The 114,880-nt window shown below is 61.9% G+C and carries 102 protein-coding genes (2 of these 102 only partly in view); 42 read left to right on the forward strand and 60 right to left on the reverse strand.

Going from position 1 to position 114,880, the window contains the following annotated elements; translation table 11 throughout:
- From FFM53_RS08200 to FFM53_RS08225, 6 genes are all read left to right on the forward strand, one after another.
- Positions 1-628: the 3' portion of an energy-coupling factor ABC transporter ATP-binding protein gene (locus FFM53_RS08200; RefSeq protein ID WP_138328828.1), read on the forward strand. The gene continues 47 nt to the left of window position 1, outside the view; 628 of the gene's 675 nt are visible here — the last part of the coding sequence; its start codon lies off the left edge, out of view; the stop codon is at positions 626-628.
- The gene (locus FFM53_RS08205; protein ID WP_138387976.1) at positions 628-1,236 is read left to right on the forward strand and encodes an energy-coupling factor transporter transmembrane component T family protein; all 609 of its coding nucleotides are present in this window, start codon (positions 628-630) and stop codon (positions 1,234-1,236) included. Before FFM53_RS08200 ends, FFM53_RS08205 begins: the two co-directional genes overlap by 1 nt.
- Before the next feature lie 24 nt (positions 1,237-1,260).
- Positions 1,261-1,824, forward strand: coding sequence for a biotin transporter BioY (locus tag FFM53_RS08210; protein ID WP_012756299.1), 564 nt, complete (start codon positions 1,261-1,263; stop codon positions 1,822-1,824).
- A 114-nt stretch (positions 1,825-1,938) separates the two neighbouring features.
- Positions 1,939-2,475 (forward strand): GXWXG domain-containing protein, encoded by a 537-nt coding sequence (locus FFM53_RS08215; protein WP_138387977.1) that lies wholly within the window; start codon positions 1,939-1,941, stop codon positions 2,473-2,475.
- A gap of 129 nt (positions 2,476-2,604) precedes the next feature.
- Positions 2,605-3,396 carry an alpha/beta fold hydrolase gene (locus FFM53_RS08220; RefSeq protein WP_138387978.1) on the forward strand — a complete coding sequence of 264 codons (792 nt, stop codon included), beginning with the start codon at positions 2,605-2,607 and terminating at the stop codon, positions 3,394-3,396.
- Positions 3,393-4,532, forward strand: coding sequence for a PAS domain-containing sensor histidine kinase (locus FFM53_RS08225; RefSeq protein WP_138387979.1), 1,140 nt, complete (start codon positions 3,393-3,395; stop codon positions 4,530-4,532). Before FFM53_RS08220 ends, FFM53_RS08225 begins: the two co-directional genes overlap by 4 nt.
- Positions 4,533-5,044: 512 nt before the next feature.
- On the opposite strand, the gene FFM53_RS08230 is transcribed toward FFM53_RS08225, so the two are convergent.
- From FFM53_RS08230 to FFM53_RS08245, 4 genes are all read right to left on the reverse strand, one after another.
- Positions 5,045-6,589: a methionine--tRNA ligase gene (locus FFM53_RS08230; protein WP_138387980.1), complete on the reverse strand. Its 1,545-nt coding sequence runs from the start codon at positions 6,587-6,589 to the stop codon at positions 5,045-5,047.
- 214 nt (positions 6,590-6,803) lie between these two features.
- Positions 6,804-8,150, reverse strand: a complete 1,347-nt coding sequence (locus FFM53_RS08235) for an SLC13 family permease (RefSeq protein ID WP_138387981.1) — start codon at positions 8,148-8,150, stop codon at positions 6,804-6,806.
- Positions 8,151-8,246: 96 nt separating this feature from the next.
- A complete protein-coding gene (locus FFM53_RS08240; protein ID WP_138387982.1) occupies positions 8,247-9,761 on the reverse strand; it encodes a malonate--CoA ligase in 1,515 nt (504 codons plus the stop codon).
- Positions 9,758-11,182 carry a malonyl-CoA decarboxylase gene (locus FFM53_RS08245; RefSeq protein WP_138387983.1) on the reverse strand — a complete coding sequence of 475 codons (1,425 nt, stop codon included), beginning with the start codon at positions 11,180-11,182 and terminating at the stop codon, positions 9,758-9,760. The genes FFM53_RS08240 and FFM53_RS08245 overlap by 4 nt, the downstream gene beginning before the upstream one ends.
- Positions 11,183-11,360: 178 nt before the next feature.
- On the opposite strand from FFM53_RS08245, the gene FFM53_RS08250 reads away from it, so the two are divergent.
- Complete coding sequence (locus tag FFM53_RS08250) at positions 11,361-12,011, forward strand: GntR family transcriptional regulator (RefSeq protein ID WP_128408039.1); 651 nt, start codon at positions 11,361-11,363, stop codon at positions 12,009-12,011.
- Positions 12,012-12,159: 148 nt separating this feature from the next.
- Here FFM53_RS08250 and FFM53_RS08255 read toward each other — a convergent pair whose 3' ends face one another.
- Both FFM53_RS08255 and FFM53_RS08260 read right to left on the reverse strand, forming a co-directional pair.
- Entirely contained in the window at positions 12,160-12,582 is a 423-nt protein-coding gene (locus FFM53_RS08255; RefSeq protein ID WP_138387984.1) for a hypothetical protein, read from the reverse strand.
- A 46-nt stretch (positions 12,583-12,628) separates the two neighbouring features.
- Positions 12,629-13,030, reverse strand: a complete 402-nt coding sequence (locus FFM53_RS08260) for an acyl-CoA thioesterase (RefSeq protein ID WP_138387985.1) — start codon at positions 13,028-13,030, stop codon at positions 12,629-12,631.
- A 286-nt stretch (positions 13,031-13,316) separates the two neighbouring features.
- Between FFM53_RS08260 and FFM53_RS08265 the strand changes: the two genes are divergently transcribed.
- From FFM53_RS08265 to dxs, 5 genes are all read left to right on the forward strand, one after another.
- The gene (locus FFM53_RS08265) at positions 13,317-14,252 is read left to right on the forward strand and encodes a histone deacetylase family protein (RefSeq protein WP_128408042.1); all 936 of its coding nucleotides are present in this window, start codon (positions 13,317-13,319) and stop codon (positions 14,250-14,252) included.
- Between the two features lie 2 nt (positions 14,253-14,254).
- Positions 14,255-14,506: an exodeoxyribonuclease VII small subunit gene (locus tag FFM53_RS08270; protein WP_003545921.1), complete on the forward strand. Its 252-nt coding sequence runs from the start codon at positions 14,255-14,257 to the stop codon at positions 14,504-14,506.
- A gap of 85 nt (positions 14,507-14,591) precedes the next feature.
- A complete protein-coding gene (locus FFM53_RS08275) occupies positions 14,592-15,359 on the forward strand; it encodes an SDR family NAD(P)-dependent oxidoreductase (protein WP_138387986.1) in 768 nt (255 codons plus the stop codon).
- Positions 15,360-15,546: 187 nt separating this feature from the next.
- Entirely contained in the window at positions 15,547-16,470 is a 924-nt protein-coding gene (locus FFM53_RS08280; protein ID WP_138387987.1) for a pirin family protein, read from the forward strand.
- A gap of 234 nt (positions 16,471-16,704) precedes the next feature.
- The gene (gene dxs / locus FFM53_RS08285; RefSeq protein ID WP_131713769.1) at positions 16,705-18,621 is read left to right on the forward strand and encodes a 1-deoxy-D-xylulose-5-phosphate synthase; all 1,917 of its coding nucleotides are present in this window, start codon (positions 16,705-16,707) and stop codon (positions 18,619-18,621) included.
- A gap of 268 nt (positions 18,622-18,889) precedes the next feature.
- Here dxs and FFM53_RS08290 read toward each other — a convergent pair whose 3' ends face one another.
- On the reverse strand, positions 18,890-20,824 hold the full coding sequence (locus tag FFM53_RS08290) for a methyl-accepting chemotaxis protein (RefSeq protein ID WP_138387988.1): 1,935 nt from the start codon (positions 20,822-20,824) through the stop codon (positions 18,890-18,892).
- Between the two features lie 217 nt (positions 20,825-21,041).
- Entirely contained in the window at positions 21,042-22,040 is a 999-nt protein-coding gene (locus tag FFM53_RS08295) for a DUF4424 domain-containing protein (RefSeq protein WP_138387989.1), read from the reverse strand.
- Between the two features lie 93 nt (positions 22,041-22,133).
- Between FFM53_RS08295 and FFM53_RS08300 the strand changes: the two genes are divergently transcribed.
- The 3 genes from FFM53_RS08300 to FFM53_RS08310 are packed head-to-tail and all read left to right on the forward strand — an operon-like array spanning position 22,134 to position 25,179.
- On the forward strand, positions 22,134-22,919 hold the full coding sequence (locus FFM53_RS08300; RefSeq protein WP_173883561.1) for a TlyA family RNA methyltransferase: 786 nt from the start codon (positions 22,134-22,136) through the stop codon (positions 22,917-22,919).
- A complete protein-coding gene (locus FFM53_RS08305) occupies positions 22,916-24,166 on the forward strand; it encodes a class I SAM-dependent RNA methyltransferase (RefSeq protein WP_138387991.1) in 1,251 nt (416 codons plus the stop codon). Before FFM53_RS08300 ends, FFM53_RS08305 begins: the two co-directional genes overlap by 4 nt.
- Before the next feature lie 2 nt (positions 24,167-24,168).
- The gene (locus FFM53_RS08310) at positions 24,169-25,179 is read left to right on the forward strand and encodes an MBL fold metallo-hydrolase (protein ID WP_138387992.1); all 1,011 of its coding nucleotides are present in this window, start codon (positions 24,169-24,171) and stop codon (positions 25,177-25,179) included.
- Positions 25,180-25,239: 60 nt separating this feature from the next.
- Here FFM53_RS08310 and FFM53_RS08315 read toward each other — a convergent pair whose 3' ends face one another.
- Together FFM53_RS08315 and FFM53_RS08320 are read right to left on the reverse strand one after the other, a co-directional pair.
- A complete protein-coding gene (locus tag FFM53_RS08315) occupies positions 25,240-25,995 on the reverse strand; it encodes a crotonase/enoyl-CoA hydratase family protein (RefSeq protein ID WP_138387993.1) in 756 nt (251 codons plus the stop codon).
- Between the two features lie 9 nt (positions 25,996-26,004).
- The gene (locus tag FFM53_RS08320) at positions 26,005-27,783 is read right to left on the reverse strand and encodes an acyl-CoA dehydrogenase family protein (RefSeq protein WP_138387994.1); all 1,779 of its coding nucleotides are present in this window, start codon (positions 27,781-27,783) and stop codon (positions 26,005-26,007) included.
- 208 nt (positions 27,784-27,991) lie between these two features.
- On the opposite strand from FFM53_RS08320, the gene FFM53_RS08325 reads away from it, so the two are divergent.
- A complete protein-coding gene (locus FFM53_RS08325) occupies positions 27,992-28,987 on the forward strand; it encodes a transporter (RefSeq protein WP_138328851.1) in 996 nt (331 codons plus the stop codon).
- Between the two features lie 290 nt (positions 28,988-29,277).
- Here the strand turns inward: FFM53_RS08325 and FFM53_RS08330 are convergent, their stop codons facing one another.
- Positions 29,278-29,757 carry a BA14K family protein gene (locus FFM53_RS08330; protein WP_138387995.1) on the reverse strand — a complete coding sequence of 160 codons (480 nt, stop codon included), beginning with the start codon at positions 29,755-29,757 and terminating at the stop codon, positions 29,278-29,280.
- A gap of 145 nt (positions 29,758-29,902) precedes the next feature.
- On the reverse strand, positions 29,903-31,147 hold the full coding sequence (locus FFM53_RS08335; protein ID WP_138328853.1) for an aromatic ring-hydroxylating oxygenase subunit alpha: 1,245 nt from the start codon (positions 31,145-31,147) through the stop codon (positions 29,903-29,905).
- 404 nt (positions 31,148-31,551) lie between these two features.
- Between FFM53_RS08335 and FFM53_RS08340 the strand changes: the two genes are divergently transcribed.
- The 3 genes from FFM53_RS08340 (at position 31,552) to FFM53_RS08350 (ending at position 34,844) form a co-directional block, all read left to right on the forward strand.
- Positions 31,552-32,160 (forward strand): DUF6656 family protein, encoded by a 609-nt coding sequence (locus tag FFM53_RS08340; RefSeq protein WP_138328854.1) that lies wholly within the window; start codon positions 31,552-31,554, stop codon positions 32,158-32,160.
- A 246-nt stretch (positions 32,161-32,406) separates the two neighbouring features.
- Entirely contained in the window at positions 32,407-33,381 is a 975-nt protein-coding gene (locus FFM53_RS08345) for an L-threonylcarbamoyladenylate synthase (RefSeq protein WP_138387996.1), read from the forward strand.
- A 32-nt stretch (positions 33,382-33,413) separates the two neighbouring features.
- Positions 33,414-34,844: an FAD-binding oxidoreductase gene (locus FFM53_RS08350; RefSeq protein WP_138387997.1), complete on the forward strand. Its 1,431-nt coding sequence runs from the start codon at positions 33,414-33,416 to the stop codon at positions 34,842-34,844.
- An 18-nt stretch (positions 34,845-34,862) separates the two neighbouring features.
- Here the strand turns inward: FFM53_RS08350 and FFM53_RS08355 are convergent, their stop codons facing one another.
- The gene (locus tag FFM53_RS08355) at positions 34,863-38,192 is read right to left on the reverse strand and encodes a DUF1217 domain-containing protein (protein WP_138387998.1); all 3,330 of its coding nucleotides are present in this window, start codon (positions 38,190-38,192) and stop codon (positions 34,863-34,865) included.
- A 300-nt stretch (positions 38,193-38,492) separates the two neighbouring features.
- Between FFM53_RS08355 and FFM53_RS08360 the strand changes: the two genes are divergently transcribed.
- Positions 38,493-39,059, forward strand: coding sequence for a DUF6101 family protein (locus FFM53_RS08360; protein WP_018486292.1), 567 nt, complete (start codon positions 38,493-38,495; stop codon positions 39,057-39,059).
- 160 nt (positions 39,060-39,219) lie between these two features.
- Here FFM53_RS08360 and FFM53_RS08365 read toward each other — a convergent pair whose 3' ends face one another.
- On the reverse strand, positions 39,220-39,651 hold the full coding sequence (locus FFM53_RS08365) for an Lrp/AsnC family transcriptional regulator (protein ID WP_343075045.1): 432 nt from the start codon (positions 39,649-39,651) through the stop codon (positions 39,220-39,222).
- 119 nt (positions 39,652-39,770) lie between these two features.
- Between FFM53_RS08365 and FFM53_RS08370 the strand changes: the two genes are divergently transcribed.
- Positions 39,771-40,748 (forward strand): threonine ammonia-lyase, encoded by a 978-nt coding sequence (locus FFM53_RS08370; RefSeq protein ID WP_138388000.1) that lies wholly within the window; start codon positions 39,771-39,773, stop codon positions 40,746-40,748.
- Between the two features lie 63 nt (positions 40,749-40,811).
- Here the strand turns inward: FFM53_RS08370 and ubiA are convergent, their stop codons facing one another.
- The 5 genes from ubiA to FFM53_RS08395 all read right to left on the reverse strand — a co-directional run bounded on the left by ubiA (position 40,812) and on the right by FFM53_RS08395 (position 47,220).
- Positions 40,812-41,771: a 4-hydroxybenzoate octaprenyltransferase gene (gene ubiA, locus FFM53_RS08375; protein ID WP_138388001.1), complete on the reverse strand. Its 960-nt coding sequence runs from the start codon at positions 41,769-41,771 to the stop codon at positions 40,812-40,814.
- 159 nt (positions 41,772-41,930) lie between these two features.
- The gene (locus tag FFM53_RS08380; protein ID WP_138388002.1) at positions 41,931-42,743 is read right to left on the reverse strand and encodes a MipA/OmpV family protein; all 813 of its coding nucleotides are present in this window, start codon (positions 42,741-42,743) and stop codon (positions 41,931-41,933) included.
- A gap of 125 nt (positions 42,744-42,868) precedes the next feature.
- Entirely contained in the window at positions 42,869-43,450 is a 582-nt protein-coding gene (locus FFM53_RS08385) for a histidine phosphatase family protein (RefSeq protein ID WP_138388003.1), read from the reverse strand.
- Between the two features lie 67 nt (positions 43,451-43,517).
- Positions 43,518-44,777 (reverse strand): cyclopropane fatty acid synthase, encoded by a 1,260-nt coding sequence (locus FFM53_RS08390; protein ID WP_138388004.1) that lies wholly within the window; start codon positions 44,775-44,777, stop codon positions 43,518-43,520.
- A gap of 133 nt (positions 44,778-44,910) precedes the next feature.
- Complete coding sequence (locus FFM53_RS08395) at positions 44,911-47,220, reverse strand: Tex family protein (protein WP_138388005.1); 2,310 nt, start codon at positions 47,218-47,220, stop codon at positions 44,911-44,913.
- A gap of 414 nt (positions 47,221-47,634) precedes the next feature.
- On the opposite strand from FFM53_RS08395, the gene glyS reads away from it, so the two are divergent.
- A complete protein-coding gene (gene glyS / locus FFM53_RS08400) occupies positions 47,635-49,749 on the forward strand; it encodes a glycine--tRNA ligase subunit beta (RefSeq protein ID WP_138388007.1) in 2,115 nt (704 codons plus the stop codon).
- A gap of 266 nt (positions 49,750-50,015) precedes the next feature.
- Positions 50,016-50,504: a 2-thiouracil desulfurase family protein gene (locus FFM53_RS08405; protein ID WP_138388008.1), complete on the forward strand. Its 489-nt coding sequence runs from the start codon at positions 50,016-50,018 to the stop codon at positions 50,502-50,504.
- Between the two features lie 78 nt (positions 50,505-50,582).
- Here the strand turns inward: FFM53_RS08405 and FFM53_RS08410 are convergent, their stop codons facing one another.
- The 12 genes from FFM53_RS08410 to FFM53_RS08460 form a co-directional block, all read right to left on the reverse strand.
- Positions 50,583-52,406 carry a methyl-accepting chemotaxis protein gene (locus FFM53_RS08410; RefSeq protein ID WP_138388009.1) on the reverse strand — a complete coding sequence of 608 codons (1,824 nt, stop codon included), beginning with the start codon at positions 52,404-52,406 and terminating at the stop codon, positions 50,583-50,585.
- A 260-nt stretch (positions 52,407-52,666) separates the two neighbouring features.
- Positions 52,667-54,487: a methyl-accepting chemotaxis protein gene (locus FFM53_RS08415; RefSeq protein WP_173883562.1), complete on the reverse strand. Its 1,821-nt coding sequence runs from the start codon at positions 54,485-54,487 to the stop codon at positions 52,667-52,669.
- A gap of 493 nt (positions 54,488-54,980) precedes the next feature.
- Positions 54,981-55,433: a plant virulence effector HPE1-like domain-containing protein gene (locus tag FFM53_RS08420; RefSeq protein ID WP_138390656.1), complete on the reverse strand. Its 453-nt coding sequence runs from the start codon at positions 55,431-55,433 to the stop codon at positions 54,981-54,983.
- A gap of 99 nt (positions 55,434-55,532) precedes the next feature.
- Complete coding sequence (purD, locus tag FFM53_RS08425; protein WP_138390657.1) at positions 55,533-56,810, reverse strand: phosphoribosylamine--glycine ligase; 1,278 nt, start codon at positions 56,808-56,810, stop codon at positions 55,533-55,535.
- A 65-nt stretch (positions 56,811-56,875) separates the two neighbouring features.
- Positions 56,876-58,810 carry a DUF2207 domain-containing protein gene (locus FFM53_RS08430; protein ID WP_138390733.1) on the reverse strand — a complete coding sequence of 645 codons (1,935 nt, stop codon included), beginning with the start codon at positions 58,808-58,810 and terminating at the stop codon, positions 56,876-56,878.
- A 38-nt stretch (positions 58,811-58,848) separates the two neighbouring features.
- Positions 58,849-60,111: a 3-phosphoshikimate 1-carboxyvinyltransferase gene (gene aroA, locus FFM53_RS08435; RefSeq protein ID WP_138390658.1), complete on the reverse strand. Its 1,263-nt coding sequence runs from the start codon at positions 60,109-60,111 to the stop codon at positions 58,849-58,851.
- A 91-nt stretch (positions 60,112-60,202) separates the two neighbouring features.
- A complete protein-coding gene (locus FFM53_RS08440) occupies positions 60,203-60,754 on the reverse strand; it encodes a LemA family protein (protein WP_138390659.1) in 552 nt (183 codons plus the stop codon).
- 113 nt (positions 60,755-60,867) lie between these two features.
- Complete coding sequence (locus FFM53_RS37005; protein ID WP_425504951.1) at positions 60,868-61,419, reverse strand: DUF2207 family protein; 552 nt, start codon at positions 61,417-61,419, stop codon at positions 60,868-60,870.
- Positions 61,416-62,690, reverse strand: coding sequence for a hypothetical protein (locus tag FFM53_RS08445; RefSeq protein WP_425504952.1), 1,275 nt, complete (start codon positions 62,688-62,690; stop codon positions 61,416-61,418). Before FFM53_RS08445 ends, FFM53_RS37005 begins: the two co-directional genes overlap by 4 nt.
- 91 nt (positions 62,691-62,781) lie before the next feature.
- Positions 62,782-63,738 carry a glycine--tRNA ligase subunit alpha gene (locus FFM53_RS08450; RefSeq protein WP_011650682.1) on the reverse strand — a complete coding sequence of 319 codons (957 nt, stop codon included), beginning with the start codon at positions 63,736-63,738 and terminating at the stop codon, positions 62,782-62,784.
- 367 nt (positions 63,739-64,105) lie between these two features.
- Positions 64,106-64,297 carry a hypothetical protein gene (locus FFM53_RS08455; RefSeq protein ID WP_003545875.1) on the reverse strand — a complete coding sequence of 64 codons (192 nt, stop codon included), beginning with the start codon at positions 64,295-64,297 and terminating at the stop codon, positions 64,106-64,108.
- An 18-nt stretch (positions 64,298-64,315) separates the two neighbouring features.
- Positions 64,316-65,176, reverse strand: a complete 861-nt coding sequence (locus tag FFM53_RS08460) for a S49 family peptidase (RefSeq protein WP_029872639.1) — start codon at positions 65,174-65,176, stop codon at positions 64,316-64,318.
- Positions 65,177-65,346: 170 nt separating this feature from the next.
- Here FFM53_RS08460 and FFM53_RS08465 point away from each other — a divergent pair, with 170 nt between their 5' ends.
- Positions 65,347-66,687 carry an Nramp family divalent metal transporter gene (locus FFM53_RS08465; protein WP_138328873.1) on the forward strand — a complete coding sequence of 447 codons (1,341 nt, stop codon included), beginning with the start codon at positions 65,347-65,349 and terminating at the stop codon, positions 66,685-66,687.
- Positions 66,688-66,716: 29 nt separating this feature from the next.
- Here FFM53_RS08465 and FFM53_RS08470 read toward each other — a convergent pair whose 3' ends face one another.
- Complete coding sequence (locus tag FFM53_RS08470; protein ID WP_138390660.1) at positions 66,717-67,487, reverse strand: tRNA1(Val) (adenine(37)-N6)-methyltransferase; 771 nt, start codon at positions 67,485-67,487, stop codon at positions 66,717-66,719.
- Between the two features lie 6 nt (positions 67,488-67,493).
- Positions 67,494-67,721 (reverse strand): putative signal transducing protein, encoded by a 228-nt coding sequence (locus FFM53_RS08475; RefSeq protein WP_003545870.1) that lies wholly within the window; start codon positions 67,719-67,721, stop codon positions 67,494-67,496.
- Positions 67,722-67,829: 108 nt separating this feature from the next.
- Between FFM53_RS08475 and FFM53_RS08480 the strand changes: the two genes are divergently transcribed.
- The 4 genes from FFM53_RS08480 (at position 67,830) to moaB (ending at position 72,321) form a co-directional block, all read left to right on the forward strand.
- Positions 67,830-68,846 carry a polyprenyl synthetase family protein gene (locus FFM53_RS08480; protein WP_029872636.1) on the forward strand — a complete coding sequence of 339 codons (1,017 nt, stop codon included), beginning with the start codon at positions 67,830-67,832 and terminating at the stop codon, positions 68,844-68,846.
- Positions 68,847-68,980: 134 nt separating this feature from the next.
- Positions 68,981-70,813 carry a tetratricopeptide repeat protein gene (locus FFM53_RS08485; protein ID WP_138390661.1) on the forward strand — a complete coding sequence of 611 codons (1,833 nt, stop codon included), beginning with the start codon at positions 68,981-68,983 and terminating at the stop codon, positions 70,811-70,813.
- Between the two features lie 51 nt (positions 70,814-70,864).
- Positions 70,865-71,770, forward strand: a complete 906-nt coding sequence (locus tag FFM53_RS08490) for a 4-(cytidine 5'-diphospho)-2-C-methyl-D-erythritol kinase (protein WP_138390662.1) — start codon at positions 70,865-70,867, stop codon at positions 71,768-71,770.
- Entirely contained in the window at positions 71,770-72,321 is a 552-nt protein-coding gene (moaB, locus tag FFM53_RS08495; RefSeq protein WP_138390663.1) for a molybdenum cofactor biosynthesis protein B, read from the forward strand. Before FFM53_RS08490 ends, moaB begins: the two co-directional genes overlap by 1 nt.
- Positions 72,322-72,344: 23 nt before the next feature.
- On the opposite strand, the gene FFM53_RS08500 is transcribed toward moaB, so the two are convergent.
- On the reverse strand, positions 72,345-72,659 hold the full coding sequence (locus FFM53_RS08500) for a hypothetical protein (RefSeq protein WP_138328878.1): 315 nt from the start codon (positions 72,657-72,659) through the stop codon (positions 72,345-72,347).
- A gap of 386 nt (positions 72,660-73,045) precedes the next feature.
- Positions 73,046-73,564, reverse strand: a complete 519-nt coding sequence (locus tag FFM53_RS08505) for a glycosyltransferase family 2 protein (RefSeq protein WP_018245012.1) — start codon at positions 73,562-73,564, stop codon at positions 73,046-73,048.
- Between the two features lie 138 nt (positions 73,565-73,702).
- Between FFM53_RS08505 and FFM53_RS08510 the strand changes: the two genes are divergently transcribed.
- The gene (locus FFM53_RS08510; RefSeq protein ID WP_138390664.1) at positions 73,703-74,860 is read left to right on the forward strand and encodes a PA0069 family radical SAM protein; all 1,158 of its coding nucleotides are present in this window, start codon (positions 73,703-73,705) and stop codon (positions 74,858-74,860) included.
- Between the two features lie 280 nt (positions 74,861-75,140).
- The gene (locus FFM53_RS08515; RefSeq protein WP_173883563.1) at positions 75,141-75,830 is read left to right on the forward strand and encodes a ribonuclease HII; all 690 of its coding nucleotides are present in this window, start codon (positions 75,141-75,143) and stop codon (positions 75,828-75,830) included.
- A 506-nt stretch (positions 75,831-76,336) separates the two neighbouring features.
- On the opposite strand, the gene FFM53_RS08520 is transcribed toward FFM53_RS08515, so the two are convergent.
- From FFM53_RS08520 to FFM53_RS08570, 11 genes are all read right to left on the reverse strand, one after another.
- Entirely contained in the window at positions 76,337-76,828 is a 492-nt protein-coding gene (locus tag FFM53_RS08520) for a F0F1 ATP synthase subunit B (protein ID WP_138328881.1), read from the reverse strand.
- A gap of 3 nt (positions 76,829-76,831) precedes the next feature.
- A complete protein-coding gene (locus tag FFM53_RS08525; RefSeq protein WP_065282341.1) occupies positions 76,832-77,455 on the reverse strand; it encodes a F0F1 ATP synthase subunit B in 624 nt (207 codons plus the stop codon).
- A gap of 77 nt (positions 77,456-77,532) precedes the next feature.
- Complete coding sequence (locus FFM53_RS08530; protein WP_003545854.1) at positions 77,533-77,760, reverse strand: F0F1 ATP synthase subunit C; 228 nt, start codon at positions 77,758-77,760, stop codon at positions 77,533-77,535.
- Positions 77,761-77,827: 67 nt separating this feature from the next.
- Complete coding sequence (locus FFM53_RS08535; RefSeq protein ID WP_064651444.1) at positions 77,828-78,580, reverse strand: F0F1 ATP synthase subunit A; 753 nt, start codon at positions 78,578-78,580, stop codon at positions 77,828-77,830.
- 62 nt (positions 78,581-78,642) lie between these two features.
- Positions 78,643-78,981 carry an AtpZ/AtpI family protein gene (locus FFM53_RS08540; protein ID WP_012756239.1) on the reverse strand — a complete coding sequence of 113 codons (339 nt, stop codon included), beginning with the start codon at positions 78,979-78,981 and terminating at the stop codon, positions 78,643-78,645.
- Positions 78,982-79,252: 271 nt separating this feature from the next.
- Positions 79,253-80,464 (reverse strand): cell wall hydrolase, encoded by a 1,212-nt coding sequence (locus tag FFM53_RS08545; protein WP_138390666.1) that lies wholly within the window; start codon positions 80,462-80,464, stop codon positions 79,253-79,255.
- A gap of 303 nt (positions 80,465-80,767) precedes the next feature.
- Positions 80,768-82,666 (reverse strand): potassium transporter Kup, encoded by a 1,899-nt coding sequence (locus FFM53_RS08550; RefSeq protein ID WP_138390667.1) that lies wholly within the window; start codon positions 82,664-82,666, stop codon positions 80,768-80,770.
- Positions 82,667-82,684: 18 nt separating this feature from the next.
- A complete protein-coding gene (locus FFM53_RS08555; RefSeq protein WP_138390668.1) occupies positions 82,685-83,662 on the reverse strand; it encodes a CorA family divalent cation transporter in 978 nt (325 codons plus the stop codon).
- A gap of 504 nt (positions 83,663-84,166) precedes the next feature.
- Positions 84,167-85,336, reverse strand: coding sequence for an Mrp/NBP35 family ATP-binding protein (locus FFM53_RS08560; protein WP_138390669.1), 1,170 nt, complete (start codon positions 85,334-85,336; stop codon positions 84,167-84,169).
- A 532-nt stretch (positions 85,337-85,868) separates the two neighbouring features.
- Positions 85,869-86,603 carry a helix-turn-helix transcriptional regulator gene (locus tag FFM53_RS08565; RefSeq protein ID WP_138390670.1) on the reverse strand — a complete coding sequence of 245 codons (735 nt, stop codon included), beginning with the start codon at positions 86,601-86,603 and terminating at the stop codon, positions 85,869-85,871.
- A gap of 253 nt (positions 86,604-86,856) precedes the next feature.
- On the reverse strand, positions 86,857-87,654 hold the full coding sequence (locus FFM53_RS08570; protein ID WP_138390671.1) for an IclR family transcriptional regulator: 798 nt from the start codon (positions 87,652-87,654) through the stop codon (positions 86,857-86,859).
- 105 nt (positions 87,655-87,759) lie between these two features.
- Here FFM53_RS08570 and FFM53_RS08575 point away from each other — a divergent pair, with 105 nt between their 5' ends.
- From FFM53_RS08575 to FFM53_RS08595, 5 genes are all read left to right on the forward strand, one after another.
- Complete coding sequence (locus FFM53_RS08575; RefSeq protein ID WP_425504956.1) at positions 87,760-88,524, forward strand: SDR family NAD(P)-dependent oxidoreductase; 765 nt, start codon at positions 87,760-87,762, stop codon at positions 88,522-88,524.
- Positions 88,524-89,441 (forward strand): 2-dehydro-3-deoxygalactonokinase, encoded by a 918-nt coding sequence (locus tag FFM53_RS08580; RefSeq protein ID WP_138390672.1) that lies wholly within the window; start codon positions 88,524-88,526, stop codon positions 89,439-89,441. The genes FFM53_RS08575 and FFM53_RS08580 overlap by 1 nt, the downstream gene beginning before the upstream one ends.
- A gap of 13 nt (positions 89,442-89,454) precedes the next feature.
- Positions 89,455-90,096 carry a 2-dehydro-3-deoxy-6-phosphogalactonate aldolase gene (locus FFM53_RS08585; protein WP_138390673.1) on the forward strand — a complete coding sequence of 214 codons (642 nt, stop codon included), beginning with the start codon at positions 89,455-89,457 and terminating at the stop codon, positions 90,094-90,096.
- The gene (locus FFM53_RS08590) at positions 90,093-90,980 is read left to right on the forward strand and encodes an SMP-30/gluconolactonase/LRE family protein (RefSeq protein ID WP_138328890.1); all 888 of its coding nucleotides are present in this window, start codon (positions 90,093-90,095) and stop codon (positions 90,978-90,980) included. The genes FFM53_RS08585 and FFM53_RS08590 overlap by 4 nt, the downstream gene beginning before the upstream one ends.
- A 228-nt stretch (positions 90,981-91,208) precedes the next feature.
- Positions 91,209-91,814, forward strand: a complete 606-nt coding sequence (locus FFM53_RS08595; RefSeq protein WP_138328891.1) for a PRC-barrel domain-containing protein — start codon at positions 91,209-91,211, stop codon at positions 91,812-91,814.
- 71 nt (positions 91,815-91,885) lie between these two features.
- Here the strand turns inward: FFM53_RS08595 and FFM53_RS08600 are convergent, their stop codons facing one another.
- Both FFM53_RS08600 and FFM53_RS08605 read right to left on the reverse strand, forming a co-directional pair.
- Complete coding sequence (locus FFM53_RS08600) at positions 91,886-93,250, reverse strand: putative bifunctional diguanylate cyclase/phosphodiesterase (RefSeq protein ID WP_138328892.1); 1,365 nt, start codon at positions 93,248-93,250, stop codon at positions 91,886-91,888.
- A gap of 154 nt (positions 93,251-93,404) precedes the next feature.
- Complete coding sequence (locus tag FFM53_RS08605; RefSeq protein ID WP_138390674.1) at positions 93,405-95,126, reverse strand: response regulator; 1,722 nt, start codon at positions 95,124-95,126, stop codon at positions 93,405-93,407.
- Positions 95,127-95,309: 183 nt separating this feature from the next.
- Between FFM53_RS08605 and mutL the strand changes: the two genes are divergently transcribed.
- Entirely contained in the window at positions 95,310-97,112 is a 1,803-nt protein-coding gene (mutL, locus tag FFM53_RS08610) for a DNA mismatch repair endonuclease MutL (RefSeq protein ID WP_138390675.1), read from the forward strand.
- A 159-nt stretch (positions 97,113-97,271) separates the two neighbouring features.
- Positions 97,272-97,502 (forward strand): DUF2093 domain-containing protein, encoded by a 231-nt coding sequence (locus tag FFM53_RS08615; RefSeq protein ID WP_003545832.1) that lies wholly within the window; start codon positions 97,272-97,274, stop codon positions 97,500-97,502.
- Between the two features lie 222 nt (positions 97,503-97,724).
- Here FFM53_RS08615 and FFM53_RS08620 read toward each other — a convergent pair whose 3' ends face one another.
- The 3 genes from FFM53_RS08620 to FFM53_RS08630 all read right to left on the reverse strand — a co-directional run bounded on the left by FFM53_RS08620 (position 97,725) and on the right by FFM53_RS08630 (position 100,539).
- Positions 97,725-98,642: a sugar ABC transporter substrate-binding protein gene (locus FFM53_RS08620; RefSeq protein ID WP_138328895.1), complete on the reverse strand. Its 918-nt coding sequence runs from the start codon at positions 98,640-98,642 to the stop codon at positions 97,725-97,727.
- A gap of 77 nt (positions 98,643-98,719) precedes the next feature.
- Positions 98,720-99,484, reverse strand: coding sequence for an ATP-binding cassette domain-containing protein (locus FFM53_RS08625; RefSeq protein WP_138390676.1), 765 nt, complete (start codon positions 99,482-99,484; stop codon positions 98,720-98,722).
- Positions 99,481-100,539: an ABC transporter permease gene (locus tag FFM53_RS08630; RefSeq protein ID WP_173883564.1), complete on the reverse strand. Its 1,059-nt coding sequence runs from the start codon at positions 100,537-100,539 to the stop codon at positions 99,481-99,483. The genes FFM53_RS08625 and FFM53_RS08630 overlap by 4 nt, the downstream gene beginning before the upstream one ends.
- A 99-nt stretch (positions 100,540-100,638) precedes the next feature.
- Here FFM53_RS08630 and FFM53_RS08635 point away from each other — a divergent pair, with 99 nt between their 5' ends.
- Complete coding sequence (locus FFM53_RS08635; RefSeq protein ID WP_138328898.1) at positions 100,639-101,523, forward strand: GntR family transcriptional regulator; 885 nt, start codon at positions 100,639-100,641, stop codon at positions 101,521-101,523.
- Positions 101,524-101,678: 155 nt separating this feature from the next.
- Here the strand turns inward: FFM53_RS08635 and lpxK are convergent, their stop codons facing one another.
- From lpxK to FFM53_RS08665, 6 genes are all read right to left on the reverse strand, one after another.
- The gene (gene lpxK / locus FFM53_RS08640) at positions 101,679-102,752 is read right to left on the reverse strand and encodes a tetraacyldisaccharide 4'-kinase (RefSeq protein WP_138390678.1); all 1,074 of its coding nucleotides are present in this window, start codon (positions 102,750-102,752) and stop codon (positions 101,679-101,681) included.
- 77 nt (positions 102,753-102,829) lie between these two features.
- A complete protein-coding gene (locus FFM53_RS08645; RefSeq protein ID WP_138328900.1) occupies positions 102,830-103,552 on the reverse strand; it encodes an HAD family hydrolase in 723 nt (240 codons plus the stop codon).
- Positions 103,553-103,561: 9 nt separating this feature from the next.
- Positions 103,562-104,881: a lipid IV(A) 3-deoxy-D-manno-octulosonic acid transferase gene (gene waaA / locus FFM53_RS08650; RefSeq protein ID WP_003556858.1), complete on the reverse strand. Its 1,320-nt coding sequence runs from the start codon at positions 104,879-104,881 to the stop codon at positions 103,562-103,564.
- Positions 104,882-105,054: 173 nt separating this feature from the next.
- On the reverse strand, positions 105,055-105,300 hold the full coding sequence (locus FFM53_RS08655; RefSeq protein WP_017993077.1) for a DUF4170 domain-containing protein: 246 nt from the start codon (positions 105,298-105,300) through the stop codon (positions 105,055-105,057).
- Between the two features lie 61 nt (positions 105,301-105,361).
- Positions 105,362-106,171, reverse strand: coding sequence for a 3'(2'),5'-bisphosphate nucleotidase CysQ (locus FFM53_RS08660; protein WP_138328901.1), 810 nt, complete (start codon positions 106,169-106,171; stop codon positions 105,362-105,364).
- Between the two features lie 180 nt (positions 106,172-106,351).
- Positions 106,352-107,698, reverse strand: a complete 1,347-nt coding sequence (locus FFM53_RS08665; protein WP_138328902.1) for a TldD/PmbA family protein — start codon at positions 107,696-107,698, stop codon at positions 106,352-106,354.
- A 119-nt stretch (positions 107,699-107,817) separates the two neighbouring features.
- Between FFM53_RS08665 and FFM53_RS08670 the strand changes: the two genes are divergently transcribed.
- The 4 genes from FFM53_RS08670 to FFM53_RS08685 all read left to right on the forward strand — a co-directional run bounded on the left by FFM53_RS08670 (position 107,818) and on the right by FFM53_RS08685 (position 112,060).
- Entirely contained in the window at positions 107,818-109,632 is a 1,815-nt protein-coding gene (locus tag FFM53_RS08670; RefSeq protein ID WP_138390679.1) for a monovalent cation:proton antiporter-2 (CPA2) family protein, read from the forward strand.
- A 91-nt stretch (positions 109,633-109,723) separates the two neighbouring features.
- Positions 109,724-110,131, forward strand: coding sequence for a hypothetical protein (locus FFM53_RS08675; protein ID WP_138390680.1), 408 nt, complete (start codon positions 109,724-109,726; stop codon positions 110,129-110,131).
- An 89-nt stretch (positions 110,132-110,220) separates the two neighbouring features.
- Positions 110,221-111,594, forward strand: a complete 1,374-nt coding sequence (locus FFM53_RS08680; protein ID WP_138390681.1) for a PepSY-associated TM helix domain-containing protein — start codon at positions 110,221-110,223, stop codon at positions 111,592-111,594.
- 13 nt (positions 111,595-111,607) lie between these two features.
- On the forward strand, positions 111,608-112,060 hold the full coding sequence (locus FFM53_RS08685) for a copper uptake system-associated protein (RefSeq protein WP_138390682.1): 453 nt from the start codon (positions 111,608-111,610) through the stop codon (positions 112,058-112,060).
- A 151-nt stretch (positions 112,061-112,211) separates the two neighbouring features.
- Here FFM53_RS08685 and FFM53_RS08690 read toward each other — a convergent pair whose 3' ends face one another.
- The 3 genes in view from FFM53_RS08690 to FFM53_RS08700 are tightly spaced (at most 12 nt apart) and all read right to left on the reverse strand, a layout consistent with a single transcriptional unit that may run on beyond the window.
- Positions 112,212-113,093 carry a patatin-like phospholipase family protein gene (locus FFM53_RS08690; protein WP_138390683.1) on the reverse strand — a complete coding sequence of 294 codons (882 nt, stop codon included), beginning with the start codon at positions 113,091-113,093 and terminating at the stop codon, positions 112,212-112,214.
- A gap of 12 nt (positions 113,094-113,105) precedes the next feature.
- Positions 113,106-113,666, reverse strand: a complete 561-nt coding sequence (gene rsmD / locus FFM53_RS08695) for a 16S rRNA (guanine(966)-N(2))-methyltransferase RsmD (protein WP_138390684.1) — start codon at positions 113,664-113,666, stop codon at positions 113,106-113,108.
- Positions 113,647-114,880, reverse strand: the 3' portion of a protein-coding gene (locus FFM53_RS08700; protein WP_138390685.1) for a pseudouridine synthase. 857 nt of this gene lie beyond the right edge of the window; only the last 1,234 of its 2,091 coding nucleotides appear in the window; its start codon lies beyond the right edge, outside the window; its stop codon occupies positions 113,647-113,649. The genes rsmD and FFM53_RS08700 overlap by 20 nt, the downstream gene beginning before the upstream one ends.

Raw genomic sequence — 114,880 nt, forward strand, 5'->3', positions numbered from 1 at the left:
GGCGCTGCAGCCGCTGACGCTTGGCATCAGCGGAAAACGCATCGGCGTCATCGGGCTGAACGGTTCGGGCAAGACGACTTTCGCGCGGTTGATCAATGGATTGGCCAAACCGTCGGTCGGCCGCGTTACCGTCAACGGCCGCGACACGAGCGACGAAAAGACGGCTGTGGCCGATGTCGGTTTCATCTTCCAGTCGCCGCAGAACCAGATCATCCTGCCGATCGTCAAGGACGACATCGCCTTCGGGCTGAAGCGGCGCGGCTTCACCAAGGCGGAGATCGAGGCGAAGGTCGAGGGCGTGCTGGCCCGCTTCGGCGCCGAGGCACTGGCCGATCGCCGCGCGCACGAGCTTTCCGGCGGCGAATTGCAGGTGGCCGCCCTCTGCTCGGTGCTGGCGACAGGCCCCGGCATTCTTATTCTCGACGAACCGACCAACCAGCTCGACCTCAAGAACCGGGCGCTGGTCGAAGGGATTATCGCCGGACTGCCGGAAAGCGCCATCATCATCACGCATGATCTGGAGCTGATCGCCGATTTCGAGCGGGTGCTGCTGTTTCATGAAGGGCGGCTTGCCGCCGATGCGCCGGCTGCCGAAGCGATCGCCCGCTACAAGGAGATCGCCGCCTGATGCAGTCGCTCTATGTCGAAGGCAACAGCGTGATGCACCGGCTTTCGCCGCGGCTAAAACTGTTGTCGCTGACGATCTTCGGCGTGGTGCTGTTCATCAGCGGGAACCTGATCCTGCTTTCGATCGCCGTGCTGCTGACGGCGGTTCTCTACCGGATGGTCGGCTTGCCGCTTGCCGATGGGCTCAGGCGGCTGCGGCCGATCTTCCTGACGATCGCGGTCGTCGCACTCTTCAACCTCATCTTCAATCCCTGGCAGGAGGCGCTCGTGCCCCTGCTGCGGCTGACGGCGCTGATGCTGCTTGCCGCCACCGTGACGGCGACGACGTCGATCACCGAGTTCATCGACGAGGTGACGGCGCTTGCCCGCCCGCTCGAACGCACCGGCTGGGTGCAGGCCGACGATATCGGCCTGGCGCTCGGGCTGGTGCTGCGTTTCGTGCCGGAGATCGTCGGGCGTTATCAGGCGATCCGCGAGGCGCATAAGGCACGCGGGCTGAAGGTGCGGCCGACGACGCTACTTGCGCCGCTGATCATCCTGACCCTTAAGGATGCGGATAATATCGCCGCGGCGATTGACGCGCGCGGCATTCGGCGGCATGTGAGTTAACGATTGATAAACACGGAATTCATGATGAGCACTCGCGACCTCGTTCTTACCGCCCTCTTTGCCGCGATCATCGTGGCGCTTGGCCTGCTGCCGCCGATCTCGCTCGGCTTCATTCCGGTGCCGATCACCGCCCAATCCCTCGGCGTCATGATGGCCGGCGTCGTGCTCGGCGCGCGGCGCGGCGCGATTGCCGTGCTGATCGTGCTGGTGCTGGTCGCGATCGGCCTGCCGGTGCTTTCCGGCGGCCGCGGCGGGCTTGCCATCTTCGCGTCGCCGACGGCCGGCTTCCTGATCGGCTGGATCTTTGCCGCCTTCGTCACCGGCTATCTCAGCGAGCGGCTGGTCAACCATCAGCAATCCGGCCTGGTGCAGACGGTGAGCTTCTTCCTCACCGCCATGGCCGGCGGCATCGTCGTGCTCTACGCCTTCGGCATCACCTATCTCGCCACCGTCGCCGGCCTCGGCTTCACGAAAGCCTTCGTCGGCTCGATGGCCTTCATTCCCGGCGATGTGATCAAGGCTTTCGTCGCAGCCCTGCTTGGCCGCGCCGTCATGGTCGGCTATCCCCTGCTGCCGTCGCGCGCCTGACGCATAGGCCTGTCTTGTCTGGCGAATACCCCAACGGCCCCTTCGGGGGCCGTTGCGCTTCCGACCGGTCCGCATGAACGGGAACTTTCCAAACCTTCTTTTCATTTTTCCGCAATGAACGTCCTTGAAGGAGAAACCATGCAAGGCGACCAGCAGGAGGAGATGGCTGCCTGGTTCCGCTCGCTGGAGCCCGTCCAGCCGAAGGACATGGTCGGCCTTTGGAGCGGCGTCGGTATTCCGTCGGGCCATCCACTGGACGGCGTGCTCGAGAATCTCAACTGGTTTGGCAAGCGCTTCCATTCCGACATGCGGGCGGACGCCCTGCTCTTCAACTGGAGACCGGGCCGGCTCGTGGCGATCGAGCCAAATTTCTTACCCATTGGGCTGGCGATCAAGATGGCGCCCCTTGGCCGGACGTTCGTCGCCCGCCACGGGTTCACGTACCTGCAGAAGGTGCTTCGAGCGAGAGGCACGACCGCTTCGTTGCGGCTTCAGGCGCTCGACGGCATCGAAACGGCTGCGATGATCTACGACAAACAGCCGATCGTGGACTACTTCCGGAGGATTGACGATGACGGGATTGCCGGGATGATGTGCGTGCGCGACGATCCTCGGCGATTCTTCTTCGAGCTCCGGAAAGTGATGGACTAGGCATGCCGCAAATGGCCGGGCGGCCGCCTCGGGAACATCGCGGCATAGAGCCATCGAACCGTTGCCGGGCTGATCTTTCCCCGATCCAAAACAGGCGGAACATGTTATGAAAGCAGGGAAGAGGGCGAGATGACCGTCATCGATCGAAATCATGTTCAAGTCCGAGGCGATGGCCAGCGTGCGATGATCTTTTCGCATGGATTTGGCTGCGACCAGAATATGTGGCGTTTCGTGGCGCCGGCTTTTGACGGCGACTTCAAGACGGTGCTGTTCGATCACGTCGGCGCGGGGCGATCCGATCTCACGGCCTATGATGCCCGGAAATATGCATCATTAGCGGGCTATGCGGATGACCTCGTGGAAATTTGCCGCGCGCTCGGCTTGACGCAAACGGTGTTCGTTGGGCACTCCGTCAGCGCAATGATCGGCGTCATCGCCTCGCTGCAGGCACCGGAACTGTTTGACAGCCTGATCCTTGTCGGGCCGTCGCCGCGCTATATCAATGACGATGACTATATCGGCGGGTTCAGCGCGGCAGACATAGACGAACTGCTGACGTCGTTGGACGACAACCACATGGGGTGGTCTGCCGCTATGGCGCCCGTCATCATGGGCAATCCCGATCGACCAGAACTTAGCGAAGAGCTGACCAATAGCTTCTGCCGCACCGATCCTGAGATCGCCAAGGCGTTTGCACGGGTGACATTCACCTCAGACAATCGCAGCGACCTTCCGAACGTCACCGCCAGAACGCTGATCCTTCAATGCCGCGATGATATCATCGCCTCTGAAGAGGTCGGCGAATTCGTCCATCAGCAGGTCCCGAATAGTCAATTGGTCGTGCTGAACGCGAGTGGCCACTGCCCTAACCTCAGCGCTCCCGACGAGGTCATATCTGCAATCCGGCGGTTCGTGCGATGACCGGTAGCGACACGCAGATCTTCATGCCGGCGGAAGACCTTGAGGACTTGTACGAAAACGCGCCATGCGGCTATCTTTCGCTGCGGCCGGACGGGCGCATCGTCAAGGTCAACAGAACGCTGTCGACCTGGATCGGCATCCCTGTCGAGCAGCTCCTCGGCAAACGACTTCACGACCTGCTCAACACGTCGGGCCGTATATTCTACGAAACCCATTTTGCGCCTCTGCTGCGCATGCAAGGGTTTTTCAATGAGGTTGCCCTCGATCTCGTGACGGCGGACGGCAGAAAACTGCCTGTGCTCGCCAATGCCATGGAAAGACGTGCAGACGACGGTGCCCTGCTTTTCACCCGCGTGACGATGTTTCAGGCTGCCGAGCGTCGCCGTTATGAACGGGAGCTGGTCGACGCGCGCACAGCCGCCGATGCTGCCGGCGCCACGATCAAATCCAAACTCGCCTTCGAACAGCAAACCGCCGAGTTGCGGGAAGAGTTCATTGCTGTTCTCGGCCACGACCTGCGCAACCCGCTTGCCTCGATTGCAGCCGCGGCGCGCATGCTCCGAAAAGAGAAGCAGACCGATCGCGCGATTAAAGTTCTCGATTTGATGCAGGGCAGCGTCGTTCGCATGTCTGCCCTGATCGACAACGTCCTCGACTTCGCGCGCGGACGATTGGGTGGCGGCATTACGCTCGAGAGGCGGGCGGAGCATCTCGAGCCGCTCTTGCGGCAGGTCATCGAAGAACTCCGCTTCAGTCATCTCGACCGCGCAATTGAGGTGACGATCGAATTCGATGGGCCGATAAACTGCGACAGCGGCCGGATCGGCCAGCTGGTGTCCAATCTTCTGGCGAATGCCCTGACCCATGGGACACCGGACGAACCGGTGCGGCTATCGGCGGCAACTGTCGACGGAAAACTGGAGCTTTGGATCGCCAACGGCGGCGCTCCGATTTCCAGCGACGCGATGACACGGCTTTTTCAGCCTTTCTTCACAGGCGAAGCCGGCACAAGTCAAAGAGGATTGGGGCTGGGTCTGCACATCGCCTCGGAAATCGCCCGCGCCCATGGCGGGACGATCACGGTCAGTTCCGATGACAAGGAGACGCGCTTCACCTTTGTGATGCCTTTGGATTGATCGGGAACGCAGCCGCGCCGGTATGGGCCGACTGTCCGGTTGATTGCCGCCTCGGCAGCCGGGCAGCCAGGAATCCGGGCAACAAAAAACCGCCTTGAGGCGGTCGGGCATTCTATCGATTTCAGTTTGATTTAGTCTCCTCCTCCACCATCTCCGCCACCGCCGTCACAGTCGCCTGAGGCGTCGAACCAGCCTCCACCTCCATCGCCGGAGCTTCCTGAACTGCCCGACCTGCGCTTGGTGTTTGCGGTGGTCCGGGCGGTGCGCCCTCCTGCTGCCCCGGTGATCAGGGCAAACAGGCCAAAGCCTGCGATGAGCATGGTAGTTATAAGAAATATACTCAATCAGTCTCCTTCGTTTGTTTCAGGAAATCTTGTTTCCTGATTAAAATAGTAGATTATTTTCCCGCTCCCGAAAATAGCCTGAATATGAAACTTTCATGACATTCCGGATCACGTCAAAACTCTGCGCTGCCTAAGGTGCAGCGCAGAGGATCTCGGGCTGGTTCCCCTTCAAGCTGCCGTGCGTTGCGGAAAGAGGACGGCTTGCGGGGCGGTTTTGACTCCGCCCACGATCAAGGGGTCCCGATAGAGGCGAGGAGACGGTATTCCCAGCCTGGAATGCAGCTTTGCGGCCGAACTTGGCAGGAACGGCAGGAGGCAGCGGGCAATGATCGCAAGGCCGTAGACCTGCTCGGCCAGGCAAGCGCCAAGGCGAGCAGTGGTCGCCTGCCGATCCTCCGGCGTGAGATCGGCAAGCAGGGCTTTCGCATCCGCCCACGGCGCGCATTTTGTAAACCGCCTGTTCGCCTCGCCGATAAACACAAAAATATCGGCGAGGCCGAGATGGAGCTCGTAGGCATCAAAGGCTTCAGCCACCTTCCCCGGAAGGCGGGCAGCCTGGTCCACGAACGCGCTGTCCGGCACGGGCGGAACGATGCCGCCGAATGACGTGGACAGAAGCGCAAGCACCCGGTTGGCGAGATTTCCGAGCTGCCCGGCGAGCTCGCCCGACCACGCGGCTTCGAGACGTTCGCCGGAGAAGTCGCCATCGTCTCCCGAGCGTATATGCCGGAGCAGGTAATATCGCAGTGCGTCCGGCGTTGCGTAGGATTGGATGATGCGTTCCGGATCGATGCCGTTGCCGGCCGACTTGCCGATCTTCCGGCCGTCTACCGTGACGTAGCCGTGCACGAGGATCGACGATGGCGGCGGCAGACCTGCGGACAAGAGGATGGCCGGCCAGTAGATGGCGTGGAACTTGGAGATGCCCTTGCCGACGACATGGATGCGTTGGCCGCCGTTCCAATAGTGCTGCAGCAGGGTCGGATCGGACCCGTGGCCGAGACCAGTGAGATAGTTCGCCAGGGCATCGAACCAGACATAGACGACCTCATCCCCATCGGGCACGGGAACGCCCCAGCCTCGCGCCCGCTCCGCACTGCGCGACACGCTGATGTCGGTCAGGCCACGCCGAAGCAGGGCAAGGATTTCATTTCGCCGATGAGCCGGGACGATCCGAAGCTCGCCGGTCTCGACGAGCTCAAGCAGCCGGTCGCCATATCGCGAGAGACGGAAGAACCAGTTCTCCTCGCGGATGGTCTCAAGGGCAAGCCCATGTTCCGGGCAGCGCCCATCATCGAGTTCCGACGGCTCGTAGAATTGCTCGCAACCGACGCAATAGAGACCCTCATATGCCTTGCGATAGAGGTCGCCATTGCTGGCGCATGCCCTCCACAAGGCATGGACGCAGGCGATATGCCTTGGATCGCGGGACGTCCGGACGAATTCCTCGTTGGAGATATCGAGCAGGCCGCCGAGGCGCTCGAACCTGTCGGCGTTCGCGTTGACGAAGTCCTTGACCTGCACTCCCGCGGCTTCCGCCGACCGGACATTCTTCAGGCTGTTGTCGTCGGTTCCGCACTGGAACCTGATGTCGTGGCCGAGAAGGCGAAAATGGCGGGCATAGGCATCGGCCTGGACCAGTTCGAGGGCAAAGCCCACATGCGGCGCGGCATTCACATAGGGGATCGAGGTGGTGATGTAGATCTTGTTCATCGGTGTTTCCTTTCGAAGGCTGTTATTGCCCGCCAGACGGATCGACCCATGAAAAGACCGCCTCGAGGGCGGTCTCTGGTGCATTATGGACGCACGAAACCCGCCACGCTATGAGCGCGGCATCATCATCACGACAGTGCTGATCACGGTGTTGTCCATACAAATTTCTTACCATCAAGGGCGGCTTCGAACAAGCGCGCTCGTTGCCAGCCCGTCACACCAGCCCGGGCACGACGAACACCAACCAGGCGACGATCGGGCCGATGATCGCGATCAGGGCGCTGTAGATCAGCAACTGTCGCAGCACCTGCTCACGGCTGTCATCCGGTGCATTGGCGACGACTAGCGCGCCATTGGTGGAGAATGGGCTGGTATCGACGATCGTCGTCGAGATCGCGATCGCCGCGACCACGCCGATGGCGCTGACATGTCCTTGCAGGAGGAATGGAACGGCGAGCGGGATGATCGCGCCGAGCAGCGCGGTCGAGGAGGCAAAGGCCGAGACGATGGCGCCGGTAAAGCAAAGCAGGAGTGCTACCAACAGCGGCATGCCGAGACTGGATATGCCGTTCGCCACGTAGTCGACAGTCCCGGCCTTCTCCATGACGCCGACATAGGTGATGATGCCTGATATCAGCAGCACGGTCGACCAGCTGACCTTGTCGATCGCCGCCTTCTGGGTCTTCGGTGACAGCAACGCCAGGGCGACAGCCACGGTCATGGCGACGAGGCCGACATTGAACTTGAAAACCAGGGCACCGATGCCGAGCGCCGTCAGGCCGATCAAGGTGGTAATTCTCTCATTGTTCAGGCGCAACGTCGTCGCGGTATCAGCCGCCGTACCGTAGGCATGCTCCCTGATCGGTTTTGCCGGCGTGCCGCCGTGACCTCTGATCGACTCCGATACGCCCTCGGGATGGAGTTCGGGCAAGGGGCCAAATGATGTGGGTGCCTGCTTCATCACCCTGGCGCCGCCGAAAACGAAGAAGACCAGCACCGCGATCGCCAGGTTGAAGAAGAAGCTGGAGAGAAACAGCGAGGTCGGCGCGAAAGGCAGGCCGGCCTTCGCAACGATCTGGTTGGTGATACCGCCATAGATGCTGATCGGCGAAAAGCCGCCCGCCTGCGCGCCATGGATCACCATCAGGCCCATCATGACCGGGTGGATGCGGTATTGCACGGCAAAGCTCAACGCGACGGGTGCGAGAATGGCCACGGCAGCAGGCCCAAGTGCACCGAAACCGGTAATGATGGCGGCGACCAGGAACATCACCCAGGGAATCAAGCCGATCCGCCCGCGCACCAGGCGGACGGCACATTCGACGAGCCAGTCGATCGTGCCGTTGATCTGCGCTATGGCGAAGAGGTAGGTGACGGCGACGAGCGTCAGGAACAGATCACTCGGAAAGCCGGCAAAAATATCGCTGGATTTCATGCCGATGATCATCGAGCCGAGCACGAAGGCGCCGGCAAAGGCGAGCGCACCCATGTTGATCGGCTGGATCGTCGCAATGATGAACATGGCGACCAGCAGGCCTATGGCCAATAGTTCAATACCCATGATTCCCCTCCCTCCGACGCCTCCAGCGCCGTAGTTGTTGTGTTCAAGATTGATGCGGGATGTCGGCGCACCCTCCTCCCAGAGGGCGCAGCCGCCTTACCTCCTGGTATAAAGATCGGCGTATTGCTGCCGCAGGATGTTTTTCTGAACCTTACCCATCGTGTTGCGCGGCAGGTCGTCGGCAAAGATGATGCGCTTGGGTTGTTTGTAGCGGGCGAGACGTTGCTGGAGGGCGCTGACGATGGTCTTTTCATCGAGGACGGCGCCGGGCTTGCACACGACGACGGCGGTAACGCCTTCTCCGAAATCGGGATGCGGCACGCCGATCACAGCGCTTTCGACCACACCCTCGATCTGGTCGATCTCGCCTTCGACCTCTTTCGGATAGATGTTGTATCCACCGGAAATCACCAGATCCTTGCCGCGGCCGACAATGTGGACATAACCGTCCCGGTCGATCTTGCCGAGATCGCCGCTGATGAAGAATCCATCTGAAGTGAACTCCGCCGCCGTCTTTTCCGGCATGCGCCAATAGCCCTTGAAGACGTTCGGCCCTTTGATCTCGATCATTCCCGTTTCTTCAGGCGGCAGCTCGAGCCCGCTGGCGGGATCGGTGACGCGCACCGTCACATCAGGCAGCGGGAAGCCGACCGTTCCGGCAATGCGTTTCCCCTCATAGGGGTTCGACGTGTTCATATTGGTTTCCGTCATGCCGTAGCGCTCAAGAATGGCGTGACCGGTGCGAGCCTGGAACTCGGTATGGGTTTCGGCAAGCAGGGGAGCCGAACCGGAAATGAACAGGCGGATGCTGGCAACCGCTTGCTCGTCGAGGCGCGGACTTTGCAGGAGGCGCACGTAGAAGGTCGGCACGCCCATCAGCATCGTTGCCTGCGGCATCAGCGAAACGACCTCGTCGGCGTCGAACTTCGACAGCAGGAACATCGAGGCGCCGGCGAGCAGTGTGACATTCGTGGCGACGAACAGCCCATGCGTGTGGAAAATCGGCAAGGCATGGATCAGCCGATCGCCTGATGTGACGCGCCAATAGTCTCGCAAGGTCAGGGCGTTCGAGAGCAGGTTCCCATGGGTAAGCATCGCCCCCTTGGAGCGTCCCGTCGTTCCCGACGTGTAGAGGATCGCAGCCAGATCATCGGCGGAACGCGAGGCATCGACAAAGTCGGCCGGCTCATCGCGGGCGAGATCCAGCAACGAGCCGCTGCCATCGGCGTCGAGCGTTTCGACGATGGCGCCGTGGCGCTTGGCGATTGTCTCCACGCCGCCTCGAGCGGCCGGCGCAACCACCACCAAACGCGGCTCCGCATCGCCGATAAAATAGTCGAGTTCAGCCAGCGTATAGGCAGTGTTGAGCGGCAGGTAGACGGCACCGCTTCGAAGACAGGCGAGATAGAGGATCAATGCCTCGGTACTTTTCTCGACCTGCACTGCCACCCGGTCGCCGGGGCGAATGCCGAGCGTGTCCATCGCGCCGGCAATGCGGCCGGAAAGAGCAAGCGCATCATCATAGGTCCATGCGCGATTACGATCGATCCGGATGAACGGTGCGTCACCGGGCGCAGCCGTCCGCATGGCGTCGAAAAGATGGTTGCTCACTTTCGCCCTCCTCCAAGCGTTGAGTTCATTATCTGTGCGAATGGCCGGGAGCCTTGCTGGCCATTGCCGCCGCGGCGGCTTTCGTCGTTCTGGTTGAGCAAGCTCTTGACGGCAGGCGAGGCAATCACTTCGCCGCGCTGCGCCAGGGCCTCGTGGTTGGCCACGATATCGTCGAGCTTGTAGAGGTAGTTGACCATCAGGCCGTGTGCCTGCTGCATCGCCTTGGTCGAGCGGTCGCCAAGAAAATTCAGTCTTTCCAGTCGAGCGCCGTTGCCGAGATGGAAGCGGGCGACAGGATCAATGGGGCGGCCCTCCGGCGTCCGTTCGGTCAGGAAATAGCGCGCGGCAAGAGGCAGCAGCACGCGCTCGACTTCGGCCGCCATCTTCTCGTTGTCAGGCCAACTCGGATCATCCAGCTGCATCAGCGTTTCGCGGGCCGCTTCCGGCAACAACTGGTCGGTGGCAGAGGCACGCGCCTTGGCAAGCCAACGGGCAAAGCCTGGAACGGGCGACAGCGTGACGAAATTCTTGAGGCCGGGCAGGTCTCTGCGCAGGTCTTCCACAACCTGCTTGATCAGGAAGTTGCCGAACGAGATTCCCCGCAAACCATCCTGGCAGTTGGAGATCGAATAGAAGACAGCCGTCGTCGCCTCGTCGGCATTGATCTGCTCCCTCCCCTCGACCAGCACATCGCCGATCGCGCTCGGCACCGATCGTGTCAGCGCCACCTCGACGAACACCAGCGGCTCGTCAACCAGCCGGGGGTGGAAGAAGGCAAAGCATCGGCGGTCGGCCGGTGCCAAACGACGGCGCAACTCCTCCCAGCCGGCGATCTCGTGCACGGCCTCGTATTTGATGATCTTTTCAAGGATGTAGGCCGGTGTCGACCAGTCGATGGGCCGCAGCGTCAGAAAGCCGCGATTGAACCAGGAGCCGAACAGATGCGTGAAGTCGGCGTCAAGCGCGTGATATCCTGCGGATTGGTCTTTGGAAGCCAGCAGCTGCTCACGCATCCGGACAAGCTTGGCGGTGCCGTTCGGCGCGTGGTTCAATCGGCGCAGAAGCTCCTGTCGCCGCGGCTCGGCTGCCTGGTGGAGAGCAATGACCGCGGCAGAGCTTTTATCGGTGCGGTAGTTTTCGATCGCCTGGTCGAGCCTGGCCGTGTCGGGTCCGAACTTTTCATGCAGCATATCGAGGAATGCCTGCGCGCCTTCGCTGTCGAGCGCCCCCCAGCGATCGAGGATCTCGGCCGCAAGCGCCATGCCCGAGGCTTCGCCCCGGCTCGACAGCAGCATTTCACAGAGTGTCTGGAGATCGGCCTTGGCTGCGACCTGCGTGGCGCGCGAGCCGGAAAACAGAAGCTGGCGTCCGCGATCGGTGATGCTCTGCAGCATGTCGGTGAAGAAGGAAGCCTCAGACATGCCATTCTCCTCTCTTTCGCTGGTCTCTTCTGTTGGGCCGGCTGGTTTCGCGGGCTGCTTTGACGGCTGCTTCCCATTGTCGGGTTTCACCGGTAGTATGTAGAATGCCATTCTTCGTACACTAGATCAATGATCGTGTATACAAGAATTGCGTTTATGTATGAAGGAAGTGAGACGAATGTCCGAGAATGTCGGCCGATGGCTTCGTGATGAGATTGAAAACTCAATTCTTTCCAACGAGTTCTCCCCCGGTGAGCGGCTCGACGAAATGGTGCTTGCGACGCGTTTCGGTGTCTCCCGCACGCCGGTGCGCGAGGCGCTGATGCAGCTTGATGCGATCGGCCTCATCGAAATTCGACCGCGTAGAGGCGCCATCGTCATCGATCCGGGGCCGCACCGCGTCTATGAAATGTTCGAGGTTATGGCCGAATTGGAGGGCCTGGCCGGATCGCTCGCCGCACGACGGCTGGACAAGGCCTCCCGGGAAGCGATCACGGCCACCCACAGCCGCTGCGAGCAATCAGCTGCGGCCGGCGACAGCGACGCCTATTATTACGACAATGAGGAATTCCATAAGGCCATCTATGCAGCCGGCCGAAGCGATTTCCTTGAGGAGCAATGTGTGCAATTGCACCGCCGCCTGCGGCCTTATCGCCGCCTCCAGCTGCGCGTGCGCAACCGCCTGTCGACGTCCTTCTCAGAACATTGCGCCATCGTCGATGCGATCTTTGCCGGAGATGGAGACGAGGCCCGCCGGCTGCTGCGGACGCATGTCGGCATTCAGGGCGAGAGGTTCAGCGATCTGGTCGCGAGCATGGCGGCCAGATGATTGGACCGCGTGACATAAGCAGGATCGCGTTGATTTGCTGTCCGTGACGGAGATTAAGACCGCTGCACGATCCCTTATTTAGCTTTGCGCGGATTCTGGCTCATCCAGTCGCTTCAGAGATCAGACCGGGAGCAACTCCAAAATCGGCTTACTTGCTGTCGACTTTCTCGAGGAAGGCTGGAAACGTCCGAGAGACCTCGTTTCCGTCCGGAAAGCGTTCGGTCACAACCGTAAATCTGATCCAGCCCTTCCATCCTATAAGACCGGTGCGCTTCGGCGCGATCACCACTACCACGATGTCTTCATTCGGAACGACATGAACGGCACGAACTCCTGGACCAGGCTCTGAGTGCAGCACTGCGAGTACCTTTCCGCCCCCCGGCTTGGCACCCGCATAGATGGGAGAACCGTCACCTAGCGGTGCGATTGCGCTTATAAAGCGCGTGCTGACGTAACCCTCGCCGTTGAAGAAAAGAGGACCTTGATAGGGACGGGGAGGCTCATCATCACTCCAAGCGGCGCTGACGGACACAAGCAACAGGCCAGTGGCGAGCATTGAAAGTCGCGTCACCGAACGGCTCCTCTCTAAGATTGGCCGGAACAAACCGCACGGCACCCTAATCCAAAAAGCGATAAAGCCAGTCGCGCGTTTCCTCCGGCAGCGAAGCCGGCGACTGGTCCTCGCGGGTGCGGGCCTGCCAGATGATCTCGACCTCGGCGGCACGCTCCTCCCCGGTGTCGATCGAAATGAGGAAGCCGATGGAATGCATGCCGATCTTGTCGATGGTGGCGGTGAAGGTTGCCGGCTCGTCATAGTGCAGTGGACGGTGGAGCATGCAGGAAACCTTGCTGGGGCTATAGACGGGTTCGTCATCGACATCGGGCCGCGACGACCAGAAGCCCGCCAGGACGGATTCGGCATAGGAAATATAGGAGGCCAGAAACATCTGGCCGTTCATATCGACATCGCGAAACGGCACGCGTATTTCCGCCACATCCGGGCGTTTCGACTGACTCATCAACAGATCTGCCCTACTGAGTTCCCCACGACAACATTACTGCATAATTGCTTATACCGAAACCGGCTTAAGGATAAAATTACGCAATAGTTCAAAGTGTTACAGTATCCTTTGTACGTCTTAAAAGATGCCGCGCCGCTGCATCGGACCGGCTCGACGGAAACGGCGCAAATGAAACAGTGTAGTAGGCCAACGGTCGGAGGGCGCGGCAGGAGCGCTTGTGAAATCGTCAGGCGATGCCCCATCTGCTGTGGCACATGACATAAGCGACCGATAGAGTGTCTTCATGAGCACCCGTCTTTATGAACACCCGATCTTCCTGGAACATGTGACCCCCGCCGGCCATCCGGAGCGATCGGACAGGATCCGCGCCATCAACGTCGCGCTGGAACATCCGAATTTCGAGCGGCTGGAGCGCCGCCAGGCGCCGCAGGCGAATGAGGATGCGGTGTTGCTTGCCCATCCCGAAGAACATCTGATCGCCGTCATGCGGGAGATCCCCGAGGAAGAGGGTGAGATCAACCAGATCGAAGCCGATACCTATGCCAGCAGCAAGAGCCTGCAGGCGGCGCTGACCGGCATTGGCGGGGCGATGGCGGCGGTGGACGACGTCTTTACCGGCCGGGCCGACAATGTCTTCGTCGCCGCCCGCCCGCCGGGGCACCATGCCGAGAAGATGACGGCGATGGGCTTCTGCTTCTTCAACAATGCGGCGATCGCCGCCCGGCATGCGCAGAAAACGCATGGCGCCGAGCGCATCGCCATCGTCGACTGGGACGTGCATCACGGCAACGGCACGCAGGATATCTTCTGGGACGATCCTTCGGTGCTGTTCTGCTCGACCCATCAGATGCCGCTCTATCCCGGCACCGGCGCCAAGGATGAGAAGGGCACGCACAACACCATCGTCAATGCGCCGCTGTCGCCGAATGTCGGCAGCGACCATTTTCGCGAGGCGTTCAAATCGCGCGTCCTGCCCGCCCTTGACGATTTCCGGCCGGATCTCATCATCATCTCCGCCGGCTTCGACGCGCATCACCGCGACCCCTTAGCGCAGATCAATCTGACCGGCGAGGATTTCGACTGGGCGACCGGGCGCGTGCTGGAACTCGCGGACCGGTACGCGAAGAACCGGGTCGTCAGCCTGCTCGAAGGCGGTTATGATCTCGAGGGACTCGCCGAATCGGCGGGCATGCATATTCTGAGAATGATGAAGGGTTGAGAATGACTGACAGCGCCAAGCCGGAGGTGTCCGGCCTTTCCTTCGAAAAGGCAGTTGCCGAACTCGAAAGCATCGTCGCCCGGCTGGAACGCGGCGATGTGGCGCTGGATGAATCGATCGAGATCTACGAGCGCGGTGAAGCGCTGAAGAAACATTGCGAGACCCTGCTTTCGGCCGCCGAGAACCGCATCGAGAAGATCCGGCTCGACCGCGCCGGCAAGCCGCAGGGCGTCGAGCCGCTCGACGGCGCCTGAGACAGCAAACTCCCTTTTGAAGATGCTTGGCTATCGGCTTCGGACCGATCTATGATCCCATCCAAAACGATGAGGGGACAAGGAAATGTCGGACAGATTGAAGGGCAAGGTCGCCATTATCTCGGGCGGCGCGACCGGCATGGGCGGTGCCGCCTCGAAGCTTTTTGCAGCGGAAGGCGCGCGTGTTGCGATCATCGACCGCAATGGCCAGGCGGCGGCCGAGACAGTCCAAGCGATCCGTGATGCCGGCGGCGAGGCCGACTGCTGGACGGCCGATGTCTCGGACGAATCCGCCGTCAATGCCGCCGTCGCAGGCGTCGAAGAACGCTACGGCGCAGTGACCGTGCTCTTCAATCACGCCGGCACGATCGTCATCAAACCTTTTCTGGAAACGACCGTCGAGGAATGGGACTGGCTGCATGCCGTCAACGTGCGCTCGATGTTCCTGATGACCAAGGCGGTGCTGCCGAAGATGATTGCGAGCGGCGGCGGGTCGATCGTCTGCACCTCGTCGATCTCGGCGGTCGCCGCCACGCCGATGGAAGTGCTATACGACACGACCAAGGGGGCGGTGCATATGTTTGCCCGCGCCATCGCGGTGGAATTCCGCGATCGCAACATCCGCTGCAACGCCGTCTGCCCCGGCTTCATCCGCACGCCGCATGGCCTGCGCGAGGTGGCCGACCTGCAGGCGCTCGGCGTCGACGTTTCGGATGCCGCCATTGCCGCCCAGCAGGGGCGGATCGGCGAACCGGAAGACGTGGCACGGGCCGCGCTTTACCTCGCTAGCGACGAATCGAGCTTCGTCAATGGCGCCCATCTCTTCGTCGACAATGGTTTTACCGCGATCTGAGCCCCGACGCGTGTCCGATTGGACGCGCGGCGCACTTTCAGGGCTGAGCGTCCTTTCCGCGTCCGATTGGACGCGCGGCGCGCTTTCAAGTGTTGGAGCGTCCTTAGCGCGTCCGATTGGACGCGCGGCGCTCCAGGCGCTATCTGTGGGCGATGACGCTCGGCACTGTAGCGATCGGAGATCCGACATGTCCTTCTTTCCCGGTAAAGACCCCCTGCCCGGCGACACCTTCGCCTGCGACGCGATCGAGAACCTGATCATCCCGCGCACCAGCGATATCGGCGGTTTCCAGGTGCGCCGCGCGCTGCCCAGCCGGCAGCGGCGGCTGGTCGGGCCGTTCATCTTCTTCGACCGCATGGGGCCGGCGATCCTGAAGCCGGACGAGGCGCTCGACGTCAAGCCGCATCCACATATCGGATTGTCGACGGTCACCTATCTGTTCGACGGCGAGATCCGCCATCGCGACAGCCTCGGCACCGAAAAGGTCATCCGTCCCGGCGATATCAACCTGATGACGGCCGGCCGCGGTATCGTGCATTCCGAACGCACGCCCGACAATCTGCGCGGCCATCCGCTGCTGATGTCGGGGCTGCAAACCTGGCTGGCGCTGCCTGACGACAAGGAGGAGATCGATCCTTCCTTCGCCCATACGGAAAAATCCGCCATGCCGCTGATCGAGACGGCCGGCGTACGCGGGCGCGTGGTCATCGGCTCGTTCGAAGGCATGACATCGCCGGTCGGTGTTTTCTCTGACACGCTCTATGTCGATCTCGACCTGCAGCCGGGCGCCAAATTTCCCTTTGGTGCGGGCCACGAAGAGCGCGCCGTCTATGTGCTGTCTGGCGAGGTCGTCATATCAGGCGACCGCTTCGCCGCCGACCAGTTGCTGGTCTTCCGGCCGGGCGATGCGATCACGTTGGAAGCCGGCCGCGATGGCTGCCACCTGATGCTCTTCGGAGGGGCGGCGCTGAATTCGAAACGTTATATCTGGTGGAATTTCGTTTCCTCCTCGAAGGAGCGGATCGAACAGGCCAAGGAGGAATGGCGCACCGGCCGCTTCGATATCGTTCCCGGTGACGAAGAGGAATTCGTGCCTTTGCCAGAAGGCTGAACCCCTGATCCGAATGCTCCGGATCGAAGAAATAGAGGGTGATATCCGCCGAAAACCGCTCACACTTTTTGGCATCATGCTTTAATAGTGGGAGCATGATGTTGCCCGAAAACCGCTCACACTTTTCGGCATCATGCTCTAAGGTGAAAACCTTTGGTTCCTGAAATGCACTTGTTTTGCCGCAATCTAATCGAATAAAGCGGAACAAGGAAAAGCAAGAAAGAGCGCCCGCCCGTGACACAACTGCCGAAGACCCCCCTGCTAGACCAGGTCATCTATCCCGCCGACCTGCGCAAGCTCGAGGATCGCGACCTGCCGCAGCTTGCCCGCGAAGTCCGGGACGAAATGATCGATGCGGTGTCGCGCACCGGCGGCCATCTCGGCGCCGGTCTCGGCGTCGTCGAGTTGACGATCGCCATCCACAGCGTCTTCGACACACCTGATGATCGGCTGATCTTCGACGTCGGCCATCAATGTTATCCGCACAAGATTCTCACCGGCCGGCGCGACCGCATCCGGACGCTGCGCCAGGAAGACGGGCTGTCCGGCTTCACCCGCCGGGCGGAGAGCGAATACGATCCCTTCGGTGCAGCGCATTCCTCGACCTCGATCTCGGCCGGCCTCGGCATGGCGATTGCTGCCGACCTCGACAAATCAGACCGCCGCGTCATCGCCGTCATCGGCGACGGGGCGATGTCGGCCGGCATGGCCTATGAGGCGCTGAACAATGCCGGCGCACTCGATGCGCGCCTCATCGTCATCCTCAACGACAACGATATGTCGATCGCGCCGCCGACGGGCGCCATGAGCGCCTATCTCGCGCGCCTTGCCTCGGGTCGCACCTATATGGGATTCCGTGACTTCGGCAAGAAGCTGACGGCCTATCTCGGCAAGAACATCGACCGGGCGATCACTCGCGCCGTCGAGCATGCGCGCGGCTATGTCACCGGCGGCACGATGTTCGAGGAGATGGGCTTCTATCATATCGGCCCGATCGACGGGCACTCCTTCGACCACCTGCTGCCCGTGTTGCGCAACGTGCGCGACAATGGGCGCGGGCCGGTGCTGATCCATGTCGTCACCCAGAAGGGCAAGGGCTATCCGCCGGCGGAAGCCGCAGCCGACAAATATCACGGCGTCAACAAGTTCGACGTCATCACCGGGGCCCAGGCAAGGGTCAAGCCGAATGCGCCGAGCTATACCAGCGTCTTTGCCGAAGCGCTGGTGCAGGAAGCCACACTCGACGACAAGATCGTCGGCATCACCGCCGCCATGCCGAATGGTACCGGCCTCGACAAGCTCGCCGAAGCCTTTCCGTCGCGCTGTTTCGACGTCGGTATTGCCGAACAGCATGCCGTGACCTTCGCCGCCGGCCTTGCCGCAGAAGGCTACAAGCCATTCGCCGCCCTCTATTCCACCTTCCTGCAGCGCGCCTACGACCAGGTCGTGCACGACGTGGCGATCCAGGGACTGCCGGTGCGTTTCCCGATCGACCGTGCCGGCTTCGTCGGCGCCGACGGGCCGACGCATGCCGGCTCCTTCGACACGGCCTTCCTCACCACCCTGCCCGGCTTCGTGGTGATGGCGGCGGCCGACGAGGCCGAACTCAAGCACATGGTGCGCACGGCTGTCGCCTATGATGGCGGGCCGATCTCGTTCCGCTATCCGCGCGGCGAAGGTGTCGGCGTCGACATGCCGGCACGCGGCGAAATCCTGCAGATCGGCAAGGGCCGCATCGTCAAGGAAGGCACCAAGGTTGCCCTGCTCTCGTTCGGCACCCGGCTTGCCGATTGTCTGCTGGCCGCCGAGGATCTCGACGCCGCCGGGCTTTCGACGACGGTCGCCGATGCGCGCTTCGCCAAGCCGCTTGACCACGACCTGATCCGCCAGCTTGCCCGCCACCATGAGATCGTGATCACCGTCGAGGAAGGCTCGATCGGCGGCTTCGGCAGCCATGTGATGCATTTCCTCGCCACCGAAGGCCTGCTCGACAACGGTCTGAAGCTGCGCTCGCTGGTGATGCCCGACATCTGGATGGAACAGGCCAAGCCCGAAGCCATGAACGCCCACGCCGGCCTCGACCGCGCCGGCATCGTTTCGACGGTGTTCAAGGCGCTGGGACGTGGTGTTGCGGTTGGGGTTGCGGGATAGGATTAGGGTGAGGGCATGCCGTGTGGCCCCCTCATCCGCCCTACGGGCACCCGGCCGCCGGGGTCGAGCTACGGGTCTCGACCCGTCCTTCGGACCCCCGAGGGGAGAAGAGGGAGTCGAAACGTCGCCGCGAATCTCTTCTCCCCCCGGGGAGAAGGTGCCGGCAGGCGGATGAGGGGGCCGCACGGCAGGTCCTCTCAATAAAAAAGGCGACGCATCACTGCACCGCCCTCTTGATTTAACGTCCCTTCCCTAAGAAGGCTGCCTCTCAGAATTCCGTCCAGTCTTCCTTCACGGCCGCAGCACTCGCCTGTCTTCCGCCGAAAGCCTTGGCGACGGTGCGGGTCAAAGCGTGGGCCGGGGAGGCGACCGGGCGGGCGTTGGTGCCGGCAACGCTTGCGCGCGGCGCCGGGGCCACCTGGCCGAGCTTGAACTGGCGCAGCAGTTCTTCGAGGGCGTTTGCCTCCTGGGCGAGCGCATGGCTGGCCGCGGTCTGCTCCTCGACCATGGCAGCGTTCTGCTGCGTGCCCTGGTCCATGTTGTTGACGGCGGTGTTGATCTCCTGCAGGCCGATCGACTGTTCGCGCGTGGCGGTGACGATGGCGCTGACGTGGTGGTTGATCTCCTGCACCTCGGAGACGATGACCTCCAGCGCCTTGCCGGTCTCGCCGACGAGGCCGACGCCGGCAACGACTTGTTCGCCCGAGGTGGTGATCAGCGCCTTGATCTCCTTGGCCGCCTTGGCCGAGCGTTGGGCGAGCTCGCGCACTTCCTGGGCGACGACCGCAAAGCCCTTGCCGGCATCGCCGGCGCGGGCGGCTTCGACGCCGGCGTTCAGAGCCAAGAGATTGGTCTGGAAGGCGATGTCGTCGATGACGCCGATGATGTTGGAGATTTCACCCGAGGACTTCTCGATCTGCTGCATGGCGGAGACGGCCTTGCGGACGACTTCGCCTGACTTTTCGGCGCCGAGGCGGGCGCGCTCGACGAGATTGCCGACATCCTCGGCGCGCTTGGCGCTGTCGCGGACGGTCGTCGTCACTTCCTCAAGCGCTGCAGCGGTCTGTTCGACGGCGGCAGCCTGCTGCTCGGTGCGGTGGGCAAGATCGTCGGCAGCCGAGCGGATTTCGCCGGCACCAGCATTGATCGCCGAGGCATTGCGGCCGACCGATTGCAATGCTGCCTGCAGCTTTTCGACGGCATGGTTGAAGTCATTGCGCAGGCTGTCATATTGCGAGGCGAACGGCGTCTGGAGACGACCGGCCATATCGCCATTGGCAAGCTCGGCAAGACCGCCCGCCAAAGCGTCGATGGCATGGCGGATCTCGCCTTCCTCGCGCGCCTTCTGCTCGTCGCCTGCCCGGCGCTGGCGCTCGGCATCGTCGCGCATGCGGTCGGTCTCGCCGGCAAGACGCAGCTTCTCGATCGCCGCCTGCTTGAAGACCAGGACGGACTGAGCCATGCGGCCGATTTCGTCGCCGCGCTCGACTGCCGGAACCTCGATGTCGTTCTGACCGCCGGCGAGGCGGTCCATGGCGCTCGTCATGCCGACGACCGGGCGGACGATGATGCGCGACATCAGCCAGGCAAGCATGGCGGCGGCAAGCGAGGCGACGATGCCGCCGGCAAGCAGCGTCATCTTCAGATCGCTGTTGGCATCGGCCCGGATCGCGGCCAGCGCATTCGACTTTTCACGCGCGGTGGCCTTGATCTTGGCCGAGGCCTGGCGGAAGCCGTCGAGCTGGCCCTTGGTAGCGTTGACGCCGATCTTGACGACCTCTTCGATCGGCATGTCGGTTTCCTTGCGCGCCTTGGTCTGCGGCTCGGCAAGTTCATGGAAATAGAGATCGGCGGCCTTCTGCATGCCGTCGATCATTTCGACCAGCTGCGGCTCGCCGGCCGCCGTCTGCTTGGCGGCGGCAATCGCCTTCAGCATGCGCTCGCGGTTGGCGAAGACATCGCCATAGGTGCTGTCGCTGCGGAAGAGGATGAAGCCGCGCAGGTTGACGGCCTGCTCGAGCATCGCCTGCAGCGCATCGTCGATCTGGTTGACGAGCAGCTCGGACTTTTCCTGCTCGGCAGACGCGGCCGCAGACGCCGTCGCCTTGGAATAGACGAAAGCGGAAACGGCGACGAAAATGAGAATGAGGGCTGCGAACGTGGCCGCAAGCTTACCGTTCAAGGATATGTTTTTGGCGGACATCGGTGATTTCTCCTGACGACAGTCGACGCGGCGAGGCAGGTCGCACGAGACGCAACCGCCGGGATGTTTGAAGCTGAGAACATGATCGGCGTGGAAACGCTTGCGCCGTCATGGCGCCGAGCGGCTTGGATGAACCGCTACAATCACGCCGAACCTATCCGGCCAGGCTTTAAATTTGTTTAAATTTGTGCGGCGCAACAGCGGCCAAGCCTGAGGATTATTGTGCCGTTTCTGGAGGATTGAGGATCAGGATGTCGAAATCCTTTGTGGGATCGAAATCCTCGGCCGTCATCCGGAAGGTCGTCGGACCGATCTTCTGAACATTGCTGCCGCAGAAGCTGATGAGGCTGCCGGGCTTGCCCTTGTCGATCGTCAGCTGGAAGCGCTTGATCGGTCCCGCCCAGTTGGCGCCGGTCGACAGCACATAGGAGATCCAGCTTTCGGTATAGTTGGCGCCTCCGGCCTCGGCTTCCCGCGCACGCTGCTGGGCAACCCTGACGAAATCTCCGTCGAGGCAGTATTTGCGGGAATATTCCTCGAAGCGCTCCCCCTTCGGCTCACCACCTTCGAGAAAGCTGATGGCGACGGTGCCGCCGACGGCCGGCTTGTAGCGATGCTCGACGCTGACCTTTTTCTTTGCCGGAAAGGTGGTGCGCCACCAATAGGTCGAGCGCAGCGTCCACAGCGGCACGAGGTCGACCCCGGCGGCATCGCCTGCGCCCATGGGATAGACGAGGCCGCGGGCGATCCAGTCCTTGCGGACGGTTTCGGGAAGCTTGGCAAGCGCCTCGGTCGTCTTCTGGCTGTAGGGCAGGACGGGAATGCCCTGCTTGGCGAACTCCTCGGTCACATCGATGCCGAGCGAGACGACGCGCTGCTGCAGCTTGGCGGTGATCGGACTGCCGTCCTGCTGGGTGGAAAAATGCAGGAAATTGTCGCTGTCATAATCGGAGATGGCGGAATTGGTGTCGACCTGACCTGATATGTCAGGCATCGGAAAGGCGACCAGGCTTTCGACATCCTTGTCGGAGCTGTTCTCGAAGACGTAGTCGACACGCACTTCCGAAGCGGAGATGAAGAGATCCTCTTCCGCCATGCTGACATCGTCGGATTGGGCAAAGATCAGCCCGCCGGTCTTGACCTCGGCCATAGTGTCGTTCGCGAGCGCGGGCGATGCGATTCCCGCCGCGACAAGAAGAGTGAAGAGCTTCAGCATGGAACACCCCCGTGTCTGCGGCACGCCCCGCGATCGCCGCGGCAGGATTATCGCCGAAAGCTTTTGAGGGTCAATGACGGTCTTGGGAACAAAATGCTTGCAACCGGCGGCTTTGCCGGTCATGCACAGCCGATGTCAGATCAAAACACCCAACGTCTCGACCAGCTTCTCGTCTCTCTTGGCCTCTTTGCCAGCCGTTCACGCGCCCGCGACGCCGTGCAGCGCGGCACCGTCAGGATCGGCGGCCAGGTGGTCACGAAGGCCGGCGCGCTGTTTAGCGCGGACGCGGCAATCGAGATCGACGATCCGGCGCAGGATTATGTCTCGCGCGCCGCGCTGAAGCTTGCCGCAGCGCTCGACCATTTCCGGCTCGATCCCGCCGGCCATCACTGTCTTGATGTCGGTGCTTCCACCGGCGGCTTCACCGAGGTGCTGCTGCAGCGCGGTGCCGCGCATGTCACCGCGATCGATGTCGGCCATGGGCAGATGCATCCGCGCATATCAGGCGATCCGCGGGTGACCAACAGAGAGGGCCTCAACGCCCGCAACCTGACGGCAGAGGATATCGGCCATCCCGCCACCTTCATCGTTTCCGACGTCTCCTTCATCACGCTGAGACTGGCGCTCGCGCCGGCCCTTGAGATCGCGGGACCCGGCGCTGTCGCCGTGCTGCTGGTCAAGCCGCAGTTCGAGGCCGGGCGCGAGGCGATCGGCAAGGGCGGGATGCTGAAGGACCCCTCGTCTGCTCCCGCCGTTGCTGCAGAACTGGCGCGCTGGTTCGTCGAGGACATGGGCTGGAAAAGCCTTGGCCTCATCCCCTCCCCGATTTCCGGCGGCGACGGCAATCAGGAATTCCTTCTGGCAGGATTGAAGCCGTGAGCACCGAAACCGTCACGATCGAGAAGCTCGGCGCCCAGGGCGACGGCATCGCCAGCAGCGCCGGCGGGCCTGTCTATGTGCCCTTTTCCCTGCCCGGCGAAACCGTGGCGATTGCCCGCGTCAAGAGCCAGGGCACGATCATGTCGATCACGACACCCTCGCCCGACCGGCAGGAGCCGCCCTGCCGGCATTTCGGCCCGGATGGCGTCAACGGCACCTGCGGCGGCTGCACGCTGCAGCATATGGCAGATGCGCCCTACCGCGCCTTCAAGCGCCAGCTGGTCATCGACGCGCTGAAATCCAAGGGGCTGACGCCGGAGGTCGGCGAGATCGTTCCGGCCCGGCCGGGCGAACGCCGGCGTGTCGTCTTTGCGGCACGCAAGACCGAGAGGGACATGCTGATCGGTTTCAACCAGGCCGAAAGCCACCATATCGTCGCCATCGAGGAATGTCCGATCTCGTCGGCAGGGATCATTGCCCGGCTGCCGGCGATCAGGGCGATTGCTGCTTCGCTGGCGACCAGCGCCGAACCCTTCCGCGTCGCCGTCCTCGAAACGCTTTCCGGCCTCGACATCTCCGTCGACGACGTGAAGAAACTCTCCGACCCGCAGCGGCGCAAGGCAATCGAGACCGCGCTCAGCCTGCGCGGCATCGCCCGTGTTTCGCTGAACGGCGAAATCCTCGTCGAGCCGTCTAAGCCGATGGTCGAATTCGGCGGCGTCCAGGTTTCACCACCGCCGGGCGGCTTTACCCAGGCGACCAAGCCGGCGGAACAGGCGATGGCGGAGCTGGTCACGGCTCATGCCGGCAAGTCGAAGCGGATCGCCGATCTCTTTGCCGGCTCCGGCACGTTTTCGCTGCGGCTGGCGCGGATCGGCCGCGTGCACGCCGTCGAAGCCGAAGCAAAGGCGCTCGCAGCTCTCGATCATGCCGCCCGCAACACACAGGGGCTGAAACCGGTCACCGTCGAAAAGCGCGATCTCTTCCGCCGCCCGCTGATGACGCAGGAGTTCAAGCCCTATGACGTCGTCGTCTTCGATCCGCCGCGCGCCGGTGCCGAGTTCCAGTGCCAGGAGCTTGCCCGCTCAGGTGTGAAGAAGATCGTGGCCGTTAGCTGCAATCCGCTGACGCTGGCGCGGGACCTGGCGATCCTCGTCGAGGGCGGCTACCGGATCACGCAAGTGACGCCGATCGACCAGTTCCTCTGGACCTCGCATGTCGAGGTGGTGGCGACGCTGGAGAAATAGGCGTGCCTGTCGGAAAGACGAAAAGACGCAACCCATACTATAACGGCCCAGTGTCCGATCACTTCGACGGCACACATTTCTTCAATCCCGAAGGTATTGAGCCCCTTGGCTTCCGCGATCTGCTGCGGTGGCAATTCGGCGGTGGCCGTGAGCGCTGGCCTCAGTCGGTCCCAAGTCCATACCCGGCGGCCAAGCCGGATCGATGTGTAGACGGCGCGGATCTAAGGGTGACCATGGTTGGTCATGCAACAATGCTCGTGCAGGTCGCTGGGCTCAATATCCTCACCGACCCGGTATGGTCAGAGCGCGCGAGTCCCCTCGCTTTTGCCGGACCCAGGCGCGTCGTCCCACCGGGTATCGCGTTCGATGATTTGCCCCCGATTGATCTCGTGCTGGTGTCGCACAATCATTATGATCATCTCGATATCGCAACGCTCAGGCGGTTGGGTGCGAAGCATCGGCCGCGTGTCGTGACGCCACTCGGCAATGACACGATCATTCGCCGTGCCGTGCCCGATATACAGACGACATCGATGGACTGGGGCCAGCACATTTCGCACGCCGGAATAAGCATTGATGCGGAGCCTGCACACCATTGGTCCGCCCGCGGAACCGCCGATCGCCGGATGGCACTCTGGGCGTCGTTCGTTTTGTCGACTCCAGCCGGAAAAATTTACCACGTCGGAGATACGGGCTTTCACAACGGCATCAATTACAAAGCGGCACAGCAGAAGCATGGCGGCTTTCGCTTGGCCATTTTACCCTTCGGTGCCTATGAGCCGCGCTGGTTCATGAAAGGGCAGCACCAGAATCCACAGGAAGCGGTGATCGGGATGAAGTTGGCAAATGCGGCCTATGTGGCCGGGCATCACTTCGCCACGTTCCAACTGACAAATGAAGCGGTCGACGCGCCGGCAAGAGCGTTGCAAGACGCAATGAGCGAGCATGATATTCCCCCGGAACGGTTCCGGCCGCTCAGGGCCGGCGAGGTATTTAATGTGCCAGCTGTCTAATCGCTATCCGTTTGCTCCCGGTGTTGGTGTCGATCGCCGCGAAGCGATGCCAGGCGGCGCTCAGCGACGCATGAAGGCTTCGAAGGCCGCCCGGGCCTCGGCACTTTTCAGCCGCGCGGAGAAATAGCGGGCCTCCTCGTCGATGCGGGCGATGATCTCGCCACGATCGCCACGAATGAGATCGCGGGCGATGCGCAGCGCCTCCGGCGGCTTGGTGGCGAGCTTTGCAGCCAGGCCAAGCGTCAGTGAATCGACCTCGCCTGGCTCGACGACCTTCCAGACCAGGCCGGCTTCCTTCGCTTCCTCGGCCGAGAATGCTTCGCCGGCCGCCAGCAGGGCGAAGGCGCGCTGATGCCCCATCAGGCGCGGCGCGACGAGGCTGGAACCGGCCTCCGGCACCAGCGCCAGATCGACGAAGGGTGTGCGGAACTGGCTGCGGCTGGAGGCGATGGTCAGGTCGCAATGCAGATGGATCGTCGTGCCGATGCCGACCGCAAGGCCGTCGACGCCCGAGACGACGGGTTTTTCGGCATTCACCAGCGCATAGAGGAAATCGAGGATCTCCTGCTCCAGGCCGCGGCCGCCCATTGCGGCAGCCAGAAAATCGTTCAGGTCGTTGCCGGCCGAGAAGCAGCCTTCGGTGCCGAGCAAAGCGGTGGCGCGGATGCCGGGATTTGTGTTGGCCGCATTCAGCGCATCGGCCATGGTGCGATACATGGCGCGGGTGATGGCGTTCTTCTTCTCCGGCCGATTGAAGCGGATAGACTGGACGCCGGGATGGGCGGAAGGCTGCTCGACGATGATGTGATCGGTCATAAGGTCTCCTCAGGCAAGCAGGATACGGGCGGCGGCAAGGCTTGCCGCACCATTGACGACCCGGTCGCGCAGGGCTGCGGTCTCGGCGAGCAGGTTCTCGGCGGCAAAGCGGCAGAGCGCGATGCGGTTTTCGGCCGCACCATCGGCACTCTCGGCGAGACCGCCCTTGGCAAGATAACTGCCGGTGAGCACCAGCCCGAACAGGCGCTGATAGGGGGTGGCACCGGAGAGCGCTTCGGCGGTCTTGTCATCGGCAAGCGTCTTTATCAGCCAGGCGGTCGCCTGCTCGAGATCGGCGATACCAGCGTCGAGCCTCACAGCGGTCTCGCCGAAACCATCAAGATTGGAGCGGCGGACGTCGTCGGCGATCTGCTTAAGCTCGGCGATGAAGCCCTTCACCTGATCGCCGCCGGAGAGCGGCAGTTTGCGGGTGACGAGGTCGATCGCCTGGATGCCGTTGGTGCCCTCGTAGATCGGGGCGATGCGGGCATCGCGAAGATAACGCGCCGCACCCGTCTCCTCGATGAAACCCATGCCGCCATGCACCTGAATGCCGAGCGAGGCGACGTCGACGCCGGCATCGGTCGAAAAGGATTTGGCAATCGGCGTCAGCAAAGCGGCGCGCTCCTGCCAGTGGCGACTGGTCTCCCCTGCCCGGTGCGACATGTCGATCGCATGGGCGCAGGCATAGGAGATGGCGCGCGCGCCTTGAGTCAGCGCCTTCATGGTGAGGAGCATGCGGGCGACATCGGGATGTTCGACGATCGGGCTCATACCGGCGCCGCTTGCGCCCGGCGCCCTGCCCTGCGTGCGTTCCCTGGCATAGGCGAGCGCCTTCTGGGTGGCGGCTTCCGCGATCGCCACGCCCTGCATGCCGACGGCAAGGCGGGCATTGTTCATCATCATGAACATGCAGGCCAGTCCCTTGTTCTCCTCGCCGACCAGCCATCCCACGGCGCCCTTTTCACCACCGAATTTTCCGTCGCCGTAGATCATCGTGCAGGTCGGCGAACCATGGATGCCGAGCTTGTGCTCCAGCGAATGGCAGAACAGATCGTTGCGGGGCCCAAGCGAGCCATCGTCGTTCACCAGGAATTTCGGCACCAGGAAGAGCGAGATGCCGCGGGTGCCGGCCGGCGCATCCGGCAGACGGGCCAGCACCAGATGGATGATGTTGTCGGCGGCGTCATGTTCGCCCCAGGTGATGAAGATCTTCTGGCCGAACAGGCGGTAGCTGCCGTCATCGCGGCGCTCGGCGCGGGCCTTGAGCACGCCGAGATCGGAGCCGGCATGCGGCTCCGTCAGGTTCATGGTGCCGGTCCATTCGCCGGAGACCATCTTCTCCAGATATGTGTCTTTCAGCGCAGCACTACCATGGGCGCTGACCGCCTCGATGGCGCCCATCGTCAGGGTCGGGGCGAGCGCGAAGGCCATGGAACCGGAATTCCACATTTCCAGTGCCGCGACATTCAGCATATGCGGCAGGGCCTGGCCGCCGAAGGCCTCGGGGGCCGTCAGGCCGTTCCAGCCGCCGGCAATCCAATGGCGATAGAGGTCGCGCCAGCCATCCGGCAGCCTGACCTCGCCATCGATCAGCCGGGCGCCCTGGCGATCGCCGATTTCGGCAAGCGGCGCCACTTCTTCTGTGGCAAAACGTCCCGCCTCAGCGAGGATCGCATCGACCAGATCTTCGCCGAGATCGCCGAGCAGCCCTTTTGAAATCGCCTCGCCCATGCCCGCTACATGCTTCAACGTGAACGCGATTTCTTCGACGGGCGCCTTGTACATGGTTTTTTCTCCGCAGACCGGCCTGCACTTGGGCAAGCCCCTCCGAGGCAAGGGCTAATTGATTTTTACGTAAACGTCAATTTCGATTTCCTTGGCCGGCATGCGATAAATCGCCGGACATGGCGCTTTGCTCTTGCACCTTTGGACAAATGGACGTCATGAACAATCTCTAAGGGAAGACATCGCCTTCGCAAAGGACCGGCGAACAATGGATACATTGCCCGTCAACATACCCGGTTTCGTCTGGGCCTATCGCTTCTCGCCGGGTGAAAAGACGGCGGTGCGACTGAACAATAGTGCGACGGTGGCGGAACTGACCGCCGACAACTGTTTCTACTGGCTGCACCTCAACCTTGTCGACGCCCGCGTGCCGGCCTTGCTCGATACGCTGGACGGGCTGACGGAGGACGCGAAATCGGCGCTGACGACGCGTGATACGCATGCGGCCATCACTGTCGACGAGCAGATGCTCTATGGCACGCTCGTCGATTGCCAGCGCGATTTTGCCCAGGATACCAACAATCTCGGCTGGCTGCATTTCGCCATGTCCGACCGCTTCCTCATCACCACGAGGCTACAGCCGCTGCGCAGCGTCGAACGGGCGCGGGCGCTGATCGAGAAAAACCCGGGCAAATTCTCCCGGCCGGTCGATCTCTTCGAACTGCTGGTGATCGAGTTCCAGCGCACGCTGATCGCGATCGTCATCGAACTCACCGAAGAGCTGAACCAGATCGAGGATATCGTCTACGACAGTGCGCAACGCGACGAGCGCCGGCGCCTGGCGCCGGTCCGGCGCACGGTGGTCAGGCTGCATCGGCACCTGCGCACCGTGTTGGCGCTGATGCGCCGGGCGGCGGCGGCCGACGACGACGAGATGCCCTTCGGCTTCGACGACGTGGCGCGGCGGCTGACGAGCCGGCTGGAAACGGTCGACCACGATATCTACGCGCTGCAGGACCGGGCACGCCTGCTGCATGAAGAAATCGATTCGAAACAATCCTCCGAAACCAACCGCCACCTCTATCTGCTGTCGATCATGACGGCCTTCCTGCTGCCGCCGACGCTGGTGACCGGCTTCTTCGGCATGAACACGGCAAACCTGCCCTTCGCCGTCGGCGACTACGGCACCGAATACGCCGTCGTCCTCATCGTCGGCTCCATTGCCTTTGCCTGGTGGCTATTGAGGCGGGTGGATATTCTTTGAGGGTGAAGGTTCGACATGACTGTGGGAGAGGCGCATTCCCCACCCGTCGCGGTACTTGCTCCAGAATCTCACCCCACCCTCCGTCATCCTCGGGCCCGACCCGAGGATCCATGTTGGCCTCCATCAGCCGAGGGCATGGATCCTCGGCTCAAGGCCGAGGATGACGGAAGGTGGGGTTACGTTCCGGCCGAACTCGCCGCCGACGCAACGAATGGAACGGCGCTGCGCCTATGGCATCACGCTGCGTTGACACTTAGCGATTGGAAGCGCAACGCGCTTCCTACGCCTTATCAATACGGCGAATAGCACTGCTGGCGCGGGCCGTTATAGGGTTGGAACGTGTTGTCGTAGGCGCGATAGGACCGGTAGCGGTTTGCGCACCAGGCGACGTGGCTCGAACCCATGCGGGGAGCGGGCGCGACGTAACGCGGCTGCGCGACGATAGCGCCGCCGATGACCGCGCCGGCGCCGAAGGCGGCGAGCGGATACCAATAGCCGTTATAGCGGCGATAGCCCGGACGCTGATAGGAATAGCCGCGATAGCCGCCGTAATAACCGGGCCGGTAATAGGCGCCGGGACGATAGCCAGGCCGGTAGCCCGGACGGTAACCGGGGCGATAATAGCGGCGGTACTGGACGCTCTCGACGGCGGAGGATTTTTCCACCTGCGGGGCGGTGGGCATCTGGATTGCCTGGGACGGCACGAAGCCCGTCAGCACCACGGCGGCAGCCAGAACTGCGGTCGCAATCTTGTTTCTCAAACCGATCATTGCTTCAACTCCCATTCAACAGCGATCACCGCCTGCCCAGCAACGTCTTCGCGCCCGAATGGTTCCGAAAGCGGCCGGGGCCGGCCTGCTCTCCCTTTTAGATCAGTTGAACTGAACCGGAGATTAACCGGCGCCGGCGATGCGATCAGGCAACGGCGGAGATTTTCGCCTGGTCGCCCTGCAGACGGTTGACCATGAAGTTCGAATACCATTCGAGGAACTGCATGACGCCGCCCTCGTGCAAGGCGGAATAGGGGCCGGGCTCATAGGCGGGCGAGCGAATGCCGAAGGCGTTTTCCTCGACGATGCGGCGATCCTGATCGTTGGTCTCGGTCCAGACGTGGGTCAGTTCCTCGAGATTGTAATCCACACCTTCGACGGCATCCTTGTGGACAAGCCACTTGGTCGTCACCGCCGTCTCATTGGCGCTGAGCGGCAGCACGCGGAAGGAGATGGCGTGGTCACCGAGCAGATGGTTCCACGTCGTCGGGTAGTGGAAGAGCAGCATGGTGCCGATATGGCTGATCGAGATATCGTCGGAAAGCGCGCGCTTGACCGCGCTCTTGCCCGACATGGTGTAGCTCTCTGCATCCTCGATCAGCGGCATGCGGGCGGTGCGGAACTGACCGTCCGGCGAAATCTGGAACTTGCTCGGCAGGCCGGCTGCCTCGCAGCGCGCCCAATGGCCGGCGATCTCGGGATCGTCGGCGCCGCCATCCGTGCCGGTGACACTCGGAGCCTCGGGATAGGTGCGGCAGAGTTCGGGGTGATTGGCGGCGCAGTGATAGCACTCGCGGTTGTTTTCCCAGACAAGCTTCCAGTTGCCCTTCTCGATGATCGTGCTCTGGAAGGCGACCTTGCTCTCGCTGATCCGGTGCGGCGCGACATAGGGTTCGATCTTGTCGCGCACCGGCTGGAAATCCGGGGCGTTATTGGCAAGGCAGATGAAGACATAGCCAGCGACGATTTCGCAATGGACGGGCTTCAGGTTGAAGCCAGTCTTATCGAAATCATCGCCCATGTGGCGGGCGAAGGCGAGCTTGCCTTCGAGATCATAGGTCCACTGATGATAGGGACAGACGAGGCGCACGGAGGAGCCGTGCTCCTTGGTGCAGACGCGCGAGCCGCGATGGCGGCAGCTGTTGTGGAAGGCGCGGATGACGTTGTCGCGGCCGCGGACGATGACGACAGGATAGCTGCCGATCTGGACGGTGAAATAAGCGCCCGGCTTCGGCAGCTCGCAATCATGGCCGATGAACAGCCAGTCGCGATAATAGATCATCTCCATGTCGAGCTGGAAATAATCCTCGTCGATATAGAACGGCTGTTCGAGGCTGAAGCCCTCACGGCGGCTCTTGAGCTGACGCAAAACGTTGCTGCGAATATCCATCTTCATGTCCTCGTGCACCCGGCTGCCGCCTTCCGGCAAGAAGGCCGGCGGAAGCGCGCCCGCTTCCTTCTCTCATGGCGTCATTTAATCACCGAGCCTGCCTGCCGCTTGGTTGTAATGCGACATCGGCTTCGAAATTGACGACAGGATGCGGCACGGCTTGAAGCTGCCGATCCCGGTCGATGACATCGCCCGACTCTCCGGGCAATTATCGTCAATTGCGACATGGCGTAAAGACCCGCTCCGCAAAGAGGTCGGCTGCCTGATATCGATGTCAGTCGCGTTTGCGACATCTGCCGGCATTTGCCCTTCAGCCGGCCGGCTGAGGGGCCATTTTTTAACATCGCCTTAAGCATACGGTCCTATCCTCCTGATGATCACCGACCGACCGAAGAACGCGAACCATGGCCAGACTCCGTTATTTCGACGCGAAAGATGCGAGCAGATCGCAAGAGCCGCAGCTGATTGCCGCCCATTCCGAATTCCTCCGCACCGGCCGCATCCCCCGCGAGCGGCGGCATTGGCTGGCCGAGGAAAAGCGCTATTTCACCCATGACGAGGTCGCCGCGAAGACCGGCCGCAAGCTGCAGGTGGCTGGCGAGAAGACGCATCAGCACATCAACGGCTTTCACCACTCGATCCAGTTTCCGAAGATGATCTTCCACCGGACGCTGGAGGACAGCCCGCATCTCGGCTATTGCCACGTCACCGCCGCGCGGACGAAATTCGCTCATTACGAAGAGGTAAGCTGGGCCTTCTACATCTCGAATTTCTATTCCGACATCGGCGAGAACGATAATTTCTTCGAGCGCATCGATGTCGGTTATTCCCGCATGTATTTCGCCGTCGCCATCAAACCCGGCGAGAACTCCGCGGAAAAGATGACCATCGACCGGTCGGTACGCGGCAACGGCCTGCTCTTCCGCACCCACGATCCGCAGGCGGCGATCCGCAACATCCTGCTGCTCGGCGCCCGCAACGAACAGCTGCGCGAAATCATCCGCCAACTCTAAAGCGCGACGCGGTCCCTGCTTGATGCATGTCGTGATCCCAAAACCGCTGCACACTTTTGGGCGACATGCATAATCCTTGCTTGATGCATGCCGTGGTCCCAAAACCGCTGCACAGTTTTGGGCGACATGCATAGATGAACAACGCGATTGATCGCGGGCGGCGGAAAGCCTAATGACTGCCGGGATTACAGCGCCGCGCGTCTTTTCAGACGCGCAAAGGGTGCAGTCGCAAGTACCGGGCAGGACATGGCACGCACGATCGATATCACGGCAGACAGGCAGGCAGCGCTGGAGGCGGCCTCGGCTGCTCTTGCCGACGGCTTTGCCATCGCCATCCCGACGGAGACCGTCTACGGCCTGGCAGCCGACGCCACCAATCCTTTGGCCATCGCCCGCATCTACGAGACAAAGGGACGGCCGCGCTTCAACCCGCTGATCTGCCATATGGCCGATCTCGCGATGGCCGAAGAGCATGCCGAGTTCGACCCGGTCTCGCGGGCGCTCGCCAAAGCCTTCTGGCCCGGCCCGCTCACCCTCGTGCTGCCGCTGAAGCGGGAAAGCCCGATCCATTCGCTGGCAACTGCCGGGCTCGACAGCGTCGGTATCCGCGTGCCGAAGGGATTTGCCGGCGCTTTGATCGGCGCCTTCGGTCGGCCGCTCGCAGCCCCAAGCGCCAATACCTCAGGCGGGGTCAGCGCCACGAGTGCCGCCCATGTCGAAGCCGATCTCGGAGCGAAAATTCCGTTGATCCTCGATGCTGGCCCGAGTGCTGTCGGTGTCGAATCGACGATCGTCAAGGCGGAGGGCGGCCAACTCAGGCTGCTTCGGCCGGGTGGACTGGCGGCGCGTGAGATCGAACGTGTTGCAGGCCAACCGCTGCTGCGGGCGAAGGCGCCATCGGCGGCCATTGAGGCGCCTGGCATGCTCGCCTCGCATTACGCGCCGGGTGCATCCGTGCGCCTCAATGCAACGGCAGTCGAACCCGGCGAAGCGCTGATCGCCTTCGGCAGCGCTGCGGTCTCCGGCGCGGGCAGTGCCCGCATCGTGCTTGATCTCAGCCCGCGCGGCGACCTTGCAGAGGCCGCCGCCAATCTTTTTGACTACATGAAGCGGGCCGATGCCAGCGGCGCCCAGAGCATCGCCTTTTCGCCGATTCCCGAGGAGGGGCTGGGCGAAGCGATCAACGACCGGCTGCAGCGAGCAGCCGCGCCCCGCGACTGACGGACCTGGAACAGGATGGAGAATCGAGCCCGATGAGCAGCATTTCCAACGAGGATCTCAACCGCTTCGTGGCGATCGTCGGCGAAAAATACGCGCTTCGCAGCGAGGCCGACCTTGCGCCGCATCTGATCGAAAACCGCGGGCTCTATCACGGCTCCTCCCCTCTCCTCTTGAAACCCGGTTCGGTCGAGGAAGTCTCTGATATCATGAAGCTTGCGACGGAGACCGGCACGGCGATCGTGCCGCAGACCGGCAATACCGGCCTCGTCGGCGGCCAGACGCCGCGTCAGGGCAAGTCGGATGTCATCCTGTCGCTCGAGCGGATGAACAAGATCCGTGATGTCGATCCGGTGGCGAACGTGCTGGTGGCAGACGGCGGCGCCATTCTTGCCGAGGTGCAGAAGGCGGCCGAGGCGCATGGGCGGCTGTTTCCGCTGTCGCTCGGCTCGGAAGGCTCCTGCCGCATCGGCGGCAACCTTTCCACCAATGCCGGCGGCACGGCCGTGCTTGCCTATGGCAATATGCGCCAGCTCTGCCTCGGCCTCGAAGTGGTGCTGCCGACCGGCGAGATCTGGGACGGTTTACGCCGCCTGAAGAAGGACAATACCGGCTACGACCTGCGCGATCTCTTCATCGGCGCCGAGGGCACGCTCGGCATCATCACCGGCGCGGTGCTGAAGCTCTTTCCCCAGCCGCTCGGCCATCAGGTGGCCTTCGCTGGCCTGAATTCGGTGACGGATGCCCTTGCCCTCTTCAACCTGGCCTCCAGCCTCTGCGGCGCCTCGCTCACCGGTTTCGAGCTGATGCCGCGTTTCGGCGTCGAGATCACCACGCGCCACATCGACGGCGTGCGCGATCCGCTGGAAACGGCCTATCCCTGGTACGTGCTGATCGACATTTCGACGTCGGATTCGGCCGAGACGGCGGAACGGATGATGAATGGCGTGCTGGAACAGGGCTTCGAGGCTGGGCTGGTGCTGGATGCCGCAATCGCTGCATCGGTAGCGCAGCAGAAGGCGATCTGGCACATGCGCGAAAGCATGTCGGAGGCGCAGAAGCCGGAAGGCGGGTCGATCAAGCATGATGTTTCGGTGCCGGTGTCGAAGATCCCGCATTTCATGGCCGAGGCCGAAGAAGCGGTGATGGCGGCCATGCCTGGCGCCCGCATCTGCGCCTTCGGCCATATGGGCGACGGCAATATTCATTACAATATTTCCCAGCCGCTCGGTGCCGACAAGGCCGCCTTCATCGCTCGCTGGCGCGAGATGAACCACATCGTCCATGGGCTGGTGCTGGCGCATGGCGGCTCGATCTCGGCCGAGCACGGCATCGGCCAGCTGAAGCGCGACGAACTGGCAGCGATCCGCCCAACCATCGAAATCGAACTGATGCGCCGCATCAAGCGCGCCTTCGACCCCGCCAAGATCATGAACCCGGGAAAGGTCGTCAGCCTCGATCCGTGAGGCTGCACGCCATCAGGCCTACTGCGTACCGCCGTTGGTCAGGATCATCAGCGCCGGCGACTGCTGGGTGGCGTTCTGGACGTCGTACATCGCGGTGAACCGGCGCAGCAGCTTGTCGACCTTCTTCGGATCCTGGAGATCCTCGAGCTTGACGAAGCGATTGATCAGATCGGCCTGTTTGGCGACATCCATGCCCGAGATCTGCGACGGCAGGCTGTAGGCTGTCGTGACGACCTGATAAAGCGCCTTGTCGCCGAGGATCCCATAGATCGAGGTGATGCTCGAGGCCTTGCGGCTGAAATAGAGCGCCAGGCGGACGCCGTCATTGCTTTCGCCTTCCTGGGCTTCCATCGTCTGCTGAACGTAGAGCTCCTGCGTATGCTCCTCGGCCGCCTTGTTCTGGACGGTACCGATCTTGGCGCGGGTTAGGTTGCCGTCCTTGTCGAAATTGAAGGCGGCGACGATGTCCTTGAATCGCGCATCGGCGGTGGCGTTGAGATAGCTCTTCTTGTCGTCGGGATCGGACGTGAAGATCTTCTTCAGCGTCGCCTTGTCGTAATCCTTGGGGTCAAGGTTGTTCGCCTTCAGCACCAGATCGGTCAGGCGGCTGTCATCCAGGAAATCGTCAAGCGACTTCACCTTCGCCATGCCCTTGGCGAAATAGTCGACTTCAGCTGTCGCGTCCTTCGCCGCCTTGTCCTTCACCGGACCGTCCTTCATCAGCATGGTGATATGCGATCTATAGTCGGTGGCGTATTTGGCCATGGTCGCGTCGGGCAGTGCCTGGAAGGGTGATGCCGCCTTGCCGTCGGGGCCGAAATTGAAGGCGCGGGCAAGATTGGTGATACGTTCATCCTTGAGCGAGGCGACATAGCCGTTCGGATCATAGGCATCGCTCGTCAGGATCTTGCGCATCATCGAGCGCGACACCTCCTGGTCGGTCAGACCGAAGGCCTGCAGCGCCACGTGGAAGAGATCCGGCAGATTGTCGTTGCTCTTGCTGAAATCGACCGCCGAATTGGTGCGCAGGAAATCATTGACGCTCTTGATGTCGGAGAAATTCTGCAGGCGGCTGGTATCCGCCATCAGGCTCTTGTAATTGGCAGCGACCTCGTCGATCGCCTCGTCGCGCTCGTCGTCGTAGCGCGCGGCGTAGTTGTCGTTGGTTGTCTGCGCCTGGTCGGCCGTCTGGACCGAGCTGACGACAGGAAGCGATCCATCGGCGGCGAAGTTGAAGTCGGCATTGAGATCGGCGTGACCGGCTGCTGCAGCCGCCGTCGCATCGGTCAGAATGCTCTTCAGGTCGGCGTTCGAGATATCGAAAGGCAGATTGTAAGTGCTCTTCAGGAAATTGGTGATGCCGTCATCGGCAATAAGATCATCGACATTGGCGATCGCCCCCATGCGTGCGGAATAGTCGTTGGTCCGCGCTGTCGCACTAATTTTCGTATTGCTGATCTGGGCGGCCGTCTGCGCCTGCATACCATCTTCAAGCGTGCCGTCCGCCTTGAAGTTGAAGGCAGCGGCAACGTCGGCATAAGTGCCGGTGCCGCTCTGGTCAGTCAGGATATTCCTGAGATCGAGATCGCTGACCGTCGATGGGATGCCGAAGGCATTGCGGACGAAATTGTTCAGTTTCTGGTCTGCCAGCAACTGATCGACGTCCGAGATGCCGGCGATGGTCGCCTGATAATAGACGGCCGCATCATTCGCCTTGCTGGTGGTGCTCGCGCTTTGTGAGGCGCTTTGCGAGGCGTAAAGGGTGGCGACAGAACCATCCGTCTTGAAATTGAAAAGATCGTGGACGTCGCTATAGCCCTGGGCGCTGGCAGCCGCGGGATCGACCAGGATGGTCCTCAAGGTCGCATCAGAGACGCTGTCTGCGATCTGCATGCTGTTTCTGATGTAGCTCACGGCAACGGCATCCGACATGATGTCATCGACATCGGTGACATTGCCGATCATGCCGTTGAAATGCGCGGCGTTCGCCGCCGACTTGTCGGTGGTCGACTTGCGCTGTGCTTCCGTCTGAATCACCGAACCGTTGATCGAACCGTCCGCCTGGAAATTGAAGTCGGCATTGATGTCGGCATGGCCCTGAGCTGCGGCATAGGCCGAATCCGTCAGGATGTTCTTCAGGTCGGCATTGCTGAAGCTCGTGCCGAGACCATAGGCATCCTTGATGTAGCGCGCCAGCACGTTGTCGGCGAGCAGGTCATCGACATTGGTGATGCTGCTCGATTGCGAGGTCAAGGTATAATAATTGCCGGTGTTCGACGCAGCCGACTGCAGATTGTTCGCCTGGGCGATAGACTGGACGCGCGCCGTGTTCGACGTCGAACCGTCGGCCTTGAAATTGAAAGCATTGTAGACGTTGGTGAAGCCCATCAGCTGGGCATAGCCGGGGTCGGTCAGCACCGTGCGCAGCGCTGCAGCGGTAAAGTCGGCGCCCATGCTGTAGGCCGTCGTGATGTAGGCGGTCAGGCGCTTGTCAGCGACCAGGTCGTCGACATTGGTGATCGTGCCGATCTTGGCGGTGTAATAGGCCTTGTTGTATTCGGCCGCCGTCTTGCCGACATAGTAGACGTCGGAGCCGACCGAATTGTCGATGATGACCGATTGGGAATTCAGCGTGTAGGACTCGATGACCGAGGCCTTCTGCGCGGCGGTCTGGGCCGTGCCGGTGACGGTGCCGTCGGCGTTGAAGCTGAACTGGGCGGCAAGCGCCTTGTATTTGTCGCCGCCCTGCGTATTGACGACGCTCGTGGGATCGCTGAGATCGCTGGTCAGCACCTGCCGCAGAAAATCCTTCGACGCATAGGTGGGGTCGATGTTGAAGGTCTTCAGCACATAGGTGCGCAGCCGGGTGTTGTTGACCAGGTCGTCGACGCTCTGCACGCTATCGATATTGTTGCCGTAATAGGTGCTCTCGGCGCTCGCGGCCTTTTCGGCATCGGCGAAGGATTGCTTGTAGAGGCCGATGAGATCGTCCTCCTGCGCGTCTGTCTGCACGTCCTTCTCCGGCGCATTGAAATTGAAGGCGGCGGCGAATTCGCGGTAACGCGTATCGGAGAGCTTGTTGGCGTAGCTGTTGGGATCGGTCAGATCGCTTTCCAACACCTTCTTCATGAAGGCCTTGGCGTAGGTCATGTCCTCGAGGCCATAGGCCTTCATCGCATAGCTGTAGAGCTTGTAGTCGCCGAGGAAGTCGTCGACGTCGGTGACCTTGTTGATATGGTCGGCGTAATACTGGGCATCCTTCTTGACCGTCGTCTGCGACGCGACCTTGTTGAGGCTCGACGTCATGTCCCGCGACAGGATCGTGTAAGCGAGGGAAGCCGTGATCATGGAAAGCGCCCTTTTCGGCAAAATCTCTAAAAGAACGACGAAATGCTGGTGAGCACATTTTGCCATGGAAAGCTTACCTGAGGCTTACCTCAGGATGCATCACTTCGGGACACCACATCGTTCACCTTCCGGAAACCCTGCCGGATTCGGTTTTGATAACCATCAGAGGAGGCAAAGTTTTCTTAACCGCAATTTTTAAGCTGTACGGAAGGGCGGCTGCCTATTGTCGGCCATAGAGGACGAAAAGTCCCAAGGAGAAGACCGGAAATCGGCTCTCAGGTAAGACAAGGGTAGAATGAAATGAACAATCCCGTTATGAAGCCCGCCTGGGCTGGCACGACGTTACGCCTCGATCCGTCCCGCTTTCCCCAGCAGGTCAGCTACGCCATCCACGATTGTTCGGATGACGTCAATATTACCATAGACGAACGCGGTGCGGTCCTGCGCAAGGTCCTCCCCTCCAGCGGCCTGCCGCTCTCGATTGCGCTGCCGAAGCGCGTTTTCAAGGGCGTCGCCGCCCGCGCCATCGACCATGGCGACGGCGATGTCACCGTCACTCTCGAACTCCATCACACCGATCCGGAGCTCTGCATTCCGCTGCTCGTCGCCCATGATCTCAGCGACATTGCCGCAGACTGGCGCAGCTGGTCGGAAGCCTTCCGCATTCCGATGCTGATGGTCGAGGCCGACGGCGTCGCCCGGCCGCTCGAAGACCACATCGGCGCCTTGCGCACCAGCGACCTCAAGCCGCGCCGCCGCCATTCCTACTTCGCCAATCGCCGTCCGCGCTTCCTCGTGCGCCGCACCACCGGCCGGCTGGGCGTCGCCATGAAGATCGAAGGTAAGGAAATCATCGCCCGCAACTGACCGAAATCGCGACACCGGACATCATTGCCGGGCATTCTGCGCACTCACCTGTCGCGGAATGCCCGTTTTGCGACGCTGTCGAATTCGGCCGTAGACTGTCTCGATTGGCACCGCGGGATGAGTTTTGACTGGATCACTGCGTAGCCAGTAAAAAAGCCTCTTATTCAAGGACGGAAAGTCCCAATCCGTGCTTGACCGTTTTGAGTGCGATCAGGCTCTTGTATTTTCGCACGAGCGCCTGCTGCTCGCCCATAAGCCGCTCAATGAAGGCATTGTATTCCTCAAGATTGCGGACGGCCACGAGCAGGACATAGTCCATGTCGCCGGTGACATACCAGCATGACTGAACTTCAGGCGCACGGTCCAGCCATCGTTGGAATTGCTCCAACGCGTGTCGATGTTCGTTCTGAATTTCGAGCTCAACCAGAACGGACAAGGTGCGATCAACGGCTTTCGGACTGACCACCGCCACGATCTTCTCGATGATCCCATCTTGTTTCAGTTTGCTGATGCGCCGTTCGACGGCCGAGGTAGAGAGATTGACCGCGTCAGCAATGACCTTGCCGGGAAGGTCGGCATTCTCCTGCAGCATCGACAGAATAGTTCGATCAATATCATCCACAGCGTATAACCAAGCCCATAAGCAGAAATTCCGCTATAAATTTATCATGAGCGCGGTTTTTCCGCGCCGAAAATTCCTATCATCTGCCCATGACAAAACAAGCACCTCTTTCAGCCGCCAAAATCGACGATGCACGCAAAAAAATCGATCCGATTTTCCTGAACACCAATCTGTTGCGTGCCGATAGGCTCGCGCTGTCGCTCGTCGCCAAGGACGAAACGGAAAATCCCATCCGCAGCTTCAAGGGGCGCGGGACGGGGTATTTTCTCGCCGACCTCGTTGGCGACAGAACTCCTCTGGTCACGGCATCAGCCGGGAACTTCGGCCAGGGGCTTGCTTATAATGCCGCGCGGCGTGGGCGATCTCTGGTGGTGTTCGCCAGTATCAACGCCAATCCGCTGAAGATCGAAGCCATGCGCGGGTTTGGGGCGGAAGTCTTTCTCGCCGGGGAAGATTTTGACGCTGCAAAGGAGGCCGCCAAGATCTACGCCGCCGAACGGAAGCTGCAGTTCGTCGAGGACGGGGCGAGCGCAGCCATTGCCGAAGGGGCAGGAACGATTGCGGCGGAGCTGACTGAAGAGGTCGAAGATATCGATGCCGTTTTCATTCCGCTTGGCAACGGTGCCCTGGCGGCCGGAATAGGGTGCTGGTTCAAATCACGATCACCGCGAACAAGGGTCGTCGCAGTTGCCGCAAAGGGCGCACCTTGCATGGCCCTGTCCTACAATGCGGGTGACGTGATCTCAACGCCGGAGGCACGCACGATTGCCGATGGAATTGCTGTGCGGATTCCCGTCCCGTCGGCCGTCGGCTGGCTTCAAGACACGATCGATGACGTCGTTCTCGTGGATGACGATCAGCTTTTCGATGCAATGCGGTTTGCTCATGACACATGGAAGCGTCTCGTCGAACCAGCCGGAGCAGCGGGACTCGCAGCTATTCTTGCGCAGGCATCTGCCCTGAAAGGCTGCCGCGTAGCGACTATGCTGTGTGGTGCCAACCTCACGGGTCAACAGATCAAGGCATGGCTTCCATCTGCCGCAAAGGACGCCACGAATGGCTGGTAGACCAATCCTCCTATCTGAGGACAGGCGCGAGGGCTGGCGCCCGCGCCCGGTTCATCGTCCCAATCAGGGAATGGCAAACAGCAGCGAGACGAAGAGGCCGAAGAAGATGATCAGGCCGACGCGGTTGTTCGATTTGAAGAGCGCCAGGCACTGGTCGGCATCGTTGATATCGAGCCGGACGATCTGCCAGGCGAACATGCCGGCCGCACCGAGCAGACCCAGAAACGCGATGAGATTGGCGCCGGCGAGAGCGAAAGCGATAAACATCAGCACCAGCGTCAGCCCATAAAGGCCGATCAGCCATTGCCGTGTCCTGTCGCCGAACAGGCGCGCGGTAGAGCGGACGCCGATCAGCTCGTCATCCTCCTTGTCCTGATGCGCATAGATCGTATCGTAACCGATCGTCCAGGCGACGGAGGCGGCGTAGAGCAGGATGGCGGCAAAGGAGAGGCCGCCGAGAATGCCGGCCCAGCCCATCAACGCGCCCCAGGAAAAGGCAAGTCCGAGGTAGAATTGCGGCCAGTCGGTGAAACGTTTGGCAAAGGGATAAAACGCCACGATCCCGAGCGAGAGCACGCCGAGGAAGACGTTGAGCCAGTTGAACTGCAACAGCACGAACAGGCCGACCAGCGTCTGCAAGCCGATGAAGATCTTCGCCCGGCGGCGCGTGACGCGGCCGGAGGGCAGCGGACGCGACCGCGTGCGCGCCACTTCCATGTCGATCTCGTGGTCGACGAGATCGTTATAGGTGCAACCGGCGCCGCGCATGGCGACCGCGCCGATGAAATAAAGGAACAGGTGAGACACCAGCAGGCTGCCGGAATAGAGCCCCTCGCCGATCGCCGCATTGGCGGCAAGTGTCGCCGACCAGAAGCACGGCCACATCAGGAGCTGCCAGCCGATCGGGCGATCCCAGCGCGCCAGCTGCGCATAAGGCCAAAGCCATGACGGCAGGATCCGGTAGACCCAGTTATCGGAAGGTGCGTCGGAGACGCGATCGTTGAAGTCGCCGGTATCGTGCATGCCGCTCATCTAGCGGCGGGCGGCCGATCCGGTCAAGAAGCGATCATTGCACTGCCACTTGCATCATCCCTAGATCAGAATCGATCCCGGGATGAAATTATGCTGCAATTCAAAGTGTTACAGCGCTGCGCATCTGAGAGGGATGCGCAGCCGCGTCAATCACTGCAGGGAAAAATTGAACTTGTAGGTCGCCGAGACGCCGATCAGGACCTGGTTCTTCGAGCCGCGCTCGCGCACGAGGCTGCTGTCGGCGGCGGGACCCGCCAGCCGCTTATATTCGAGGAAGGAACTGGCCGAGAGGTTTTCCGTCGCCTTCCAGGTGAGCGCCGCGCCTGCGCCATAGGATTGGATGCCAGACGACGGCTTATAGGGATCAAGGCCGCTTGCCGCCGCCTGCTTGGCGTTGACGCCGTAATAGGCGTCGTAATAGCCGCTGGTGGCGAAGGTCGCGCGCGGGCCGCCTGATAGCTGCAGGTCGGGGGCGATATCGGTGAAGGCATCGACCGCGAGATCGGCGACGATGCCGTCATGCGAGCGGATGCCCTGGCGGACTTCGGCGCGGGCGCGAAGGAAGTCGGTCGGGTAAACCTCGACGAAACCGCCGGCTTCCGCCCCCCATTTGACCTTCTTCAAGCCCTTCAGCTCGCTGCCGTCGCCGTCATCGCGCGACGGCACGAACTTGCCGACGATGCCGGCGCGGAAGGCGCCCTTGTCGATGAGAGCGAAGGACGGATTGTCGTTGCGCGAGGAAAAACGCGGGCCAGCACCCTGGCGGCCGACCGAGATCAGCGGGCTGAACTTGAATTCATTGTGCGACGAGCCCTCGAATTTCGGGGCGGAGAAGCCGGCGACGCCAACGCTCAGATACCAGTCGCCGGACCAGAAATGCTGGCCGCTTTCCTGGGCGGCCACTGAGCCAGCAGATAAAAGGGCAATAGCCAAAGAGATCGATACGACTGATCGATGAGACACGTCCACACTCCAGAAAACGCAAAAACAAAGCCGCGGAGGGCGGCGCTCGCTACATTTATCCCGATGTCGTTACCCCAATGTTAACCACGGCGGCGATTGATCAGGCAGAGGACTGCGTCTGGTTTTTACCGCTGGTTCCAGCGGCGGATGACCGGTTCGGTCAGATCATGCTCGTAGCCGAGCACGCTGATGCTGGCCGTATCGAGCACGAAACGGGAGCCGTCTTCCGGCGGCAGCCCAAGCCAGCGGGCGGCCAGCACGCGCAGGAAATGCGAGCTCGAAAAGACCAGGATAGTGCCGGCCGTTTGGCGAAGCGCATGGATGACGGCGTCGGCGCGATCGCCGACATCGGCGGCGAATTCGCCCTTCGGGCAGCCGTCGCGAAAGAGCTGCCAGCCGGGGCGGTCGGCAAGGATCGCCTTGGTGGTGATGCCTTCATAAGCGCCGTAGTCCCATTCGGCGAGATCGTCCTTGATCACCGCGCCCGATCCGAACCCGGCGAGCGTGCAGGTCTTGCGGGCTCGCTCGGAGGGGCTCGACCAGACGGCGGAGAAGCTAAGGCCCGTCAGGCGGTCGGCGAGTTGGCGGGCGGCGGCCTCGCCGTTCGCCGTCAAGGGAATATCGCTGCGTCCGGTATGGCGCCCTAACAGGCTCCATTCGGTTTCACCGTGGCGGACCAGGTAGATCTCGGGAAACGCATTGCTCATCGGCACGTCCTTTCATGAGAATCCGTCCCTCGGCAAAACCGCCAGCGGAAGCGGCACTTCCGCGGGATCAGAACGTCACTTTTTCAAGCGGGGCGCGCCCCGCCTCGAATTCCTTCAGCTTCGCTTCGTTGCGCGCGATGTAACTGCGATTGTCGGGAACGGCGAACTGGTTCTTGGCGATCTGGATCTGCAGGATGAAGAGCTCGTCCCAACGGAAGCCTATTTCGGAACCGGCCAGATAGAGTTCCCACATGCGGAAGAATTGCTCGTCGTAAAGCGCCACCGCTTCGGCCTTACGCGCCACGAAACGCTCGCGCCAATGGCGCAGCGTATAGGCATAATGCAGCGGCAGGATTTCGATATCCTTGACCAGCAGCCCGGCCTTTTCAAGCGGCGGCACGACCTCGCCGACGGAAGGGATGTAGCCGCCCGGGAAGATGTATTTCTCGATGAAGGCATTGGTGCCGAAGCTCGGCTTCGGGCGGCCGATCGAATGCAGCACCATGACGCCGTTGTCATCGAGGAGATCCGATACCTTGCGGAAGAAATTGCCGTAATGGCCGATGCCGACATGTTCGAACATGCCGACCGAGACGATGCGGTCGAACTTCCTGCCCGTCATGGTGCGGTAGTCCTGCAGTTCGAACCGCACCCGGTCGGCAAGGCCGCGCTTTTCGGCGCGCGTACGCGAGACCTTGAACTGCTCTTCGCTCAGCGTGATGCCGGTGAACTCTGCACCTTCGGTCGCCTCCGCCAGGTACATGCCCATGCCGCCCCAGCCGGAGCCGATCTCCAGGATGCGCTGGTTCGGCTCGAGCAGAAGCTTGGCGGCGATATGGCGTTTCTTGGCGAGCTGCGCCTCGTCGAGACCAATGCCCGGCGGCTCGAAATAGGCGCAGGAATATTGCCAGTCCTCATCGAGGAAAAGATCGAAGAGCTTGGCCGACAGGTCGTAATGATGGGCGACATTGTGCTTGTTGCGATTGACCGGCACGCGGCTCTTCAGCTGCTGCCAGGCAATGCGGCCGAGGAGCAGTGCCGCCATCTTGAAATCGAAGATTTCGTTGGTGGTGTTCTGTTTCACCAGCGACAGGAAATCGTAGATGTTGCCCTGTTCGAGAATGAACCGGCCTTGCATGTACATTTCGCCGAGCTTCATCGCCGGGTCGCGCCGGATGGCGTCCTCGGCCTCCTGATCGGCAAGGCGGGCGACAACGGTTTCACCCGTGCCGTCGCCGATAGTGTGGGTTTCGCCATTGGCAAGGGTAAGTTTCAACGAACCCTTGCGGACGATTTGCTGGACGATCGATAAGAATGCCGACGCCATGGACGCCTCGCAAATGTGACGGGATGGTCACATCAACTTAATAGCTCCCTTTCGCCTTACAAGCGCCGGATTTAGCACTCTGTTCAGAACGCTGCCAAACTGTTGCATTTTTGCCGAAATGCCGGCTAAACCCTTATTTTCGCTTCATGGCTTCGGCAAGTGCCGCACCGAAGGCGCCCTGGCTCTCCGGTTTCTGAGCCGCGGGCCGGCGCTCCTTCTGCGGCCGCGACACTTGGTTTCCGCGAGAATCACCACGCGGCGGCGGCGCCGAGGAGCCGTCATCGCGGCGCATGGAAAGACCGATGCGTTTGCGCTTGGCATCGACTTCGACAACCCGCACCTTGACGACATCTCCCGCCTTGACGACCTCGTGGGGATCCTTGACGAAGCGATCGGCAAGCTGGGAGACGTGCACCAGACCATCCTGGTGCACGCCGATATCGACGAAGGCGCCGAAGGCGGCGACATTGGTCACCGTGCCTTCCAGCACCATGCCGGGCGTCAGGTCGGAAATTTCGTTGACGCCCTCTGCAAAGGTCGCGGTCTTGAAGCTCGGACGCGGGTCGCGGCCGGGCTTTTCCAGCTCCGCGATGATGTCCCTGACCGTCGGCAGGCCGAATTTCTCGTCGATGAACTGGCGCGGATCAATCGATTTCAACACGGCGCTATCGCCCATCAGCGCGCGCAGATCCCGGCCGCAGGCGGCGACGATCTTCTTGGCGACGCCGTAGGCCTCCGGGTGCACCGAAGAGGAATCGAGCGGCTCCTTGCCGTTGGGAATGCGCAGGAAGCCGGCGCATTGCTCGAAGGTGCGGCCGCCGAGTCTGGCGACCTTCAGCAGATCCTTTCGCGTCTCGAAACGGCCTTCGCTGTCACGGTGCCGGACGATGGCGTCGGCGATCGACGGGCCGAGGCCGGAGACGCGCGAGAGCAGCGGCGCTGACGCGGTGTTGAGATCGACGCCGACGGCATTCACCGCGTCTTCCACCACCGCATCGAGCGAACGCGATAGCTTCTGCTGGTCGACATCGTGCTGATACTGGCCGACGCCGATCGACTTCGGCTCGATCTTGACGAGTTCTGCCAGCGGGTCCTGCAGGCGGCGTGCGATGGAGACGGCGCCGCGCAGCGATACGTCGAGATCGGGGAATTCAGCCGCGGCGGTCGCCGAGGCGGAATAGACCGAGGCGCCGGCTTCCGACACGATGACCTTGGTCGGCTTCGGCGCCGGCAACTCGGCCAGCATATCGGCCACCAGCTTTTCGGTTTCGCGGCTGCCGGTGCCGTTGCCGATCGAGATCAGCTCGACATTGTGCTTGCGGATCAGCGATGCGAGCTCGACCTGGGCGCCACGCACGTCGTTCCTCGGCTGGAAGGGATAGACGGTCGATGTCGCCACCACCTTGCCGGTGCCGTCGACGACGGCGACCTTGACGCCGGTGCGGATCCCGGGATCGAGACCCATCGTCGCGCGCGAGCCGGCGGGCGCTGCCAAAAGCAGATCCTTGAGATTGCGGGCGAAGACGTGGATCGCCTCTTCTTCGGCCCTTTCGCGCAGTTCCCGCATCAGGTCTAGCGAGAGCGACATGGAAAGCTTGACGCGCCAGGTCCAGCTTGCGACCTCCATCAGCCAGCGGTCGCCGGGGCGGCTCGTACCGATCTCGTAGGCCGTCACGATCATGCGTTCGACCGGCTTGTTCGGAGAGGTCGTCTCGGCGTCGGCCTCGATCGTCAGCGTCAGCACCTCCTCGTTCCAGCCGCGCAGCATGGCCAGCGCGCGGTGGCCGGGGGCGGTCGCCCAGCGTTCGGAATGGTCGAAATAATCGGAAAACTTCTCGCCGGTCGCCTGCTTGCCGTCGACGACTTTCGCCTTCAGCAGCGAGGCCTGGCGCATATGGGCGCGCAATCTGCCGAGCAGGTCGGCATTTTCGGCAATGCCTTCGGCGATGATGTCGCGCGCGCCTTCGAGCGCCGTCTTCACATCGGGCACATCGGCGGTGACGAAGCCTTCGGCCAACACCGCCGGTTCCCTGGCGCGGTCGGCAAGGATCGTCTCGGCGAGCGAGCCGAGGCCGCGTTCGCGGGCGATTTCGGCCCGCGTGCGGCGCTTCGGCTTGTAGGGCAGATAGAGATCTTCGAGCTCGGCCTTGGTTTCGGCGCCTGCGACCTTGGTCATCAGCTCGTCGGTCATCTTGCCCTGGCCGGTAATCGATTCGACGATCGCGTCGCGCCGGGCTTCGAGCTCGCGCAGATAGACCAGCCGCTCGGCGAGATTGCGCAGCTGCGTATCATCCAGCCCGCCCGTCACCTCCTTGCGGTAGCGGGCGATGAAGGGCACGGTTGAGCCTTCGTCGAGCAGCTCGATGGCGGCTTTGGCCTGTTCGGGCCGGGCGTTGATTTCGGCGGAGATGCGGGCTGCGAGAAAACGGAGGTCTGCGGCCATGGGATTTCCTGTTTCGTCAGAGGTGGCGGGACCATAGCGGCGAAAAGCGGCAAGGCAATGCCCGACTGTGGTTTTCACAGGTTAATGGATTGGGGGATCATCGGCGTGTTGCCGTGTGGCCCCCTCATCTGCCTGCCGGCATCTTCTCCCCGAGGGGAGAAGGGATATGCCGCACTGCTTTCCTCCATCACAAACGGCAGCGGCAAGAATGGATCGCTGCCGCAACTCCCCTTCTACCCACCGGGGAGAAGGTGCCCGGCAGGGCGGATGAGGGGGCCACGCGGCAACACGCCTGCCGGTTGCCCCACCCCATCGCTCTCGTCCGTTTTTGCGGTTGTGCAGATGCGGCATTCTTTGATAGCAGAAGCAACGTTTTTGGATCGCCCTGCCCGCGGGCGCAAGGAAAAGATTGACATGCCAAACCTTCTTCTCGAACTCCGCTCCGAAGAGATTCCGGCCCGCATGCAGCGCAAGGCTGCCGGCGACCTGAAGAAGCTCGTCACCGATGCGCTTGTCGAAGCGGGTCTGTCCTACGAAGGGGCGCGCGAATATTGGACGCCGCGGCGGCTTGCGCTCGACATCCATGGCCTGACAGCCCGCTCCGCCGATGTGCGCGAGGAACGCAAGGGACCGCGCACCGACGCCAACGAGAAGGCGATCGAAGGCTTTTTGCGCGGCGCCGGCCTTTCCTCGGTCTCCGAGGCGCAGGTGGTGAGCGATCCGAAGAAGGGCGATTTCTACGTCGCGGTCATTTCCAAGCCCGGCCGCGCAACGGAAGAGATCGTCACCGATGTCATGCCCGGCATCATCCGCGATTTTCCCTGGCCGAAATCGATGCGCTGGGGCAAGGCCTCGTCGAAGCCCGGTGCGCTGCGCTGGGTGCGGCCGCTGCAGTCGATCATTTGCACCTTCGGACCGGAGCATGAAGAGACCGTCGTGATCCCCTTCGAGATCGACGGCGTTACCGCTTCCAACATCACCTATGGCCACCGTTTCCATGCGCCCGAGGCGATCACCGTCCGGCGCTTCGACGATTATGCGGCGAACTTAGAAAAGGCGAAGGTCATCCTCGATGCCGAACGGCGCAAGGACATCATCCTGCACGACGCTCGCGACATCGCCTTTGCCAACGGGCTGGAGCTGGTGGAAGACGAAGGGCTGCTGGAGGAAGTCTCCGGCCTCGTCGAATGGCCGCAGGTGCTGATGGGCAGCTTCGAGGAGGATTATCTCTCGATCCCCTCCGAAATCATCCGGCTGACGATCAAGACCAACCAGAAGTGTTTTGTCACCCGCAAACAGGGTGAAGAGACGCTTTCGAACAAGTTCATCCTCGTCTCAAATATCCAGGCGAGCGACGGCGGCAAGGAAATCGTCCACGGCAACGGCAAGGTGGTGCGGGCCCGGCTTTCGGATGCCCTGCACTTCTGGAAGCGCGACCAGGGCAATCTGCCGGATCTCGAGACGCTCACGGCTTCGGCGGCAAAGTTCAGCCTCGACATCAAGAAGCCGCTCGATCAGCGCATGGCCAAGCTCGATGCGCTTGACGTGACGTTCCATGCCAAACTCGGCACACAGGGCGCGCGTGTCGCCCGCATCCGCACACTGGCCAAGGAATTGGCTGATATCACCGGCGCCGACGCGGCTCTCATCGATCGCGCCGCCGTGCTCGCCAAGGCCGATCTGCGCACCGAAGCGGTCGGCGAATTCCCGGAACTGCAGGGCTTGATGGGCCGCAAATATGCGGTGTTGCAGGGCGAGAATGCTTCCGTTGCCGCAGCGATCGAGGATCACTACAAGCCGCAGGGTCCATCGGACCGCGTGCCGGAGGACAAAGTGGCGATCACCATCGCCCTTGCCGACAAGCTCGATACGCTGATCGGTTTCTGGGCGATCGACGAAAAGCCGACAGGGTCGAAGGATCCATTTGCGCTGCGGCGGGCAGCACTCGGCGTCGTCAGGATCCTGCTGGAGCGAAGGATCCGCCTGCCGCTGCTGGCAACGACAAGGGATGGCGACCTGCTCTCCTTCTTCCACGACCGTCTCAAGGTCTATCTGCGCGACCAGGGCGCCCGCCACGATCTGATCGACGCCGTGCTGACTTCAGATGCCGACGACCTGCTGATGGTGGCGCGCCGCGTCGAAGCGCTGACGGCCTTCATCACCTCGGAGGACGGCAAGAACCTGCTCGCCGGCACCAAGCGGGCGACGCAGTTGCTCGCCGCCGAGGAGAAGAAGGGCACCGTGATCGCTGACGGCGTTTCGCAAGCGCTTCTGACGCTCGATGCCGAGAAGGAGCTGTTCGCCGCAATCTCCAGCGCCTCGAAGGATGCGTCGGACGCCGTCGCCGGCGAGGATTTCCGCTCGGCAATGGAAGCGCTTTCCAAGCTGCGCGGCCCGGTCGACCGCTTCTTCGAAGACGTGCTCGTCAACGACGAGGACGCCGCCATCCGCGCCAACCGCCTCGCCCTGCTGCGGCTGATCCGCGAGGCGACGGGAACGGTTGCGGATTTCTCGAAGATTTCGGGGTGATGTTCGGCTTCTTGCAGTGTCGATGCAGCGCGGTTTCGAAAAACATCTGCCCCTCACCCTAACCCTCTCCCCGCTTGCGGGGAGAGGGGACGTGCCCCACTAGAGGTGAGCGAGGAACGGAGAGGTCGCGGCGTGTTCCCCTTCGCCCCGTTTACGGGAGAAGGTGCCGGCAGGCGGATGAGGGGCGGATACGGTTCGCTACCCATTGAACAACCCGCCCACCCCAACACTGGCATTGCCGCCACTACGGCGCTATTCAAGCAGACATGCAAAACAAGATTCTTGTCAGCGCCTGTCTCATGGGCCATGCCGTCCGCTATGACGGTCGGGCGAAGCCGTTGCTTCATTCGGCGATCGAGACATGGCAGGCCGAGGGCCGGTTGGTGACGATCTGTCCGGAGATGTCGGCGGGCATGCCGGTGCCGCGCCCTCCGGCCGAGATTGGAAATGGTGCGACCGGCGAGGATGTGCTGGCCGGCACGGCGCGGGTTGTCGAGCTGACGGGCCGGGATGTGACGGAAGAATTCCTGCAAGCAGCAATGAATGCCGTGGCGCTCGCAAGGCAGGCCGGCTGCCGTTATGCGCTGCTCATCGACGGCAGCCCGTCCTGCGGATCCGGTTTCATATATGACGGCACGTTTTCCGGCCGCAAGCAGGCCGGCAACGGCGTGACGGCGGCGGCGCTGAAAGCGGCCGGTGTCGAAGTGTTTTCCGATCACGAGATCGAGCGGCTGATCGACCGTATCGCGCAATGAGCCTCAAAAGGCACGGCCGCCGGAGAACCGACGGCCGCTAAGAATTTGGTGATAAAAACGCTTTTGTCCCCGTGCCGTTTAAGCGGCACGGCGACCTTGATGCATGGCCGGGGCAGCACCTTCGCCACTGACGCGGAAGCCGCGGATGAGATCGATCAGTTCGTCGGTATCGCTGGCGAGCGTTTCGGCCGATGCCGTGGTCTCTTCGGCCATGGCAGCATTCTGCTGGGTGGCGGCATCGAGCTGGTTCATCGACGAGGAGATCGAGCGCAGCGTGGTGTCCTGTTCGGAGGCGCTGTGGGCGATCTTGGCAACGATCTCGTTGGCAGCCTTGATCTGGTCGGAGATGCGCTTCAGCGCCTCGCCGGCCTCGCCGACCAGACGGACGCCGTGATCCACCTGGCTGGAGGAGCGGGCGATCTGGTCCTTGATCTCCTTGGCCGCAGCGGCGGAACGCTGGGCAAGTTCGCGCACTTCCTGGGCGACGACCGCAAAACCCTTGCCGGATTCACCGGCACGCGCCGCCTCGACGCCGGCGTTCAGCGCCAGCAGATTGGTCTGGAAGGCGATCTCGTCGATAACGCCGATGATCTTGGTAATCTCCGAGGACGACTTCTCGATGCCGCTCATCGCCTCGATCGCCTGGGTGACGATCGCATCGCTATGCGTTGCCTCGGTGCTGACCGCGTGGACGCGCTTGCTCGCTTCATGGGCGCCATCGGCCGTCTGACGGACGGCGACGGTGAGTTCGTCGAGAGCGGCCGAGGTTTCTTCCAGGCTGGCGGCCTGGCGCTCGGTGCGCTGTGACAGCTCGTTCGAAGCGCGGCGGATCTCTTCCTTGCTGGTGCCGATGTCGGTGCCCTTGGCGCTGACCTTGGCCATGGCGGCCTCGAGATGCGACAGCGCATCGTTGAAGTTGTCGCGAAGGGCGGCATACTTCTGGCCGAGATCGGCGCAGCGGACGGTGAGGTCGCCGCGGGCGATCATCTCCAGCGCCTGGCCGATCGTCGTCACCACCCGCGCCTGCAGCGTTGCTTCATCCTGCTGCTGGCGCAGATTGTTTTCGCGCTCATTTTCCAGCGCCAGTTGCTGGGCCGCCTCGCGATCCGACATCGCATGGCGTTCCCTGATCTTTTCCTGCAGTGACTGCGTCGCCTTCGCCATCATGCCGACTTCGTTGTTCATGCCGGTGTGCGGAATGGTGATCGAAACATCCTCTTCGGCGACAGCCTTGAGGGCGGAATGGACGTTGTTGAGAGGTCCCGATATGCCGCGGATGACGATATAGGCGGCTGTCATGGCAAGGAAGAACAGGACGATGCTGCCGGAGAGCGCGGTCAGGATCGTGCTGTTTATCTGAGCATCGAGATCGTCCATGTAGACGCCGGTGACGACGACGATCTTCCAGGGTTCGAAGGCCTGGCCATAGGCCGTCTTGCGATAATCGCCAACGGGTTGGCCCGGTTTGACCGTGGAATAATATTCGACGAGACCGCCGCCCTGCTGCCCGAGCTTGACCAGCTCATCGCGATAGAGCTTGCCTTTGCTGTCCGGCTGGCCCTTGTTGATCTGCCCGACTTTCGAGGCATCGTAGTGGAATACCATCTGGACGTCGTAGCTATAGCCGAAGAAATAGCCGTCCGGATCGTATTTCATCCCGTTGACGGTGGTGTAGGCCTGCTTCTGGGCATCCTCCAGCGTCATTTCGCCGGCGGTGACCTTGGCCTGGTATAGCTTGAGAACGGAGACCGCCGACTGAACCTCGGCGCGCAGCATGTCATAACGTTCCTTGTAGATCGCATCGACCGAGGAGCGGATCTGCAGGGAGGTGGCGATCGCAAAGGCAATCATCAGGCCGACGACCAGCAATATGAGCTGCTTCGATATCTTCAAATTTTTCATGACGCCTCGCAACGGGAATGGGTGAATACATTCCGGTGCGGTTTTCTACCGCCTGTGCGAGCGCGCCAAACAAGACGACGCGTCTACCGCTGCTAAAACAAACATGCTGCGACCGGGTAAGGAACAATTGATGCCCACCCTATAAAAAAGCTTTAACTTTATTGTTCGCGATCCGAATTTCCCTCAAAATCCAGGGGTGCTTACAAAGAAAAACCGCCGGATTTTCATCCGGCGGTCCATATCATTTGTTGTTGAGACTCTCAGCCTGCCCGGCGCATCGGTTCAGCCTGGCGGTGCTGCGGTGCGCCGACTCGGAAGCCGCGGATGAGGTCGATCAGCTCGTCGGTATCGGTGGCCAGCGTCTCGGCGGATGCCGTGGTCTCTTCGGCCATGGCGGCGTTCTGCTGGGTGGCGGCGTCGAGCTGGTTCATCGACGAGGAGATCGAGCGCAGCGTCGTATCCTGTTCGGAAGCGCTGTGGGCGATCTTGGCGACGATCTCGTTGGCAGCCTTGATCTGGTCGGAGATGCGCTTCAGCGCCTCGCCTGCCTCGCCGACCAGACGGACGCCGTGATCCACCTGGCTGGAGGAGCGGGCGATCTGGTCCTTGATCTCCTTGGCCGCAGCGGCGGAACGCTGGGCAAGTTCGCGCACTTCCTGGGCGACGACCGCAAAACCCTTGCCGCTTTCACCGGCACGAGCTGCCTCGACACCGGCATTCAGCGCCAGAAGGTTGGTCTGAAAGGCGATCTCGTCGATGACGCCGATGATCTTGGTGATCTCCGAGGATGACTTCTCGATGCCGCTCATCGCCTCGATCGCCTGGGTGACGATCGCATCGCTATGGGTGGCTTCAGTGCTGACCGAGTGGACGCGCTTGCTGGCTTCATGGGCGCCATCGGCGGTCTGGCGGACAGCGACAGTGAGCTCATCGAGGGCGGCCGAAGTTTCTTCGAGGCTGGCGGCCTGGCGCTCGGTGCGCTGCGACAGTTCGTTGGAAGCGCGGCGGATCTCTTCCTTGCTGGTGCCGATATCGGTGCCCTTGGCGCTGACCTTGGCCATGGCGGCTTCGAGATGCGACAGCGCATCGTTGAAGTTGTCGCGAAGGGCGGCATACTTCTGGCCGAGATCGGCGCAGCGAACGGTAAGATCGCCGCGGGCGATCATCTCCAGCGCCTGGCCGATGGTCGTCACCACGCGAGCCTGCAGCGTTGCTTCGTCCTGCTGCTGGCGCAGATTGTTTTCGCGCTCGCTTTCCAGCGCCAGTTGCTGGGCCGCCTCGCGATCCGACATCGCATGGCGCTCCCTGATCTTTTCCTGCAGCGACTGCGTCGCCTTGGCCATCATGCCGACTTCATTGTTCATGCCGGTATGCGGGATGGCGATCGAAACGTCCTCTTCGGCCACCGACTGCAGTGCATTGTGGATGTCCTTCAGCGGATGGGAGATGCCGCGGATGAAGAAGACGGCGGCGGCAATGCCGCAGACGAAGACGATCAGCGAGGCGGTCAGCGCCTTCCAGATCGTCGCATTGACCTTCTGCTGCAGATCGTCGAGATAAACGCCGGTGCCGACGACGATCTTCCAGGGCTCGAAGGCCTTGGAATAACCGCCCTTGAGGAAGACCTGGTCTTCCGGCTGACCCGGCTTGGTCCAATAGTAGAAAGTGCGGCCGCCGCCGGCCTTGCCGTTGTCGACCAGCGCCTGGCTGAATTTCGCGCCGGTCTTGTCGACCTGGCCGCTCATGTCCTTGCCGAGATTGACCGGGCTCGGATGGAAGAGCTGGATGACGTTGTAGTCGAAGCCGAAGAGATAACCGGATGGCTGAAAGGAGACGCGCTTCAGGATTTCGAAGGCCTCGGCCTGGGCGGCCTCATGGGTCATCTGACCGGCCTTCTCGCGCTCATGGAAGGTGTTGAGGACGGAGATGCCCGATTCGACCTGCGTGCGCAGCATGTCGAAACGCTCGTCGTAGATCGCCTGTTCGGAGGTGCGGATTTCGAAATAAGTAGCCACTGCAAAAGCAGCCATTAGGACGCCGATCAGCGCAAACAATTGATGCGCAATCTTGAGCTTTTTCATGATGTGCCTCGCAAAGCAGGTGAATTCAAAACAATTCCGGATCGGTCAACTCCCGACCCGCGGACGTCTCAAATCGCCCGCGCAGCTAGCGCAATCATGCGTCCTCCGGCCTCTCGATTGGTAAAATTAGAGTGAATGACTAAATTATCTTTTAACGATCCATGGCTTCTATTTGCACGACTTGGGAAGATCGAAATATAAATTCTCGAATAAATGCGTAAGTTGCATTCTTCTATTTAATTTCAATAATTCAGTTTTTGATTGTGCATTGAAACAAGAATGCACCCTCGCTGCTCATCGAGGGTGCATTCAGTCCACCGGTGGTGGAACCCCAATCGATCGAAACCTTGATCAGGCAGGGGCAGGGAACTTATTTGCTTTGCGCAATTCCCGGCAAAACCGCTGCGCGCTTTGCCTGGAAGTTGCTTGATCTCTTTGTCTTTACGCAATTCCGCACGCAAAACCGCTAACGCACTTTTGCTGGAAGTTGCTCCTAGAAACGCAGCTTGAAATCGGAAGCGTTAAGGGCTGCCGGTTGTTCCGCCATGCCGGCCGCAACGGGCTTGGCGTCGCCGCCGATGACGGCTGCGGTCGTCGCATTCATGTCGATGCCGTCTGCTGAAGGCGCCTCGGCAAGCATCGCTTCCGGGGTTGCCTTGCTGACGAAGACGACGGGCGAGCCGCCCATCCAGCCTTCGGTGCGATAGATCTTCTTTTCGCCGCCGACATCGCGGATTTCACTCGCCTGGAGGACGCCGGGCTTCAGCTCCGGCACCGTATAGTCCTTCTTGGTGAGCTCCGCCTGGAGCGGTGGGCAATGGGCGCAGGTTTCGGTGACGATGCTGCCTTCAGCGGACGGCGCAGTCTTGCCGACCACCTCTATCGAGGACGCCATTGCTGAGCCTGCCATCAGCAGGATTGCCGCACCTAGAAAAATCTGACGCATCAAAGTTGCTCCGTCTCATCTTCGGAGCAAATTAGCGCAGCTTTGTTTCCATCCCGTCAGGGGAAAGGGTAAAAATTTAAAGAACGCGGCGGTTTATACTCACGCCGAGCCGGTTTCGCGCTCGATCGCCCGCCAGCCGATGTCGCGCCGGCAGAAGCCGTTTTCCCATCTCACCCTGTCAAGCAGCGTGTAGGCGCGGTCCTTGGCCTCGGCGACCGTGCCGCCGGACGCGGTAACATTCAGCACGCGGCCGCCGGTCGAAACCAATGTGCCATCCCTCAGACCCGTGCCGGCATGAAACACCTTCTCGCCCTCGCCTGCATCCGGGAGGGAAAGGATCGGCGTGTTCTTCTCGTAGGCGCCGGGATACCCCTTCGAGGCCATGACCACCGTCAGTGCCGGATCGTCGTTCCATTCGGCCTTGACCTGATCGAGCGTGCCGTTGGCGGTGGCGAGCAGCAGTGGCAGGAGATCGCTCTTCAACCGCATCATCATCACCTGGCATTCGGGGTCGCCGAAGCGGACATTGTATTCGATGAGCTCCGGCCCCTTCCTGGTGATCATCAGCCCGGCGAAAAAGACGCCGGAGAAGGGATGACCGCTCTCTGCCATGCCGCGCATCGTCGGCTCGATGATCTCCTTCATCGTCCGCTCGACCATCTCGGCGGTCATCACAGGCGCCGGCGAATAGGCGCCCATGCCACCGGTATTGACGCCGGTATCGCCCTCTCCCACTCGCTTATGATCCTGGGCGGTTGCGAGCGGCAGCGCATGTTTGCCATCGCAGAGGCAGAAGAAGCTCGCCTCCTCGCCATCGAGATAGGCCTCGACGACGACTTCGGCGCCGGCAGCGCCAAAGGCGCCCTCGAAGCAGTCGTCGACCGCGGCCAAAGCTTCATCGAGCGTCATTGCAACCGTCACGCCCTTGCCGGCGGCAAGACCATCGGCCTTGACGACGATCGGCACGCCCTCGGCGCGGATATAGGCTTTCGCCTTCGGTCCATTGTTGAAGCGCTGGTAGGTGCCTGTCGGAATATCGTAGCGGGCGCAGATATCCTTGGTGAAGCCTTTGGAACCCTCGAGCTGGGCTGCGGCAGCGGAAGGACCGAAGACCGAAAGGCCATCGGCGCGCAGCCGGTCGGCAAGGCCGGCAACCAGCGGCGCCTCCGGGCCGACGACGACGAAATCGATCGCCTTGTCCTTGCAGAAGGCCGCGACCGCTTCGTGATCCTCGATGTCAACCGGCACGAGGACGGCGTGTTCGGCAATGCCGGGATTGCCGGGTGCGGCGTAGAATTCCGTCATCAACGGCGATTGCGCCAGCTTCCAGGCGAGCGCATGCTCGCGTCCGCCCGATCCGATCAACAGAACCTTCATGCGCGACCCTTTCCTTTTCTGTCTGGCGGTTAAGGGCCAGGGGCCGAAAGGTCAAGCGGGAAAGCTTACCAGCCCCCGCCTCCCCCGCCTCCGCCGCCTCCTCCGGACGAGCCGCCGCCGGAAAAACCGGAGGATGAGCTCGACGGCGGCGGCGAAGGAATCGTCGACGCGATGGTCGAGGCCATGGACGAGGAAAAGCCGCCTATACGATCGGAGAAGCTGCCACTGTTGAAGTTGCCGGAATACCAGGCGGGCGCATAGGCGGCCGCCGCGCCGGCTGCAGCTGCCGCAAGCCAGGTTTCGAATGTGCGCGACCAGGGTTTTTCGACACCGAGCGCCACCGCATAGGGCAGCAGCGTCTCGAAATGCCGCGGCGACATTTCCGGGGCGCCGGCCGTGTTCATCCGGTCTTTCTCGGCAAGCGTCAGATATTGGCGCAGACCGTCTATGCCATCCATCATCTTGGCGCCGAGCGGGGTCGGCGCACCCATGATGAAGAAATAGAGAATGTTCAAAAGCACGATGCCGCCAACGGCAAAGAGCATCGGCGTTTCGTGCAGTTGCACCAGCGAGGAGGCAAGCGCCAGCCCCATGGTCGCCAGGATGCTGATGCCGACGAAGACGCCGATCGCGGCGGAGATGATGGCGATGATCTTGCCGAACAGCGAATTGCCGCGATGCAGCGACCTGACGAGGCCGGCGACGAACACCGAAACGAAGACCGAGATGACAATCGGGATCAGCATCACCGCGATGGTGTCGGGCTCCAGCGAACCAAAAACGAACAGGGTCACCAGGGCCGCGGCGCTGAGCGCGATGCCGCCTGCGGTATAGGCCAGGTTGGAATTGTAATATTTGCCGCGATGCTCCTTCTCGATCGCCGCGCGGAAGGACTGACCGACGGATTTCACCCGCTCGCCATTGGCCTTGTCGATCGTCAGCGTCGAACCGGCGCCGCCGGCAACCTTCAGCAGTTCGATTTCGCCGGCCTGGAATTTCTCCTTGCTGAGCGGCTTGCCGGTGCCCTGGATGACGATCGAATTCTTCAGGTCTTCGAGCTTGACGTAACCGCGGACGGCAAGATTGAGGGCGGTGGCGGACAGCGCCGTCCAGCCCTCACCGGAGAAGCCCTTATTGTCGATGTAATTGACCAGCGCCGGCGAGATACCATCCGGCGCGTCCCAGCGCGGCACGACGACACCCCGGGCAGGATCGCGGCCGACCTTCAGCCAGGAGCGCGTGTAGTAGGCGAAAACGAGGATCAGGCCGCCGAAGCCGATGAAATAATTGCGGTTGTCCTTCAGCCACCAGGTGCTTTCCATATCCGCGCTTGGCGGATCGATCGACCCCTTCGGCATGCGGATCGCAAAGGTCAGGCCTTCGTGGGCATCGAGCGGCGCGGTGGTGGAAAAAACTAGGCCGGCGCCGGTTTCGCTGACGCGGGCATTCTTTCCCGTCGCGCCCTCAGGGCCGGTGAAGAAGGTCGTCTCCGTCGCGCCGACGTCAGGCGGCAGCTTCACCGTTGCCGTGGCTGAGCGGATCGGGAAGATCCAGCCATTGCCGGTGACGTTCCAATAGAGTTCGTCGTGATCGTCGAAATAGCGGATCTGGCGGTTGGTCCTGTAGGTGAAGACATATCGATGACGGCCCGGCGTCACCGTCACATCGGCAGAACCGGCATAGATGCGGATGCCGCGTGATATCGATTCGGTGTGCCAGGGCTCTTCCTCGCCATCGCGCTGGACCGAGACCATATCGAAATCGACGCTGCGGCGACGGCCGTCGGCATCGGTGAAATAGAGCGGGAAGTCACGGAAGATGCCGTGGTTGATCTGATTGCCCTCGGCATTGACGGTGATCGTCTCGGTCACCGACATCGCGCCGCTCTTTTCCAGCGCGATATCGGAGGCGAAACTGTCGATCACCTCGGCGGCAAACGCCACTGGGGCGGTCAGCATCAAGAGCAGTGCAAAGCAAAATCCGAAAAACCGACGCCCCATCCCTGTCTCCCCGCCGGCAGCCTCGGCTGCGTGTTTCGTCAATCTTTGTCCTGATAGGTCACGCCAAGTGCTGCCAGCGTCCGCCAGTAGGCGGGGAAGGTCTTGCCGACGCAATCGGGATCGAGAATGGTGATGCCGTCGATCTTCAGCCCGGCGAGCGCGAAACTCATGGCGATGCGGTGATCGGCGAAGCTGTCGATCTCCGCCGGCAGATGCTTGCCCACCAGTGCGGGATCCGACTGCACGATCAGATCATCGCCCTCTTCGCGGGCAAGGCCTGAAACAATGCGGTTGAGCCCGGTCGAAAGCGCCCGGATGCGGTCGCATTCCTTGACCCGCAGGTTGGCGATGCCGACGAAGCGAACCGGTGTCTCGTTGAAAGCGGCAAGCACGGCAAGGGTCGGAACGGCATCCTGCATCTGCGAGCCGTCGATCTCCGCCGGCAGATGCGGGAATTTGGCGATGATGTCATAGGCGCGCGCATCCGGCTGAGAGAAGGTATCGGAGGGAACACCGAGATCGATCACGCCACCCGTCAGCACTTCGGCTGCCCAGAGATAGGTCGCGGCCGAGGCATCCGGCTCGACGACGAAATCGGCGGCGCGATAGCCGGTCGGCTCGACGCGCCAGGTGACCGGGCTGGTCTTCTCGACCTTGGCGCCGAAGGCTTTCATCGCCGCGGTGGTCAGATCGATATAGCCGAGCGCGCCGATATCCTCGCCGACGAGTTCGATATCGACCGGCCGGTCGCCGCCGGCCGCCATCATCAGCAGCGCCGAGACATACTGGCTGGACAGGCCGCCATCGATGCGGATGCGGTCGGCCTGGAAGCGGCCGGTGCCCTTGACGGTGACCGGCGGGCAGCCGGTCTCTGCGGTGACGTCGATGCCGAGCGTGCGCATCGCCTCGACCAGCGGGCCGATCGGGCGCTTGCGCATATGCTCGTCGCCATCGACGATGACGATGCCGTCGACCAAAGCCGCAGCCGCCGTCAGGAAGCGTGTCGCCGTGCCGGCATTGCCGAGGAAGAGCGGCGTCTTCGGCGGCAGCAACCTGCCGGTGCCGGTAACGACGAAGCTGGTGTCGTCTGGCTCGTCGATCGCAACACCCATGGCGCGCAGCGCTTCGGCCATATAACGCGTATCGTCGCTCTTCAGCGCCCCGGTCAGCCTGCTCGTGCCCTTCGCAAGGCCGGCGAGCAGAAGCGCGCGATTGGTGATCGACTTGGAGCCCGGCGGCATGGCGCGGCCCGAAAGCGGCCTGCCCGGCGGGATGATCGTGAGTTTGGCTGTGCGTGTCATGCTGTTCTTCCGTCCATAGGGCGACCCTAAAGCGCGTCGCGATCTGCCCTTGCTCTTAGTCGCTTTCTCGCAAAGGCAAAATGCCGGATCGTCAGAATTTCACGGTGGGGACGGCGCGGTCGGCCTCGTTGGTGATTTCGAAATATTCCCGCTTGGCAAAATCGAACTGACCGGCAACGAGATTGGACGGGAAGCTTTCGACCTTGACGTTCAGGTCGCGGGCGGCACCGTTGTAATAACGCCGGGCCATCTGCAGCTCGCCTTCCATGGTTTCCAGCGAGGCCTGCAATTCCGCAAAGTTCTGGTTGGCCTTGAGATCGGGATAGGCTTCGGCGAGCGCGATGACGCGGCCGAGCGCCTGGCCGAGCAGCCCTTCCACCTGCGCCCTGCCGGCAACATCGCCTGACGGCACGGCCTGCGCCTTGTTGCGGAGCTCAACCACCTCTTCGAGCGTCGATTTTTCGTGGGCGGCATAACCCTTGACCGTCTCGATCAGGTTCGGGATCAGATCGGCGCGGCGCTTGAGCTGGACATCGATGCCCGACCAGGCCTCTTCCGCCATCTGCCGCGCGCGAACCAGACCGTTGTAGATGAAGACGAGATAGAGCGCGATGACAACGATAATAGCGAGTATCACAAACATGCAGATGAGCTCCCCGATTTGCTGATCGCACGTTAGTGATTCGGCATAACAAAGTCATCGTGGCGCAGTCACTCTTTGACTGATTTCGATCAGACTTTGAAAATACCGCTCGCCTAAGAACTTGTTCGCCAATCCGGAGCATAGGCATCCATCTTCTCGCTCTCTCGCCAGAGGTTGAAACGTTCGGTCCACCGTTGCTCGACACCAAGCGCGACGGCGAAGGGCAGATGGTGCTCGTAGCATTCGATCGACATTGGCGGGCCATCGATCTCGCCGTGGAAATAACGGTGCAAACTGAGGATGTTATTGCGCATCTGTCGCTGCTTCGACGTTGGCATGCGCAGCATCGCCAAAACGCCGATAATGCCGGCAATGTGCAGCAAGATCGCCACCAGATATGGCTGCTGTTCGCCGATCACCTCAGTCATGCCAATATAGCCAAGCGCAACAATCAGTATGGCCGGAAGACCCACAAACAAACTAATCGCCTGTTTGAACTGCTCGGAGGTGCCGGTGGCCACGGGAAACCGCTCTGGATGGCGGAACATTGTTACCACCAGAAAAACAATGAACAATATCCCGCAGATGGCCGCGGAAAAAATCAAGAGGCCCGACAAATAGGCAGTGGCAATGCCAAGAACTAGAATTGTCGCCGAAGTCGTCAACGCTGCTCGATCTGCGCCGCCTCTAACTTTCCAATATCCTCGGCGACTACCTGGTGCAAGTCACGTTCGAAACCATACAGGGCATATACGACGGTGCGCCGATCATTGACAGGCCGCTCTCCTTCAATTCGACCAAATACCGAACGTGTCACAGCTGGAAGACCATACCATCTGGCGCGCGCCACCTTGCCCTTCTTGCGCACCTGCCTGGCAGACAAATCCGAAGCTTCGACATTCTCTCCAAGGCCAGAAATGCGAAGCAGTCTCTTCATTGCGAGATGGCAGACAGACGCCATGAAGGCCGCCTTTGCAGTATCCGGCTTCCAGTTCCAAAACACATAGGCCGCTAAAGCAGGCGACATGCTCTCCGTCTTCTTGCTATCGACAGCAACTGAAGGTGCAGGCAATCGCCAGCTCTGCCCCAATCTCATGAGGACAAACAGGCCGGCGAGGAGCGGCCCCAAAATGCTTATGAATGGGAGAAAGTGATCGGAGAGCCACCACTGCACCCGCTTGCCGCTCGTTACGGTCACAAAGGTCCCTGCGGGATATTCGATCTCGATGTCCGGTAGCTTTGGATCGGCTTTACCTACTGGAATAGATACCAAGATCTCATTCGGTGCGCTCCGCGTAATGGCATAGGCCGCCGCCCGATCCTGTTGCGAGGGGCGTACCGTTCCGCCCGGCGGCAGTTTTAGAGTAAGCGTTTTTTTCGCTCCCTGGCCGTGCACGCGGCCCATATAGGCCGGCAGGAAGAGAACCTCGCGATCGCCTTCCTGACGAACCAGGCGTCCGAGCCAGTAAACGATCTGGATCTTTGTAACACCGGTGAGCAGATCTGCAGAACAGCCTTTGCAGTGCTCCGTTCCGATGTAAACCGAATAGCCCGGCACATTGTTTTCTTTGAAATAATATTCGTCAATTCCGTCACGCCGGGCTGCGCCCAGTTCGAAATCTCGCCAGTGAACAGCACCTGACGCATCCGTGAAACGTTGAGGGATATCAACGTAGACGCCGCCGTAATTTTCCGCCCTTTTGACCAAAATATCGAAGTTTTCCGACACAAACGCACTGCCGTCGGTATAGACTTCGATCGTAGTGTTTGCCGAATAGACGGTGAATTCTTTGTCGAAATTGCTGCACGAAGTCAGGACGAACAGCATGGCGCATAAGATGGGCCATGCTAAAAGGCGCAACATCCTGGGGGCGGAATTTTCATACAAAAGTTTAAAGTAAAGAATACCGCTCTTCAAACGAGATACCGAAGCCATACGTGATCGCAACACCCACAAGACAATGTGGGGGCGGTTTGCGCAATACAAAAGAAGCGTAGCGCCGGAAGCGACGGAAATTAGACGGCTTTTACGCCGCCTCTTTCGACAGATTGACGCCGCCGGCGTCGGTCAGCAGGAAGGCTTCGCCGCAAGCCTTGGCAAGCGTGCGAACGCGCAGGATGTAGCTCTGGCGCTCGGTGACCGAGATGACGCCGCGGGCATCAAGCAGATTGAAAACATGGCTTGCCTTGATGCACTGGTCATAGGCGGGGAAGACGCATTTGTGCAGGCGCTGGTTGGCGTTGTCGCCGGGGGCGCCAGCATCGAGCAGCGCCCGGCATTCCTTCTCGGCGTCGACAAAATGGCGATGCAGCATCTCGGTATTGGCGAACTCGAAATTATGACGCGAATATTCCTGCTCGGCCTGCAGGAAGACGTCGCCATAGCTGATCTTCTCGTCGCCGTCGCGGCCGTTGAAATTCAAATCATAGACATTGTCGACGCCCTGGACATACATGGCGAGGCGTTCGAGGCCATAGGTCAGTTCGCCGGCGACGGGTGAGCATTCGATACCGCAGACCTGCTGGAAATAGGTGAACTGCGAGACTTCCATGCCGTCGCACCAGCATTCCCAGCCGAGGCCCCAGGCGCCGAGCGTCGGGCTTTCCCAGTCGTCCTCGACGAAGCGGATGTCGTGCAGCAGCGGATCGAGGCCGATCGCCGCCAGCGAACCGAGATAGAGCTCCTGTAGGTTCGGCGGGTTCGGCTTCAGGATGACCTGGTATTGGTAATAATGCTGCAGCCGGTTCGGATTTTCGCCGTAGCGGCCGTCGGAGGGACGGCGGGACGGCTGGACATAGGCCGCCTTCCACGGCTTCGGGCCGAGGGCGCGCAGCGTGGTGGCCGGGTGGAAGGTGCCGGCACCGACTTCCATGTCGTAGGGCTGCAGCACCGCGCAACCCTTGTCCGCCCAGTAGTTATGCAGGGTCAGGATCAGCGCCTGGAAGGAGCGCTTCGGGTTCATATGGTCTGGGATAGCTGACATCGAACGGCACCGATTGCGTGGGATTTATCGGCGCGACAGGTGCCATGGAGGGCGGCGGGGGTCAAGACTTTTGCGGCGGCGGAGAAGCGTCGAATGCCGATAGGGAAGAGGAATTCTTTCTGTGCTGCGGGGGGTACCCCCCTCTGTCCTGCCGGACATCTCCCCCACAAGGGGGGAGATCGGCTGGGGGGAATGTCCCGGCTTTCATAACGGCTCCGCGCAGGCGTTCCGTTGTTTGGGGAAGCCTTAACCACTTGCCGATCTCCCCACCTGTGGGGGAGATGCCCGGCAGGGCAGAGGGGGGCTTCCCACCTGCAGAGCGCCCGGAGCGGCAGCCGGATGAGAGGCAGATGAGTGGCGACGCCCCTTATTCTCCCTCGCGCTTCAGCCGGTATTCTCCGGTCGCCGGGTCCTTGACCAGCGTGCCGATGGCGCCGGTCTGGCGCTCCTTTTCAGCGCGGCGCGACTTTTCGGCGAGCTTGCGGGCATCGGAGACGAAGCGGCGGTAGAGCCACCAGGCTGAGAAAACCAGGACCAGGATCGTAATAAGCTGTGCCATGCCCCTCTCTTGCTCCTCTCAAAGCCCGAACCGGCTCCACAATGCTCTCTCTTCCGCCGCTTCGACAAGCCCCGTCGCGAGACCGGATGCAGCACCTTCGAGCGAGACCGGCGATACACCGGGAATCCGGCGGCCGAACAGGCCGCGGCCCGCGGTGACGAGCTCCAGCTTGGTCTTCTGGCCGTAGCGCCTTTTCAACTCCTGGCGCATGTCGCCGAGGCCATCGATGAGGCCGAGTTCGAGGCCGCGCGTGCCGCTCCAGAACAGGCCGGAAAACACCGCTGCATCGTCCCTCAGCTTGCCGGCGCGACGTTCGCGCACCATGGATATGAAGACCTGATGGATTTCGAGCTGCAGGCTTTTCAGATACTCGATGTCCTTTTCCTTTTCCGGCTGGAAAGGATCGAGGATCACCTTGTTTTCGCCCGCCGTATAGACGCGGCGCTCGACGCCGATCTTCTTCAAGAGTTCGGGAAAGCCGAAACCGCCGGAGACGACGCCGATCGAGCCGACGATCGAGGTGGCGTCGGCGATGATCTCGTCGCCGGCAAGCGCGATCATGTAACCGCCCGAGGCGGCGACATCCTCGACGAAGACCAGAACCTTCTTCTGCTTCTCGCGGGCGAGCTCGCGAATGCGGGTGAAGATCAGGCGCGACTGTACGGGCGAGCCGCCCGGCGAATTGATGGAGATGGCGACTGCCGGTGCGTCCTTCATGGCGAAGGCCTTTTCCAGGACCGGAGAGACATTGGCGAGGTTGAGGGTCGGCCGGAACTGGCCGCCGCCGCTGATGATCGCCCCCTGCAGGCGAACGACCGGAATGGTGATGCCGTCCTTGCGGAACCGTTTCGGCATCAGTTTTCTCAAGAATCCGGCCATTTCCCATCCTTCGCTTCGGGTCGCACGATCGTCACCCATGTATGCGCTGGAACGACAAACGCAATGGCTGCGTTCCTGAAAACATTGGGTTGAATTTGTTGTTGCGAATGACTTGCATTATCATTCTAACTCGTCATAGTGCAATGCACGATAAAACAGGTGGAAATCGCATGGACGTGCTCAATCCGAATACAAAGAGCGGCTGGCGGCACGAACGCGGAGAAGCGTCGCTGTCGGATGTCTACCGCACCGTCGGAACCGGGCGTCACAGCTCGATGTGGCGAAGGGCGGCAGCCTTCGCCGGGCCGGGCTACATGGTCGCCGTCGGGTACATGGACCCCGGCAACTGGGCGACCTCGCTCGCCGGCGGCTCGAAATTCGGCTATGCGCTGCTCACCGTCGCGCTGCTTTCCAACCTGATGGCGATCGTGCTGCAATCGCTCTGCGCGCGCCTGGCGATCGCCTCCGGCCGCGACCTCGCACAGGCCTGCCGCGACGCCTTTCCGAAATACGTCTCCTTGCCGCTCTGGGCCTTTGCAGAAATCGCCATCATCGCCACCGATATCGCCGAGGTGATCGGCACGGCGATCGGCCTCAACCTGCTGATGGGCATCCCGCTCGAACTCGGCGTGCTGATCACCGCGCTCGACGTCTTCGTGATCCTCTTCCTGCAGAAGCTCGGCTTCCGCTGGGTGGAAGCCTTCATCATCGCGCTGCTCGGCGTCATCGCGGTCTGCTTCGGCGTGCAAATCCTGCTGGCCGACCCGCAATGGGGCGCCGTTCTCACCGGCTTCTTCCCGACGACCGAGATCGTCACCAATCCGGAGATGCTCTATCTGGCGCTCGGCATTCTCGGCGCGACCGTCATGCCGCACAATCTCTACCTTCACTCCGGCATCGTGCAGACGCGGGCCTATGGCCATACCGTTCCCGAAAAGAGGGAGGCGCTGACCTTTGCGACGATCGACTCGACGGTTGCGCTCTGTTTCGCGCTGCTGATCAACGCCGCTATCCTGATCCTGGCAGCCGCCGCCTTCAATGCGCACGGCAAGACCGACGTCGTCGAACTCGGCGATGCCTATTCGCTGCTGTCGCCGCTGCTCGGCCTCGCCATCGCGCCGACGCTGTTCGGCATCGCGCTTCTCTGCTGCGGTCTCAACTCGACGGTGACGGCGACGCTTGCCGGCCAGATCGTCATGGAAGGCTTCCTGAAGATCCGGCTGAAGCCGTGGGTGCGCCGCCTGATTACCCGCGCCATCGCCATCGTGCCGGCGGCGATCGTCACCATCTGGTATGGCGACCAGGGCACGGCGGAGCTGTTGATCCTGACCCAGGTGGTGCTCAGCCTGCAGCTTTCCTTCGCCGTCTTCCCGCTTGTCATGTTTACCGCCAACAAGGCCAAGATGGGCGAACTCGTGGCACCGCGCTGGCTGAGCGGCCTCGCCTATCTGATCGCGATCGTCATCGCCGGACTGAACATCAAGCTGCTCCTCGACTTCGTCACCGGCTGAAGCATTTTCAGGAAAAGTGTGAAGCCAGCCTAAAGCCTGGCATAGGCCGCCCGGCCATTGTTGAAATCATCGACGAGAGGGGAGAACTTGTGGCTCCCCTCTTCGTGCATGATGAGCGCCGCACGCAGCGACAGCCGCGCCCGCGATCCCTTGATCGCTGTCACCAGGATCCGCACGGCGTTTTCACCCGGACGCGGATGGATGGCGGTGATCTCGATGCCGCCGAAGCGCCGGCCGCAGGCCGTGATGATCTCGGCGATCGATTGCGGCCTGGCGATCAGCGACAATTGCCCGCCTGGGATCATGATGGCGCCCGCCGTGCGGATCCAGCTTTCGAACAGGCCGTCGGTCATCGCATGGGCCTCGGCCTTCAGCGCATCCGGCGTGCGCCGGTCGCCGGCATCGTTGAAGGGCGGGTTCATGATGACGTGGTGGAAGCTCTCATCGGTGAGCCCCGCATCGTTGCGCGCCTTGGCGATCAGCGTCACATCCGCCTCGACGACGCTGACGCGGCCGGCGACATGGGCATTGTCGGGCAAAAGGATGCTGCGGCGGGCATAATCGGCCATCTCGGCCGAGCGTTCGAAAAGCACGACTTCTGCATCGGCAAGGCGCGAGGCGACGGCGAGGCCGGCAGCGCCGGCGCCGGCACCGAGATCGGCAACCCTGACCGGGCGATCGTCGGCGACCAGAGCCGCAAGCAGCATCGCATCCATGCCGGAGCGATGGCCCCTGCCCTTCGGCTGCACTACATGGAAGCCGCCGCGATGAAAGGCATCGACAGTATCAGTGGCGGTCATCGGAGCTCACTTCCGCTCGCGCAGCTCGCCGCCGAGACCGGCATCGGTGAGGATGCGGCGCGCCTGATCGGCCATTTCCTCATCCACCAGCAGGCGGCGCGACAGCATGCCGAGCGAGCCTTCCAGCACGCTCATGCCCTGATCGGCGATGAAGCAGTGAATTCCGGCATCCTTCATCAAACTCTCGGCATAAGAGAGAAGAACGGGGTCGTTGGCGCGGATAAGCTCATGCATTTGCCGTCGTTTTCCTTCCAATTTCGCCCAGCGCGACAATTCACCCCTTGCCGCGTCCATCGCCCCTTTCTATTGTCAGGTGCAATGAATGAATAGGAGTCCGGGTCGTTGGGCGTGGTCATACCGCTTGAAGAAAGCAAAAACAAACTGGCATCCATAAAGCCGCTGGTCGATCTCACCAGGGCGGACATGGAGCGAGTAAACCAGCTCATTCTGTCTAAGGCCGGCTCCGATGTGCAGATGATCCCGGAAGTGGCGAACCATCTGATCTCGTCCGGCGGCAAGCGGTTGCGGCCGATGCTGACGCTGGCTTCCGCGTCGCTGTTCGACTACAGGGGCGAAAATCACGTCAAGCTCGCCACATCGGTCGAGTTCATGCATACGGCAACGCTGCTGCATGACGACGTCGTCGACGAAAGCGATCTGCGCCGCGGCAAATCGACGGCGCGGATGATCTGGGGCAACCAGGCAAGCGTGCTGGTCGGCGACTTCCTGCTCGGCCAGGCCTTCCGCATGATGGTCGATGTCGGCTCGCTCGATGCGCTGGACGTCTTGTCTTCCGCCGCCTGCGTGATCGCCGAAGGCGAGGTGCTGCAGCTTTCCGTCGCCAAGAACATGGAGACGACGGAGGACGATTATCTCTCGGTCATCCGCGCCAAGACGGCGGCCCTCTTTGCCGCCGCCTCCGAAGTCGGGCCGATCGTCGCCGAGGCCGGCCGGTCTGGCCGCAATGCGCTGAAATCCTACGGCATGAATCTCGGGCTCGCCTTCCAGCTGGTCGACGATGCGCTCGACTATGGCGGCAAGGCGGCCGATCTCGGCAAGAATGTCGGCGACGATTTCCGCGAGGGCAAGATCACCCTGCCGGTCATTCTCGCCTATCGCCGCGGCACCGAGGATGAGCGCGCCTTCTGGCGTGATGCAATCGAGGCCGGCAACAGCACCGACGCCAACCTCGAAAAAGCGCTGGGACTGATCACTAAATACGGCACGCTCAGCGACACGATCGGCCGCGCGATCCATTACGGCACGATCGCGCGCGATGCGCTTGCGCCGCTTCCCGATACGGTCTGGAAATCTGCCCTGATGGAAGTGATCGACTTCTGCATCGAGCGCGTCAATTGATCAAACGTCCTTGATCGCAGGCTGATTTTCTTGCAGCGCCGCTTCAAAAAAGCCATCCTGTTATGAATCAGTGATCGCAACTGGTTTTGCGGCCGGCACCATTTGTCGGGACGCTGTCGAAGAAAGGTTTCCTAATGCGGCAGAGAATTGCCATCCGTCTTCTTACGAGCGCAGCGCTGGCCGCTGTCCTTTCGCTCAGCGGTGTCGGCGGCGCGAACGCCGAGGATGCGGCCAAGACAGACGATGCCGGCACAGCCGTTCACTTCGATGCGGACAGCGTCACCACTTTCTCTGGCGCCTTTCTCGCCGCGCGCACGGCCGATGTCGATCATGACTACGAAACGGCAATCGAACTCTACAAGAAGGCGCTGCAGATCGAGCCCGGCAATCCCGAGATTCGCCAGCGGCTGATGATCTCGCTGCTGCTCAATGGCGATATCAAGGACGGCGTCAAATATGCCAATGACCTGAAGGGCGATCCTTCCGTCGAGCGTATCACCACGATCGTGCGCGGCATGGATGCCGTGCGCCGCGACGACTACAAGTCCGCCGAGGCCATCCTGAAATATAAGGGGCCAAACGATCTCGACCGGATGATGAACGACCTGCTGCTTGCCTGGGCCCGCGTCGGCGCCGACCGCGGCAAGGAAGCGCTCACCATGGTCGAGAAGATGAAGGGCCCGGACTGGTTTCGCATCTTCCAGAATTATAATGCCGGGGCGATCGCCATCGCCATCGGCGACGTGAAATCCGCCCGCAAGCACCTGAACGATGCCGTGCTCGACAAGGAAGGGGGCGCAACCGCGCCCGACACCTTCATGCGCGCCGTGATGGCGCTTGCCCGTCTCGAAGCAACGCAAGGCAATAAGCAGAAGGCGCTCGACGCCGTTTCCGTCGGCGACAACCTGCTGCCGAACTATGCGCCGCTGAACGCGCTGCGCGACAGTATCGAAAAGAACGAGAAGCAGGAACAGCAGGTCAAGACGGCCGAAGAAGGCGCTGCCGGCGTGCTCTTCTCGGTCGGCGGCGCGCTGAACCGCGACGGCGCCGAGGACATCGTCTCGCTTTACCTGCAGACGGCCAATGCGCTCGATCCGAACAGCGCCGATACGCTGGTGCTGCTCGGCGGCATTGCCGAGAAGCAGAACCAGATGGACCGCGCCATCGCGCTCTACAAGAAGGTGCCGGAGAATTCGCCGATGCGGCGCATTTCCGAGCTGCAGCTCGGCCTTGCCCTTGCCCAAGGCGGCAAGGTGGACGAGGCGCGTAAGCACCTGCAGGCGCTGATCGCCTCCGACCCGAAGGACATCCGCAGTTACCTCGCCTATGGCAGCGTGCTCTCCGACGCCAAGGACTACCAGGCGATGGCCGCCAATTACGACAAGGCCGTCGAAACGATCGGCCCCATTCCCGGCCGCGCCAACTGGAGCGTCTTCTTCCAGCGCGGCATTGCCTATGAGCGGCTGAAGAAGTGGGACCAGGCGGAACCGAACTTCCGCAAGGCGCTGGAGCTCAATCCCGACCAGCCGCAGGTGCTGAACTATCTCGGCTATTCCTGGATCGACATGAACCGGAACCTCGACGAAGGTCTCGGCATGATCAAGAAGGCCGTGGAGCTTCGCCCTGACGACGGCTACATCATCGATTCGCTCGGCTGGGCCTATTTCCGCCTCAACCGCTTCGACGATGCCGTCGACGAGCTGGAGCGGGCCGCACAGATCAAGGCCGGCGACGCGACGATCAACGACCATCTCGGCGATGCCTACTGGCGCGTCGGGCGCAAGCTCGAGGCCGTCTACCAGTGGAACCGGGCGCTCGCCTCCGAGCCCGAAGCTGCCGAGATCCCGAAGATCAAGGACAAGGTCGCCAACGGCCTGCCTCCCGTCAGTGACGATGCCAAGGCGGCCGACAAGAAGCAGCCGGATCCGGCGCCCGTCACCCCGCCGCCGGTCGACAAGAAATCCTGACGGACCATGCCTGACGAGGCCCCGGCCGGCGTGCGATCAAAGAAATAGAGCATGATGTCGTGCGAAAACCGCTCACACTTTTCGGTATCATGCTCCAGCGTTTCCGAGGAAGCTCGCGCGAAAATCAACCTGGCCCTGCATGTGACGGGCCAGCGGCCGGATGGCTATCATCTGCTCGATATGCTGGTGACCTTCGCAGATCACGGCGACCGGCTGGACTTCATGCGGTCGCCGGCCGACGCATTCACCCTGTCGGGCCGTTTCGGCGAGGTGCTTGCCGGCGACGGCGGCACCAACCTGGTGCTGAAGGCCCGCGACCTCCTGCGCGAGGCAATCGGTCCCCTCGCCTTTCCCGTCCGTATCCATCTCGAAAAGAACCTGCCGATCGCCTCCGGCATCGGCGGCGGCTCGGCCGATGCAGCCGCGACGCTGCGCGGGCTGATGCGGCTCTGGGGCACGACATTATCAGCGGAGACGCTTGCCACGCTGGCGCTGAAGCTCGGCGCCGACGTGCCGATGTGCCTTGAGAGCCGGCCGCTGATTGCCCGCGGCATCGGCGAAAAGATCGAACCCGTGCCGGAGCTGCCGGCCTTTGCCATGGTGCTTGCCAATCCGCTAAAGGGCGTCTCGACGCCAGAAGTTTTCCGCCGGCTGGCGACAAAGAACAATCCGGTCCTGAGCCTGGCACCGTCTCAGACTGCCGACTGGCTCGCCGCGATTGCTGCTGCCCGCAACGACCTGGAGCCGCCGGCGCGCGAACTCGTGCCCGAGATTTCGGAGATCTCGGCGATGCTGCAAGCTCACGGCGCCCTGTTGACCCGCATGTCCGGTTCCGGCGCCACCTGTTTCGGCATCTTTGAGAGCATGACTGCTGCCGAACATGCAGCGGCAGCTCTTCACGACGAGCGCCCTGGCTGGTATTTCCAGGCGGCGAAAACGGTTTCGGGAGGCGCATGATGGCAGGTCTGGACGAAAAGCGGCCCTTCATCGCGGTCGGCATTGCGGTTCTGACGATCTCGGATACACGCACGCCGGAGACGGACAAGTCAGGCGACACGCTGGCGGCGCGGATTACGGAGGCGGGGCATAGGCTGGTCGACCGGGGGATCGTGCCCGATGATCGCGAAAAGATTGCCGCGCGGGTGAAGGCCTGGACTGAGAACCAAGACATAGACGTCGTCATCACCACCGGCGGCACCGGCTTTACCGGCCGCGATGTGACGCCAGAGGCGCTGGAACCTTTGTTCGAAAAGCGGATGGACGGCTTTTCCGCCATCTTCCACCGGATCTCCTACGAGAAGATCGGCACGGCGACGATCCAGTCGCGCGCCACGGCAGGTGTTGCCAACGCCACCTTCATCTTCGTGCTGCCGGGTTCGCCCGGCGCCTGCCGGGATGCCTGGGACGGCATTCTGAAAGGACAGCTCGACTATCGCAGCGTGCCCTGCAATTTCGTCGAGATCATGCCGCGTCTGGACGAGCACCTGAAACGCGGCGCGACGAAGTAGACTGCCTGCAACGGCGATATTCCCTATGTCGCAAGGCCCGGCAGGACCGGCATCGTGTCCCAGCTGTCACCCGACAGCAGGACGCAGCTTATGCCGTGAACATCCGTGACGATGAGGGTCCAGGTGCCGCTTTCGGCGGCATAGACCTCGAGAATGGCGTTCTGGTTGATCAGTCCGACTGCCGTGAGCTTTTCGGCGAAGTTCTTGTCGAGGAAATTGACGATTTCGGGTCGGCCTGCGCAACTGCGCATCATCTGCGATGCTGCCGAATGCGGATGCGCGATCACCAATGTCGGCAATATGACGGCTATGAGGCCGTAGATCATACTGCGTACCATGACGCACCTCCTTTCGCCGGAACCCGGCAGAAGAGGAGATTTTCGCTGACCTGTTCTGCCGTTCACCGGCACTCCATGGCCATTCCGTTGCGAAGCGAGGCGCTTCGACGGCGCCATGTTTGAATTATAGCGCGAAATCCTATTGGGCGCCATCTTTTGCGCGACGACGGGAGGAGCATGATACTCCTCCGAGGTTCGGCGACCCGCCCCTCATCCGGCTGCCGCCACCTTCTCCCCGTAAACGGGGCGAAGGGACATGCCGCACCGGCTTCCCTCAATCTCGACGCTGCGTTTGGCACGTCCCCTCTCCCCGTTTTTTACGGGGAGAGGGTTAGGGTGAGGGGCTGCCATTGGCGCGAAGGCAGGATGACGAAGAGCGGAATTGCTTAGCGTGCGGCGCGGGCGACCCAGGACGGAATGAGTTCGCTCGCCAGCTTGCGCGGCTTCTGGCCCTTGACGAATTCGGTAAGTCGCATGCCGCTTTTGGCGATGGCGAGCGCCTGCTTCTTCGGCAGGAGAAAGCCGAGTTCCAGCGGCGGCACGGCTCGGCCGACACGCTGGAAGAACGGGCGCCTATAGCCGCGCGATGCGGTGAAGCGCGCCGGCAGCTTGTTCAGCGCGACATATTCGGCGATCTCATCGATCCAGCCGGCCTGCGGTCTGGCGCCCGGCTCGACGAAGAGCAGCCATTCGCCGCGCGCCGAACGGACGATGTCCTTGATATCCCATTGCGAATGGAAGCGGCAACCGGCGGCGTCGGCGACCCGCGAGGTGCCGTCGCGCGAGCCGTGATCGAGCACGACCACGTCGCTCACAAGCCCCTCCACCGCGCCTGCCACCAATACCGATAAGGTCTGTGCCAGCTCAGATTCCTGATCCTGACATTCGAGAACAACCGTCAACATTGACCATTTATAATGCGCCGCACAAATTTTTGCCAGCACCGTTTTCCTCATTTTGTTCTTGCATTGTTCTTATTTTACGGATAGGAATTTAATCAGCAAAACGGGCGGAGGCGATGGCTTTCGCCGCGGGAGAATCCGATGAGAGAGCAGTCCCTGGCAGGGCAGGCCGCATTCGCGCCTGCCAATACGGCAGATATTGCCGATGCGATGATCGTTTCCTCCGGTCTGAGAGTCGAGGTCGATCGGCGGCGCGGACGTGGGGCGGGACTGAACCCGACAGGTCGGTTCGAAGCGCAGCAGCGCGAGACCGTCGACGATGGCTGGCAGACGTGGGAAGAGCTGCCGCCCTTCAAGACGGAAGTGCAGGTCGAAAAACCGCGCACGGCCATCACCCGCAACGAATCGCCGGACCTTTCCTTCGACCGCTCGATCAATCCCTATCGCGGCTGCGAGCATGGCTGCATCTATTGTTTCGCCCGACCGACACACGCCTATATGGGGCTTTCTGCGGGGCTCGATTTCGAGACCAAGCTCTTTGCCAAGCCCGATGCGGCAAAACTCCTGGAGCGGGAGCTCGCCAAGCCCGGCTACAAGGTGCGGGTGATCGCGATCGGCACCAATACCGATCCCTATCAGCCGATCGAGAAGGAATGGCGCATCATGCGCGGCATTCTCGAGGTGTTGAACAAGGCGAACCATCCGGTATCGATCGTCACCAAGTCGGCGATGATCCTGCGTGATCTCGACATTCTGCGGGAGATGGCAGGCAAGAACCTGGTGCGCGTCGGCGTCTCGGTGACCACGCTGGATCGCAAGCTTGCCCGGACGATGGAGCCGCGTGCCGCCACACCGCCGCGGCGGCTGGAGACGATCCACACCCTTGCCGAAGCAGGCATCCAGACGGCAGTCATGGCCGCCCCGCTCATCCCGGCGCTGAACGACCACGAGCTGGAGCGCATCCTCGAATCGGCAACGGCTGCCGGCGCCGCCGAGGCGAGTTACGTCATCCTCAGGCTGCCGCTCGAGGTCAGCCCGCTGTTTCGCGACTGGCTGCTGCAGCATTACCCCGATCGTTACCGACATGTGATGTCGCTGGTGCGCTCGATGCGCGGCGGCAAGGATTACGATGCCGAATTCGGCAAGCGCATGAAGGGCGCCGGCCCCTATGCCTGGCAGATCGCAAGGCGCTTTGAAATGGCCTCCAGACGTTTCGGCCTGACGCGCCGCAGCGTGCCGCTGCGCGACGATCTGTTCGTACCGCCGGATGGCAGCGGCGTGCAGCTGTCGCTGCTCTAACCTTTTGTTTTTAGGCAACTCCGGATGGAAACTGCTTCGCACTTTCCCTGGAATTACCTCTAACCTTTTACGCAATTCCGGACGGAAAACCGCTGCACACTTTTCCTGGAATTGCTTCAAACTTGCGCATCGGCGTCTCGACAAAACCGCCCTGTTTTCGAGCCCCGAGCGCAATTCCCGCGGATGGCCTTGACCGCCACCATCCGTCGGGCCAGTCCCCGGCCGCCGCCCTGATCCGGGGACTTGCGGGAAATCGGGTTGGCGTGCGAGGTTCAGCCGCATGAAACCTCGCACGCCACCCGATTCTCCCCTGCTTTTCGACACGGCTCCGCTCGTGCCGGATTTCAAACTCGAGCTCAAAGCCCGCAAGGCCGGCCATTGGCCGGTCGCCGGCGCCGATGAGGCAGGCCGCGGGCCGCTGGCCGGGCCTGTCGTCGCTGCCGCCGTCATCCTCGATCCGAAGCGCATCCCTGAGGGTCTGAACGATTCCAAGCAGCTTTCGGCGCAACGGCGCGAGGAACTGTTCGTGCAGATTCTGGCGACTGCGACCGTCTCCATCGCCTCCTCCAGTTCGACGCGCATCGACGAGACGGATATCCGCAAGGCAAGCCTCGACGCCATGCGCCGGGCCATCTGCAGCCTCTCCGTTCCGGCCAGCTACGTGCTGACCGACGGGCTCGACGTGCCGCCCGGCCTCGACTGCCCCGGACAGGCCGTGGTCAAGGGCGATGCCCGCTCGGTCTCGATCGCCGCCGCCTCGATCGTCGCCAAGGTGACGCGTGACCGGATGATGGCGCGGGCCCATCATGTATTTCCGGAGTACGGTTTTGCAGCGCATGTGGGTTACGGCACGGCGCAACACCGTGCCGGCATCGAGAGGCACGGCCCTTGTTCGCTCCACCGGATGAGCTTCAGGCCGTTGCGCAAGACCGAGGATGGTCCCGAGACGGACGAGCTGCTTTCCGAGTAGGGTCACCCAAGGAAAAGACGGGCAAACGAAAAGGCCCGGACATGCCCTGTGAAAGGGGCGCGCGAGGAACGGAGAGGTCGCGGCATGTCCTCTTCTCCCTTCGGGGAGAAGGTGCCGGCAGGCGGATGAGGGGCCGCACGGCACATCCGCCCCATTATCCTATCCGCCGCGCCACAGCTACCTGAACCTAGTCGAGAGCGCGGTCGAAGCTCGTATGGGCGTTGCTGGGGAAAGACCGGCTTCGCCGGCCCCCTCATCCGCCCTACGGGCACCTTCTCCCCGCTGGGGAGAAGAGGGAATCGAGAGGGCGCGGCATGTCCCTTCGCCCTGTTTATGACGGTCCGAAGGACGGCGCGAGAAACTTGCTCGACCCAGGCGAAGGTGGCAATGCCGGATCAACGGCACCACGTTGTCCTCGGCACGAAGCCGAGTAAAGACCAAGCCTTGCCAACAAAGAAAAGGCCGGGACATGCCCGGCCTTCCCTCTCAATCTTTTTCGAAGCTGCTCAGTTCAGCCGCGTCTTGACCTGGCCGACGGCATTGCCGAAGAGCTCGGACTGGATCTTGGCGTCGGCCCGCTTGGCAAGCACGGTTTCGGCGGCCGCGATTGCGAGATCGACGGCGGCGGAACGCACCGCCTTCATCGCCTCGACCTCGGCCTGCCTGATCTTCTGCTCGGAGAGCGCCGTGCGGTTGGCGACGAATTCTTCCGTCTTCTTCTTCGCCTCAGTGGTCAGCATTTCGGCTTCGCGCTCAGCGGCGGCAACGATGTGGGCCGCTTCGGCTTCCGCTTCCTTGCGCTTGCGCTGGTATTCGGCGAGCAGGTGCTGAGCCTCCTCACGCAGGCGCTTGGCTTCGGCCAATTCGTTGCGGATCTGGTCGGCGCGGTCGTCGAGCGACCGTGCCAACATGCCCGGAACCTTCAGGTAAACGACCAGCGCCAGGAAGAGGACGAGGCCGACAAAGGCGAAGAAAGTCGCGTCAAAGGCAAATTCCATCGATCAAGCCTCCTTCTTGGCAGCCGCGACGGCGGCGGCGACATCGGCCTTGGCGACGGTGCCGCCGATCAGCTGATCGACCACGGCAGCCGCCGTTTCCTCGGCAATGGTGCCGACGTCGGCGAAGGCCTTGGCCTTGATCTCGCCGATACGCAGCTCGGCAGCCTTGATCTTTTCCGACAGGCTCGCCTCGACAGCGCGGCGTTCCTCTTCGGCCTTGGCCTTGGCGGCGTCGCGTGCGGCAGAGCCGATCGCGTTGGATTTGGCGCGGGCAGCGGCCAGTTCACCTTCATAGGTCTGGACGGCGGCGTCGGCTTCGCCCTTCAGGCGGCCTGCTTCTTCCAGATCCTGGGAAATGCGCGTGTGACGCTGATCGAGGATGGCCCCGATGCGCGGCGCGATGACCTTTTGCATGAGCAAATAGAAGACGCCGAACGTGATCACCAGCCAGAGCAGCTGGGACGCGAAGGTCGTCGAATCGAAAGGCGGGAAAGGGCCGCGGGCGTGTTCGCCTTCGGCAACACCAGTCTCGGTATGGACCTCGCCTGCGGCCGGAGCGGCGTGCGCATCCGTACCCGTCGCTGCCGCCGGTGCTTCCTCAGCGTAAGCCGGGGTCACAAAAAACATGCTCACCTCCAGGTGGACTGCAAATGCAAAGGATCACGGCTTGCGATCGCAGGCCGTGATCCATCTATTCGCCGATATCAGACGGCGAAGAGGAGGAGGAGAGCGACGAGCAGCGAGAAGATGCCCAGAGCTTCCGTAACGGCGAAGCCGAATACCAGACGGCCGAACTGGCTGTCAGCGGCAGACGGATTGCGCAGTGCGCCGGAGAGGTAGCTGCCGAAAATATTGCCGAGGCCGAGAGCCGTACCGGCCATACCAAAGCAAGCCAGGCCTGCACCGATGTACTTTGCTGCTTCCGCTTCCATGTTGAACTCCTTTGAAATGGTTGTTGCGGCGAATGACTGACGCCCTTTGACGTCGATGTCGTTATCCTTAGTGCCCGCCCGGATGGATTGCGTCGTTGAGGTACATGCAAGTCAGCACCGCAAAGACATAAGCCTGAAGGAAGGCGACGAGGAACTCGAGACCGGTCAGGGCGACGGTCATGATGAGGGGAAGAACGGCGCCGCCGATACCGAGAGCACCCATGGTTCCAAGCGAGGCGACGAAGCCTGCGAACACTTTGAGCGTGATGTGGCCGGCGAGCATGTTGGCGAAGAGACGAACCGAGAGCGAAATCGGACGCGACAGGAAGGAGATGATTTCAATCGCAATGACCAGCGGCAGCAGAAGGCCGGGCACGCCCGAGGGCACGAAGACATTCAGGAAGTGGAAGCCGTGCTTATAGAAACCGTAGACGAGAACCGTGCCAATGACGAGCAGGGCAAGGGCGAAGGTGACGATGATCTGGCTCGTCACCGTGAAGAAATACGGGAACATGCCAAGCAGGTTCGCCGTCAAGACGAACATGAAGAGCGAAAAGACCAGCGGGAAGAACTTCATTCCCTGCTTGCCCGCGCCTTCCTTCAGCATGTTGGCGATGAATTCATAGGACATTTCCGCAACCGACTGCGAACGGCCCGGCACGATGGCGCGGTTCGAGGTCGCGAAATAGAGGAAGCCTGCGGCAGCGGCAGCCGAAACGGCCATGAACAGCGATGCATTGGTGAACGAAAAATCAATTCCGCCGATTTCGATCGGCACAATCTTCTGGATCAGGAACTGATGAGTCGGATCGTTAGACACCGCTTGTTCTCTCTCTTTGGCCCGCAGGACGCGGGGTCATTGCACTGGACCGGAACCGGTCCTTATTTCTTGTCGTCCTTGTCGTCCAGGGGATGGGCCACCACCCCCGCAGAACGCAGCACGTTCAGAACGCCGGCACAAAATCCGAGAAGCAGAAGAACAATCAAACCCCAAGGCGCCGTGCCAACAAAACGGTCGAGGAGATAGCCAAGGAGAGCACCGACGACGATTGCGGAAATGAACTCGCTGGAAAGCTTCATCGCCTGGGCATAACCTTTGCGGCTTACCTCGGCGCGGGCTTCCCTAGCCTCGTCTTCTCCCGTCTCGACGCCCTTGGTCGCGAGTTTCGCTCCCAATTGCGCACGGCGCTTTTCTAGACTTTCCTCGCGGTCGTCCGCCATGGATCTCTCCTCGCCTGCCCGTCGCCCGCACTCCCGCTACCCCGGTCATTCGGACCCCGGACGCGAAGGTTGAGACCCTTCCGGCCCGTTCTGAAGTCGCGCGCAACATAGTTTTAGGGATTAGCATAGTCAAGGCGTAGACAGCTTCTGTCCAGCGAGAAAATAATTCCATCAAATCAAAGAGATAAATCGACTCCGGGTCGATCGCGGAAATTCGACGGAAAGAATCCGCTTTTCCGGGCCGGAAATCGGCTTGCCCCGGCGATTTATCTCAGCTCCAGCCGCCGCCATAGGTGCGATAGAACACATGAAGACCGATGCGGCCGACCTTTTCCATCGTCTTTGCCCATTTCGGTCTGACATAGACGGCATGGTAATGCGTCGCCGACCCCACCTGCGGCAGCCAGATCTTGCCTGATGTCACCGCCATCGCCACGTCGCGGGCGACTCGCCAGTGATATTCCGAGTTCACCCTGTCCTTGATGCTGTCGCAGGCGAAGGAAAACTGGCAGCGGTTGCGCCAATCCTCGTTCTGATAGACGACGCCGCAGATGGTCTTCGGATAGGAAGGGTTGCGGACGCGGTTGAGAATGACCTGGGCGACGGCCGCCTGACCCTTCACCGATTCTCCGCGCGCTTCGAAATAGATGCCGGAGGCAAGGCACTGCTGTTCCCGTGCGGAAAAGACGCTGGGTGCCAGCACGCTTGCGGCCCAGGCGTGATCGCGCGGGCCGATCTCCGGAACGAAGCGGCCGCTATCCTGTTCGGCCAGAATCGAATCGAATGGCGATTGGCGGGCATAGTCGGGTGCGGCCGGTGCGTAGGCGGTGGCCAGCACATCGGCCTTGTTGCTGGTGACGAGGCTTGCGAGCATCGCCGGCACGCCATTATCGGTCACAACAGGCTGCGTCTTATAGAAAGATGTGGCGATCTCGATTTCCTTGCCCTGGATCTTCGGCTTGACGAAGGCCGACCGATCCTTGAGATCGAAGCTCGGGGTGAAGAGCATCTTCGTGCGATCGAGGATCGAGCCGGCAGAAAAATCCTTCGGCGGCTGCATCTTCTCGACAGAGACGACGCGGCCCTTCTTGCTGCGGCGATTGACGCGATCCTCGTCCGGCGTGTCTTCGTGGCCTTTGTCTTTGGCGGTAAAGGCGACCTTGCGGCCGTCGGGCAGCACCATGCCGGCGCCGGCTGCGATCGAACCCGTCACCATCGGCTCGGCAAAGGCGAGTTCGGCCTGGTGGATGGAGCCGGCCGGAGAATTGGTCATCACCATACGCCAGTTCCCGCCCTCCTGATCGAGGCCGGCGAGCATCGCGGCGAGATCGGCATGAGATGCGACGCTCGGGAAAATCAGCCAGCCGGCGAGACCGAAGATTACGGGCGACACCCAATTCTCGGGAATGAGACGCAGCTTGCTACGGGAAGGGCTCTTTCGACGCAACACAGACTCCGAGCATGGAACGCGGGAACATTCCATTGAAAATCTCGCATTAACCTTGACGTCCGGTTAACAGGCCGTGCCGAAATGTGTCCATGAGAACTCTTGGATGTTCTAATGTGGTGGATAATTTCGTGAAATGAAATGTGCCTGCATCCTTGCGAAAATCCCCTCCCCACCCTTGCGCAGTCCCCTCCCAAACCCCTCCCCACAAGGGGGAGGGACTTAGCGCGGCACCGCCTCGCTTATTCTGAAATGTCGAAAAGCTGACAAACGGCGCAACTGGTTAAGCCCCTCCCCCTTGTGGGGAGGGGTTTGGGGCGGGGTCGTTGCCCCACGCAATCAAATAATAACGTGCGAGCCCAGTTCCACCACGCGGTTCGCCGGCAGACGGAAGTAATCCGAGGGGTTGGCGGCTGCGTTGGCGAGCGCGATGTAGAGCCGGTCCTGCCAGTAAGGCATGCCCGACTTGGCGTCCGGCACCAGTTTGCGGCGGCCGAGATAGAAGGAGGTCGACATGATGTCGAACTTCAGTCCTGTCTTGCGCAGTGTCGCCAAGGCCTGCGAGACGTTCTGCGATTCCATGAAGCCGAACAGCAGTTCGACGCGGGAGAAACGCTCGGAAATCTGCTCTATCTTGTAACGGTCGTGGCTCGGTACACGCGGTTTGTTGATCGTGCGGATCGTCAGGATGACGTTGCGGTCGTGAAGCACATGGTTGTGCTTGAGGTTGTGCAGCAAGGCGGCGGGGGCGGATTCCGGATCGCTGGTCAGGAAGATCGCGGTGCCCGGAACCTGGGCCGGCGAATGTTCGCTCTTGCGCTCGATCGAGCTGACGAAGGAGGCGAGTGGAATATCGGTGTGGCGGGTCTTTTCCATCAGGATCGCCGAGCCGCGACGCCAGGTCCACATGACGACGGTAAAGGCCGTGGCGATCATGATCGGGATATAGCCGCCGTCGTGGATCTTCAAAAGGTTGGCGCCGAGGAAGATCAATTCGAGCACGACCAGCGGCGCAAGCGCGATCACCGCGACGGGAAGCGACCAGTTCCAGCGGGCGCGGACGAATTCGAAGGCCATGATCGAGGTGACGACCATCGCGCCGGTGACGGAAATGCCATAGGCGGTCGCCAGCGCGTCCGACGTCTTGAAACTCAAGACCAGGAAGATGACGCCGATGAACAGCACGGCATTGACCGAAGGCACGAAAATCTGCCCGGTATTGGTTTCCGAGGTGAAGAGGACTTCCATGCGCGGCAGGAAGCCGAGGTTGATGCCCTGGCGCACCATCGAGAAGGCGCCTGTGATGACCGCCTGGCTGGCGATGATCGTCGCGGCGGTCGCCAGGATGACGACCGGCAGCAGCGCCCATTTCGGAAACATCAGATAGAAGGGATCGGACATCGTCATCGGATTGCCGAGAACGAGCGCCCCTTGCCCGAGATAGTTCAGCGTCAGCGCCGGGAAGACCAGCAGGAACCAGGCCCACTGGATCGGGCGGCGGCCGAAATGGCCGAGATCGGCATAGAGCGCCTCGGCGCCCGTCACCGTCAGGAAGACGGCGCCAAGCACGACAATACCGTAGAAGCCCTCGTGCAGCAGGAAGGCGACGGCATAATAGGGATTGAAGGCGGCAAGGATGCCGTAATCATCCGAGATATGGGAAATGCCGGCGGCAGCCATGACGAGGAACCAGACGGCGGTGATCGGGCCGAAGAACTTCGCGACGGCGCCGGTGCCGCGCGATTGCACGACGAAGAGCAGCGCCAGGATCACCACCGAGATCGGCACGATATATTCAGAGAGCCTGGGTGTGACGAGCTTCAGACCTTCGACGGCCGACAGCACGGACAGTGCCGGCGTGATCATCGCATCGCCGAGGAAGAGGGCAGCACCCATCAGGCCGAGCAGCATCAGGATGGCGGTGTGGCCGTTGGCGGTCTTCATCAGCAGGGCGAGCAGCGACAACGTACCGCCCTCGCCGTCGTTGTCGGCGCGCAGCAGGAAGAGCACATATTTGATGGTGACGATGATCGTCAGCGCCCAGATCATCAGCGAGATCAGGCTGATGACTTCAAAACGGGTGACGCCGTCATGGGCCACGGGCTTCAGCGCCTCGCGAAAGGCATAGAGCGGGCTGGTGCCGATATCGCCGTAGACGACGCCGACGGAACCCAGCCCGAGATAGAACAGCTTTTTCGGCGTCATATGGCGTTCGTTCGGATGGCTCTCTTCGGACATGAAGTTTCAACAGGCTCCTCAGAGCCAGCCTTTCCAGCGGAAAAAGAAAAAAGGGATGACGGCGGATAACGCCATCAGGGCCAGCGAATAGGGATAACCCGCGGCCCAGGTCAGCTCCGGCATGACCTGAAAGTTCATACCATAGATGGAGGCGACCAACGTCGGCGGCAAGAACACCACCGAGGCGATCGAGAAAATCTTGATGATCGAGTTCTGCTCGATGTTGATCAGCCCGAGCGAAGCGTCGAGCAGGAAGGTGATGTTGGCGGCGACGAAGGAAGCATGCTCCGATAGCGACTGGATATCGCGGGAAACGGTGCGGCAGAGCTCCTTCGCCTCGCGGTCCTGCTGGATCGCCGGGATCGTGTGAAAGAACGTCAGCAGGCGGGCAAGCGAACCGAGACTGTCACGAACCTTGCTGATCATCCGGTGATGGCCGGCAATATCGCGCAACTTCTCCTCGAGGTAGTTCGAGGGCTTACGCACTTTCCTTGCCCGGTCGCCGAAGACATGCGTCGACAGGATGTCGATGCGCGAGACGGAGATTTCGAGAATCTCGGCGGTGCGGTCGACGATCGTCTCCAAGAGCTTGGCAAGAAGGGCAGCGCCGCTGCGCCAATTTTCCGGCAGCCGGTGGAGGGCGGCGATGAACAGCGCAAAGGATTTGGGATGGGCGTAGCGAATGGTGACCAGGCGATTTCCAGCCAGGATGAAAGCGACATCTGTCAGCGTCGGTACGTCGGTGTCAGCCTTCCAGAGCAGCGAGGCGGTCATGAAGACGGCGTCGTTTTCGACATAGAGACGGGCGGAAGGCTCGATATCCTTGAGGTCGTCGCGGGTCGGGACCTCGATGCCGAGAATCTTCTCGACATAGAGTTCCTCATCGCGGGTCGGCTCGATCATGTCGATCCAGACAACATCCTCGGGAAAGGACGCGGCATGCGACAGATCGCGGATCTCGACCGACCTGCAATTGGAACAGTAAGCGGTGATCACCGGTCGTCTCTCCGGCTGCATCCAACCTTAAAGGCCGGCATGCGCGTTGTGCTCAACCGCATCGCAGTTCCCAATCCTTCGATCGACAAGACAACTCCGAACTTGCAGGCGGGCCGGCCTCTTCGAAACGAAGACAACCGTCACTGAGCATCTGCAGCAAAACGCCATCATGGCGCCGCGGCATATGAAGCAAAGCCGTGAAATAATCAAGACATCTTCCGTGAAGCGCGGCTTTTCACCACGTTTCACCCACAATTTGGGGTATCCGCCGGGGTGATTCGGCGCCCTCTAAAATGCCGCGCATCGCAGGTGATCCATACGATGCGCTTCAGCTCTTTGTATCATGCATGCCGTTGTCCCGGAACCGCGGCACACTTCCGGGCGACATGCATTTTGTTTTATGCATGTCGTTATCCCGGAACCGCAGCACACTTCCGGGCGACATGCATTTTGTTTTATGCATGCCTTTATCCCGGAACCGCGCACACTTCCGGGCGACATGCATTATTCGAAGACGATTGTCGGCGCCGGACGCTGGGACTGACCGGCGATCTGTTCCCAGACCTTGGTGGCGATGCCGCGATAGATGCCTGCGACGACGCCGTTCGGCTCGGAGGCGACAAGCGGCGTGCCGGCGTCGGAGGTTTCGCGAATATTCATCGTCAGCGGCACTTCGCCGAGGAAGGGCACGCCGATGCGCTCTGCCTCCTTGCGGGCGCCGCCATGGCCGAAGATGTCGTAGCGGGTGCCGGTATCCGGGGCGATGAAATAGCTCATATTCTCGACGATGCCGAGCACAGGCACCTCGACCTTGCGGAACATGTTAAGGCCCTTGCGGGCATCGATCAGAGCGAGATCCTGCGGTGTGGAGACGATGACGGCGCCGGCAAGCGGCACCTGCTGGGCCATGGTCAGCTGCGCGTCGCCGGTGCCGGGCGGCATGTCGACGACGAGGACGTCGAGCTCGCCCCAGGCGACTTCGCGCAACATCTGCAGCAGCGCCGACTGGACCATCGGCCCGCGCCAGATCATCGCCGTCTCCTCGTCGACAAGGAAGCCCATCGACATGACTTTGAGGCCATAATTCTCCATCGGATTGATGATGCGGCCGTCGATCTGCGTCGGGCGGCCGGATATCTTCAGCAGCCGCGGCATCGAGGGACCATAGATATCGGCATCGAGAATGCCGACACGAAGACCGTTGGCGAGCAGGCCGAGTGCGAGATTGACGGCGGTGGTCGACTTGCCGACCCCACCCTTGCCCGAGGCGACGGCAATGATGGCACCGATGCCGGGCACGCCGATCTTGCCGGCGCGCGGCGGTTGTTGAGGCGCGTGGGCATGGCCCGCATGATCATGTTGGTGATCGTGGCCGGCATGGCCGTGAGGCGGGTTCGGCCGGGCAGCCGGAGCGGCGGCGGCCTTCTTGTCGGCGGTCAGTGTGACGAGGGCACCCTTGACGCCCGGCATTTCCTTGATGACGCGCTCGGCGGCGAGCCGCATCGGCTCCAGCTCCTTGGCGCGATCGGCCGGGACGGTGATGGAGAAATAAACCTTGCCGTCGGAAATGAAGACGTCGGAGACCATGCCGAGCTCGACGATATCGTGCTCGAGATCGGGTCCACGCACGGTCTTCAGCGTTTCGAGAACCTGTTCCTTGGTAACGTCGGCCATTCCACCCTCACTGCTGCTTGCAGATCACAAATAGTGGAGACGGAAGCCTTCGCCAAACAAAATCAACGGGAGGAAAATCCGGCGCGCCAAAAGAGCGCCGGGGAGACTTGGCAATCCGTTGCGGCCATCAAGTCCGCCGGGCTTTCGCCCTGATGGCCGCAACGGTCTCCCCGAGAACCGGCGCAATCCGGGGCGAACTAGAGCAAGCCGAGCAAAAGGCCAGCGAAAAGTGAACTGGGAAGACTAAATCGCGAACAGCCGGGAAAGAAGCGGTGCCAAAACGCAACAACCGCCGCCGACACCGAAGAGCCGGGAGAAAGCGGCATCGGCGTCGGGCAGCGGTGTGTCGGCCGCGCCATTTCCTGGCGCTGGTCTCAAAGTCCCCTCTGGACCTCTCGCACAAGAGATGCAGAAAGCGTGCCAGATGGAAAATTAGGAAAAACAGCGCAAAAGCGCTCGGGACAGGCTTCCAACGGGAAGGACTTGCCTATGCGCTGGGCGGCTTCGAAAGCAGTCGGTTGTTTTTTGCAACTTATTTGATCAGGCCGATGCGCAACGCCTTGGCGACGGCCTGGGTGCGGTTGACCGTGTCGAGCTTCTTGGTGGCACGGTTGAGGTAGTGATTGACCGTATGCTCGGACAGGGTGAGGATTTCGGCGATTTCGGCACTGGTCTTGCCGGCCGCCGTCCAGTTGAGGCAATCGATCTCGCGGTCGGTCAGCGTGTCCGTCATGCGCGTATCGAGGTTGCGGATCTCGGCAAGCCTGTCGAAGACATGGATGGAGATGTAGCAGAGCTCGCGCATCTCAGCCGGGCTGAAGGGTTCGCGGTCGCCGGCGAAAGAGATGGCGCCGCGCAGGCCGGAGGGCTCATGCGTCGGGAAATAGGCGCAGCGCATCATCTTGAAACGTTCGAACAGGGAGGCGACGAGAATGGACTTGCCGTCGTCCCGCGACCAGTTCTGGCGGGACATGTCGTAGAAGAAGGGCCGCGCGGATGTTCTCAGCCGCCTGAGGACCGGGCTGTTCACCATCAGGCCTTCCTGGTCGTAGAGCGCCAGAAGCTCGGCCGGCCAGCTGGTGATGACGGTGCTGCCCTGAAGATCGAAGGAGGTGATCGGCGGCAGGTTGAGAACCATGAAGGCACGGCTGCGATAGGCTTCCGTCACCCGTTTCATGAAACGGAAAATATCGAACTGGGTCTTCAAGCCCGCTATTTCCTGAACATAATCGTCTTCTTCCGTGGATGTTTGCGACAAGGGTGCCATCACATTTCTTCATCTTCGGCACAGCGGCCGGCAAACCGTTTGCGAAACCTGCCCGCCATGGGGGTTTCGAATGCATCGGGGAACGACGATCGCTGGTTGGAAACGGCTTCAGCGTTGAGCGTTCGGCCGGTGACTGGTTGTAGATTTCGCGGACCGTTCTAGTTGTGGTGATTCGTCGGCAAATCTCAATATCGCGCTCATCATAAGCATGCTCTGCGATTGCGTCCAGCAGCGGGCCGATTGCAATTTTCCCTCAGCGGCGCGGACCGAGACGAACGCGCATACCTTCCATAATCCTCCCAGCCGCCAGCTGAACCGGAACGGACCATTGGTGCAGAAGTTCCATCGACAACCGATAGGCCGGACCGGTAATCGAAATGCCACCCATAAAGGTCCGATCCTCCGACCAGACGGGTGCGGCAACGCAGCGGATGCCGGCCTCATGCTCTTCGCGGTCGAAGGCATAGCCCTGATCGGCAATCTCGCGGATTTCGGCAAGCAGGGTTTCGGCAGAGACATGGGTCGAGGCGGTAAAGCTGGTGAAGATCAGGCCGGCAAGCAGTTCGACGAGGCTTTCGGCCGGCAGCAGCGAAAGGGCGGCCTTGCCGACGCCGGTGCAATAACAGGGCGAGGCATTGCCGATCTGCGAATACATGCGCACCGGTTGACGGCCTTCGACCTTGTCGAGATAGATGATCGACTGGCCTCTGAGAACGCCGAGATGCACCGTCTCACCCGTCGCCTGCTGCAGATCTCTGAGGTGCGGTTCGGCAATCAGGCGGAACTCGTTGCGCGCCCAGCTGCGCGCGGCGAAATCGAGCAGGCGCAGGCCGGGCGCATAACGGCCGTCGCCATCGAGCTCGAGCAGCCCCTCCTCCACCAGATGGGTGAGCTGGCGATGCAGCGTGCCGCGCGGCTGGCTGGCAAGGCCCAGGAGATCGGTGAAACGCAGCGGCGCATCCGCATGGGTGACGAGATCGAGCAGAACCATCAGTTTGCCGAGCGTGCCGGTCTCGCGCGCCTGTGCTGTGCTTTCGCCGTTTGAATTCATCGCCTCGTCCGCCCTTGACAGAAAGGGCAGTGTAATTGGATAATTCCATATAGTCAAATTCAGTTCCAAATAATGGAACATTTAAGTCGGGAGGCGACGGTGACCATGATGGCAGCACAATTTCCCGAATTCAAAGACCGAGCCGTGCTGGTGACCGGCGGCGGATCGGGCATCGGTGCTGCGATCGTCGAAGGTTTCGCGCGCCAGGGCGCCAAGGTCTCGTTCATCGATATCGCCGAGGCCGCCGGCCGCGAGCTCGCCGAAAGGCTGTCGCGGGAGACGGCCCATCCGGTCTCCTTTTACCATGCCGATCTGCGCGACATCGAGGCGATCCGGCGCACGGTCAATATTGTCATTGCCAACTCGGGGCCGATCCGCGTGCTGGTCAACAATGCCGCCTGGGACGACCGCCATGAATTCGACGATGTGACCGAGGCCTATTGGGACAACAACCAGGCGGTCAACCTGCGGCATGTATTCTTCACCTCGCAGGCAGTCGTGCCGTCGATGCGGACGGCCGGCGGCGGGGCGATCATCAATATGTCGTCAATCGCCTTCAAGCTGAACATGGGCGGCTTTCCCGCCTATGCGGCAGCCAAGGCTGCGGTCGTCGGGCTGACGAAGAGCTTGGCGGGCAGGCTCGGACCGGAGAACATCCGGGTCAACTGCATCCTGCCCGGCATGGTCGTCACCGAGCGGCAGATGCAGCACTGGCTCACCGAGGAGAGCATTGCGCGCTCGGTCGAGGACCAATGCCTGAAGGTCGCGCTCAAACCCGATGCGATCGTCGGTCCCTGCCTGTTTCTTGCATCCGACTGTGCGGCGGCGATGACCGCCCAGTCCCTGATTGTCGATGGAGGCGTTCTGTAATGGCTAATCCCGCTTATGTCGCGGTGGACTGGGGCACCAGCAGCTTCCGGCTCTGGCTGATCGGTCGGGACGGCACCGTCCTTGCCGAGCGCCGCAGCGGCGAAGGCATGACGAGCGCCGCAAAGACCGGCTTTTCCGCCGTGCTTGCCGGCCATCTCGCCGCCATCGAGGCGCCGGAAAACCTGCCGGTGATCGTCTGCGGCATGGCCGGCGCCAGGCAAGGCTGGGTCGAGGCCGGTTATATCGACGTGCCGGCGCCGCTCGCCTCGATCCTGACCGGGGCGGTCTCCGTGCCCGGGGAAAGCCGCGACATTCGCATTCTGCCGGGCCTTGCCCAGCGGGACATGGCGAGGCCCGACGTCATGCGCGGCGAGGAAACCCAGCTTCTCGGCGCGCTCGGCCGCGCGAGCTCGGGCGCGCAGGCTGTCTGCATGCCCGGCACCCATTCAAAATGGGTGCATGTGACGGACAGCAAGGTAACCGGCTTCTCGACCTTCATGACCGGCGAGCTTTTCGACGTCATCAGCAAGCACACGATCCTTTCGCATGCCGTGGCCGGCGCGGAAGAACAGCCGGTGGATGCGGTAGCCTTCGAGGCGGCGGTCTCGGCCGCTTTCGCACGCCCGGCCCATGCCTCCAACCTGCTCTTTGCCGCCCGTTCCGGCCAGCTCCTGCACGGGATTTCTGCCGCTGCCGCGCAAGCCCGGCTTTCCGGTACGCTGATCGGCCTCGAAATCGCCGGGGCGCTGCAGGATGCGGCAAACGGCACCACCATCACCCTCGTCGCCTCCGGGCGCCTGCAGGCGCTCTACGAACAGGCCTTCAGAACCCTCTCCCTTGCCTTCACCGCCATCGACGCCGACGCCGCCGTGCGGCGCGGGCTTTCGGCTGCCGCCGAAGCCATCTGGCCGAATTGAGAAAGCTGACACGATGAACCGTATCCCCTTCCCCGACATGAAGCGCCCGCTGATCGCCATCCTTCGCGGCATCCGGCCCGACGAGACCGAAAGCGTCGTCGGCGCTTTGATCGAAAATGGCCTGACGGCGATCGAGATCCCGCTCAACTCGCCGGAACCGTTCAAATCCATCGAGATCGCCGCAAAGATGGCGCCGGCCGAAGTGCTGATCGGCGCCGGCACAGTGCTGAGCGTCGAGGCGGTCGACAGCCTGCATGCGGCCGGCGGCAAGCTGCTCGTTACCCCGAATGTCGAGCCGGAGGTGATCATCCGGGCGCGCGAATACGGCATGGTGACGATGCCGGGCGTCTTTACGCCGACCGAGGCGCTGGCGGCGGCGCGGGCCGGGGCCACCGGTCTCAAATTCTTTCCGGCCAGCGTGCTCGGCCCTCCCGGCATCACGGCGATCCGGGCAATCCTGCCGCCTGAGCTCACGATTGCCGCCGTCGGCGGTGTCTCGGACAAGAACTTCGGCGATTACACCAAGGCCGGCATCTTCGCCTTCGGCCTCGGCACCAGCATCTACAAGCCAGGAATGACCGCGTCAGAGGTTGCCGAGCGCGCCAAGGCGACCATTTACGCCTATGATGCAGCCATTGGGAGCGTGAACGTATGACCGATATTTATGAGTTCGAGGGCAAAACACTTTGCAATACCAATTCCGTTCTCGGTGAAGGCCCGACCTATGATCCGGACAGCAATACCGTCTGGTGGTTCAACATCCTCGGCAAGGAATTGCACGAGCTCCATCTTTCGACGGGCGCGAAAAAGGTGCATCCGCTGCCTGTGATGGCGAGCGTGCTTGCCCGCATCGACGCCGGGCGGCAGCTGATCGCGACGGAAGAAGGGCTTTTCGTGCGCGATGTGGCGAGCGGCAACCTCACCTTCTACGCCGCGCTCGAAAACGACAGGCCCGAAAACCGTTCGAACGACGGCCGCACGCATCCTTCGGGTGCGCTCTGGATCGGCACGATGAGCAAGCGGGCGGAAAACCAGGCCGGCGCCATCTACCATGTCGCCAGCGGCAAGGTGACGAAGATCTTCAACGGCATCAGCATCCCGAATTCGATCTGCTTCTCGCCTGACGGCACGGTCGGCTATTATACGGATTCCCGCATCAACCGGCTGATGCGCGTCATGGTCGATCCGTTGACCGGCCTGCCCTCGGGCGAGCCGATCGTGCTCGTCGACAGCATGGACGACCCGGGCAGCATCGACGGCTCGGTGGTCGATGCCGACGGCTATCTGTGGAATGCGCGCTGGGGCGCCGGCGTCGTCGATCGCTACAGTCCGGACGGCCTGCGCATCTCGCGCTATATGGTTCCTGCCGTCCAGCCGTCCTGCCCTGCCTTCATCGGCGTCAATGCCGACCGGCTCGCAGTGACGACCGCCTGGGAAGGGCTCGACGAGGATGCGCGGTCGGCGCAGCCCAGTGCCGGCGCGCTTCTGGAACTCGGCATCGACGTCAAAGGCGTGTTCGATCCCGTCTATGTGATCTGATTTTTGCTGGCCATCGGTGATCAGAGCGCTCCCCACCGGGGCGCTTTTTCTTGTTTTGGTGGCCACTCATCGATAAATGTTCCGTGAAAATCGAGAAATTTTCCGTGTTTTCAACCGGAACCAATCACTCCACCAGTCATTTTCCCTTCGAACTGCCGCGGCAACGAGACCTGAGACACAGGTGTTGCCGGGTCAGCGACCACTAGAAAAAACGAAGGTAGGTTCGAAATGACACGCAAACTCTTGACGACCGTTGCCGCTGGCGCCCTGTTTGCCACGGCTTTCGCACCGGCAGCATTCTCGCAGACGGCTCCGCAGCCTGCGGACCCCGCCGCTCCGACCCAGGCGGCTCCCGCCGATCCGGCAGCACCGAAGCCGATGACGCCTGACGTCACCAAGCCCGCAGGCGATGCCGCACAGGCTCCGGCCGCAGCACCGACGGCAGATACGGCTCAGGCCGGCTATCTGACCGAGCAGTCTCCGGACCAGGTCAGCGCCAACACCTATATCGGCCAATCGGTCTATAACGGCAGCAATGAAAGCATCGGCAGCGTCAACGATCTGATCCTCAAGAAGGATGGCGGCATGGTTGCCGCAATCGTTGGCGTCGGCGGCTTCCTCGGCATCGGTGAAAAGAACGTCGCCGTGCCGATGGAAAAGATCACCGTCGCGCAGAACACCCAGGACGGCAGCGTCAAGCTGACGACCAGTGAAACGGCTGAATCGCTGAAGGCCGCACCTGAGTTCAAGACGCTGGCGATGCAGTCGGCCGAAAAGGCTCCGGCTGCGACCGGTACCGATACCACGGCGACCGGCTCGACCACGCCTAAGTAATCCGTGCGCGGTAGTATAGCGTAGGCGATGGCGCTCCCAGGGGCGCCATCGTTTTATGAGGCGCCATCGCTTTATGCGCTGGCCCGCTCCGCCATGGTCGGATCGTAATAGTTTTCGTGCAGGAAGCGCAGCGTGGCGATACCGTCGGCCGGACGGCCGAAGTGATAGCCCTGGCCCATGCCGCAGCCGAGCGTGCGCAACTTCACGGCCTCGGCATAATCCTCGATGCCTTCCGCCACGACTTCCAGCTCCAAGCCCTCGCACATGGTAAGGATCGCCTTGATGATGTGTTCGGAGGCGCGATCGGAATTAATGCGCGAGACGAAGGCGCGGTCGATCTTGATCTTGTCGAAGATGAAGTCGCGCAGGCGCCCAAGGCTCGATTGGCCGGTGCCGAAATCGTCGAGCGAGATGCGCACACCGGCGGCGCGCAGATCGGCGATGATGCGGTGAGCGGTATCGGCCGAACTCATCACCGCGGTCTCGGTGATCTCCAGTTCCAGGCGATGCGGATCGAAGCCGACGCGACCGAGGATCGACAGGACGCTGCTGCTCGTCCCCGGATCCATCAATTGAGCCGAGGAAAGATTGAACGACAGAAAGAGTTCGCGCGGCCAGGAAAGTGCGGCTTCCGCGGCTTTGCGCAGCAACGCCTCCGACAGCGCATCGATGAAGCCGCGCTCCTCGGCGAGCGGCACGAAGACACCGGGGGACACAAAGCCGAGATCGGGATCGTTCCAGCGGGCAAGCGCTTCGAAGCCGACGACCTGATTGTTGGACAGCGAGACGATCGGTTGGAAATGCACATCGATCGCGTCGGAGATGATGGCATTTCTGAGCGCCTGCTCCAGCTGCGTCGCACGCTTCATTTCCTGGGCGATCTCGCGCGAATAGACGGTGATCTGGCCGCGGCCGCGGCGCTTGGAACGGTAGAGGGCGGTCTCGGCGCTCTTCAGCAGTTCCTCGCAATCCTCTCCGGCGAAGGGATAGATGGAAAAGCCGAGTGAGGCGGAGAGGCGGACGTTGCGGTCACCGAGGTCATAAGGCGCCGACAGCACCTCGCGGATCATCTGGCCGAATTTCTCAGCACTCGCCCGCTCGAAGATCAACGGCAGCACGAAGGCGAATTCGTCGCCATCGTGGCGGGTGACCAGCGCGCCATCCGGAATGCAGGCCCTGAGACGATGGGCGACCTGGCAGAGGATTTCATCGCCGGCTGTCGAGCCGAACAGATCGTTGATCGGCTTGAAACTGTCGAGGTTGACGATGCCGATGGTGAAGGGGGCCGGATCGTTGGCGCGCTCAGCGGAGATCTGCAAGACCTTGTCCCGCATGCGATTGCGGTTGCCCAATCCGGTCAGCGGATCGGTATAGGCCATCGCCTGAAGCTCATTCTGACCGACGGTCAAGAAAGCTATGTCCGCCGATTTCATCATCCAAAACCCGAGCTTTCCTCCGGAGCCATGCAGAAGAATGACCGGCAGGTCTTAACAATTCGATAGTAAATCAGCGGCATAGGCGCTTGAACCTCCCCAAAATCTAGGGAGTTGACGGGTATTTTGGCGTCCACACACTTTTGCGCGACATGCTTCAGCTTCGGGCCCGCATGGCCTCATTCATTAGATATTTCTGAAATATAGTCTCAAGCATATCAGGGCTGACGGGTTTCATGATGACGTCGTCCATGCCTGATTTGACGCATTCGGCGCGGTCACGCTCGAAGGCCTGGGTGAGCACGCCGATGATCGGGGTGCGGTTGCCACCGCCGGTTTCCTCCATCTGCCGGATGAGGCGCGCGGCCTCGAAGCCGTTGAAACCCGGCAGGGAAATATCCATCAGCACGATCTGCGGCCGGTGCTCGGCCCATAGGCGCACGGCCTCGTCGCCGGTCGCCGCAAGCATGTGGCGATAGCCGAGGCCTTCGAGGATCTGTGAAAAGACGATCTGGTTGATATCATTGTCTTCGGCGACGAGAACCTGTAGGCCGACCGGATCGTCGGAAATGCTGATTTCCCAATCCGCATCCGAACCGGCGGCGCTGCGGCTGTTGCGATTGAAATGGCGGGCGATCTGGAAGGTGAGCTCGTTGGCGATCTGGAAACCGTCCATGACGAGCGCCGGGATGCCGTATTGCTCGGCAAGCTCGAGGCAGCGCATGCCCATCTGGTTGTCGATGATCAGAAGATCAAGCGAGATGCCGGAGGAAGTGGCGATTTCGAGGAACCGCTCCTCTTCATCCTCGCCCCGGACCGAGCAGGATTCGAAGCCGTATTTCGTCAGCGTCCGCAGCGCGGCGGTCTCGGCGGCGAGGTCTGCCGTGACGACGAGGACCTTGCGGCCGGAGAAATTCTCCGGAACGATCGCTTCCATCGCCGCCGGTTCGCGCCGTGCGATGCCGCTTGGTACCGGCACATAGGCCCGGCGATAGCTTTGATTGCTGGAGGCGGTGATCGCGGACGCTTGGCCGAACTCGTCGAGATCGGCGCCGTCGCGCGGCAGATCCTGCATGGTCGACACCAGGAAATAGCGGCCAGGCTTGCCGATGCGGTGCTTGCGGCTGACGATATCGCGCTCGATGCCGTCGCGGGAGATCTGCCGCTGGCGGGAGACGGACATCTCGCCGGTCTCCAGCACATGGCGGTCGCTTTCTTCGAAGCGCTTGGCGATCTCTTCTGAAAAAAGATCGCCGCTCTTGCGCCCGAGCACCTCGTCGGCGCTCGTCTGATATTTCTCGCAGAAGGCAAGGTTCACCGCGACATAGGTGAGGTTGCGGTCCTTGACGAACAGCGGGAACGGCAGATTGTCGAGAATATCCTCGGTGAGCTGCACCCGCTCCAGATCCGAGCGCCATTGCTCTTCACGCTTCTTGTTCTCGGAAATGTCGGAGATGATGCTGACGCCGTAACCACCCGGCAGCCTGCGCTTGACGAAGCGGACCCAGCGGTCGGCGCCGTGGCGCTCGACGGCATCGAAGCGCTCGCGCCAATGCGAGGCGATTTTCTGCGACAGCCAGTCCTCGCGGCTCAACGAGCCACCCTGCCTGACATCATACTGCTGGCGAATGCCGGTGTCGTACATTGCGCCGAGGAAATCGCGAAGCCGGGTGCCCGGCTTCAGCATCTCGGCAGGCAGCGGAAAGAATTCGAGTATCTGGCGGCTTGCGAAGATCAGATGATCGTTTTTGTCGTAGATGATGAAAGCTGCCGAAAGGCTGTCGCACACCACATCGAAAAGCGCCGTCTGCAGATCGGCCTCGGCGGGAGACCCATCGATTTCTGATGATGTGTCCGCCTTTTCGAAGCCGGCACTCATGCTATTGCGTCCCACATCTGTTCGATTTCGCAGCTTCCGGAGGTATGTGATTAGAAATGCCATTTTTATGTTAAAACCGGCTTAACATTACCTATTCCCAATTTTGGGGGAGCCCCGGATCACGTTTCCGGAAAGCCTGTCGAAACCCCTTCCCTCCGGCCCGCGAATCCCCGAAAATAGCCCATGGCCATCAGACAGCTTTCCGAAACGCTCATCAACCAGATCGCCGCCGGCGAAGTCATCGAACGGCCGGCGAGCGCTGCCAAGGAACTGATCGAAAACGCGCTCGACGCGGGCGCGACGCGCATCGAAATCGCCACGTCAGGCGGCGGCAAGGCGCTGCTGCGCGTCAGCGACAACGGCTCGGGCATGGACGCGGTCGATCTGGAACTGGCGGTCAGGCGCCACTGCACCTCGAAGATCTCGGAGACGCTCGAGGATATCCGCACGCTCGGCTTCCGCGGCGAGGCTCTGCCCTCGATCGGCTCGGTCGCGAGGCTCAGCATCGCAAGCCGCAGGCGCGACAGCGCAGGCGGCCACGAGATCGCCGTTGCCGGCGGCAAGATCGCGCATCTGCGCCCGGCCGCCGCCAATCCCGGGACGATCGTCGAAGTGCGCGACCTGTTCTTCGCCACACCCGCCCGGCTCAAATTCCTGAAGACGGAAAAGGCCGAGGCCGGCGCCATCACCGAGATCGTCAAGCGCATGGCGATCGCCTTTCCGGCGGTGCGCTTCGTGCTGTCGGGCTCGGACCGCGCGACACTGGAATTCCCGGCGACCGGCGACGACCATCTGGCCCGTATGGCGCAGGTGCTCGGCAAGGAATTCCGCGACAACGCCATTGCGCTTGACGCCATGCGCGAAGAGATCGCACTTACCGGCTTTGCCGGCGTGCCGACCTTCAATCGCGGCAACTCCGCCCATCAATACGCCTTCGTCAATGGCCGGCCGGTGCAGGACAAGCTGATCCTCTCGGCGATCCGCGGCGCCTATGCCGAGACGATCCCATCCGGACGCTATCCGGTGGCGGTGCTATCGATCACGCTCGATCCCGCTCTCGTCGACGTCAACGTGCATCCGGCAAAATCCGACGTGCGATTCCGCGACCCCGGCCTGGTGCGCGGCTTGATCGTCGGCGCCATCCGCGAGGCCTTGGCGCGCGACGGCAGCCGAGCGGCAACGACGGGTGCCAGCGACATGCTGCGCTCCTTCCGCCCCGGCTTCCAGCCGTACGCTCAGCGGCCGCAAACGGCATGGTCGGCCGAGACCTCGCCCTCCCGGCCCTATCAGCCGGCAGCGAGTTTCGGCGAACGGCCACAGGCGTCCTTTGACGGACTTTCGATGCCGACGGCGCGGGCCGAGCCGCAGTTTTCGCCGCAGCCGGCAGCCCCCGAACCAACCGCGAGGTATCCGCTCGGCGCGGCGCGGGCGCAGATCCACGCAAACTACATCGTCGCCCAGACCGAGGACGGGCTCGTCATCGTCGACCAGCATGCAGCACACGAGCGGCTGGTCTTCGAGGCGATGCGCAAGGCGCTGCATTCAAAGCGGCTGGCCTCGCAGGTGCTGCTCATCCCCGAGATCATCGATATTCCGGAAGAGGACTGCGATCGGCTGATGCAGCACGCAGCCGAGCTTTCCGAACTCGGCCTTTCGATCGAGCGTTTTGGCCCAGGCGCAATCGCCGTGCGCGAGACGCCGGCGATGCTCGGCGAGGTCGATGCGCATGGGCTGATCCGCCAGCTGGCCGACGAGATCGCCGAATGGGACACGGCATCGGGCCTGTCGGCCAAGCTCGAATATGTGGCGGCGACCATGGCCTGCCACGGGTCGGTGCGCTCCGGACGGCGGCTGCGGCCGGAGGAAATGAACGCGCTGCTGAGAGAAATGGAAGTGACGCCCGGCTCCGGCCAGTGCAATCACGGCCGGCCGACCTATATCGAATTGAAGCTCAGCGATATCGAACGGCTTTTCGGCAGAAGCTAAAAAAGCTGGAAAAGCAAGCCTTGCGGGAGTATGGCAGACTAAAGCGTGTCGCGATCTTTCAGATCCGCTTACCACGCTTTAGGTGTTTGGTGTCCGCATGTCGTGATCGCAAAACCGCGGCACACTTTTGCGCGACATAGACTGCAGGGAACGGAGCGCATGAATTTGTTCGAAGGGCACGGAAACCGCGAGGCGAAGATCCGGTATCTCGATGGCGATTTCCAGATTCTCTCGCCCGGCTCCTATGTCGTTTGTGCGATGACGGGCAAACAGATCCCGCTCGACGAATTGCGCTACTGGAGCGTCGCCCGGCAGGAGCCCTATGCCGACGTGATCTCGGCCATCGATGCCGACAAACGCGCCGGCGTGCTGCCGAACCAGCGGCGCTAGATATTGCGATCCGCGTCGGAGGTTCTGGCTGTGGTCTGCAGCCCGGAGCTGCTGCACGGAAAATATCCATTCGGTCACCCGACGACTTGAAATACCATAGGCTCGTCCAGGACAACCTCGCATCGACTGGCCGGCGTGGCTCCGGGCCACAGGGCTCGACGATACCCGACAGCCGGGTGAGGTTTGCCTCCGCCGCCTATGCGGTCGGCGGAGGGCAACCGTTCACTTGAATTTCGCCATATTCTCAGGCGTCACGAGCGCAGCGCCTGAGTCAATCAAAGACTCAACCTTCTCTCCGCGAATCGATTTTACCAACGCATCCACACCGAGTTCAGCCATCTTGGTGGGGAACTGTGCCACCGACGCATCCTCGACCCCACTCTTCAGCGCTTCCTCTTCGCCGCAGCAGAAGTCGAAACCGACCAGCACAATCTTGTCATTGGCAGTGCCGGCATTCTTGATGGCGCGCGCCGCGCCAGCAGCGGGCGGGCCGCAAGCGGCATAAATGGCCTTGAGGTCCGGGTTCTTCGTCAGTAAATCCTCGGCGACACTGATCCCGAGTTCCTCGGTGCAGTTTGTTGCGCCTTTCCCGACGATCTCGACATCAAGTCCCTTCAGCCCTTCAAGCATGCCCGTCACACGGTCATCAAGCGCCGGCACACCGGGCACACCCTCAAGAATTCCGAGCGTGTCGCCGGCTTTAAGAACAGTTTTGAGATATTCGCCGGCGATTTTGCCGGCGGCGAAGTTGTTGGTCGTGGCAAGCGCCGTCCTGCCGTTCCAATCCGGAATATTGTTATCCATCAGCACGACCTTGATGCCGGCCGCCACCGCCTTGTCCAGGGCAGTGGACACGGTGGGATCGACGGGCGTCAGGGCAATGCCCTGCACGCCTCGTGTCACCATCGACTCGATCTGTGCAATCTGGCCCTCGATGTCGGTTGCCGACGTACCCTGCCCGTAGATGATCTCGACGCCGGGATTTCTCTTTGCATAGTCTTTGGCGGCGTTCTCCATTGTAGCGAAGAACGGCACCGGGAATTTGGTTATAAAGCCGAGCTTCACCGGCTCCTGCGCCAAGGACGGGACTACAGCGACGGCCAGGAGCGCAAGAGCTCCCAGCAGGGATTGCGGTTTCATGTTTACCTCCCATGTTTCGACCGCCCTCCTCTAGAGCGATCTCGTTGTCCGCTGCCCCAACGAAGCAGCGATCTCCCTTAAGCCTCGGCGCCGACAATCATCGCGACAAGGTCCGGCTTGTTGGCTTGCGTCGGCTTCAGTTCACCCACCTTGCGACCCTGCCGCAGCACAACCGCCCGATCGGCGATTTCGACGACATGTTCCATATTGTGCGTGATGATGATCACGGCATTGCCGTCGGCTTTGAGCTGATTGATAAGGTCAAGAACCTGGCGAGACTCGCGAAGGCCGAGGGCGGCCGTTGGTTCGTCAAGGATCACCAGCTTGCGCGCAAAAACAATGGCGCGCGCGACCGCGATCGCCTGTCGCTGTCCCCCAGACATCAGCGCGACCGGCGCGTCGAATCTCGGCAGCTTAACCTTCAGGCGATCGATGACACTCGCCGCCTCACGTTTCATCAAGCCCGTGTTGAGGAAGCGGAGCGGAAGCGGCAGCCAGGAGGGGAAAGAGATTTCTCGTCCGCAATAGAAATTCTGGACGGGGGTCAGGTTGTCGAAAAGCGCCAGATCCTGATAGACGGTTTCAATACCGGCGCGGCGGGCGGCGGCCGTTGAATGGAGCGATACGGGCGCACCATCCACGAGGATCTCTCCTTCGTCGAGACGATGAAGCCCGCTGATGCATTTGACAAGCGTCGACTTGCCGGCGCCGTTGTCACCCAAGAGAGCGGTTACCTCACCGGAGTAGGCATCGAAGCTTACATTTTTCAGGGCATGGATGGCGCCAAAGCGCTTCTGCGCGTTTCGAACCGAAAGTGCCGGTGTGGTGGATGCCTGGTTCATTGTACGCTCGCCGATTGAAGCACGCGTGCGCGCGCCTCGAGATGATTGCGAAGCACATCAGCCTCTACGGCGATGACGATGACGAGCCCAATCGCGATCATTTGAAAGAACACGTCGACGCCGAGAAGGTTAAGGGCGTTGCGGATGACGCCGATCAGCACGGCGCCGATCAGGGCGTGGCCGAGGTGGCCTCGTCCGCCAAGGAAGCTGGCGCCACCGATAATCACCGCAGCAATCGTGTCGAGTTCCAAAAGATTGCCGTAGATTGGCGAGGCGGCGGCGGTCCGTCCCGCGAGCAGCACCGCGCCGACACCTGCACAAAAGCCGCAAATAATGTAGGTTGCGAGCAGAACACCCTTTACCGGTATACCCATGCTTCTGGCGGCATTCGGCGCGCCGCCGACCGCATAGATCCATCGGCCACAGACCATCGACTTCGTCAGGATCAGAAAAAGAAACCCGAACATCGCAACGACAAAGAAGGAATTGGGCACACCAAGCGTCGTACCGCCACCGATCGCAGTCACTGCATCGGGCATCCCGCGCATGGTTGTGTGGCCGGGCGCCAATGCAAGTGCCAGGCCGCGGCAGATACTCAAGCTAGCGAGTGTAATAATGAAAGGGTGCGGCAGCCGACCATAGACAAAGACCACACCGTTGACCGCACCGACAGCCGCACCTGCAAGCAGCATGGCCACAATGACGACGATCGAGGAATCAACCTGCTGGTAGACGAGCCCGCCAATGACTGTCGCGAGCGCAAGATTCGAGCCGACAGACAAATCAATCCCGCGCGTCAGGATAACGAGCTGCTGCCCCATTGCGACAACGGCAATCACTGCCGTCTGCGCAAGGATGTTCCCGAGGTTCATGGGCTTTAGGAAAGCCGGCGTGATCAAACTGACGACGGCGATGAGCATAATGAGGATCAATAGTGGGCCCAGGCTCAATAGCCTCAGCCCCAATGTGATGCCAGATTGTCTCGGATGGAAGGTTGCATCCTGCGAACCGCCAGGCCGCGACGAATTCTGAGGCAGAATCCCGGAGTCTTCCAAATTCCCCTAGCCTCCCCCGTTTTTTATACATAAGAAACATATGATACACGTACGTCAACTTGTTTTTTATGGATAGTTAATTATACCGGGAGTTGAATCATGAGAACTGATACGACCTTCAAACGGGCATTCAACGATATGATCGATATCATTCGGACGCTCGATCTCGGGGAGGAATTGCCGTCCGAAAACGTCCTGCGCGCCCAGCTCGGCGTGAGCAGAACGACGGTGCGGAAGGTGCTGGCGGGGATGTCCGCCCGTGGGATCATCATATCTGAAGCGCACAGGCGGATCATAGGTGAGCAGCCGCGGCAGATAGAGCGCTATCCGAAGGAAGAGACCTTGGCAATTTCGGAACAGGTCGAGACGAGCTTCATGGAATGGATGCTGCGCGGCGATGCCTGTCCGGGCACAGAAATCAATGAGGCGGAATTAGCCCGGAAATTCGGCGTCGCGACAACGATCGTCCGGGAGTTTCTCAATCGATTTCAGAAATATGGGCTGATCGAGAAGCGTCAGAATGCCGGCTGGGTTTTTAAGGGGTTCACAGCCAGTTTCGCGCTCGAACTGTTCGAGATCAGAGAGATGTTCGAAATGCGCTCCGCACGGCTGTTCGCTGCCCTGCCCGACGGCTCGCCCGTCTGGAAGCAGATCCAAGCTATGCGGGCGGCACATTTGGAACTGCTCGCGGATATCGACGCCCGGTTTCAGGATTTCTCGGAGCTGGACAGCCGGTTCCACCGGCTGATTACGGCAGTCGCGCCAAACCGCTTTATCGAAAGCTTCCAAGACGTGATAACCATGGTCTTCCACTATCACTATCAATGGAACAAGCGTGATGAACGCGCGCGGAACGAGGTCGCCATCAGAGAGCATCTCGCGCTGATCGAAGCCCTGGAAAGCCGTAATATCGCTTCGATCGATCGCGCATGTCGGTTGCATCTGACTTCCGCCCGCGAGACTTTGCTTCGCTCGATCGCGTGATCGCGTTGCCTGTACAGATGTGCGCAGGACGAGACGTTTTGCAGCAGCCCGCTAAAGCGCGTCGCGATCTTTCAGATTCGCTTGTCGCGCTTTAGGTCTTTGTTTTTACGCATGTCGTTGTCGCAAAACCGCTGCACACTTTTGCGCGACATGCTTTAGAGCGGTTCAGCCTTTCCCGGAATTGCTTTACCCCCGGCCTTCATCTCCCGCAGGCGCCGCTCGCGGCAGGCGGCGATCGCCCGGTCGATGATGAGGCTGGGGGCGAGGTGATCCTCAAAGACCATGTCGACCTCGATCACCCGGCTCTTTTCGACGAGCCGCGCCGCCTTGCCGTGATGGCCGGAAAGGCGGACGAAATCCTTGGAGGTGGTGACGATCAGGAGACCTTGACGTTCAGCGGTCGTCAGGATGTCGTCGATCTCCTCCTCGGTCAGGTGCTCGTGATCACCGAAGCTCTTGGCGACCACGATCTCGGCGCCGCGCGATTCAACCGTGCGGAAGAATTTGGCGGGATCGGCAATGCCGGCAAAGGCGAGCACCTTCGTGCCGGCCAGCGTATTGTCGCCGCGAACTTTCAGCGATGCGGTGAAATAGGGCTTTGCCGCGCGCGCCGCCATGCGAACGATCCTGTCGGCGGCGTTGCCGCCACCGACCTTCAGCAAAGCGGTCGCAGAACGCAGCTGCTGGCGGATCGGCGCGCGGACCGGGCCACCCGGAACGATATGGCCGTTGCCGAGGCCGCGCGTCGCGTCGATGACGAGCAGGGCATAGTCGATCGCCAGCCGGGCACTCTGGAAACCGTCATCCATGATGATGAGATCGGCGCCCTCCGCCACCAGGCGCTGAGCCCCTTCGACGCGCCGGCGGGAAATCACCGTCAGCGCTTCCCGGGCAAGCAGCAAGGGCTCGTCGCCGACGGCAATCGCGCGGTGATGATCGGGTTCGACGACGGTGGTCACATCGAGCGAGCCGCCGTAACCCCTGCTGAGAAAGCCGGGCTTCAGCCCCTTCGCCTTGGCGGCGCGGGCAATCGTCAGCGCCGTCGGCGTCTTGCCGGCGCCGCCGACGGTGAAATTGCCGACGCAGATAACCGGGATGGGAACGGAAGCGCGGCGTGCATGGGCCATGCGGTGGCCGGCGATACGGCCATAGAGAAAAGAAAGCGGCAGCAGCAGCCAGGCCCGCCAATCGGCTTTCCTCCACCAGAACGGTGGCGCTTCAGATATCATCTTGCCGTCCCGCTCCCCTGCCCCTCGACTGGCCGGATTGAGAAGCCAAAATCGATGAAAATGCAAGCCCTTACGGATTAGGCGGGCTGCAGGTCCGGCAGCAGCGTCTCGATGGCAGTGATATCGTCGAGCACGTGGTCGGCCGCGGCGGCAAGCGTCTCCCGCGAACCGGTGCCGGTCAGCACCGCGATCCTCAGGCCGGTGCCGGCATTCAGACCCATGTGCAGATCGTGGTTGTTGTCGCCGACCATGGCTACCTCTTCAGGCGAAAGACCGGTCGCAGCGCAGAAGCCGAGCACCATGCCCGGCTCCGGCTTGACGCCGAAACCGCTGTCATAGCCGGCGATGTAATCGATATAGCGGGCAAAACCGAAGCGTTCCGCCGTCTGGCGGATCGACCGCTCATTGTCGCTGGAGGCGACGCCGAGCTTGAAGCCGCGCCGATGCAGCCGCTCGAAGAAGCCGGCGAGGTCGGTCACCGGCACGGAAAATTCGGCGGCGCTGGAAAAGAGTTCGTCGAGGCGGACCGTCAGCTCGCCGACATCGACCATCGAACCCGCGGCAACCAGACCCTCAGCGATCTGGCGGGTATTGCCGGCGGCAAGCAGGCTGTCGGGAACGATATGGCCGGTCACCGGATCCATGCCGCAGGCCGAAAGCAGCCGGTTGGCGAGAAGCTGATCCCCCTGGGCTGCGATGCGGGCAAGCTCGCGATTGACCGGCAGCCAGCTCTCGTCATAGTCGAGCAGCGTGCCGTCCTTGTCGAAGAGGATGCCTTTGATAGGGGACGCTACCGACATCTTCGCTCCTCAGACCTGGGCCACGGCCTTGGGCAGCAGCCGCGCCTTCACCGTCAGCGGATTGATATAGGGTTCCAGGCCCTTCACTGTCGCTGTCAGCGCGCCGCGCATTTCGTGCACGGCGGTGATGCCGGCCTCGATCATATTGCGGCGGGCGTCGTCGTTGATCAGCAGATAATGCACGCCCTTGGCCAGCATTTCGGTATCGCGCACCATGCGGGCGCTGCCGCTGCGGGCAAGCTTCTGATAGGCATCGCGGAAATTCTGCACATGGCCGCCGGAGAGAATGGCGCAGCCAAGCATGGCGGGCTCCAGCGGGTTCTGGCCGCCTTCGGCAAAGAGCGAGCGGCCGACGAAGGCGATTTCCGTCAGTCTCAAATAGAGACCCATTTCGCCGATCGTGTCGCCAAGGAAGATATCGACATCGGCGGACAAGACATCGTCGCGGGTGCGGCGGGCGACCTTCAGCCCCTGCTTGACCAGGGCCGCCTCGATCTCGTCGCTGCGCTCGGGATGGCGCGGCACGATGATCGTCAACTGGCGGTCGCGCTCCCTGAGCGCCCGGTGAACGATGGCGGCGGCGTTCTCCTCGCCGTCGAAGGTCGAGATTGCCGCCCAGGTCTTGCGCTCGCCGATCTGCTTCTTGTAGCGGGCGAAGACAGCGCTGTCATAGGGCGGTGCGTCGGTATCGACCTTCAGATTGCCCGAGGTGATGACGGGGACGGCGCCGAGATCGCGGAAGCGTTCGGCATCGACATCCGACTGGGCGATGACGAGGGCGAGATTCTCGAACAAGGCTTCGGCGATCGCCGGGCGGCGACGCCAGCGGGCAAAGGAGCGGTCCGACATGCGGGCATTGATCAGGATCTGCGGAATGCGGCGGCGGCCGAGCTCCAGCACCGTTGCCGGCCAGATCTCGGATTCGGCGATGATGGCGCAATCGGGCTGCCAATAATCGAGGAAGCGGCTGACGGAGGGCTTCAGGTCGAGCGGCACATATTGATGGATCGCTTCCTGGCCGAGGCGCTCGGCGGCGAGCTTGGCCGACGTGATGGTGCCGGTCGTCAGGATGACATGGATGTCGCGGCGGCGGATTTCGCGGATCAGCGGGATGACGGCGTTGGTTTCACCGACGCTTGCGGCATGGAACCAGATGAGCGGGCCCTGCGGCCGGTTGGCGCTCGGATAGCCGAAGCGCTCCAGGCGGCGGGCCCTATCTTCCTTGCCCTTGGCCGTGCGGTAGGTGATATAGAGGCCGACGACAGGAGAGGCCACGGTTCCCGCCAGACGGTATGCGTTCAGACCGAACCGCGCCATCCGGGAACTCATCGCGCCAGCCTCCGATCAAAACCGATCGACATCAAACCCATTCCCTAATTATCGTTGCGGCCGCAATGGCCGATTAATTTGTTCAGAATGCGTCCAACAATCCGGATCGACGGGCGCGCCCGATGCACCAACGCCCCGCTCGAGGAGGGGCCGGCCGGCGGCACTTGCTAAGCTCAGCCCTTGGGCTTTTCCTGCGGATCGAGCAAACGATGCATGTGGACGATGAAGTAGCGCATATGCGCATTGTCGACCGTCTGCTGCGCCTTCGCCTTCCAGGCCGTCAGCGCCGCGGCATAATCCGGGAAAATGCCGACGATATCGAGACCCTGCAGGTCACGGAACTGGACGTCATCGAGGCTTTCCAGTTCGCCGCCAAAAACGAGATGCAGAAGCTGCTTCTTGTCACCGGAGTCAGTCATTTTTTCTTCTCTTTCTGCCTATTCTCCTCCGCCACCCATCTGCGGGATTTTGACGGAAACGTCAACTGTCTCGTCGCCCCGCAAAGGCCGCGAGGAATTCGCCAAGGCGGGGCGTTGGCGCTGCGCAAAGGACCTTGTGGGTGACCTCAGCGCGATTGTAGACGATCGGCCGGCCTTCGATGTCGACGAGGCCGCCGCCGGCACAGACGAGGATCAGATCGGCAGCCGCAAGATCCCAATCATGTGAATTGCCTTTGACGAAGGTGCCTTCGAGACGACCGTCCGCCACCATGGCGATGCGATAGGCCAGCGAGGGAATGTATTTCTCGCGCGTCACCCGATCGCGGAATTCCGTCGGAAAGGTCTTCAGCAGGTCTTCGCCGATCGCAAGGCGGCTCATCTCTTCCGGTCCGGCGGCCGAAACGGTGAAGGGGACGCCGTTCTTCAGCGCCACGCCGCCCTCGACAGCCTCATAGAGCTCCTCGAGCGCCGGGGCATAGAGCACGCCGGCGACCGGCCGGCCGCGATGAACCACCGCGACGCTCACGCACCAGACCTTCTGCCCGCCGAGGAAGGCGCGCGTGCCGTCGATCGGATCGATGATGAACAGCGTCTCGCGTGAAAGGCGGTCGGCATCGTCGTCGGTTTCTTCCGACAGCCAGCCATAATCCGGCCGGGCCTTGCGCAGGATGGTCTCGAGCGTCTTGTTGGCGGCGAAATCGGCGGCGCTGACGGGCGAACGGTCCTCGTTCTTCCACCAGACCTCAGGCGACTGGTTGAAGAAGCCGAAAGCGACGGCGCCCGCCTCTTTCGCAGCATCGACGATCAGCGTGAGATCGCTCTGCCACCGGGCTTTCTCCATGTCGCTCATCAGATCAATCCATCTCTCAATTGAATAGTCAGAGCATGATGTCGCCCGAAAACCGCTCACACTTTTCGGCATCATGCTCTCAAGCGCGTCGCGATCTTTCAGATTCGCGACGCGCTTTAGGTCTTTGATTTTCCGCATGTCGTTATCGCAAAACCGCTGCACACTTTTGCGCGACATGCTTTAGCGCCCGGCAAGCGTCATGCCCTCGATGGCAAACGTGGGGGCCGCAACGCCGAATTTGCGGTCGATGTCGTTTGCCAGCGTCAGGCGCATGAACATCTCCTTGAGGTTCGAGGCGATCGTCACCTCGGAGACCGGGAAGGTGAGCTCCCCGTTCTCGATCCAGAAGCCGGTGGCGCCGCGGCTGTATTCGCCGGTGATCATGTTGACGCCGTGGCCGATCAATTCGGTCACATAAAAACCGTTGCCGACGCTGCGGATCAGATCCTCCGGCGAGATGTCGCCGGGTTCCAGCGCAAGGTTGGTGGAAGAAGGCGAAACGGCGGTGCCGCCACGCACGCCGCGGCCGTTGGTCTCCAGACCCAACTCGCGCGCGGTCGAAGTCGAGAGGAACCAGTGCTTCAAGATACCATCCTCGATCATCACCAGGCGCTCGCCGGACACGCCCTCGCCGTCGAAGGGCCGCGAGGAAGGGCCACGCACGATCAGCGGATCGTCGGTGATCGACAGGCCCGACTTCAATACCTGCTGACCCATCTTGTCGCGCAGGAAGCTGGACTTGCGGGCGACGGAAGCACCATTGATCGCACCGGCGATATGGCCGACAAAGCCGCGGGCGACACGCGGGTCGAAGATGACAGTGATGTCCTTGCCGGTCGGCACCTGGCGCGGATTGACGCGCTTGATTACCCGTTCGCCGGCGCGACGGCCGATTTCAGCGGGATCGTCGAGCTCGGCGTAATAGAGACGGCTGTCATAATCATAATCGCGCTCCATGCCGGTGCCTTCGCCCGCGATGACGCTGACGGAATGACCGAAACGCGACGCCATGTAACTGCCTTCGAACCCGTGCGAGGTGGCAAGAACGAGGCCGCCCATGCCTGCGGAAGCGCCGGCGCCGGAGGAATTGGTGACACCCTTGACCGCAAGCGCGGCTGCTTCAGCAGCAAGACCCGCCTCGCGCAGCATCTCGGAGGAGACCTCGGTGGTATCGAGCAATTGCAGGTCGGGATAGGATCTCGAAAGGCTCGCCTCATCCGCCAGGCAGGCGAAGGGGTCTTCCGGGGAAACCTTGGCCATGGCGACGGCGCGTTCGGCCAGCGCCTGAAGATCGAAGCCCGGATTGGCCGAAACGCTGGCGACACGCTTGCCGATGAAGACACGCAGGGAAAAATCGTCGCTTTCGGAGGATTCCGTGCCCTCGACCTTGCCGAGGCGGACGCTCACCGATTGCGAGCGCGACCGGACGACGACGGCGTCGGCGGCATCGGCCCCTGCCTTCCTTGCCAGATCGATCAATTGACTTGCGCGGGAAAGAAGTGTCGAGGAATCAATTTCAGAGGACATGATTTGGCCTTTCCTTCGGCTTCCATTTATTGTGCACTCTCCCAAGCATCAAGGCCGCCGTCACCGATTCTTTGTCGGGGTTGCCTGCTTGCTCCCCGCCGTCGAAAGAAATTGTCAGCATGTCAGCGCCCAATGCCTTTTTTTCCGAAACGATCCTGCTGCTTGGCGGGGCGGTGGTCGCCGCTCCGATCTTCAAGAAACTCGGGCTCGGCACGGTACTCGGCTATCTCGCCGCCGGCATCGTCATCGGCCCGGTCTTCCACGGCATCACCGACGGCGAACAGATCCTCGCCGTCGCCGAACTTGGCGTCGTCTTCCTGCTGTTCATCATCGGACTGGAGCTGAAACCCACCCGCCTCTGGCAGATGCGGCGCGACATCTTCGGCCTCGGCTCGGCGCAGGTGGTGCTGACAGGCCTGGCGCTGACCGCGCTTGCCTGGTTTTCCCAGGTTCTCGACTGGCGCGGCAGCATCGTTGCCGGATTTGGCCTGGCGCTGTCGTCGACCGCCTTCGCCATGCAGATCCTCGAGGGCGACGGCGACGTCAATACGCGATACGGGCAGCGCTCCTTTTCGATGCTGCTGTTCCAGGACCTGGCGATCGTGCCGCTGCTGGCGCTGATCACCATCCTCGACGGCGGCGACAAGGGCAGCAACGCGCCGCTGTTGGATTTCGCCATCGCCGTCGGCGCGGTTGCGGCGATGATCGTCATGGGACGTTACCTGCTGACGCCGCTCTTCCAGATCATCGCCCGGACCGGCGCGCGCGAGGCAATGATCGCGGCTGCCCTCTTCGTCGTCATGGGATCGGCGAGCCTGATGCAGCTGGCCGGGCTTTCGATGGCGATGGGCGCCTTCCTGTCCGGCGTGATGCTTGCCGAATCCTCCTACCGGCACGAGCTGGAGGCGGATATCGAGCCGTTCCGCGGCGTGCTGCTCGCTATCTTCTTCATCGCCGTCGGCCTGTCGCTGGAGCTGGACGTTCTCGCCGACAACGCGCTCTTCGTCATCGTCGCCGTGCCGATCGTCATGGCCGTCAAGGCGATCGTCATCTATGGGATCTGCCGGATCTCCGGCTCCCCGCACGACGATGCGATCCGCATCGCCTTCCTACTGCCGCAGGGCGGCGAATTCGGCTTCGTGCTGTTCACCACGGCGGCTGCGGCCGGGCTGATGTCGACGAGCACCGCCTCGCTGCTGGTCGCGATCGTCACGCTGTCCATGGCGCTGACGCCGATCGGGTCGGCTCTTTCGAAGCGGCTGCTCAACGGCGACGAACAGGAGGAACTGGACGAGGATTTCGAGGGCGCAGGCGCCGACGTGCTGATGGTCGGCTTCTCGCGTTTCGGCCAGATCGCCGCCCAGATCCTGCTTGCCGGCGGGCGCAGCGTCACCGTCATCGATTTTTCGGCCGACCGCATCCGCCAGGCCTCCTCCTTCGGCTTCCGCATCTATTTCGGCGACGGCGCCCGCAAGGACGTGCTGCGCTCGGCCGGCATCGACCGGGCGAAGATCGTGCTCGTCTGCACGCAGAAGAAGGAGATCACCGACAAGGTGGTGGAGCTGGTGCAGGCCGACTATCCGCAGACGCGGCTCTACGTGCGTTCCTACGACCGCATCCATTCAATCGAACTGCGCAACAAGGGCGTCGACTACGAGCTGCGTGAAACGCTGGAATCGGGCCTACTCTTCGGACGGCGAACACTGGAGGCGCTTGGCGTTTCCGAGGTCGACGCCTATGAAATCGGCGAGGATATCCGCAAGCGCGACGAGGCGCGTCTGGTGCTGCAGGTGTCCGAAGGACTGCAGGCCGGGCGCGACATGCTGTTTTCCCATCCCGTCCGCCCCGAACCGCTGGTCAAACCGAAACGCGCCGCCGATCCTTTCGGGGGCGATCCGCTGGCCGGGACCGCGGATGCGACGGCGGATGCCTGATCACCCCTGAGCGGCTTGCGAAATTGACGCATTGAATATGAGGGGAGCGGCGTTTATCAAACGTCCGATCGGAGCGATCCAAGAGGGAATCTTGATCAGACGGACGACACAGATCGAACAATGGGCGCTGCGCATCCTATGCGCGGTCGCACTGGTGTTTGTCGGCTTCGCCCATCAGGTCCCCGCCGCGGCGGCTGGCGAATTTGATCCGGCTGAGCTGGCCCAATATGTGCTTCCGGACGGGACGCTGCCGACGCTTTGCGTCACCACGACGGACACATCCGGTCAGAGCCAGCACGACAAGGCGCATTCGCACGGTTGCGAAGCCTGCCGGATCAACGTCTCCATCCTCCTGCCGACGCCGACGGACATCGCCGGTGCTGCCATACCCTTTGCGGCCGAGGTTGAACTGCCAATCCGGACCGAGGCCTTCCATCGCCAACTTTTCCCGCCCAATACCGGTCCTCGGGCTCCACCTTCCGATCCGATCCCTGCCTGAACTTCGCGTTGCGGCAGGCGCCGTGATGCGCCTTTCAACGCCGGCCGACCTGCATGCGTGCCGTCGGTCGTGGATACGGATCCATTCTCATGTCGACCATTACTGCTGCCGAACCGGCGGCGAATGCCGCAAACGGCGTTTCGCTCTACCGTGCCATCTGGCGCTGGCATTTCTTTGCAGGGCTTCTCGTCATACCCTTCCTGCTCAATCTGGCTGTTACCGGATCGCTCTATCTCTTCAAGGACGAGATCAACAGCACCTTCTTCGGCTACCGCTACAATGTCCAGCCGGCTGGCGAAGCGCTGTCGGCGGAGCGGAGCGCAGAGATCGCCGCCTCCGCCGTGCCCGGCTCAATCGCGACATCCTACAAAGACCCGGTCCTACCCGAGCGATCAGCCATCGTCACCCTCGCCAGCGATGCCGGCTCGATGCTGGTCTTCGTCAACCCCTATGACGGCAAGGTGCTCGATGTGGTCGGATCGAACGACGAGTTCAATTATGTCGTCAAGCGCATCCACAGCCTCGCCTATTTCGGCACCATAACGAACCGGCTGATCGAAATTGCCGGCGGCTTTGCCATGGTGCTCGTCGTTACCGGCATCTATCTCTGGTGGCCGCGACGTCAGACGGGCGGCGTTCTCAGCGTGCGGGGAACGCCCGGCCGCCGCGTTTTCTGGCGCGACCTGCATGCCGTGACCGGTGCCTTCGCCGGTGTCCTGATCTTCTTCCTCGCGATGTCAGGCATGCCCTGGTCGGGCTATTGGGGGGCGAACGCCAATGCCTGGCTGACCGAACATGGCCTCGGCTATCCGGTCCAGCTCTGGGACGATGTGCCGAAGTCGCGAAAGGTCACCGAGGATATCCTTCCGAACAGCGGCTGGATCGTCGAGAAGGCGCCCGTTCCGCTTTCCGATATCGCCGCGGCGCAATCAGCCAAGCCAATCGGCCTCGACAAAGCCGTGGAGATCGCCAAACGGCTGGGCATGGCGCCGGGCTTCGACGTGGCTATTCCCTCCGACGAGACGGGCGTCTATACCGCCTCGCTCTTTCCCGACGATCTTGCCGACGAACGCACGCTCCATATCGACCAGTATTCCGGCAAACCATTGGTCGATATCGGCTTCGATCAATATCCGTTCCTCGGCAAAGCGATCGAGTGGGGCATCAATGTCCACCAGGGACAGGAATGGGGGTGTTTCAACCAGCTGCTGATGCTCGCAACATGCCTTGCAATTGTGCTGAGCTGCGTGACCGCCGTCGTCATGTGGTGGAAACGTCGCCCGATCGGCCGCCTCGGCGTGCCACCCATGCCGCCGAAGCCTTCGATCTATTACGGCCTGTGGGTGATCGTCGGGATCTTCGCCGTCACCTTCCCGATGAGCGGGCTCGCGATTGTCGCCATGATCGCCTTCGACCAGATCGTCGTGCGGTTCGTACCGTTGCTGAAACGTGTTCTCGCTTGAGGAAGGCCATCAGATGAAGAAGATCATCGCTATTGTTGGCGGCGTGCTGCTTGCATCCATGGCATCTGCGGACGACGATCCGCAACAGGCGATCCCGGCAAGGCTAAAGGTGATGTTCGAAAGGCCAGACAAGCCGCTCGATATCGCCCCGGTCGTCGTTCAGGCCGATTGGGCGATCGTCGGCTGGCGGCAGGATGGACGCGGCGGACGAGCCCTGATGAAGAAGTCGCATCACGGCTGGAGCATCTATCTCTGCAGCGGCGACAGCCTCAAGGATACCGCAATGCTGGAGACGATCGGGCTTTCCGCACATGAGGCCGCCGGGCTGGCTGCGAAACTGGAAGATGCCGAGGCCGGCCTCGATTCTTCGGCGCTTGCGCTGTTCTCAAGCTTCGAGGGCACGGTGATGATGAACGAGGCTGCAAACGGTGCGGGTCACGCCGGCCATGAGGGCCATGCCCAATGAAGCAAAGAAACAGCTAGAGCATGTCGCGCAAAAGTGTGCGGCGGTTTTGCGATAACGACATGCGCAAAAACAAAGCCTAAAGCGCGAAGAGCGAAGAGCGAAGAGCGAAGAGCGAAGAGCGAAGAGCGAATCTGAAAGATCGCGACGCGATTTAGCGCTTCAGCCGAGCCTCGATTTCCCGGTCAAGGGCGAATTTCAGGTCGTCCTTGACGCCGACGGACATGGCGAGGACTTCGCGAGCCTTGAGGAAATCCATGACGCCGGTGCGCCCGACCGTCGGGCGCAGGAAGATGTGCGGCGGGCGAAGCCTCAGCTTCAGCGAGATCGCCGTCTGCATCATCAGCTGGCCGGAACCGAAGATGCTCTCCATACGGTTCGGAATATGGGTGCCGTCGCCTTCCGGCGCACCGACGACATCGATGCCGACAACGATGTCGGCAAGATCCATCAGGCATTCATAGGGCACCGGATTGCTGATGCCGCCGTCGATCATCACGCGGTCGCGCAGGCGCACCGGCATGAAGACGGCGGGGATGGCGGAAGAAGCCGCGAGTGCGGGAAACAGCTCGCCCTGCTCGATGATGACTTCGCACTGCCCGTAATAATCGGTGGTGATCACCTTCATCGGGACCAGCAGATCCTCGAAGCGGGCCGGCAGCTCGGACGGCAGGAAGGCCTTGAGGATCCGCTCCAGATTGAACTGGCCGATGCGGATACCCTTGGCCACCGCATCGCGCACCGTCGCCGGCCTCAGGCCCCAGATGCGGGCGACGACGGCCGTCTTGTTGCCGACGGTCGTCAGCGCATGTTCGCGGATTTCGGCGCCTGACATGCCGGCCGCCATGCCGGCCGCCATGATCGCGCCGATCGACGAGCCTGATACCGCCACCGGGCGGATGCCGAGTTCATCGAGCGTCTCGATGACATGGATATGGGCAAGTCCACGCGCACCGCCGCCGCCAAAAGCGACGGCGACCGTCGGCACATCGCTGATCGCAGGCAATTTCGGGCTGATGATCTCTGCCTGCTGCACGCCCGCCCCCGCTTATTGCGGCTGATATCGGAAGAAATGCACCCTCGTATCGCCAAAGATGCGGCTTTCGAGGAAGACATAGGAAGGATGGACGGAAACGACAATATCGGCCCGTTCTTCGAGCACCGCGATTGCGCCTGGCCGCAGCCAGCCGCCCTCGGCCGCCGCCGCCATCGCCTTCTCACCGAGACCCTTGCCATAGGGTGGGTCGGCAAAGATCACGTCGAAGGGGTCGAGATTGCCGACGCTGCCGAGATCGGTCGCATCCCGGCGCAGGATCCGCGTGCGGCCATGCAGGCCGAGCGCATCGATATTCTCCCAGAGCAGCGCCCTGCCCTCGACACTGTTTTCGACGAAGAGCGCATGGCGACAGCCGCGTGAAACCGCTTCGAGGCCGACGGCGCCGGTGCCGGCAAAGAGGTCGAGAATCCGGGTGCCATCGACGCATTCCGGATAGGCATGGCTCAATATATTGAACAGGCTCTCGCGCGTCCGGTCGGCAGTCGGCCGGATCTCGTTGGATTTTGGCACGGCGAGAGGCCGTCCGCGAAACTCACCGCCGACGATCCGCACCGCGTGTCATTCCTTTTCCTTTAGCACCACCTCTGGACGGCCCGCCCGCAGGCCTGTCGCCGCCTGGTCTGTCACCGCCCGGCTTGGCGCCTTTCGGCTTGCCGGAAAAATTCTTGGCCCCACCGGGCTTGGCCGCAAAGCCCTTGCCGCGCGGCCTGTCTCCAGAAGGCCTGTCACCCGAAGGCTTGTCACCGAACGATCTTTCACCGCGCGGACGCTCGGAGCGGCCCTCGCCGGCAAAGCTTCTGGCTGCCCGCGGACGCTCATCACCGTCCTCGCGCGGTCTGCGATCCCCACGCGGCTTATCGCCGAAGGGCCGGTCTCCACGTGAAGGACGATCACCGGAGGGGCGGTCGCTGCGCGGACGCTCAGAGCGGCCCTCACCGGCGGAGGTTCTGGCGGCACGAGGACGCTCGTCGCCATCCGCACGCGGCTTGCGATCACCGCGCGGCTTGTCGCCGAAGGGCCGATCCCCACGCGAGGGACGATCACCGAACGGCCGGTCGCCGCGCGGACGCTCAGAACGGGCATCACCTGCGGAGCTTCTCGCGGCACGAGGACGCTCGTCGCCATCCGCACGCGGCTTGCGATCACCGCGCGGCTTGTCGCCGAAGGGCCGATCCCCACGCGAGGGACGATCACCGAACGGCCGGTCGCCGCGCGCCGGGCGGTCGCCAGAACCGCGGTCTTCGCGGGCGGGTCGATCCCCGAAGGAACGCTTACGACCTTCGCCCTCATCCTTGCCGCGGGGCTGCTCGCTCGAGCGGATCCATTCGCCATCCTCTTCGCGCACACGGTTCACCTGCGTGCGCGGGCGATCCTCGATGCGATCATTCTTTGCCGGCGCCTGCTCGCCGCGCCGGCGCGCAGTCTGCGCATTCTTGGCAGCTTTCGCCGCTGCCTTTTCGCCGAGCGGCCGGGCGCCCGGCGCCATCCAGACATTGGCGCTGCGGCGCTGGCCGAGCGGCTGGGGACGCTTCGGCTTCTCGTCGTCCCTGCGGCCGCCGTCGCGGCGATCGTCCTCTTTGCGCGCCCCACCATGGCGGTCGTCGCGCTTCGTATCGAGACGGCTCAGCGCCCGTTCGCGCTTGTCCTCGTCGCGACGCGGACGCTCGCGCTTTTCCGGTGCTGCCGGCTCTGCCTCTTCCTCGGCAGCGACCGCCGTCGTATTGTAGATCGGCGCGTCGAAATTCGCCTTGGCTTCCTCGATGAGG

Source organism: Rhizobium indicum (genome assembly GCF_005862305.2).
Taxonomy (GTDB): domain Bacteria; phylum Pseudomonadota; class Alphaproteobacteria; order Rhizobiales; family Rhizobiaceae; genus Rhizobium; species Rhizobium indicum.

Excerpts from the sequence above, each read along its gene's own strand:
- FFM53_RS08205 (WP_138387976.1), top strand. The coding sequence starts at position 628 with ATGCAGTCGCTCTATGTCGAAGGCAACAGCGTGATGCACCGGCTTTCG.
- FFM53_RS08210 (WP_012756299.1), top strand. The coding sequence starts at position 1,261 with ATGAGCACTCGCGACCTCGTTCTTACCGCCCTCTTTGCCGCGATCATC.
- FFM53_RS08215 (WP_138387977.1), top strand. The coding sequence starts at position 1,939 with ATGAACGTCCTTGAAGGAGAAACCATGCAAGGCGACCAGCAGGAGGAG.
- FFM53_RS08220 (WP_138387978.1), top strand. The coding sequence starts at position 2,605 with ATGACCGTCATCGATCGAAATCATGTTCAAGTCCGAGGCGATGGCCAG.
- FFM53_RS08225 (WP_138387979.1), top strand. The coding sequence starts at position 3,393 with ATGACCGGTAGCGACACGCAGATCTTCATGCCGGCGGAAGACCTTGAG.
- FFM53_RS08230 (WP_138387980.1), bottom strand. The coding sequence starts at position 6,589 with ATGAACAAGATCTACATCACCACCTCGATCCCCTATGTGAATGCCGCG.
- FFM53_RS08235 (WP_138387981.1), bottom strand. The coding sequence starts at position 8,150 with ATGGGTATTGAACTATTGGCCATAGGCCTGCTGGTCGCCATGTTCATC.
- FFM53_RS08245 (WP_138387983.1), bottom strand. The coding sequence starts at position 11,182 with ATGTCTGAGGCTTCCTTCTTCACCGACATGCTGCAGAGCATCACCGAT.
- FFM53_RS08250 (WP_128408039.1), top strand. The coding sequence starts at position 11,361 with ATGTCCGAGAATGTCGGCCGATGGCTTCGTGATGAGATTGAAAACTCA.
- FFM53_RS08260 (WP_138387985.1), bottom strand. The coding sequence starts at position 13,030 with ATGAGTCAGTCGAAACGCCCGGATGTGGCGGAAATACGCGTGCCGTTT.
- FFM53_RS08265 (WP_128408042.1), top strand. The coding sequence starts at position 13,317 with ATGAGCACCCGTCTTTATGAACACCCGATCTTCCTGGAACATGTGACC.
- FFM53_RS08270 (WP_003545921.1), top strand. The coding sequence starts at position 14,255 with ATGACTGACAGCGCCAAGCCGGAGGTGTCCGGCCTTTCCTTCGAAAAG.
- FFM53_RS08275 (WP_138387986.1), top strand. The coding sequence starts at position 14,592 with ATGTCGGACAGATTGAAGGGCAAGGTCGCCATTATCTCGGGCGGCGCG.
- FFM53_RS08280 (WP_138387987.1), top strand. The coding sequence starts at position 15,547 with ATGTCCTTCTTTCCCGGTAAAGACCCCCTGCCCGGCGACACCTTCGCC.
- FFM53_RS08290 (WP_138387988.1), bottom strand. The coding sequence starts at position 20,824 with ATGTCCGCCAAAAACATATCCTTGAACGGTAAGCTTGCGGCCACGTTC.
- FFM53_RS08295 (WP_138387989.1), bottom strand. The coding sequence starts at position 22,040 with ATGCTGAAGCTCTTCACTCTTCTTGTCGCGGCGGGAATCGCATCGCCC.
- FFM53_RS08300 (WP_173883561.1), top strand. The coding sequence starts at position 22,134 with ATGCTTGCAACCGGCGGCTTTGCCGGTCATGCACAGCCGATGTCAGAT.
- FFM53_RS08315 (WP_138387993.1), bottom strand. The coding sequence starts at position 25,995 with ATGACCGATCACATCATCGTCGAGCAGCCTTCCGCCCATCCCGGCGTC.
- FFM53_RS08320 (WP_138387994.1), bottom strand. The coding sequence starts at position 27,783 with ATGTACAAGGCGCCCGTCGAAGAAATCGCGTTCACGTTGAAGCATGTA.
- FFM53_RS08325 (WP_138328851.1), top strand. The coding sequence starts at position 27,992 with ATGGATACATTGCCCGTCAACATACCCGGTTTCGTCTGGGCCTATCGC.
- FFM53_RS08330 (WP_138387995.1), bottom strand. The coding sequence starts at position 29,757 with ATGATCGGTTTGAGAAACAAGATTGCGACCGCAGTTCTGGCTGCCGCC.
- FFM53_RS08335 (WP_138328853.1), bottom strand. The coding sequence starts at position 31,147 with ATGGATATTCGCAGCAACGTTTTGCGTCAGCTCAAGAGCCGCCGTGAG.
- FFM53_RS08340 (WP_138328854.1), top strand. The coding sequence starts at position 31,552 with ATGGCCAGACTCCGTTATTTCGACGCGAAAGATGCGAGCAGATCGCAA.
- FFM53_RS08345 (WP_138387996.1), top strand. The coding sequence starts at position 32,407 with ATGGCACGCACGATCGATATCACGGCAGACAGGCAGGCAGCGCTGGAG.
- FFM53_RS08350 (WP_138387997.1), top strand. The coding sequence starts at position 33,414 with ATGAGCAGCATTTCCAACGAGGATCTCAACCGCTTCGTGGCGATCGTC.
- FFM53_RS08355 (WP_138387998.1), bottom strand. The coding sequence starts at position 38,192 with ATGATCACGGCTTCCCTCGCTTACACGATCCTGTCGCGGGACATGACG.
- FFM53_RS08360 (WP_018486292.1), top strand. The coding sequence starts at position 38,493 with ATGAACAATCCCGTTATGAAGCCCGCCTGGGCTGGCACGACGTTACGC.
- FFM53_RS08365 (WP_343075045.1), bottom strand. The coding sequence starts at position 39,651 with ATGCTGCAGGAGAATGCCGACCTTCCCGGCAAGGTCATTGCTGACGCG.
- FFM53_RS08370 (WP_138388000.1), top strand. The coding sequence starts at position 39,771 with ATGACAAAACAAGCACCTCTTTCAGCCGCCAAAATCGACGATGCACGC.
- ubiA (WP_138388001.1), bottom strand. The coding sequence starts at position 41,771 with ATGCACGATACCGGCGACTTCAACGATCGCGTCTCCGACGCACCTTCC.
- FFM53_RS08385 (WP_138388003.1), bottom strand. The coding sequence starts at position 43,450 with ATGAGCAATGCGTTTCCCGAGATCTACCTGGTCCGCCACGGTGAAACC.
- FFM53_RS08390 (WP_138388004.1), bottom strand. The coding sequence starts at position 44,777 with ATGGCGTCGGCATTCTTATCGATCGTCCAGCAAATCGTCCGCAAGGGT.
- FFM53_RS08395 (WP_138388005.1), bottom strand. The coding sequence starts at position 47,220 with ATGGCCGCAGACCTCCGTTTTCTCGCAGCCCGCATCTCCGCCGAAATC.
- glyS (WP_138388007.1), top strand. The coding sequence starts at position 47,635 with ATGCCAAACCTTCTTCTCGAACTCCGCTCCGAAGAGATTCCGGCCCGC.
- FFM53_RS08405 (WP_138388008.1), top strand. The coding sequence starts at position 50,016 with ATGCAAAACAAGATTCTTGTCAGCGCCTGTCTCATGGGCCATGCCGTC.
- FFM53_RS08410 (WP_138388009.1), bottom strand. The coding sequence starts at position 52,406 with ATGAAAAATTTGAAGATATCGAAGCAGCTCATATTGCTGGTCGTCGGC.
- FFM53_RS08415 (WP_173883562.1), bottom strand. The coding sequence starts at position 54,487 with ATGAAAAAGCTCAAGATTGCGCATCAATTGTTTGCGCTGATCGGCGTC.
- FFM53_RS08420 (WP_138390656.1), bottom strand. The coding sequence starts at position 55,433 with ATGCGTCAGATTTTTCTAGGTGCGGCAATCCTGCTGATGGCAGGCTCA.
- purD (WP_138390657.1), bottom strand. The coding sequence starts at position 56,810 with ATGAAGGTTCTGTTGATCGGATCGGGCGGACGCGAGCATGCGCTCGCC.
- FFM53_RS08430 (WP_138390733.1), bottom strand. The coding sequence starts at position 58,810 with ATGGGGCGTCGGTTTTTCGGATTTTGCTTTGCACTGCTCTTGATGCTG.
- aroA (WP_138390658.1), bottom strand. The coding sequence starts at position 60,111 with ATGACACGCACAGCCAAACTCACGATCATCCCGCCGGGCAGGCCGCTT.
- FFM53_RS08440 (WP_138390659.1), bottom strand. The coding sequence starts at position 60,754 with ATGTTTGTGATACTCGCTATTATCGTTGTCATCGCGCTCTATCTCGTC.
- FFM53_RS08445 (WP_425504952.1), bottom strand. The coding sequence starts at position 62,690 with ATGGCTTCGGTATCTCGTTTGAAGAGCGGTATTCTTTACTTTAAACTT.
- FFM53_RS08450 (WP_011650682.1), bottom strand. The coding sequence starts at position 63,738 with ATGTCAGCTATCCCAGACCATATGAACCCGAAGCGCTCCTTCCAGGCG.
- FFM53_RS08455 (WP_003545875.1), bottom strand. The coding sequence starts at position 64,297 with ATGGCACAGCTTATTACGATCCTGGTCCTGGTTTTCTCAGCCTGGTGG.
- FFM53_RS08460 (WP_029872639.1), bottom strand. The coding sequence starts at position 65,176 with ATGGCCGGATTCTTGAGAAAACTGATGCCGAAACGGTTCCGCAAGGAC.
- FFM53_RS08465 (WP_138328873.1), top strand. The coding sequence starts at position 65,347 with ATGGACGTGCTCAATCCGAATACAAAGAGCGGCTGGCGGCACGAACGC.
- FFM53_RS08470 (WP_138390660.1), bottom strand. The coding sequence starts at position 67,487 with ATGACCGCCACTGATACTGTCGATGCCTTTCATCGCGGCGGCTTCCAT.
- FFM53_RS08475 (WP_003545870.1), bottom strand. The coding sequence starts at position 67,721 with ATGCATGAGCTTATCCGCGCCAACGACCCCGTTCTTCTCTCTTATGCC.
- FFM53_RS08485 (WP_138390661.1), top strand. The coding sequence starts at position 68,981 with ATGCGGCAGAGAATTGCCATCCGTCTTCTTACGAGCGCAGCGCTGGCC.
- FFM53_RS08490 (WP_138390662.1), top strand. The coding sequence starts at position 70,865 with ATGATGTCGTGCGAAAACCGCTCACACTTTTCGGTATCATGCTCCAGC.
- moaB (WP_138390663.1), top strand. The coding sequence starts at position 71,770 with ATGGCAGGTCTGGACGAAAAGCGGCCCTTCATCGCGGTCGGCATTGCG.
- FFM53_RS08500 (WP_138328878.1), bottom strand. The coding sequence starts at position 72,659 with ATGGTACGCAGTATGATCTACGGCCTCATAGCCGTCATATTGCCGACA.
- FFM53_RS08505 (WP_018245012.1), bottom strand. The coding sequence starts at position 73,564 with ATGTTGACGGTTGTTCTCGAATGTCAGGATCAGGAATCTGAGCTGGCA.
- FFM53_RS08510 (WP_138390664.1), top strand. The coding sequence starts at position 73,703 with ATGAGAGAGCAGTCCCTGGCAGGGCAGGCCGCATTCGCGCCTGCCAAT.
- FFM53_RS08515 (WP_173883563.1), top strand. The coding sequence starts at position 75,141 with ATGAAACCTCGCACGCCACCCGATTCTCCCCTGCTTTTCGACACGGCT.
- FFM53_RS08520 (WP_138328881.1), bottom strand. The coding sequence starts at position 76,828 with ATGGAATTTGCCTTTGACGCGACTTTCTTCGCCTTTGTCGGCCTCGTC.
- FFM53_RS08525 (WP_065282341.1), bottom strand. The coding sequence starts at position 77,455 with ATGTTTTTTGTGACCCCGGCTTACGCTGAGGAAGCACCGGCGGCAGCG.
- FFM53_RS08530 (WP_003545854.1), bottom strand. The coding sequence starts at position 77,760 with ATGGAAGCGGAAGCAGCAAAGTACATCGGTGCAGGCCTGGCTTGCTTT.
- FFM53_RS08540 (WP_012756239.1), bottom strand. The coding sequence starts at position 78,981 with ATGGCGGACGACCGCGAGGAAAGTCTAGAAAAGCGCCGTGCGCAATTG.
- FFM53_RS08545 (WP_138390666.1), bottom strand. The coding sequence starts at position 80,464 with ATGGAATGTTCCCGCGTTCCATGCTCGGAGTCTGTGTTGCGTCGAAAG.
- FFM53_RS08550 (WP_138390667.1), bottom strand. The coding sequence starts at position 82,666 with ATGTCCGAAGAGAGCCATCCGAACGAACGCCATATGACGCCGAAAAAG.
- FFM53_RS08560 (WP_138390669.1), bottom strand. The coding sequence starts at position 85,336 with ATGGCCGACGTTACCAAGGAACAGGTTCTCGAAACGCTGAAGACCGTG.
- FFM53_RS08565 (WP_138390670.1), bottom strand. The coding sequence starts at position 86,603 with ATGGCACCCTTGTCGCAAACATCCACGGAAGAAGACGATTATGTTCAG.
- FFM53_RS08570 (WP_138390671.1), bottom strand. The coding sequence starts at position 87,654 with ATGAATTCAAACGGCGAAAGCACAGCACAGGCGCGCGAGACCGGCACG.
- FFM53_RS08575 (WP_425504956.1), top strand. The coding sequence starts at position 87,760 with ATGATGGCAGCACAATTTCCCGAATTCAAAGACCGAGCCGTGCTGGTG.
- FFM53_RS08580 (WP_138390672.1), top strand. The coding sequence starts at position 88,524 with ATGGCTAATCCCGCTTATGTCGCGGTGGACTGGGGCACCAGCAGCTTC.
- FFM53_RS08585 (WP_138390673.1), top strand. The coding sequence starts at position 89,455 with ATGAACCGTATCCCCTTCCCCGACATGAAGCGCCCGCTGATCGCCATC.
- FFM53_RS08590 (WP_138328890.1), top strand. The coding sequence starts at position 90,093 with ATGACCGATATTTATGAGTTCGAGGGCAAAACACTTTGCAATACCAAT.
- FFM53_RS08595 (WP_138328891.1), top strand. The coding sequence starts at position 91,209 with ATGACACGCAAACTCTTGACGACCGTTGCCGCTGGCGCCCTGTTTGCC.
- FFM53_RS08600 (WP_138328892.1), bottom strand. The coding sequence starts at position 93,250 with ATGATGAAATCGGCGGACATAGCTTTCTTGACCGTCGGTCAGAATGAG.
- FFM53_RS08605 (WP_138390674.1), bottom strand. The coding sequence starts at position 95,126 with ATGAGTGCCGGCTTCGAAAAGGCGGACACATCATCAGAAATCGATGGG.
- mutL (WP_138390675.1), top strand. The coding sequence starts at position 95,310 with ATGGCCATCAGACAGCTTTCCGAAACGCTCATCAACCAGATCGCCGCC.
- FFM53_RS08615 (WP_003545832.1), top strand. The coding sequence starts at position 97,272 with ATGAATTTGTTCGAAGGGCACGGAAACCGCGAGGCGAAGATCCGGTAT.
- FFM53_RS08620 (WP_138328895.1), bottom strand. The coding sequence starts at position 98,642 with ATGAAACCGCAATCCCTGCTGGGAGCTCTTGCGCTCCTGGCCGTCGCT.
- FFM53_RS08625 (WP_138390676.1), bottom strand. The coding sequence starts at position 99,484 with ATGAACCAGGCATCCACCACACCGGCACTTTCGGTTCGAAACGCGCAG.
- FFM53_RS08635 (WP_138328898.1), top strand. The coding sequence starts at position 100,639 with ATGAGAACTGATACGACCTTCAAACGGGCATTCAACGATATGATCGAT.
- lpxK (WP_138390678.1), bottom strand. The coding sequence starts at position 102,752 with ATGATATCTGAAGCGCCACCGTTCTGGTGGAGGAAAGCCGATTGGCGG.
- FFM53_RS08645 (WP_138328900.1), bottom strand. The coding sequence starts at position 103,552 with ATGTCGGTAGCGTCCCCTATCAAAGGCATCCTCTTCGACAAGGACGGC.
- waaA (WP_003556858.1), bottom strand. The coding sequence starts at position 104,881 with ATGAGTTCCCGGATGGCGCGGTTCGGTCTGAACGCATACCGTCTGGCG.
- FFM53_RS08655 (WP_017993077.1), bottom strand. The coding sequence starts at position 105,300 with ATGACTGACTCCGGTGACAAGAAGCAGCTTCTGCATCTCGTTTTTGGC.
- FFM53_RS08660 (WP_138328901.1), bottom strand. The coding sequence starts at position 106,171 with ATGAGCGACATGGAGAAAGCCCGGTGGCAGAGCGATCTCACGCTGATC.
- FFM53_RS08665 (WP_138328902.1), bottom strand. The coding sequence starts at position 107,698 with ATGTCCTCTGAAATTGATTCCTCGACACTTCTTTCCCGCGCAAGTCAA.
- FFM53_RS08670 (WP_138390679.1), top strand. The coding sequence starts at position 107,818 with ATGTCAGCGCCCAATGCCTTTTTTTCCGAAACGATCCTGCTGCTTGGC.
- FFM53_RS08680 (WP_138390681.1), top strand. The coding sequence starts at position 110,221 with ATGTCGACCATTACTGCTGCCGAACCGGCGGCGAATGCCGCAAACGGC.
- FFM53_RS08685 (WP_138390682.1), top strand. The coding sequence starts at position 111,608 with ATGAAGAAGATCATCGCTATTGTTGGCGGCGTGCTGCTTGCATCCATG.